General features: G+C 72.6%; 102 protein-coding genes and 7 tRNA genes (2 of these 109 cut by a window edge). 62 read left to right on the top strand and 47 right to left on the bottom strand.

Annotation, left to right across the window (positions count from 1 at the left end; all coding sequences use genetic code 11):
• From CXH06_RS02655 to CXH06_RS02680, 6 genes are all read left to right on the top strand, one after another.
• Window positions 1-1,516, top strand: partial view of an ABC-F family ATP-binding cassette domain-containing protein gene (locus CXH06_RS02655; RefSeq protein ID WP_114853611.1) — the 3' portion only. Its footprint begins 164 nt before the window's first position; the window shows 1,516 of its 1,680 coding nt (coding positions 165-1,680); its start codon lies beyond the left edge, outside the window; it ends in the stop codon at window positions 1,514-1,516.
• A gap of 114 nt (window positions 1,517-1,630) precedes the next feature.
• The gene (locus CXH06_RS02660) at window positions 1,631-2,917 is read left to right on the top strand and encodes an O-acetylhomoserine aminocarboxypropyltransferase/cysteine synthase family protein (RefSeq protein ID WP_114853612.1); all 1,287 of its coding nucleotides are present in this window, start codon (window positions 1,631-1,633) and stop codon (window positions 2,915-2,917) included.
• Between the two features lie 43 nt (window positions 2,918-2,960).
• Window positions 2,961-3,665 carry an HAD family phosphatase gene (locus tag CXH06_RS02665; RefSeq protein WP_114853613.1) on the top strand — a complete coding sequence of 235 codons (705 nt, stop codon included), beginning with the start codon at window positions 2,961-2,963 and terminating at the stop codon, window positions 3,663-3,665.
• On the top strand, window positions 3,662-4,336 hold the full coding sequence (locus CXH06_RS02670; RefSeq protein ID WP_114853614.1) for an HAD family phosphatase: 675 nt from the start codon (window positions 3,662-3,664) through the stop codon (window positions 4,334-4,336). The genes CXH06_RS02665 and CXH06_RS02670 overlap by 4 nt, the downstream gene beginning before the upstream one ends.
• Before the next feature lie 91 nt (window positions 4,337-4,427).
• Window positions 4,428-6,359 carry an NHL domain-containing thioredoxin family protein gene (locus CXH06_RS02675; RefSeq protein WP_114853615.1) on the top strand — a complete coding sequence of 644 codons (1,932 nt, stop codon included), beginning with the start codon at window positions 4,428-4,430 and terminating at the stop codon, window positions 6,357-6,359.
• Between the two features lie 123 nt (window positions 6,360-6,482).
• Complete coding sequence (locus CXH06_RS02680) at window positions 6,483-8,933, top strand: sodium/proton-translocating pyrophosphatase (protein WP_114853616.1); 2,451 nt, start codon at window positions 6,483-6,485, stop codon at window positions 8,931-8,933.
• 342 nt (window positions 8,934-9,275) lie between these two features.
• Here the strand turns inward: CXH06_RS02680 and CXH06_RS02685 are convergent, their stop codons facing one another.
• Together CXH06_RS02685 and CXH06_RS02690 are read right to left on the bottom strand one after the other, a co-directional pair.
• Entirely contained in the window at window positions 9,276-9,851 is a 576-nt protein-coding gene (locus CXH06_RS02685; RefSeq protein ID WP_114853617.1) for a TetR/AcrR family transcriptional regulator, read from the bottom strand.
• 163 nt (window positions 9,852-10,014) lie between these two features.
• Window positions 10,015-10,088: transfer RNA gene (locus CXH06_RS02690), tRNA-Gly, on the bottom strand.
• 153 nt (window positions 10,089-10,241) lie between these two features.
• Between CXH06_RS02690 and dcd the strand changes: the two genes are divergently transcribed.
• Both dcd and CXH06_RS02700 read left to right on the top strand, forming a co-directional pair.
• Complete coding sequence (gene dcd, locus CXH06_RS02695; RefSeq protein WP_157975564.1) at window positions 10,242-10,835, top strand: dCTP deaminase; 594 nt, start codon at window positions 10,242-10,244, stop codon at window positions 10,833-10,835.
• Entirely contained in the window at window positions 10,832-11,662 is an 831-nt protein-coding gene (locus CXH06_RS02700; RefSeq protein ID WP_114853619.1) for a hypothetical protein, read from the top strand. The genes dcd and CXH06_RS02700 overlap by 4 nt, the downstream gene beginning before the upstream one ends.
• A 13-nt stretch (window positions 11,663-11,675) precedes the next feature.
• Here the strand turns inward: CXH06_RS02700 and CXH06_RS02705 are convergent, their stop codons facing one another.
• On the bottom strand, window positions 11,676-13,058 hold the full coding sequence (locus tag CXH06_RS02705; RefSeq protein WP_114853620.1) for an MFS transporter: 1,383 nt from the start codon (window positions 13,056-13,058) through the stop codon (window positions 11,676-11,678).
• 137 nt (window positions 13,059-13,195) lie between these two features.
• Between CXH06_RS02705 and CXH06_RS02710 the strand changes: the two genes are divergently transcribed.
• From CXH06_RS02710 to CXH06_RS02735, 6 genes are read left to right on the top strand one after another with little or no spacing between them, the layout of a single operon-like run.
• Window positions 13,196-16,123 (top strand): Na+/H+ antiporter subunit A, encoded by a 2,928-nt coding sequence (locus tag CXH06_RS02710; RefSeq protein ID WP_232820186.1) that lies wholly within the window; start codon window positions 13,196-13,198, stop codon window positions 16,121-16,123.
• A complete protein-coding gene (locus tag CXH06_RS02715; RefSeq protein ID WP_114853622.1) occupies window positions 16,113-16,700 on the top strand; it encodes a Na(+)/H(+) antiporter subunit C in 588 nt (195 codons plus the stop codon). The genes CXH06_RS02710 and CXH06_RS02715 overlap by 11 nt, the downstream gene beginning before the upstream one ends.
• Window positions 16,697-18,277 (top strand): Na+/H+ antiporter subunit D, encoded by a 1,581-nt coding sequence (locus tag CXH06_RS02720; protein WP_114853623.1) that lies wholly within the window; start codon window positions 16,697-16,699, stop codon window positions 18,275-18,277. The genes CXH06_RS02715 and CXH06_RS02720 overlap by 4 nt, the downstream gene beginning before the upstream one ends.
• Entirely contained in the window at window positions 18,277-18,813 is a 537-nt protein-coding gene (locus tag CXH06_RS02725; protein WP_114853624.1) for a Na+/H+ antiporter subunit E, read from the top strand. Before CXH06_RS02720 ends, CXH06_RS02725 begins: the two co-directional genes overlap by 1 nt.
• Window positions 18,810-19,400, top strand: coding sequence for a monovalent cation/H+ antiporter complex subunit F (locus CXH06_RS18275; protein ID WP_157975565.1), 591 nt, complete (start codon window positions 18,810-18,812; stop codon window positions 19,398-19,400). Before CXH06_RS02725 ends, CXH06_RS18275 begins: the two co-directional genes overlap by 4 nt.
• The gene (locus CXH06_RS02735; RefSeq protein ID WP_114853625.1) at window positions 19,397-19,981 is read left to right on the top strand and encodes a monovalent cation/H(+) antiporter subunit G; all 585 of its coding nucleotides are present in this window, start codon (window positions 19,397-19,399) and stop codon (window positions 19,979-19,981) included. Before CXH06_RS18275 ends, CXH06_RS02735 begins: the two co-directional genes overlap by 4 nt.
• A 36-nt stretch (window positions 19,982-20,017) precedes the next feature.
• Here CXH06_RS02735 and CXH06_RS02740 read toward each other — a convergent pair whose 3' ends face one another.
• From CXH06_RS02740 to CXH06_RS02760, 5 genes are all read right to left on the bottom strand, one after another.
• Window positions 20,018-21,700 (bottom strand): formate--tetrahydrofolate ligase, encoded by a 1,683-nt coding sequence (locus CXH06_RS02740; RefSeq protein ID WP_114853626.1) that lies wholly within the window; start codon window positions 21,698-21,700, stop codon window positions 20,018-20,020.
• A 157-nt stretch (window positions 21,701-21,857) separates the two neighbouring features.
• Window positions 21,858-21,933 (bottom strand) — tRNA-Phe (locus CXH06_RS02745).
• Between the two features lie 99 nt (window positions 21,934-22,032).
• Window positions 22,033-23,052 (bottom strand): NADP-dependent oxidoreductase, encoded by a 1,020-nt coding sequence (locus CXH06_RS02750; protein WP_114853627.1) that lies wholly within the window; start codon window positions 23,050-23,052, stop codon window positions 22,033-22,035.
• 131 nt (window positions 23,053-23,183) lie between these two features.
• Window positions 23,184-23,260: transfer RNA gene (locus CXH06_RS02755), tRNA-Asp, on the bottom strand.
• A gap of 175 nt (window positions 23,261-23,435) precedes the next feature.
• Window positions 23,436-23,508 (bottom strand) — tRNA-Glu (locus tag CXH06_RS02760).
• 133 nt (window positions 23,509-23,641) lie between these two features.
• Between CXH06_RS02760 and CXH06_RS02765 the strand changes: the two genes are divergently transcribed.
• On the top strand, window positions 23,642-24,007 hold the full coding sequence (locus tag CXH06_RS02765; RefSeq protein ID WP_114853628.1) for a metallopeptidase family protein: 366 nt from the start codon (window positions 23,642-23,644) through the stop codon (window positions 24,005-24,007).
• Window positions 24,008-24,220: 213 nt separating this feature from the next.
• Here CXH06_RS02765 and CXH06_RS02770 read toward each other — a convergent pair whose 3' ends face one another.
• The gene (locus tag CXH06_RS02770) at window positions 24,221-24,907 is read right to left on the bottom strand and encodes a response regulator transcription factor (RefSeq protein ID WP_198683992.1); all 687 of its coding nucleotides are present in this window, start codon (window positions 24,905-24,907) and stop codon (window positions 24,221-24,223) included.
• A complete protein-coding gene (locus CXH06_RS02775) occupies window positions 24,889-26,022 on the bottom strand; it encodes a sensor histidine kinase (RefSeq protein WP_232820169.1) in 1,134 nt (377 codons plus the stop codon). The genes CXH06_RS02770 and CXH06_RS02775 overlap by 19 nt, the downstream gene beginning before the upstream one ends.
• Before the next feature lie 198 nt (window positions 26,023-26,220).
• On the opposite strand from CXH06_RS02775, the gene CXH06_RS02780 reads away from it, so the two are divergent.
• The 8 genes from CXH06_RS02780 (at window position 26,221) to CXH06_RS02810 (ending at window position 34,070) form a co-directional block, all read left to right on the top strand.
• Complete coding sequence (locus tag CXH06_RS02780) at window positions 26,221-27,219, top strand: ABC transporter ATP-binding protein (RefSeq protein ID WP_114853629.1); 999 nt, start codon at window positions 26,221-26,223, stop codon at window positions 27,217-27,219.
• 37 nt (window positions 27,220-27,256) lie between these two features.
• Window positions 27,257-27,991 carry an ABC transporter permease gene (locus CXH06_RS02785; RefSeq protein ID WP_114853630.1) on the top strand — a complete coding sequence of 245 codons (735 nt, stop codon included), beginning with the start codon at window positions 27,257-27,259 and terminating at the stop codon, window positions 27,989-27,991.
• Window positions 27,992-28,085: 94 nt separating this feature from the next.
• Window positions 28,086-29,714 (top strand): alpha/beta hydrolase, encoded by a 1,629-nt coding sequence (locus CXH06_RS02790; RefSeq protein WP_114853631.1) that lies wholly within the window; start codon window positions 28,086-28,088, stop codon window positions 29,712-29,714.
• Between the two features lie 97 nt (window positions 29,715-29,811).
• Window positions 29,812-29,884, top strand: a tRNA-Thr gene (locus CXH06_RS02795).
• Window positions 29,885-30,139: 255 nt separating this feature from the next.
• Window positions 30,140-30,736, top strand: coding sequence for a hypothetical protein (locus tag CXH06_RS18280; protein ID WP_157975567.1), 597 nt, complete (start codon window positions 30,140-30,142; stop codon window positions 30,734-30,736).
• A 497-nt stretch (window positions 30,737-31,233) separates the two neighbouring features.
• Complete coding sequence (locus CXH06_RS02800; protein WP_157975568.1) at window positions 31,234-31,902, top strand: hypothetical protein; 669 nt, start codon at window positions 31,234-31,236, stop codon at window positions 31,900-31,902.
• Between the two features lie 94 nt (window positions 31,903-31,996).
• A complete protein-coding gene (locus tag CXH06_RS02805; RefSeq protein WP_114853633.1) occupies window positions 31,997-32,485 on the top strand; it encodes a Fur family transcriptional regulator in 489 nt (162 codons plus the stop codon).
• Window positions 32,486-32,579: 94 nt separating this feature from the next.
• A complete protein-coding gene (locus tag CXH06_RS02810) occupies window positions 32,580-34,070 on the top strand; it encodes a catalase (RefSeq protein WP_114853634.1) in 1,491 nt (496 codons plus the stop codon).
• Between the two features lie 100 nt (window positions 34,071-34,170).
• Here the strand turns inward: CXH06_RS02810 and CXH06_RS02815 are convergent, their stop codons facing one another.
• Window positions 34,171-34,554, bottom strand: a complete 384-nt coding sequence (locus CXH06_RS02815; RefSeq protein WP_114853635.1) for a universal stress protein — start codon at window positions 34,552-34,554, stop codon at window positions 34,171-34,173.
• A gap of 66 nt (window positions 34,555-34,620) precedes the next feature.
• Complete coding sequence (locus tag CXH06_RS02820) at window positions 34,621-35,307, bottom strand: 1-acyl-sn-glycerol-3-phosphate acyltransferase (RefSeq protein WP_114853636.1); 687 nt, start codon at window positions 35,305-35,307, stop codon at window positions 34,621-34,623.
• Between the two features lie 255 nt (window positions 35,308-35,562).
• On the opposite strand from CXH06_RS02820, the gene CXH06_RS02825 reads away from it, so the two are divergent.
• From CXH06_RS02825 to nrdE, 4 genes are all read left to right on the top strand, one after another.
• On the top strand, window positions 35,563-37,092 hold the full coding sequence (locus CXH06_RS02825; RefSeq protein ID WP_114853637.1) for a Gfo/Idh/MocA family protein: 1,530 nt from the start codon (window positions 35,563-35,565) through the stop codon (window positions 37,090-37,092).
• 609 nt (window positions 37,093-37,701) lie between these two features.
• Window positions 37,702-37,959: a glutaredoxin-like protein NrdH gene (gene nrdH, locus CXH06_RS02830; protein WP_157975569.1), complete on the top strand. Its 258-nt coding sequence runs from the start codon at window positions 37,702-37,704 to the stop codon at window positions 37,957-37,959.
• Between the two features lie 30 nt (window positions 37,960-37,989).
• On the top strand, window positions 37,990-38,388 hold the full coding sequence (gene nrdI, locus CXH06_RS02835) for a class Ib ribonucleoside-diphosphate reductase assembly flavoprotein NrdI (protein WP_114853638.1): 399 nt from the start codon (window positions 37,990-37,992) through the stop codon (window positions 38,386-38,388).
• 5 nt (window positions 38,389-38,393) lie between these two features.
• Window positions 38,394-40,526, top strand: coding sequence for a class 1b ribonucleoside-diphosphate reductase subunit alpha (nrdE, locus tag CXH06_RS02840; protein ID WP_114853639.1), 2,133 nt, complete (start codon window positions 38,394-38,396; stop codon window positions 40,524-40,526).
• Between the two features lie 109 nt (window positions 40,527-40,635).
• Here nrdE and CXH06_RS02845 read toward each other — a convergent pair whose 3' ends face one another.
• From CXH06_RS02845 to CXH06_RS02855, 3 genes are read right to left on the bottom strand one after another with little or no spacing between them, the layout of a single operon-like run.
• On the bottom strand, window positions 40,636-41,304 hold the full coding sequence (locus CXH06_RS02845; protein ID WP_157975570.1) for a hypothetical protein: 669 nt from the start codon (window positions 41,302-41,304) through the stop codon (window positions 40,636-40,638).
• Window positions 41,288-41,803 (bottom strand): DcrB-related protein, encoded by a 516-nt coding sequence (locus CXH06_RS02850; RefSeq protein WP_114853641.1) that lies wholly within the window; start codon window positions 41,801-41,803, stop codon window positions 41,288-41,290. Before CXH06_RS02850 ends, CXH06_RS02845 begins: the two co-directional genes overlap by 17 nt.
• A 29-nt stretch (window positions 41,804-41,832) precedes the next feature.
• Window positions 41,833-42,738, bottom strand: a complete 906-nt coding sequence (locus tag CXH06_RS02855) for a WXG100 family type VII secretion target (protein WP_198683993.1) — start codon at window positions 42,736-42,738, stop codon at window positions 41,833-41,835.
• 123 nt (window positions 42,739-42,861) lie between these two features.
• Here CXH06_RS02855 and CXH06_RS02860 point away from each other — a divergent pair, with 123 nt between their 5' ends.
• The gene (locus CXH06_RS02860; RefSeq protein ID WP_114853643.1) at window positions 42,862-43,281 is read left to right on the top strand and encodes a hypothetical protein; all 420 of its coding nucleotides are present in this window, start codon (window positions 42,862-42,864) and stop codon (window positions 43,279-43,281) included.
• Between the two features lie 28 nt (window positions 43,282-43,309).
• Here the strand turns inward: CXH06_RS02860 and CXH06_RS02865 are convergent, their stop codons facing one another.
• The 3 genes from CXH06_RS02865 to CXH06_RS02875 form a co-directional block, all read right to left on the bottom strand.
• Window positions 43,310-44,329, bottom strand: a complete 1,020-nt coding sequence (locus CXH06_RS02865) for a permease prefix domain 1-containing protein (RefSeq protein ID WP_114853644.1) — start codon at window positions 44,327-44,329, stop codon at window positions 43,310-43,312.
• A complete protein-coding gene (locus CXH06_RS02870; RefSeq protein ID WP_114853645.1) occupies window positions 44,326-44,661 on the bottom strand; it encodes a PadR family transcriptional regulator in 336 nt (111 codons plus the stop codon). The genes CXH06_RS02865 and CXH06_RS02870 overlap by 4 nt, the downstream gene beginning before the upstream one ends.
• Window positions 44,662-44,852: 191 nt before the next feature.
• Window positions 44,853-46,292 (bottom strand): DUF418 domain-containing protein, encoded by a 1,440-nt coding sequence (locus tag CXH06_RS02875; RefSeq protein WP_157975571.1) that lies wholly within the window; start codon window positions 46,290-46,292, stop codon window positions 44,853-44,855.
• Between the two features lie 297 nt (window positions 46,293-46,589).
• On the opposite strand from CXH06_RS02875, the gene nrdF reads away from it, so the two are divergent.
• Both nrdF and CXH06_RS02885 read left to right on the top strand, forming a co-directional pair.
• Window positions 46,590-47,558, top strand: coding sequence for a class 1b ribonucleoside-diphosphate reductase subunit beta (nrdF, locus tag CXH06_RS02880; RefSeq protein WP_114853646.1), 969 nt, complete (start codon window positions 46,590-46,592; stop codon window positions 47,556-47,558).
• A gap of 70 nt (window positions 47,559-47,628) precedes the next feature.
• Entirely contained in the window at window positions 47,629-48,135 is a 507-nt protein-coding gene (locus tag CXH06_RS02885; protein WP_114853647.1) for a 4'-phosphopantetheinyl transferase superfamily protein, read from the top strand.
• A gap of 18 nt (window positions 48,136-48,153) precedes the next feature.
• Here CXH06_RS02885 and CXH06_RS02890 read toward each other — a convergent pair whose 3' ends face one another.
• Window positions 48,154-49,488 (bottom strand): M1 family metallopeptidase, encoded by a 1,335-nt coding sequence (locus tag CXH06_RS02890; protein WP_114853648.1) that lies wholly within the window; start codon window positions 49,486-49,488, stop codon window positions 48,154-48,156.
• Window positions 49,485-53,372 (bottom strand): Pls/PosA family non-ribosomal peptide synthetase, encoded by a 3,888-nt coding sequence (locus CXH06_RS02895; protein ID WP_114853649.1) that lies wholly within the window; start codon window positions 53,370-53,372, stop codon window positions 49,485-49,487. Before CXH06_RS02895 ends, CXH06_RS02890 begins: the two co-directional genes overlap by 4 nt.
• 289 nt (window positions 53,373-53,661) lie before the next feature.
• Here CXH06_RS02895 and CXH06_RS02900 point away from each other — a divergent pair, with 289 nt between their 5' ends.
• Window positions 53,662-53,946 carry a GlsB/YeaQ/YmgE family stress response membrane protein gene (locus tag CXH06_RS02900; RefSeq protein WP_114853650.1) on the top strand — a complete coding sequence of 95 codons (285 nt, stop codon included), beginning with the start codon at window positions 53,662-53,664 and terminating at the stop codon, window positions 53,944-53,946.
• 114 nt (window positions 53,947-54,060) lie between these two features.
• Here CXH06_RS02900 and CXH06_RS02905 read toward each other — a convergent pair whose 3' ends face one another.
• Window positions 54,061-54,714, bottom strand: coding sequence for a YigZ family protein (locus tag CXH06_RS02905; protein WP_114853651.1), 654 nt, complete (start codon window positions 54,712-54,714; stop codon window positions 54,061-54,063).
• An 89-nt stretch (window positions 54,715-54,803) separates the two neighbouring features.
• On the opposite strand from CXH06_RS02905, the gene CXH06_RS02910 reads away from it, so the two are divergent.
• A complete protein-coding gene (locus tag CXH06_RS02910) occupies window positions 54,804-55,409 on the top strand; it encodes a hypothetical protein (protein WP_114853652.1) in 606 nt (201 codons plus the stop codon).
• 244 nt (window positions 55,410-55,653) lie between these two features.
• Here the strand turns inward: CXH06_RS02910 and CXH06_RS02915 are convergent, their stop codons facing one another.
• The 3 genes from CXH06_RS02915 to ectA form a co-directional block, all read right to left on the bottom strand.
• Complete coding sequence (locus tag CXH06_RS02915) at window positions 55,654-56,049, bottom strand: ectoine synthase (RefSeq protein ID WP_114853653.1); 396 nt, start codon at window positions 56,047-56,049, stop codon at window positions 55,654-55,656.
• Window positions 56,050-56,152: 103 nt separating this feature from the next.
• Window positions 56,153-57,442 carry a diaminobutyrate--2-oxoglutarate transaminase gene (ectB, locus tag CXH06_RS02920; protein WP_114853654.1) on the bottom strand — a complete coding sequence of 430 codons (1,290 nt, stop codon included), beginning with the start codon at window positions 57,440-57,442 and terminating at the stop codon, window positions 56,153-56,155.
• 98 nt (window positions 57,443-57,540) lie between these two features.
• Complete coding sequence (gene ectA / locus CXH06_RS02925; RefSeq protein WP_114853655.1) at window positions 57,541-58,116, bottom strand: diaminobutyrate acetyltransferase; 576 nt, start codon at window positions 58,114-58,116, stop codon at window positions 57,541-57,543.
• A 352-nt stretch (window positions 58,117-58,468) separates the two neighbouring features.
• On the opposite strand from ectA, the gene CXH06_RS02930 reads away from it, so the two are divergent.
• Both CXH06_RS02930 and CXH06_RS02935 read left to right on the top strand, forming a co-directional pair.
• The gene (locus CXH06_RS02930) at window positions 58,469-59,980 is read left to right on the top strand and encodes a sodium:alanine symporter family protein (protein WP_114853656.1); all 1,512 of its coding nucleotides are present in this window, start codon (window positions 58,469-58,471) and stop codon (window positions 59,978-59,980) included.
• Between the two features lie 128 nt (window positions 59,981-60,108).
• Window positions 60,109-60,181, top strand: a tRNA-Lys gene (locus tag CXH06_RS02935).
• A 117-nt stretch (window positions 60,182-60,298) separates the two neighbouring features.
• On the opposite strand, the gene CXH06_RS02940 is transcribed toward CXH06_RS02935, so the two are convergent.
• Window positions 60,299-60,646 carry a hypothetical protein gene (locus tag CXH06_RS02940; RefSeq protein WP_114853657.1) on the bottom strand — a complete coding sequence of 116 codons (348 nt, stop codon included), beginning with the start codon at window positions 60,644-60,646 and terminating at the stop codon, window positions 60,299-60,301.
• Between the two features lie 270 nt (window positions 60,647-60,916).
• Here CXH06_RS02940 and CXH06_RS02945 point away from each other — a divergent pair, with 270 nt between their 5' ends.
• The 4 genes from CXH06_RS02945 (at window position 60,917) to CXH06_RS02960 (ending at window position 64,302) form a co-directional block, all read left to right on the top strand.
• On the top strand, window positions 60,917-61,222 hold the full coding sequence (locus tag CXH06_RS02945; RefSeq protein WP_114853658.1) for a hypothetical protein: 306 nt from the start codon (window positions 60,917-60,919) through the stop codon (window positions 61,220-61,222).
• The gene (locus CXH06_RS02950; protein ID WP_114853659.1) at window positions 61,219-62,352 is read left to right on the top strand and encodes a C2 family cysteine protease; all 1,134 of its coding nucleotides are present in this window, start codon (window positions 61,219-61,221) and stop codon (window positions 62,350-62,352) included. The genes CXH06_RS02945 and CXH06_RS02950 overlap by 4 nt, the downstream gene beginning before the upstream one ends.
• 103 nt (window positions 62,353-62,455) lie before the next feature.
• On the top strand, window positions 62,456-63,172 hold the full coding sequence (locus CXH06_RS02955; protein ID WP_157975572.1) for a class I SAM-dependent methyltransferase: 717 nt from the start codon (window positions 62,456-62,458) through the stop codon (window positions 63,170-63,172).
• A gap of 116 nt (window positions 63,173-63,288) precedes the next feature.
• Window positions 63,289-64,302: an aminoglycoside phosphotransferase family protein gene (locus tag CXH06_RS02960; RefSeq protein ID WP_157975573.1), complete on the top strand. Its 1,014-nt coding sequence runs from the start codon at window positions 63,289-63,291 to the stop codon at window positions 64,300-64,302.
• A 90-nt stretch (window positions 64,303-64,392) separates the two neighbouring features.
• Here the strand turns inward: CXH06_RS02960 and CXH06_RS02965 are convergent, their stop codons facing one another.
• Window positions 64,393-65,394, bottom strand: coding sequence for a phosphotransferase (locus CXH06_RS02965; protein WP_114853661.1), 1,002 nt, complete (start codon window positions 65,392-65,394; stop codon window positions 64,393-64,395).
• An 81-nt stretch (window positions 65,395-65,475) separates the two neighbouring features.
• Entirely contained in the window at window positions 65,476-66,354 is an 879-nt protein-coding gene (locus CXH06_RS02970) for an SDR family oxidoreductase (RefSeq protein WP_157975574.1), read from the bottom strand.
• Window positions 66,355-66,438: 84 nt separating this feature from the next.
• Between CXH06_RS02970 and CXH06_RS02975 the strand changes: the two genes are divergently transcribed.
• A complete protein-coding gene (locus CXH06_RS02975) occupies window positions 66,439-67,035 on the top strand; it encodes a TetR/AcrR family transcriptional regulator (protein WP_114853663.1) in 597 nt (198 codons plus the stop codon).
• Window positions 67,036-67,072: 37 nt separating this feature from the next.
• On the opposite strand, the gene CXH06_RS02980 is transcribed toward CXH06_RS02975, so the two are convergent.
• Window positions 67,073-67,402: a DUF1330 domain-containing protein gene (locus CXH06_RS02980; RefSeq protein ID WP_232820170.1), complete on the bottom strand. Its 330-nt coding sequence runs from the start codon at window positions 67,400-67,402 to the stop codon at window positions 67,073-67,075.
• Window positions 67,403-67,634: 232 nt separating this feature from the next.
• On the opposite strand from CXH06_RS02980, the gene surE reads away from it, so the two are divergent.
• Window positions 67,635-68,573, top strand: coding sequence for a 5'/3'-nucleotidase SurE (surE, locus tag CXH06_RS02985; protein ID WP_114853665.1), 939 nt, complete (start codon window positions 67,635-67,637; stop codon window positions 68,571-68,573).
• 94 nt (window positions 68,574-68,667) lie between these two features.
• Here the strand turns inward: surE and CXH06_RS02990 are convergent, their stop codons facing one another.
• Window positions 68,668-69,246 (bottom strand): CueP family metal-binding protein, encoded by a 579-nt coding sequence (locus tag CXH06_RS02990; RefSeq protein WP_232820171.1) that lies wholly within the window; start codon window positions 69,244-69,246, stop codon window positions 68,668-68,670.
• A complete protein-coding gene (locus tag CXH06_RS02995) occupies window positions 69,243-69,863 on the bottom strand; it encodes a YdhK family protein (protein WP_114853666.1) in 621 nt (206 codons plus the stop codon). The genes CXH06_RS02990 and CXH06_RS02995 overlap by 4 nt, the downstream gene beginning before the upstream one ends.
• Before the next feature lie 153 nt (window positions 69,864-70,016).
• Between CXH06_RS02995 and CXH06_RS03000 the strand changes: the two genes are divergently transcribed.
• Window positions 70,017-70,520, top strand: coding sequence for an SRPBCC domain-containing protein (locus CXH06_RS03000; protein ID WP_114853667.1), 504 nt, complete (start codon window positions 70,017-70,019; stop codon window positions 70,518-70,520).
• A gap of 3 nt (window positions 70,521-70,523) precedes the next feature.
• Here CXH06_RS03000 and CXH06_RS03005 read toward each other — a convergent pair whose 3' ends face one another.
• Entirely contained in the window at window positions 70,524-70,910 is a 387-nt protein-coding gene (locus CXH06_RS03005; RefSeq protein ID WP_114853668.1) for a DoxX family protein, read from the bottom strand.
• Window positions 70,911-70,993: 83 nt separating this feature from the next.
• On the opposite strand from CXH06_RS03005, the gene CXH06_RS03010 reads away from it, so the two are divergent.
• The 8 genes from CXH06_RS03010 to CXH06_RS03045 all read left to right on the top strand — a co-directional run bounded on the left by CXH06_RS03010 (window position 70,994) and on the right by CXH06_RS03045 (window position 79,427).
• Window positions 70,994-71,863 carry a sigma-70 family RNA polymerase sigma factor gene (locus CXH06_RS03010; protein WP_114853669.1) on the top strand — a complete coding sequence of 290 codons (870 nt, stop codon included), beginning with the start codon at window positions 70,994-70,996 and terminating at the stop codon, window positions 71,861-71,863.
• A 40-nt stretch (window positions 71,864-71,903) separates the two neighbouring features.
• Entirely contained in the window at window positions 71,904-72,377 is a 474-nt protein-coding gene (locus CXH06_RS03015; protein WP_114853670.1) for a glyoxalase/bleomycin resistance/extradiol dioxygenase family protein, read from the top strand.
• Between the two features lie 45 nt (window positions 72,378-72,422).
• The gene (locus CXH06_RS03020; protein WP_198683994.1) at window positions 72,423-73,421 is read left to right on the top strand and encodes a phosphotransferase family protein; all 999 of its coding nucleotides are present in this window, start codon (window positions 72,423-72,425) and stop codon (window positions 73,419-73,421) included.
• 100 nt (window positions 73,422-73,521) lie between these two features.
• Window positions 73,522-74,187: a DedA family protein gene (locus CXH06_RS03025; protein ID WP_114853672.1), complete on the top strand. Its 666-nt coding sequence runs from the start codon at window positions 73,522-73,524 to the stop codon at window positions 74,185-74,187.
• 41 nt (window positions 74,188-74,228) lie between these two features.
• Window positions 74,229-75,524: a sensor histidine kinase gene (locus CXH06_RS03030; RefSeq protein WP_114853673.1), complete on the top strand. Its 1,296-nt coding sequence runs from the start codon at window positions 74,229-74,231 to the stop codon at window positions 75,522-75,524.
• Complete coding sequence (locus tag CXH06_RS03035) at window positions 75,521-76,192, top strand: response regulator transcription factor (protein WP_114853828.1); 672 nt, start codon at window positions 75,521-75,523, stop codon at window positions 76,190-76,192. Before CXH06_RS03030 ends, CXH06_RS03035 begins: the two co-directional genes overlap by 4 nt.
• A gap of 106 nt (window positions 76,193-76,298) precedes the next feature.
• Window positions 76,299-77,588: an acyltransferase gene (locus CXH06_RS03040; protein WP_114853674.1), complete on the top strand. Its 1,290-nt coding sequence runs from the start codon at window positions 76,299-76,301 to the stop codon at window positions 77,586-77,588.
• 153 nt (window positions 77,589-77,741) lie between these two features.
• Entirely contained in the window at window positions 77,742-79,427 is a 1,686-nt protein-coding gene (locus tag CXH06_RS03045; protein ID WP_114853675.1) for a ribonuclease J, read from the top strand.
• 137 nt (window positions 79,428-79,564) lie between these two features.
• Here CXH06_RS03045 and CXH06_RS03050 read toward each other — a convergent pair whose 3' ends face one another.
• The 3 genes from CXH06_RS03050 to arsB all read right to left on the bottom strand — a co-directional run bounded on the left by CXH06_RS03050 (window position 79,565) and on the right by arsB (window position 82,838).
• On the bottom strand, window positions 79,565-81,115 hold the full coding sequence (locus tag CXH06_RS03050; RefSeq protein WP_114853676.1) for a SulP family inorganic anion transporter: 1,551 nt from the start codon (window positions 81,113-81,115) through the stop codon (window positions 79,565-79,567).
• Between the two features lie 143 nt (window positions 81,116-81,258).
• Entirely contained in the window at window positions 81,259-81,708 is a 450-nt protein-coding gene (locus CXH06_RS03055; protein ID WP_114853677.1) for a MerR family transcriptional regulator, read from the bottom strand.
• Window positions 81,709-81,746: 38 nt separating this feature from the next.
• Entirely contained in the window at window positions 81,747-82,838 is a 1,092-nt protein-coding gene (gene arsB / locus CXH06_RS03060) for an ACR3 family arsenite efflux transporter (protein WP_114853678.1), read from the bottom strand.
• 98 nt (window positions 82,839-82,936) lie between these two features.
• On the opposite strand from arsB, the gene CXH06_RS03065 reads away from it, so the two are divergent.
• Window positions 82,937-83,860 carry an aminoglycoside phosphotransferase family protein gene (locus tag CXH06_RS03065; RefSeq protein WP_114853679.1) on the top strand — a complete coding sequence of 308 codons (924 nt, stop codon included), beginning with the start codon at window positions 82,937-82,939 and terminating at the stop codon, window positions 83,858-83,860.
• A gap of 115 nt (window positions 83,861-83,975) precedes the next feature.
• Window positions 83,976-84,674: a cyclopropane-fatty-acyl-phospholipid synthase family protein gene (locus tag CXH06_RS03070; RefSeq protein ID WP_114853680.1), complete on the top strand. Its 699-nt coding sequence runs from the start codon at window positions 83,976-83,978 to the stop codon at window positions 84,672-84,674.
• On the opposite strand, the gene CXH06_RS03075 is transcribed toward CXH06_RS03070, so the two are convergent.
• Together CXH06_RS03075 and CXH06_RS03080 are read right to left on the bottom strand one after the other, a co-directional pair.
• Complete coding sequence (locus tag CXH06_RS03075; RefSeq protein ID WP_114853681.1) at window positions 84,675-85,136, bottom strand: VOC family protein; 462 nt, start codon at window positions 85,134-85,136, stop codon at window positions 84,675-84,677.
• A gap of 80 nt (window positions 85,137-85,216) precedes the next feature.
• Complete coding sequence (locus CXH06_RS03080; protein ID WP_114853682.1) at window positions 85,217-85,633, bottom strand: cupin domain-containing protein; 417 nt, start codon at window positions 85,631-85,633, stop codon at window positions 85,217-85,219.
• Between the two features lie 325 nt (window positions 85,634-85,958).
• Here CXH06_RS03080 and CXH06_RS03085 point away from each other — a divergent pair, with 325 nt between their 5' ends.
• Both CXH06_RS03085 and CXH06_RS03090 read left to right on the top strand, forming a co-directional pair.
• A complete protein-coding gene (locus CXH06_RS03085; protein WP_232820172.1) occupies window positions 85,959-87,830 on the top strand; it encodes a DUF222 domain-containing protein in 1,872 nt (623 codons plus the stop codon).
• Window positions 87,739-88,764, top strand: coding sequence for a Gfo/Idh/MocA family protein (locus tag CXH06_RS03090; RefSeq protein WP_232820187.1), 1,026 nt, complete (start codon window positions 87,739-87,741; stop codon window positions 88,762-88,764). Before CXH06_RS03085 ends, CXH06_RS03090 begins: the two co-directional genes overlap by 92 nt.
• Window positions 88,765-88,844: 80 nt before the next feature.
• On the opposite strand, the gene CXH06_RS03095 is transcribed toward CXH06_RS03090, so the two are convergent.
• The 8 genes from CXH06_RS03095 to CXH06_RS03135 all read right to left on the bottom strand — a co-directional run bounded on the left by CXH06_RS03095 (window position 88,845) and on the right by CXH06_RS03135 (window position 97,930).
• Window positions 88,845-89,795: a glycine betaine ABC transporter substrate-binding protein gene (locus CXH06_RS03095; RefSeq protein WP_114853684.1), complete on the bottom strand. Its 951-nt coding sequence runs from the start codon at window positions 89,793-89,795 to the stop codon at window positions 88,845-88,847.
• Between the two features lie 57 nt (window positions 89,796-89,852).
• Complete coding sequence (locus tag CXH06_RS03100; RefSeq protein ID WP_114853685.1) at window positions 89,853-90,800, bottom strand: proline/glycine betaine ABC transporter permease; 948 nt, start codon at window positions 90,798-90,800, stop codon at window positions 89,853-89,855.
• On the bottom strand, window positions 90,797-92,041 hold the full coding sequence (locus CXH06_RS03105) for a glycine betaine/L-proline ABC transporter ATP-binding protein (RefSeq protein ID WP_114853686.1): 1,245 nt from the start codon (window positions 92,039-92,041) through the stop codon (window positions 90,797-90,799). The genes CXH06_RS03100 and CXH06_RS03105 overlap by 4 nt, the downstream gene beginning before the upstream one ends.
• A gap of 348 nt (window positions 92,042-92,389) precedes the next feature.
• Window positions 92,390-93,556 (bottom strand): calcium:proton antiporter, encoded by a 1,167-nt coding sequence (locus CXH06_RS03115; RefSeq protein WP_114853688.1) that lies wholly within the window; start codon window positions 93,554-93,556, stop codon window positions 92,390-92,392.
• Between the two features lie 327 nt (window positions 93,557-93,883).
• Window positions 93,884-94,141 (bottom strand): hypothetical protein, encoded by a 258-nt coding sequence (locus CXH06_RS03120; protein ID WP_114853689.1) that lies wholly within the window; start codon window positions 94,139-94,141, stop codon window positions 93,884-93,886.
• Window positions 94,142-94,178: 37 nt separating this feature from the next.
• On the bottom strand, window positions 94,179-96,194 hold the full coding sequence (locus tag CXH06_RS03125; RefSeq protein WP_114853690.1) for an alpha/beta fold hydrolase: 2,016 nt from the start codon (window positions 96,192-96,194) through the stop codon (window positions 94,179-94,181).
• Between the two features lie 45 nt (window positions 96,195-96,239).
• Window positions 96,240-97,745, bottom strand: coding sequence for a hypothetical protein (locus CXH06_RS03130; RefSeq protein ID WP_114853691.1), 1,506 nt, complete (start codon window positions 97,743-97,745; stop codon window positions 96,240-96,242).
• 112 nt (window positions 97,746-97,857) lie between these two features.
• Window positions 97,858-97,930, bottom strand: a tRNA-Arg gene (locus tag CXH06_RS03135).
• A gap of 62 nt (window positions 97,931-97,992) precedes the next feature.
• Between CXH06_RS03135 and CXH06_RS03140 the strand changes: the two genes are divergently transcribed.
• Window positions 97,993-99,426 (top strand): nitrilase-related carbon-nitrogen hydrolase, encoded by a 1,434-nt coding sequence (locus CXH06_RS03140; RefSeq protein ID WP_114853692.1) that lies wholly within the window; start codon window positions 97,993-97,995, stop codon window positions 99,424-99,426.
• A gap of 56 nt (window positions 99,427-99,482) precedes the next feature.
• Window positions 99,483-100,112, top strand: a complete 630-nt coding sequence (locus tag CXH06_RS18745) for a copper resistance CopC family protein (RefSeq protein WP_114853693.1) — start codon at window positions 99,483-99,485, stop codon at window positions 100,110-100,112.
• 77 nt (window positions 100,113-100,189) lie between these two features.
• On the opposite strand, the gene CXH06_RS03150 is transcribed toward CXH06_RS18745, so the two are convergent.
• Window positions 100,190-100,387, bottom strand: a complete 198-nt coding sequence (locus tag CXH06_RS03150; protein WP_114853694.1) for an antitoxin — start codon at window positions 100,385-100,387, stop codon at window positions 100,190-100,192.
• A 164-nt stretch (window positions 100,388-100,551) separates the two neighbouring features.
• On the opposite strand from CXH06_RS03150, the gene CXH06_RS03155 reads away from it, so the two are divergent.
• The 5 genes from CXH06_RS03155 (at window position 100,552) to proC (ending at window position 108,096) form a co-directional block, all read left to right on the top strand.
• Window positions 100,552-101,409: a DeoR/GlpR family DNA-binding transcription regulator gene (locus CXH06_RS03155; protein ID WP_232820173.1), complete on the top strand. Its 858-nt coding sequence runs from the start codon at window positions 100,552-100,554 to the stop codon at window positions 101,407-101,409.
• Between the two features lie 75 nt (window positions 101,410-101,484).
• The gene (locus tag CXH06_RS03160; protein WP_114853696.1) at window positions 101,485-105,993 is read left to right on the top strand and encodes a DUF4011 domain-containing protein; all 4,509 of its coding nucleotides are present in this window, start codon (window positions 101,485-101,487) and stop codon (window positions 105,991-105,993) included.
• On the top strand, window positions 105,990-106,175 hold the full coding sequence (locus tag CXH06_RS03165) for a hypothetical protein (protein WP_114853697.1): 186 nt from the start codon (window positions 105,990-105,992) through the stop codon (window positions 106,173-106,175). Before CXH06_RS03160 ends, CXH06_RS03165 begins: the two co-directional genes overlap by 4 nt.
• 60 nt (window positions 106,176-106,235) lie before the next feature.
• Window positions 106,236-107,204, top strand: a complete 969-nt coding sequence (locus CXH06_RS03170; protein WP_114853829.1) for a DUF368 domain-containing protein — start codon at window positions 106,236-106,238, stop codon at window positions 107,202-107,204.
• Window positions 107,205-107,235: 31 nt separating this feature from the next.
• Window positions 107,236-108,096: a pyrroline-5-carboxylate reductase gene (gene proC, locus CXH06_RS03175; RefSeq protein WP_114853698.1), complete on the top strand. Its 861-nt coding sequence runs from the start codon at window positions 107,236-107,238 to the stop codon at window positions 108,094-108,096.
• A gap of 22 nt (window positions 108,097-108,118) precedes the next feature.
• Here the strand turns inward: proC and CXH06_RS03180 are convergent, their stop codons facing one another.
• Together CXH06_RS03180 and CXH06_RS03185 are read right to left on the bottom strand one after the other, a co-directional pair.
• The gene (locus CXH06_RS03180) at window positions 108,119-108,784 is read right to left on the bottom strand and encodes a TrkA family potassium uptake protein (protein ID WP_114853699.1); all 666 of its coding nucleotides are present in this window, start codon (window positions 108,782-108,784) and stop codon (window positions 108,119-108,121) included.
• A gap of 69 nt (window positions 108,785-108,853) precedes the next feature.
• On the bottom strand, window positions 108,854-110,269 hold the full coding sequence (locus CXH06_RS03185) for a TrkH family potassium uptake protein (protein ID WP_114853700.1): 1,416 nt from the start codon (window positions 110,267-110,269) through the stop codon (window positions 108,854-108,856).
• Window positions 110,270-110,383: 114 nt separating this feature from the next.
• On the opposite strand from CXH06_RS03185, the gene CXH06_RS03190 reads away from it, so the two are divergent.
• Window positions 110,384-111,670 carry an acetoin utilization protein AcuC gene (locus CXH06_RS03190; protein WP_114853701.1) on the top strand — a complete coding sequence of 429 codons (1,287 nt, stop codon included), beginning with the start codon at window positions 110,384-110,386 and terminating at the stop codon, window positions 111,668-111,670.
• Between the two features lie 61 nt (window positions 111,671-111,731).
• A protein-coding gene (locus CXH06_RS03195; RefSeq protein ID WP_114853702.1) for a glycosyltransferase crosses the window boundary here: on the top strand, window positions 111,732-112,487 show its 5' portion. 507 nt of this gene lie beyond the right edge of the window; 756 of the gene's 1,263 nt are visible here — the first part of the coding sequence; its start codon is at window positions 111,732-111,734; its stop codon lies off the right edge, out of view.

A 112,487-nucleotide genomic window follows, 5' to 3' on the forward strand; every position in this document is an offset into this window, starting at 1 on the left:
GAACGGCAGCGGGAAGTCCACCCTGCTTCACCTCCTCGCCGGTGATCTCTCCCCGGACTCCGGCTCCCTCGAGGTGCCCGGACCGGTCGGCCTGCTGCGCCAGGAGCTGCCCGGCGGCCCCGCCACCGCGGTGCGGGCCGTGGTCGAGGACGCCCTCGCCCGCTCCCGCCGCCTGGAGGCGGAGCTGGTGGCCGCGGGGGAGGCGCTCGCCGTCGAGGGCGGGGAGGCCTCCGCACGGGCCGCCCGCCGCTACGACGCGCTGCTGGCCGAGGCGACGCTCGCCGACGTCTGGAACGCCGAGGTCCGCGCCGAGGCCGTCCTGCAGGGCCTGCAGCTGGGCGGGGTCGACCTCGCCTCCCGCCTGGACGAGATCAGCGGCGGCCAGCGCGAACGGCTCTCCCTGGCCCACCTGCTCATCGCCCGTCCCACCACCTGGCTGCTCGACGAGCCGACCAACCACCTCGACGACGACGGCGCGGCCTTCCTCGCCACCGCGATCGCCGAGCATCCCGGGCCGGTGCTCATCGCGAGCCACGACCGCGCCTTCCTCGACGACGCGACCGGCGCCCAGCTCGACCTCGACCCCGCCGAGTCCCCGGCCGCGACCGAGCCCGGCGGCCTCACCGCCTACTCCGGGACCTTCAGCGACTACCTGCTGGCCCGCTTCGAGGCCCGGGACCGCTGGGAGCACCGCTTCCGCAGCGAGCAGGAGGAGCTGAAGGAGCTGCGGAGGGCGGTCAAGGACTCCGCGAGCGTCGGCCACGAGGGGGCGGGGCTGCGCTCCGAGGCGCGGATTACGAAGAAGTTCTACGCGGACCGCAATGCGACCGTGGTCTCGCGGCGGCTGCGCGAGGCGCGGGCACGGCTGGCGAGGCTGGAGGAGGAGCAGGTCCGCAAGCCGCCCGCGGAGCTGCACCTGACGCACCTGCCCGCCGCGCCCGGCCGCAGCGGCGGCGGGGTGCAGCTCGCCCTCAGCGCCGTGGAGGTCGCCGGACGGCTGGAGCCCACCTCCTTCAGCCTCTCCGCCGGGCAGCACCTGCTGGTCACCGGCGCCAACGGGACGGGCAAGTCGACCCTGCTGGACGTGGTCAGCGGGGAGCTCGAGCCGAGCGCCGGCACGGTGGACCGTCCGCGCCGGGTGCGCCTCGGCCACCTCGGCCAGGACGACCTCGCCCCGCCCGGGCGCACCGTCGGACAGCACCTGCGGGCGGCCGCCGGGCTCCCGGAGGGCGAGGGGCGCGCCGTGCCCGAGCTGTTCGGCCTGGTGCACCCCCGGGACCTCGAGCGCCCCCTGGAGCTGCTCTCCCGCGGGCAGCTGCGGCGCGTCATGCTCGCCGCGGTGCTGCTGGACCCGCCGGAGCTGCTCGTGCTCGACGAGCCCACCAACCACCTCGCGCTGGTGACGGCCACCCGCTTCGAGGCCGCACTCGCACAGTGGGAGGGCACCGTGCTCATCGCCTCCCACGACCGGTGGCTGCGCAGCCGGTGGCAGGGCGAGGTGCTCGCGCTGGGCTGAGACCCCCGGCGCCGGAGCGGGGCAGGCGGTCACACTGGTTCACAGTCCTCCCCGCACCGAGCGCGGACGGTCCACCGTGAGGGGATCCGCACCCGTTCCCAGGAGGAGCACACCATGACCGAGCAGCCGCAGCGGTTCGAGACCCTCGCCATCCATGCCGGGCAGGAGCCCGATCCCGCCTCCGGGGCGCGGGCCCTGCCGATCCAGCAGACCACCAGCTTCGTGTTCCCCAGCGCGCAGTCCGCCGCGGACCGCTTCGCGCTCGCCGAGCCCGGGCCCATCTACACCCGCATCACCAATCCCACCCAGGGCGCGGTCGAGGACCGGATCGCGGCGCTCGAGGGCGGCGCGGCGGGCCTCCTGGTCGCCTCGGGCCAGGCCGCGATCACCCTCGCCGTCCTCAACCTCGCCGACGCCGGGCAGTCCGTCGCCGTCTCCCCGAGCCTCTACGGCGGCGCCTTCAACCTGTTCAAGCACACCCTCTCCCGCCTGGGCATCACCCCGCAGTGGATCGAGGACCCCACCGACCCGGAGTCCTGGCGCGCCGCGGCGGACGAGACCACCCGCGCCTTCTTCGTCGAGTCGATCCCCAATCCCCAGCACGACATCCCCGATCTGCGGGCCATCGCCGACGTCGCCCACGAGGTGGGCGTGCCGCTGATCGTGGACAACACGGTCGCGACTCCGTTCCTGCTGCGCCCCCTGGAGCACGGGGCGGACGTCGTCGTGCACTCCGCCACCAAGTTCCTGGGCGGCCACGGCACCTCGATCGCGGGCGTGATCGTGGACGGCGACAGCTTCGACTTCACCGCCCACGCCGCGAAGTACCCCCAGTTCACCGAGCCCGACGAGTCCTACGACGGCCTGGTCTTCGCCGGCCTGCCCGCGGCCTTCGCGACCCGCGCCCGCACCAACCTGCTGCGGGACCTGGGCCCGGCCATCTCCCCGTTCAACGCCTTCCTCATCGGCCAGGGCCTGGAGACGCTGCCGCTGCGCATGGAGCGCCATCTCGACAACGCCCGCGCGGTCGCCGAGTTCCTCGAGGCCGACGAGCGCGTCGCCTCGGTGACCTGGGCGTCGCTGGACTCCTCCCCGCACAAGGCGACCGCGGACCGGTACCTGCCCCGCGGAGCGGGGAGCGTGCTGGGCTTCGAGCTGGCGGGCGGGCTCGAGGCGGGGCGGCGCTTCGTCGACGCCCTGACCCTGCACTCGCTGGTGGCGAACATCGGGGACGTGCGCAGCCTCGTCATCCACCCCGCCTCGACCACCCATTCCCAGCTCGGCGAGGAGGAGCAGCGGGCGGCGGGCGTGGACCCCGGCTTCGTGCGCCTCAGCGTGGGGCTCGAGCACATCGACGACATCCTCGCCGACCTCGAGCGGGGCCTGGCCGCCACGGTGTGAGCCGCGTGCGCCCCGCCCCCGGGGCGGTCGATACGCTGGTCGCATGAGTTCCGCCCCCACCGCCCTGCACCCCTCTCCGCTGGACGCGTGGCCCCCGCGCTGGACCCCCGCGGCGGTGATCTTCGACTGCGACGGACTGCTGGTCGACACCGAGTCGCGGTGGGTGGCCCTGCAGGACGCCTATCTCGCCCGCCACGGCGCCGCGCTGGACGCGGCCGTGCGTCGGGAGCTCACGGGACGCGCCGCCGAGGTGGTGGTGGTCGCGATCGCCGAGATCGTGGGGAAGGACCCACACCTGGTGGGCGAGGAGCTGGTGGCCGAGCACCGCCGGCACCTCGGGGACGTGATGACCCCGCTGCCCGGCGCGCTCGAGACCCTGCGCGCGATCGCCGCGGTGCGGCCGGTCGCGGTCGCCTCGAACTCGGACCGCCGCGCCCTCGACGCGAAGCTCGCGGGACTGGGGATCGCGGAAGTGGTGGACGCCTCGATCGCCATCGAGGACGTGGCCCGGCCCAAGCCCGCCGCGGACATGTACCTCGCCGCGGCCCGCGCGCTGGGGGCGGAGCCGGCGGACTGCCTGGGCTTCGAGGATTCCGAGACCGGGGCCGAGGCCGCGCTCGCCGCCGGTCTGCAGCTGATCGCCGTGCCCTCCCTCCCCGGGCAGGAGCCCCGGGCCCCGCGCCGCGTGGACAGCCTCGAGGATGCGACGCTGCGCACCTGGATCGCCGGCTGGGAGGGGACCCGATGAGCCCCTCGCCGCGGTTCGCCGAGGCCTTCGGGGACTGGACCCCGCGCGCCGTGGTCTTCGACTGCGACGGCCTGCTGCTGGACACCGAGAGCGTCTGGCAGCGCGCCCAGGACGCCGTGGTGGCGCTCCACGGCGCGCTCCTGCGCGAGGAGGACCGGGACGTCCTGCACGGCTCGACCATCGAGATCGCCGCCGCGCTGATCGCCCGGCGCGCCGGGCACGCCGAGAGCGAGGTGCTCGCGGACCTGCATCGCGCCTTCGACCGCGAGCTCGGCACCGGCATCCGGACCATGCCCGGCGCCGCGCGGATCGTGGAGGCGGCCGCGGCGCGGGTGCCGCTGGGCTGCGCCTCGAACTCCTGGCTCGCCTCGCTCGAGGAGAAGCTGACCCTCGGCGGGCTGCGGCAGCACTTCGCGGTGCTCGAGGCCTCGGACACCGTCGAGCAGGCCAAGCCGGCGCCGGACATGTACGCCGCGGCCGCCCGTGCGCTGGGCCATGACCCGGCCGAGGTGCTGGCCCTCGAGGACTCCGGCACCGGTGCGCGGGCCGCGCGCGACGCCGGTCTGCGCCTGATCGCGATCCCGGTCCCGGGCCATCCGGCCCCGCCCGCCGACCTGGCGCTGGAGTCCCTGACGGACCCGGAGCTGGAGGCCTGGATCGCGACCTGGTGACGCCTCCGGGGCCGTCCGTCCGGCCCGCCGATCGTCCACGCATGTCACGCGAGTTGGCCATGTCCCGTCGGTGCGGTGTTCACTGGACCCCATGAGCACTTCGCCCGATCCCTCGGCGCCCCTGAACGACCGGGCGCACGGCTCCCCCCTGCGCGGACGCGGCTGGCTGAACACCGGCGGCGCCGACCTCGACCTGGAGACGCTGCGCGGCAAGATCGTCCTGCTGGATTTCTGGACCTTCTGCTGCGTGAACTGCCTCCACGTCCTCGACGAGCTGCGACCGCTCGAGGAGAAGTGGGGGGAGGAGCTGGTCGTCATCGGCGTCCACTCCCCGAAGTTCGAGTTCGAGAAGGACCCGGAGGCGCTCGCGGCGAACATCGAGCGCTACGAGGTCTCCCATCCCGTGATCGACGATCCGGAGCTGACCACCTGGACCGAGTACGGCGCCCGCGCCTGGCCCACCCTGATGGTGCTGGACACCCACGGGCGGATCGCCGGGAACCTCTCCGGCGAGGGGCACGCGGACAACCTCGACCAGCTGATCGAGCGGCTCGTCGCCGAGGGCGAGGCCGACGGCTCGCTGCGCCGCGGCCCCGCGCCCACCGTCCTCGCCGAGCGCACGCCGCAGACCCTGCGCTTCCCCTCGAAGCTCACGCCCCTGCCGGACGGCCGCCTGGTGGTCTCCGACGCCGGGCAGCACCAGCTGGTGGTCTTCGAGGCGGACGGCGCCGCCGTCGACGCGCGGATCGGCACCGGACGGCGCGGCGCGGCCGACGGCGACGAGGAGACTGCGCAGTTCGCCGAGCCCAACGGCGTCCTCGCCCTGCCGGAGGAGATCGCCGCGGAGGTCGGCTACGACCTGCTGGTCGCCGACACCGCGAACCACCTCCTGCGCGGGGTGAAAGTGGGCCAGGACCGGCTGCTGCGCTCCCGCACCACCACCGAGGTCGTCACGGTCGCCGGCTCCGGCGCCCAGTGGATGCAGGGCGATCCGGTGCCCCGCGGCGAGGGTGACGCCCGGGGCTTCGCGCTGTCCACCCCCTGGGACCTCACCTGGTCCCATGCCCTGAACCGCGCGGTGATCGCCATGGCCGGCGTCCATCAGCTGTGGACCTTCGACCCGGTCACCGGGGCCCTGCTGGTCCTCGCCGGCACCACTCAGGAGGGCCTGGTCGACGGGCCCGTCGTCACCTCCTGGTGGGCGCAGCCCTCCGGGATCGACGAGCTGCCCGACGGCCGCCTCGTGGTCGCGGACTCCGAGACCTCCGCGATCCGCGTCGTGGACCTCCAGACCATGCAGGTCAGCACGCTGGTGGGGGAGGGGCTGTTCGACTTCGGGCACGTGGACGGCCCGGCGGACATCGCGCGCTTCCAGCACCCGCTGGGCGTGACCGCGCTGCCCGACGGGCGGATCGCCGTGGCGGACACCTACAACGGCGCGATCCGGCTGGTGGACGAGCATCCCGCGACCGCCGACTCCCCGGCTGCCCCCGCGACCGTCGTCACCGTCGCCACCGACCTCAAGGAGCCCTCGGCCGCGATCGTCGGCCCGCCGCTGGACGGGATCGGCCAGCTGGTGGTCGTCGAGTCCGGCGCGCACCGCGTGACCTGGGTGCCGGTGGCCCGAGCGGCCGAGCGCGTCATCGACCAGGGCGCCCAGCGCTCCGAGCGCCCCGTCACCGAGGTGGGTCCCGGCCCCCTCGCGGTGCGGGTGCTGTTCACCCCGCCCCCGGGGCACAAGCTCGACGACTCCCTGGGCCCCTCCACCCAGGTGACCGTCTCCACCACCCCCTCGGCGATGATCCTCGAGGGCGGCGGCGTGGACACCGCCCTCGAGCGCACGGTCGTGCTGGACCCCGCGTACACCGAGGGCGTCCTGCACGTCAGCGCCCGCGCGGCCTCCTGCGATGCCGATCCCGCCGTGGAGTTCCCCGCCTGCCACATGCATCAGCAGGACTGGGGGGTACCGATCCGGATCGTCGAGGGCGGTCCCACCGAGCTCGACCTGTCCCTGCTCGCCTGATCACCGGATCGCCTGAATGCACGCTCGGCCCGAGCATGCTGTCATGAACCCCTGCCCGCCGGCGCTCCGCGCCGGCGAGCGGTCCCGCTCGGCCCGCCGAGTCCCGCCGTCGGAAGCTCTTTCGTGGATCTGATCACACAATTCCCCCTGGGCGACGATCTCGCCGTGACCCTGCTGGTGCTCGGCGTGCTCTCCGTCGCCGCACTGGTCGTCGGCGCCGTCGTCCCCAGCCGTCTGCGGCGCGACGAGGACAGCGACGAGGTCGACGAGGGCCTCGGTCGCCGCCTCGGCGCCCAGCTGCAGTCCTCCGGCACGATCCTGCTGCTGGTGGGCCTGCCGGCGGCGGTGCTGCTGTACCTCGCGCCCGGCAGCACCGACGACCGCATCCTGCGCTCGGCGCTGCTGCTGGTGGGCGTGGCGCTGGGCCCGCTCGCGGCCTGGCGCGGACTCGCGATCCAGCTGGCCTCCCTGGGCCTGGACCCCGAGCGGCGACCGGCGATGATCTCCCGGCTGGGCGCGCTGACGGTGACGGGGGCGCTCGCCCTCGCGATCCTGCCGATCGCCATCGTGGTGTGGTTCCAGCAGGCCTCGGCGGCGCCGGCCCTGATGGCCCTCGCCGCCGGTGCTGCGATCTCGGCGCTCACGCTGCGGGTCTGCGCCTCCCCGGCGGAGACGGCGGCGGCCTCGGCCGCGATCCTGGTGGGCACCGACGAGCACGAGCTCGACGCCGACGACCCCGCGAACCTCGGCGGGCCCCACCTGCGGGCGGCGCGCCTGTTCCGCCGGGGCGCGACGCTCAGCGCCGACGTGGTGGCCGTGACCCTCGCGGGCGCGGCCGTGGGCCTTACTCTGGGCATCCCGGTGCTCGCCGCCGAGGCCGTGGTGGCGGTGCTCCTCGCGCTCGGTGTCGCGCTGCTGGCCGCCGCGGCGGTCGCCGTGATGCCGCATCTGGGGCGGCCCGGGCACGAGCGCGGCGCGCTGATCCTGGCCGGCGTGCTGCCCTCGGTCCTCGGCGGTGCCGCGGCCGTGGCCGCCGCCGCGCTGTGGATCCCCTCCTCCTACAAGGACCTGCGCTTCGCGGACGTGGGCATGGAGAACTTCACGGATCCCGCCATCACCGGCGGCACCGACACGCCGCGCGCTGACCTCGAGCCGCAGATCGAGCAGGCGCTCGGGGACCTGGGCTCGTTCGTCTCCCAGACGGACGACTCCCAGTACGCCAGCGCCTTCCTCGACATGCTCGCGCTGTACTCGATCACCCCGAACGTGGTGGTCGCCGCCGCGCTGGGCGCCGGGGTGCTGCTCGCCCTCGCGACGGTGCTGCTGCTCGAGCGGACCGGATACCGCTTCGGCGAGACCGTGCGGCGCGCCGCCCGCACCAGCCGCACCGGCGGTGCGCTCGGCATCGCCGCCGCCCTGGGCTCGACGGCGCTGCTGGCCGCCGCGGTGCTCGCCCTGGTGGTGCTCCTGGCCGCGGTGCTGAACGTGCTCAGCGCCGGGGTGCCCGCCCTCGCCCTCGCGCTGCTGGCCCTCGCCGGGCTGGGCGCGCTGATCGTGGTCGCGGGCTTCGCCGGGTCGCTGCTGGCTCCCACCTTCGCCGACCGGCCCGATGCCGAGACGGGGCTGCGCAATGCCGCCGCCGGCGCCGCGACCGGTCCGCGCGCCGTGCTGCTGGTCTCGGGAATGCTGGCCGCGCTGGCCACCATCGGTCCGATGGTCGCCGCGATGCAGAGCGCCCCGCGAGCGGCGACCGTCTGGGAGGACCGCGCCCTGCACGGCCTGACCCCCGCCGCGCTGACCGTCATCGGCGGGGCCGGGCTGGGCGTGCTCACCGTCGTGCTGGTGACCTCCTCGCTGCTGGACGGCGCGCGCCGGCTCGGCGCCCACGCCGTGGTCGAGACCCGCGCCTCGTTGCTCGAGGGCCGCTCGAGCGCGGACCTCGCGGAGCTGCCCGAGATCGTGCGCCGCGCCTCCGTGCCGCCGGTGGTCGTGGCCGTGCTCGCGCCGATCGTCGCGGGCTTCGGCCTGGGCCCCGCAGCGATGCCCGGGTACGTGCTCGGCACGGTGCTGACCGCCGGGGCCGTGGGCGTGTGGATGCTCGGCGCCCACTCGACCCTCGAGAGCGCCGCCGCGGTGATCGGCGCGGGCCGCTACGGCGGCCGCGGCTCCTGGGGCCACTCCGGCGCCCTGGGCGGTGCCGTGCTCACCGGCGCGCTGCGCTCCTCGATCGGTGCGGTGGCGCTGCCGCTGGTGCTGACCAGCTCGCTGCTCTCCGCCCTCGCCATCAGCGCCGTGGTGGGCATGAACACCGACGGCACCAGCCCGTTCCTGCGCTGGGGGATCGCCGTGCTCGCGATCATCGTGGCGCTGACCAGCTGGGTGATCGCCGCGACCGCGCCGGAGGTGGACCTGGAGGACGGCGAGGCGGAGCTCTCCCCGCCGCTGTTCTCCCGCCGCGCGGAGGAGGACGCCGACGACCTCGAGGCGATGGACTGGGGCAGTGAGGACGCGGAGGACGAATCCGCGGAGACCGGTTCGGGCCCGCGGACGGGCCGCCGGCGCCGCCGGGGCTGAGCCGGGCCCGGCCCTGCGGCCCGTCCGCGGGCTCGCGGGTCTCCCGGGGGCCGGTGGGCGGGCCAGGAACTCAACCGGTGACTCCGCGCCGGGGACATCTGCGATCAGTGTCGTAATACGGCCAGGCTCGCCCATATAGGGCCTGCCTGGCCGTATTACGACACTGATCGTCATCTGCGCGCCCGATCCCGGCCCTCGCGCCCGCCCGGCCGCGGCCCTGGGGCCTGTCCGGCCGCGGACCTCGCGCCCGCCCGGCCGCGGCCCTCGCGCCCGGCCGCGGCCCTGGCGCCCTGCGCGCGGCCTTCGCACCCCGCACGCGGACCTCGCGCCCGGCGCCGCGGATCAGGGCTCGGCGCCCAGCCCTCTCAGCACGAAGGCCTCGAGCGCCGCGCGGGAGTAGCGCTTGGCCGAGGAGCCCACCAGCAGTCCGTTGATGATCCGCACCGTCGCGTCGACGTCGAGGCTCGCGGTGAAGTCGCCGGAGGCGACGCCGTCGGTGACGATGGTGCGCAGCACGTCCTCGATGATCAGCACGTGCTCGCGCATCCGGGCCGCCGTCTCGGGGGTGAGGGTGGCGCGGGAGGAGGACTGCGGGATGTGGAAGGACACGGTGAGGTCCAGCTGGGTGCGCACGTAGGCGATCGCCGCCTCCCGCGGCGAGGCCGAGTCGCTGACCCCGGCGCGCAGCTGGGCGATGTAATCGGTGGTCTCGTGGATCGCGTACTCCACCAGCAGCGTCTCGCGATCGGGGAAGTGGTTGTACATCGCGGTGCGGCCGACCTCCGCCGCGGTCGCGATCCGGGAGAACGTGATCGACTCGAACTCCTCGGTCTCGAGCAGCTCGGCGAGCGCGGCGAAGATCTTCTCCCGCGTGCGCTCTCGATGCTCCTCGAGGGACCCTCCGATGATCTTGGGCATGCCGCATTCTTACACTGTCCACAGCATCGGCAGAACAGCTCGGGGATCCTCGCGGTGCAGGTCCGCGCTCTGCGGGTCCCCGGTGCGCCCGGCGAGGGCGGCGCTCGACGCCCATGGTGCGCCCTGGGACGCAGAACGCCGGCCTCGTGGGGCCGGCGTCCGGTGGAGCGGGTGACGGGAATCGAACCCGCGCTGTCAGCTTGGGAAGCTGAAGTTCTACCATTGAACTACACCCGCGCGCAGCCGCCCGATCAGCGTCTCGATCCCGGAGGATCCTCGCCGCTCGAGCGAACGCGGACCAGCATACCCCGAGAACCGATGCTCTGCGAACCGGGGCCGTCACGGTGGACGGGGCGCCATCGAGCGGCCGCTGCCGCTAGGCTGGTCGCCGTGCTGCTGAGCGATCGAGACATCCGGGACCAGATCACGGCCGGCCGGGTGCGCCTGGCCCCCTTCGAGGACGAGATGATCCAGCCTGCGTCGGTGGACGTGCGGATCGACCGGTACTTCCGGCTCTTCGACAACCACAAGGCCGCCTTCATCGATCCCGCGGCGGAGCAGCCGGAGCTGACCCGCGAGGTCGCGGTGGAGCCCGACGATCCCTACATGCTGCACCCGGGCGAGTTCGTCCTCGCCTCCACCTACGAGCGGATCACGCTGCCGGACGACGTCGCCGCCCGGCTCGAGGGCAAGAGCTCGCTGGGTCGGCTGGGCCTGCTGACCCATTCGACGGCCGGCTTCATCGATCCCGGCTTCGAGGGGCACATCACGCTGGAGCTGTCGAACATGGCCACCCTGCCGGTCGCGCTGTGGCCGGGCATGAAGATCGGCCAGCTGTGCTTCTTCCGCCTCTCGAGCCCGTCCGAGCGCCCCTACGGGAGCGCCGGGAACCTCAACCGCTATCTCGGACAGCGCGGGCCCACCCCCTCGCGGTCCGCGCAGAACTTCCATCGCACCCGGATCCCCGTGGAGGATGAGCAGTGACCGCACCCGTCGGCGCGTCGGTCGAGGAGAGCACGCGCACCCAGCATCGTCTTCAGCTGCCGCGCGGCACCTCGGCCGAGGACGTGCTCGCGATGGTGCGCAACGTGCGTCCCGCGGCGCAGCGGGGCGCCGGCGGTGTGATCGAGCTCGGCGACGCGGCGCGGCTGGTCCCGGACCCGTCGCCCCGCGGGGCCGGGCGGTGGACGCTGGACACGCCGCGGGTGCGCGAGGACGCCGCCCCGGCCGCGCTGCCCGATGCGCGCGGCTACGGCCGGGCCTTCCCCGAGGCGCTGCCCTTCGGCGTGGAGCGGGAGACGCTGGACCTCGCCTGGTCCCTCAGCCGGCGCCTGCTGGGCGCCGTGGTGACCGATGACGGGGTGCGGCTCGAGCCCCACCCCTTCCAGGTGCGCGACCTGACGGTGGTGAGCCCGCACGCGCTCGCCCCGGAGTCGCTCGCCCAGCTGCTGGCCCCGCTCGAGCCCGAGGCGGAGATCGACGAGGTCCCCGCGGACACGCCCCGCAGCGGCTACAGCGCCACCCTCCCGCTGCCAGGCCGCGAGAGCGTCGCGGTGCGGGTGGGACTCAGCGCCCGGCCGGCCGCGCTCCGCGAGCTGCGCTGGCTGGAGGACGCGGTCGACTACGAGCTGGTGCACCTCACGGCGGACCCGGAGGAGGACGCCGTGGAGGTCCCGGACGCGGAGACCGCGGCCCGGTGGCAGAACGCCTACCGCCGGATCGGGCTGATCGCCGCTCTGCTCACGGGCGCTGTGGGCGGCTACGTCGTGGACCTCGAGGGATTCCTCGTGGATCCCGCGGACCTGGCCTGAGGCTCCGCGCCGCTCAGGGGAGCGGCACGGCGGGGGAGGACTCGCGCGCCGGCCGGCCGGCCGCCCCCAGGCGGATCGGCAGGAACGCGAGCAGGCCCAGGGCGATGACCACCACGATCCCCAGGACCCCGGTGCGGGTGTCGTCGAACACGGCGACGGAGAGGGCGAAGGCGGCGGTGCCCAGGAAGCCGAGCGCCCGGCCCGTGGTCGCGTACAGCCCGAAGTTCTCGGTCTCGCGCCCGGGCTGGGAGAGTCGGGTCAGCAGCGTCCGTGAGGCGGACTGCACGGGGCCGACGAACAGGCAGATCGTCAGCCCGGCGATCCAGAAGACGATCGCGGGGCTGAGGGCCAGCACCACCAGTCCCAGCACCACGATGCCCAGGCAGCCCACGATGATCACCGGCCGCGGACCGAAGCGGTCGTCGGCGCGGCCGCCGAGGAAGACGCCGATGCCCGCCACCAGGTTCGCGGCGATCCCGAACAGGATGATCTCGACGGGGGAGAAGCCGTACGCGTTGGCGGCGAGCACACCGGCGATCGAGAAGACGGCGCCCAGGCCGTCGCGGTAGATCGCGGAGGCGACCAGGTACTGGAGCATCACCGGCTCCTCGCGCACGGCGCGGATCACGCGGGTGACGATGCTGGCGTAGCCCTGCCACGGCGTCCATCGCTCGCCGGGCGCCGTCGCGGGGTGCCGCGGTGCGCGGAGCATCAGCGGCAGCGTCCCCACCAGGATCCACAGCGCGACGAAGAGGGGGATCGCGCGGTAGTTCCAGCCGTTCTCGCCGGTGATCCCCAGCAGGCCCGTGCCGGGCATCACGAACAGCACCAGCACGAGGGCCAGGCATCCGATCGACCCCCAGTAGCCCACCGCCCAGGCGGTGCCGGAGACGCGGCCGCGGTTCTCCGGGGTGGAGATCTCCGGCAGCACCGAGTTCACGAACACCCCGGCGAGCTCGCTGAACACGACCGCCAGCGCGATGAGGATCGCGCCCAGGGTCAGCATGTCGGCATCCAGCGCCACCAGCGGCATCAGCGCGATCGTCACCACGGTCGCCAGGGTGGTCAGGCGCAGCAGGGTGTTGCGCGCCCCGCCGCGGTCGGCGAGGTTGCCCAGCAGCGGGGCGAGCAGCGCGATGGCGATCGCGCCGATCGCCTGCCAGGTGGTGAGGACCTGGGAGCCGTGGTCCTGCGCGGCCTTGATCGCCGTCTCCCCGACGGCGCCCTCGGAGGCCACGGCGCTGGCGACGTAGGTCGCGAAGACGAAGGTGAGGATGACCGAGCTGAAGGCGGACATCCCGCCGTCCCAGAGGGCGAAGGAGACGATGCCACGGCCTGCGCGGCGGGCGGTGCGAGGGGCGGAGGTCGACGCGTCCCGGTCCGGGGTGGTGGCCATGGCGCCACTGTACGGAGCCGGGAGAGCGGTTGCGCGCGATGACCAGGTCCGGAGTCCGGACGGTCCCCAGACGGCTCCCGTAGACTGTGCGCGGCCCCCTCCCTGTGCGTCTGATGGACGGAGACTGCGTGTACCTGATGCTCCTCGCCCATCTGGTGGCGGCCCTCCTCGGGCCCGTCCTGGTGCGGCTGATGGGGCGCAACGCCTTCTTCCTGCTCGCGGCGGTGCCCGCGGTCTCCGCGATCTGGCTGGCCACGATCGATCCCCTCGCCCTGGCCGAGGCGCCGCGGGAGGTCGCCCTCCCCTGGATCCCCGCCTTCGGGATCGACCTCGCCTTCCGTCTGGACCCGCTGAGCTGGGTGCTGGCCCTGATCGCCACCGGCATCGGTGCGATCGTGCTGCTGTACTGCGCGCGCTACTTCAAGGACACCGAGCCGGGGCTGGGCCGCTTCGCCGGTGTGCTGACGGCCTTCGCCGGGGCGATGGTGGGCCTCGTCCTCGCCGACGACGTCATGGTGCTCTACACCTTCTGGGAGCTGACCACCGTCTTCTCCTACCTGCTGATCGGCCACTACCAGGACAAGCAGGCCTCGCGCCGTGCGGCGCTGAACGCCCTGATCTCCACGACGGCCGGCGGCCTGGCGATGCTCGTGGGCCTGCTGATGGTCGCGGGGGCGGCCGGGTCCATGCGGCTGTCCGTGATCGTCGCCGACCCGATGTGGGCCGATGCCGGCGCCTTCCTGATCGTCGCGATGCTCCTGATCCTCGCGGGCGCCACATCGAAGTCCGCGCTGGTCCCCACGCACTTCTGGCTCCCCGGGGCGATGGCCGCGCCCACGCCGGTCTCCGCGTACCTGCATGCCGCCGCGATGGTCAAGGCGGGCGTCTACCTGATCCTGCGGATGGCGCCGGCCCTCACGCACCTCGAGGTGGTGACGGCGGTGCTGGTGAGCCTCGGCGCGGTGACCATGCTGGTGGGGGGATGGCGCGCGCTGCGGCAGACGGACATCAAGCTGCTGCTCGCCTACGGCACCGTCTCCCAGCTGGGCTTCCTCGCGGCGGTCGCCGGGCTCGCCACCCAGGACGCCGTCCTGGCCGGGCTCGCGATGCTCATCGCCCATGCCGTCTTCAAGGCCCCGCTGTTCATGGTGGTGGGCATCATCGACAAGAAGTTCGGCACCCGTGACCTGCGCATGCTCTCCGGGGTGGGGAGGGTCGCGCCGGTGGTCGCGGTGATCGGCACGCTGTCGGCCGCCTCCATGGCCGCGGTGCCGCCGCTGCTGGGCTTCGTCGCCAAGGAGTCGATCTACACCGCCCTGTGGTACGGCGGGGGGTGGCAGCGTCTGCTGCTGCTCGCCCTGGTCGCGGGGTCGGTCCTCACCGTCGCGTACTCGTGGCGCTTCGTGGCCGGCGCCTTCGGGCCGGCCCCCGGCGCGCCGCGGGTCCGGGCCCCGCGGATCCCCGTGCTCTTCTGGCTGCCGCCGGCCGTGGTCGCGGTCTTCTCGGTGGTGCTGGTCGCCCTCGCGGCGCCGCTGGAGGAGGTGCTGCGGGCGAGCGCCTCGGTGCTGCCGCCGACGGGTGAGGACGTGCACCTGGCCGTGATCCCGCATCTGGGCGTGCCGCTGCTCGCCTCCGCCGTGACCCTCGGGCTCGGTGCGGTGCTGTGCGTGTTCGCACGGCCGTTCGCGCGGCTGCAGAAGCGCCTGTCCCCGCAGCGCTGGGCCGAGCGCCCCGTGCTGGACGCCTTCGACGCCGAGCGCGGCTTCCGCTGGATCCTGCGCGGCGTGGACGCGCTGGCCGTGGCGGTCACCCCGCTGTTCCAGCGCGGCTCCCTGCCCTACACGCTGGGCACGATGCTGGTGGTGCTCATCGCACTGGTCGCCCCGGTGGCGGTCACGCGCTCGCCGCTGCCCGACAACCTCGTGCTCTTCCAGCACCCGGTGGAGCTGATCGTGCTGCCGGTCGCGGCGCTCGCCGCCCTCGGCGCCGCCCGCTCCCGCCGCCGCCTGCGCGCCGTCTTCCTCATCACCGTCACCGGGTACGGGGTGGCGCTGCTGTTCCTCGTCGCGGGCTCCCCGGACGTGGCCCTGACCCAGGTGCTCGTCGAGACCGCCATGACGGTGGTGCTGGTGCTCGTGCTGCGGCGCCTGCCCACGCACTTCTCCCGTCGGCCCTTGCGGATCGGCGCCTGGGGCCGATGGGCGATCGCGATCACCACCGCGGTGGTGCTGTGCGGCGCCGCGCTCTACGCCGCGGACGCCCGCTCCCAGGCCGCGCTGGGTCCGGAGCTCATCGAACCGGCCTACGAGATCGGCGGCGGCCACAACGTGGTCAACGTGGCGCTCGTGGACAACCGCGTCTGGGACACCATGGGGGAGATCTCGGTGCTGCTGGTGGTGGCCACCGGCGTGGCCTCCCTGGTCTTCGTCACCCGGCGCGAGCGTCCCATCGCGCGGGTGCGCGACCTCGAGCCGCGCACGGCGATCTGGCGCCGCCGCTCCGATGCCGACCTGCCCCGCAACGCGCTCGACTTCGACTCCCGCCCGGACGACGTCGCCGGCGGCAACCGCTGGCGCACCTGGCTCTCCGCGGGACTGACGCTGGCGCCCGAGCGCCGCATGGTCATCCTCGAGGTCATCACCCGCATCGCCTTCCCGATGATGATGATGATGTTCTCGCTGTACCTCCTGATGGCCGGGCACAACCTGCCCGGCGGAGGCTTCGCCGGGGGCCTCGTGGCCGGGCTCGCGCTCGCGCTGCGCTATCTCGCCGGGGGCCGCTACGAGCTCACCGAGGCGGCGCCGGTCCAGGCGGGTTTCGTGCTCGGCGCGGGGCTGATCGTCGCCGTGGCCTCAGGGGTGCTGCCCGTGTTCTTCGGCGGGTCCGTCTTCTCGCAGGTCACGCCTGTGGTCGAGGTGCCGCTGCTGGGTGAGCTGCATTTCCCCAGCGCTTTGCTCTTCGACACCGGGGTGTACCTGGTGGTGGTGGGCGTGCTCCTGGACTTCCTGCGCTCCCTGGGCGCCCAGATCGACCTGCAGCAGGAGGCCGAGACCGATGCCCGTTAGCCTCGCCCTGCTCCTGACCGCGGGGATCCTCATCGCCTGCGGCGTGTACCTCGTGCTCGAGCGCACCCTGACCCGCATCATCCTGGGCTTCGTGCTGCTGGGCAACGGTGTGAACCTGCTGTTCGTGGTCTCGGCGGGACGGCCCGGCCTGCCGCCCTTCGAGGGGTCCGCGGACCCGGAGGAGATGACCGACCCGCTGCCCTTCGCGATGGTCCTCACCGCGATCGTGATCAGTCTGGGCATCACCGCCTTCGGCATGGCGCTGTCCTACCGCGCCTGGCAGCTGTTCGGCCACGACGAGGTCCCCGACGACGTCGAGGACCGCCGGGTGCTGCGCCGCCGGCGGCGCCGGGCCGAGGACGCCGCTCGTCTGCCCTGGTCCCAGGCGCTGTCCGAGGAGTCCCGCCGCGGCGCGCTCGCGCAGTCCCAGGGCTTCCTGGCGCCCGAGGGCGAGGACCCCCTGGGCTCGGACCTGACGAGCGCGGAGGACGTCCCGCAGGACGCCACCGAGGCCGACGAGGGAGAGACCGCGGCCCCGACCCGCCGCGAGCGCACCCACCGCAGGGAGGAGACATGAGCATCGAACTCCTCCTCGCCCTGCCGGTGATGCTGCCGCTGGGCGGCGCCGCCGTCACCCTGCTGCTGCGCCACCATGCGCGGGTGCAGATGTGGCTCGCGATCCTCACGCTGGTGGCGATCTTCTCCGTCGCGCTGGTGCTGGGCTACTACGTGACCCAGGCCGGGGTGCTGGTGCTGCAGATCGGGAACTGGACGCCGCAGCTGGGCATCGTGCTGGTCGCGGACCGGCTCACCGCGCTGATGCTGCTGGTGTCGAGCTTCGTCACCCTCGCGGTGCTGCTGTACTCCAGCGCGCAGACCGTCAGCGAGAACGTCGAGCGCACCCCCGTGGCGATCTACCACCCCACCTATCTGGCGCTCGTGGCCGGGGTGTCGATGGCCTTCCTCGCCGGGGACCTGTTCAACCTCTACGTGGGCTTCGAGGTGCTGCTGGCGGCGAGCTACGTGCTGCTGACCCTGGGCGGCTCCGCGAGCCGCATCCGGGCCGCGACCACCTACGTGATCGTGTCCCTGCTGAGCTCGGTGATCTTCCTGGCGGCGGTCGCCGCGGTGTACACCGCCACCGGCACCGTGAACCTGGCGGAGCTCGCGGTCCGGCTGGATGCGATCGAACCCGGCACCCGCATGATGCTGGAGCTGATGCTGCTGGTCGCCTTCGCGATCAAGGCTGCGATCTTCCCGCTCAGCGCGTGGCTGCCGGACTCCTACCCGACGGCCCCGGCCCCGGTGACGGCCGTGTTCGCGGGCCTGCTGACCAAGGTGGGCATCTACGCGATCCTGCGCCTGGAGACCCTGCTGTTCCCGGCCTCGCAGACCTCGAACCTGCTGCTGGCCGCCGCCGCGCTGAGCCTGGTGATCGGGATCCTCGGCGCCGTGGCGCAGACGGACCTCAAACGTGTGCTGTCCTTCACGCTGGTCTCCCACATGGGCTACATGCTGTTCGGGATCGGCATGTCCACGCAGATGGGCATGGCCGCCGCCATCTACTACGTCGCCCACCACATCACCGTGCAGGCCACGCTGTTCCTCGGTGCGGGACTCATCGAGCATCGCGGCGGCACCACCAATCTCATCAAGCTCGGCGGGCTGCAGAAGCTCGCCCCGGTCATCGCGATCCTCTTCTTCATCCCCGCCATGAACCTCGCCGGCATCCCCCCGTTCTCCGGCTTCATCGGGAAGGTGGGGCTGATCGAGGCGGGCATCTCCTACGACCGCACCTCCGGCTGGCTGCTCATCGCGGCCAGCGTGGTCACGAGCCTGCTGACCCTGTACGCGATCGCGAAGATCTGGAACCGCGCCTTCTGGCAGGAGCCCAGCGAGGAGATCATCGCCCGTGACGTCCCCACGCCGAGGGCGATGACGGCCGCGACCGCCGGGATGATCGCCTTCTCGCTGCTGCTCACCGTCCTGGCGGGGCCGCTGATGGACTACGCGGACAAGGCCGCGAGCTCGGTCCTCGAGCGCACGCCGTACGTGGGCGCGGTGCTGGGCGACGAGGCGGCCGGGGAGCTGCGCTACCGGATCGACGACCAGGGCACGAAGATCGACGGGAACGGGCAGGAGGTGCAGGAGTGATGCTCAAGCGGCTCAGCGATCTGCGGCACTCGTGGCTGTGGATCCTCATCGCGGTGGCCCTGTGGTGCCTGTTCTGGGGCGGGGTGGACCTGAAGAACCTGCTGGGCGGCGTGCTCGCCGCGCTCGTGGTCTTCCTGCTCTTCCCGATGCCGCCCACGGGCCGCGAGCTCACGCTGCGTCCGCTGCGCCTCGCCCTGTTCGTGCTGCGGTTCCTCGTTGACGTGGTGGTCTCCGCGGTCCAGGTGGGCTACTTCGCGATCCGTCCCGGCCCGCAGCCGCCCAGCTCGGTGATCGCGGTGACGATGGCCTCCCGCTCGGACTTCTTCCTCACCTTCACCGGCGTGCTGTGCACGCTGATCCCCGGCTCGGTGGTGGTCGAGGCGCAGCGCTCCACCGGGATGCTGTTCCTGCACACCTTCAACGCCGGCACCCCGGAGGAGGTCGAGGCCTCCCGCGCCAGCGTGCTCGCCCAGGAGCGGCGGCTGCTGCTGGCCGTGGGCCGACGCTCCGTGCTCGAGGAGGCGGGTCTGCGATGAGCGCCTTCGAGCTCGTCCTGCTGATCTACGGCGGGGTCCTCGCCCTCGCGGCGGTGGCGGTGGTCTACCGCATGATCGTGGGCCCCACCATCCTGGACCGTGCTCTCTCGAGCGACGCCCTGGTCACCCTGGTGGTCATGGGCATGGCCCTGTACTCGGCGCACGCCGGGGCGGCGTGGGCGGGGCCCGCGATGCTGGGCCTGACGGGACTGGCGTTCATCGGCACCGTCACCTTCGCGCGCTTCGTGGGGCGGGAGGACCCGCGGCGGGGGATCGGCGCGCCGCATCCCCGCGAGCCGCAGACCGACACCGGCCCCCACGAGGCGATCCACGCCGGCCCGGCCACCGCACCGGTGGTGCGCCGCTCCGAAGAGCCTGCTGATGCGGAGCCCCGGGGCGGGGACGAGGCCGCGGAGCCGGCCAATCGGGTCGCGGACGTGACCGGTGCCCCGCCGGTCGACGGGACCGGGGCCTGGCCCGACGAAGACACCGCCTGGCCTGACCAGGGCGCCGCCTGGCCGGACGCGGACGCCGAGGAGGCGCCGGAGGATCCGCGCCCCGGACCGGGGAGGGAGGAGCAGCGATGACCGTCACCGAGATCATCGCCTCCGTGCTGATCGGCGGCGGCGTGCTGCTGGCCGTGCTCGCGGCGATCGGGCTGAACCGCTTCGACGGCGTGCTGATGCGCACCCACGCGGCCTCGAAGCCGCAGGTGCTGGGCCTGATCCTGGTCTTCTCCGGGGCCAGCCTGGCGGCGGGCTCCTGGTCGCTGGCCGCCTTCCTGCTTGTGGTGCTGCTCGCGCAGATGCTCACCGTGCCGGTCTCCAGCGTGATGGTGGGCCGCGCCGCCTTCCGGCGCGGCTTCGTGCGCGGCGGCGACTACGCGATCGACGAGCTCAGCCCCCGCCTCGCCGAGCCCACCGACGACGATGACGACGAGGACGGCTTCATCGACGAGGACGGCGACGACCACGCGGGGATGGACGCCGGCGGCACCGAGCGCTTCCCCGAGAACGTGGTCACCGATCCCGGCGCCCCGGTCATCGATCGCAACTGGAGCGAGCCCGAGGAGGGCGCCCTCGACGACGGCGAGGACACCATCGACATCGACCTCGAGGACGAGACCGAGCTCGAGGCCGAGGAGGTCGCCGAGCGCGACCCGCGCTGAGCGGACCGGCCGGAGGCGGCCGGGTCCCGCGGACCGTCAGAACAGTCCGACGGACTCCCCGTCCCCCGTGACCCCCATCCGCAGCGCGGCGGGCTCGCGCGGCAGGCCCGGCATCGTCATGATGGTGCCGGTCAGCGCGACCACGAAGCCGGCCCCGATCTTCGGCACCAGGTCGCGCACGTGCAGCAGGTGCCCGCTGGGCGCACCCAGCAGGGAGGGGTCGTCGGAGAAGGAGTACTGGGTCTTGGCGACGCACACGGGCAGGGTGTCCCAGCCGTGGCGCCGCAGCATCCGCAGCTGCGCGGGCGCACGGTCCTCGAGCACCACGTCGTCGGCCCCGTAGATCTCGCGGGCCAGGGTGCGCAGCGACTCCTCGGTCCCGCGCTCGGGATCGTAGAGGGGACGGAAGGCGGGCCGGTCCTCCTCGATGGCCGCGAGCACCTGCTCGGCCACCGCGATCCCGCCCTCGCCGCCGTGGGCCCAGACCTCGGAGAGCGCGGCGCGGAAGCCCTGCGCGCGGGCCCAGTCCAGCACCGCGTCCAGCTCCGCCTCGGTGTCGGTGGGGAAGCGGTTCAGGGCGATGACCGGCTCGAGGCCGAACTTCCGGATGTTCTGCGCGTGCCGGGCCAGGTTCGCGGTGCCCGAGAGCGCCGCCTCGACGTCCTCGGCGGCGAGGTCGTCCTTGGCCACCCCACCGTGCATCTTCAGCGCGCGCACGGTCGCGACCACCACGGCGGCGTCGGGGGAGAGGCCGCCCAGGCGGGACTTGATGTCCAGGAACTTCTCCGCACCGAGATCGGAGCCGAACCCGGCCTCGGTGACCGTGATCTCCGCGAGCGACAGCGCGAGGGAGGTCGCGGCCAGCGAGTTGCAGCCGTGGGCGATGTTGGCGAAGGGCCCGCCGTGCACGAGCGCCGGCGTGCCGCCGAGCGTCTGGACCAGGTTGGGCAGCAGGGCGTCCTTGAGCAGCATGGTCAGGGCGCCGGCGACGCCGAGGCCCTCGACGGTGACGGGCTCGCGACCGCGGGTGAAGCCCACCACGATGCGGCGCAGCCGCGCCTCGAGGTCCGCGAGATCGGAGGCCAGGCAGAGCACGGCCATGATCTCGGAGGCGACGACGATGTCGAAGCCGTCCTCCCGCGGCACCCCCTGGCCGGGCCCGCCGAGGCCGACCACGATCGAGCGGAGCGCCCGGTCGTTGACGTCGACCACGCGCTTCCACTGGATGCGCCGGGGATCGATGTCCAGCGCGTTCCCCTGCTGGAGGTGGTTGTCCACGAGCGCGGCGAGGGTGTTGTTCGCGATCTGGATGGCGTGGAAGTCACCGGTGAAATGCAGGTTGATGTCCTCCATCGGCACCACCTGGGAGTAGCCGCCGCCGGTGGCGCCGCCCTTGATGCCCATGATCGGACCGAGCGCCGGCTCGCGCAGCGCGACCATCGTCCGATGGCCCTGGAGGGAGAAGGCGTCGGCGAGGCCGACGGTGGTGGTCGACTTGCCCTCGCCGGCCGGGGTGGGGGACATGGCCGAGACCAGCACGAGCTTCCCCGTGGTCCCCGTCGGCGTCATCCTCCGCACGTCCACCTTGGCCTTGTAGGCGCCGTAGGGGACGAGGGCCTCGGCGGGGACCCCGGCCCTCGCGGCGATCTCGGTGATCGGCTGCAGGGTCGCCGCCTGGGCGATCGCGAGGTCGGGATTGTCGGGAGTCGTCGCAGGCATCGTGGACCTCCAGGGGGTCGGGGCACCGGGGGCCGGCACGTCGTCGTCCGGTCCTGGCGCCAGCCTACGATCGCCGCCGCCCTCCTGGGGCCCGAACCGCGTGGCGGGAGGCCGCGGGAACGACGAAGCCCCCTGGCGGACCAGGGGGCTTCGCGGGTGGTGGCTCCGACCGGCGTCGATCCGGTGACCTTTCGATTTTCAGTCGAACGCTCTACCAACTGAGCTACAGAGCCGTGGTCGCACGGGGCGACCGACGACAAGGCTAGCAGGCAGGGGCGTCAGGACCCAAACGGGGTCGGCGGGTGAGAGGCATGCCACGCACTCCGGCGTGCTCAGGCGACGCGGATGATGGCCTTGCCGAGGTTCGCGCCCTTGAGCATGCCCACGAAGGCCTCGGGGGCGCGGTCCAGGCCGTCGGTGATGTCCTCGGTGTAGCGGACCTTCCCCTCGGCCACCCAGGCGGTCATGTCGCGCAGGAAGTCGGGGAACATCGAGGGGACGAACTCGCGCTGGATGAAGCCGCGCAGGGTGAGGCTCCTGGACAGCACCGCGCCCATCAGCTGCCCGCTGCGATCGGGGCCCTCGGGCAGGGAGGTCGCGTTGTAGTTGGCGGCGAGCCCGCACACGGGCACGCGGGCGAACTCGTTCAGCTGCGGCAGCACGGCGTCCCACACCGCCCCGCCCACGTTCTCGAAGTAGACGTCGATGCCGTCGGGCGCCGCGGCCGCGAGGCGCGCGGGAAGATCGGCCTCGCGATGGTCCAGGGCCTCGTCGAAGCCGAGGGCGCGCAGGCGCTCGATCTTGCGCTCGCCGCCGGCGATGCCGACGGCGCGGGCGCCCTGGAGCTTCGCGATCTGGCCGACGGCGGAGCCGACGGGGCCGGTGGCGGCCGCGACCGCGACCGTCTCCCCGGGCTGCGGGGCGCCGATCGCGAGCAGGCCGGCGTAGGCCGTGAACCCGGGCATGCCGAGGACGCCCAGGGCGGTGGTCACCGGAGCCACCGACGGGTCCAGGCGGCGCAGACGCTCCGCGGGCTCGACGCTGTACTCCTGCCAGCCGCCGTAGGAGAGCACCACCTGCCCGGGGGCGAAGCCGTCGGCCCCGGACTCGACGACCTCGGAGACGGTCGCGCCGACGATCACGTCCCCGATCTCCATCGGGGCGGCGTAGGAGCGGGCGTCGCTCATGCGGCCGCGCACGTACGGGTCCAGGGAGATGTAGAGCGTGCGCAGCAGGACCTCGCCCGCGCCGGGGGAGGGGACGGGGACCTCGTCGTGCTGGAAGTCGGTCGCGACGGGCTCGCCGTGGGGGCGGGCGGCGAGGCGGATGCGGTGGTTGGTCGGAGAAGACATGCTCCGAGCGTAGACCCGACCCCTGGGGCGCGGGGTGGGGTGATGTGCGTCGCCATGGCGCACGGGACACCTCGCGGGCGGCCCCGGGGACGACGAAGGCCCCGGAACATCGTTCCGGGGCCTTCGTCCACTGGCGACCCTGACCGGGCTTGAACCGGCGACCTCCGCCGTGACAGGGCGGCACTCTAACCAACTGAGCTACAGGGCCATTCTCGTCTCACCGCTCTCGCGCTTCGACCTGGATAACTCTACCGGATGCTCGGAGGGGCTCTCGACCATTTCGGCTGTGAGCCGCCTCGCATCGCGGTCCGCCTCGGCGGGGGTCTCCCTCCGCCGTCGTGCGGTGCGCTCCCGGCGGCATGTCGCCATGCCGCCGCGTCGCGTACCCCCAACGGGATTCGAACCCGTGTCGCCGGCGTGAAAGGCCGGTGTCCTGGGCCGCTGGACGATGGGGGCCCGGGCAGGAACTGCCCGACGGAAGCATACCCATCCCGCGCCTCCGGCGTCCTCCCGATTCCGCGGCGATGCGGCGCATCCGACACCACCGCGCCGCCCGCGGGGCGCTGGACAGGCATGGTTCGATGGAGTCATGATCCGGATCACCCGCGAGGAGTTCGAGGAAGCCGTCGACGACGCCCTGGACTCGCTGCCCGACGAGGTCGCCCGCTCCATCGCGGAGGCCAACGTGGCCATCCTCATCGAGGACGAGCCGTCGCGGGAGCAGGCGCGCGGCACCGAGCTGCTGGGCCTGTACGAGGGGATCCCGCTGGATCAGCGCAGCGTCTTCGACGGCTACGCGCAGCCGGACCGGATCTTCGTCTTCCGCGGCCCGCTCCAGCGCATCGCCACCTCCCGCGAGCACCTGGTGGACCAGATCGCGGTCACCGTGCTGCACGAGATCGGCCATCTCTTCGGCATCAGCGACGCGCGCCTGCACGACCTCGGCTGGGAGTGACTCTCCCGCCTGTCAGGGATCCCGCCGCCGAGGGGTGGTGTGGCCGGCAGCTCGGGTCGGAGCACGGCTCCGGGTGAGGGGACCTTCTCCGACCGCGACCCGATGGCGGGACGTCGGCGGGTGGCCATGGCGAGTCGGGCCGGAAGAGGCCCTCTGTGGAGGGGACCTTCTCCGACCATGGTCAGGGGGCTCAGTGCGGAGGGCCCGTGTCCTTCAGGCGCCGGGGTCGACGTCGAGGTCGGAGAGGCCCGCCTCGTGGGCGATGATCGCGATCTGCACGCGGTTGGTGCAGTCCAGCTTCGCGAAGATCTTCGAGACGTGCGCCTTCACGGTGGCCTCGGACATGAACAGCCGCATCCCGATCTGGGCGTTGGACAGACCCGCGCCCACCGCGCCGAGCACCTCGGTCTCGCGCTCGGTGAGATCGTCGAGCCCCGGGTGGCGATCCTGACGGGACCCCGGGTTCGCGTCGGAGAAGTGGGAGAGCATCCGCCGGGTGACGGTGGGGGAGAGCATCGCCTCGCCGCCGGCGACCACGTGCACGGCGCGCGCGAGGTCCTGCGGCGGGGTGTCCTTGAGCAGGAACCCGCTGGCCCCGGCCTCGAGAGCCTGGAACACGTACTCGTCCATGTCGAAGGTGGTGAGCATGATGATCTTCGGCGGGGAGGGCAGGGCGCTGACGGCGCGGGTGGCGGCGATGCCGTCGAGCGTGGGCATGCGCACGTCCATCAGCAGCACGTCCGGGCGGTGCCGGTGCACGAGCGGCACGGCCTCCGCGCCGTCGGCCCCCTGGCCCACCACCTCGATCCCGGGATCCGCTCCCAGGATCATCGCCAGCCCGGCGCGCACCAGGGAGTCGTCGTCGATCAGTCCCACGCGCGTCACGTCGCCGTCGGCCACGGGATCACCGCCCTCACTTCGAAGCGTCCGTCATCGGTGGGGCCGGACGTGATCGTGCCGCCCGCATGCGTCACCCGCGTCTCGATACCGGACAGGCCCATCCGGGCGCCGGGCAGATCCGTGGTGAACCCCTTGGGGAGCACATTACTGACCTCGATGACCAGGTCGGTGCCTGGCTCGCCGATGAGCGCCACCCGGGCCCGGGTGTGCAGGGCGTGCTTGTGGATGTTCGTCAGCCCCTCCTGCACCACCCGGTAGGCGGTGCGCGCCAGGGAGTCGGGCACCGGATCGTCGATGAAGTCGAAGAGGTCCACCGTGATGCCGGCGTCCTTCGACGTGGTCACCAGGCGTCGCACGTCCTCCCAGCTGGGCTGCGGGGCCAGCGGGGCCTCGTCGCCGTCGCCGCGCAGCACGCCGAGCACCTCCCGCAGCTCCGAGAGGGCGGTGGTGGCGGTCTCGCGGATCAGCCCCGCGGACTGCTGGACCTGCGCCCGCTCGAGGGCCGGATTCACCTCGAGGGCGCCGGCCTGCAGGGCGACCAGCGAGATCTTGTGGGCGACGATGTCGTGCATCTCGCGGGCGATGCGGGTGCGCTCGGCGCGGCGCGCCTGCTCCTCCGCGGCCGCGCGCCCGGACTCGGCCTGCTCGGCGCGCTGCTGCAGCTGGGCCAGCAGCATGCGGCGAGTGGAGGTGTACATCCCGGTGGCGGCCGAGGCGGCGACGATCAGCGCGGTGAGGACCAGCCCCATGATCCCCAGCGACGAGGTGCCGGAGAACGCGACCAAGGTGGGTATCGCGCCGCTGACCACGGCCAGCAGCGAGACCAGCAGGGTGCGCAGCCGGTGGTGGCTGCGGGTCGCGAAGCAGTAGGTGGCGATGATCAGCACCGCGGCGGAGCCGGAGAGCGCGTTCAGCGCCAGCACCAGCGGGAGCAGCCACGACCACTGGCGGTGGCGCAGCAGCAGCAGCGCGCCCAGGCCCAGCATGATCAGGGACTGCCACAGCTCCACCTGCGTGACCGCCAGCAGCGCGGAGGTGACCGCCTCGGCCGCGACGACGGCGAGGACGAGCAGGTCCTGCCAGACCTTCCGTCGCGGTGCCCCGAGTTCGTCCACCCCGTCACTGTACTGGCGCCTCGACACCGCGGCGCTGCGGACCGCCCGCGGTGCCGCCCCCGTCGCCGGAGGTCGGCCCCGCGGCCGACGGAGGTCGATCTCCTCGGCCGTGCGGGGGAGGCGCGATGCGACCTTCGTCGTCGCGGGCCTGGCCCGCCGTCGCTTCTGCCGGGCTCCGCTCCGCGGGAGGCTCGGGGCATGAACTCCACGACTGCTCCCACCGCCGCCCCCGCCGCCGCATCCGTCGCCGCGGACGGCGGCGCCGCCCTCGAGGTGCACGGCCTGACCAAGCGCTACGGCGCCCGTGCCGCCGTCGATGACCTGAGCTTCCGCTGCCTGCCGGGAACCATCACCGGCTTCCTCGGCCCCAACGGCGCCGGGAAGTCCACCACCCTGCGGATCCTCACCGGCCTCGCGCAGGCCGATGCGGGCCGGGCGCTCGTGGGCGGTGTCCCCTTCCGCAGCCTCGACCGCCCCGGACGCACCATCGGCGTGATGCTCGACGCCCGAGCCCTGCAGGGCGGGCGCACGGGCCGGGAGATCCTGCGACTGACGGCGCGCACCCTCGGCGCCCCGGACTCCCGGGCCGACGAGGTGCTGGAGACCGTGGGCCTGCAGGACGCGGGCTCCAAGCGCGTGGGCGGCTACTCCTACGGGATGCGCCAGCGGCTGGGAATCGGGGTGGCCCTGATGGGCGACCCCGAGGTGCTGGTCCTCGACGAGCCCGCCAACGGGCTGGACCCCGAGGGCATCCGATGGATGCGCCACCTGCTGCGGTCCTTCGCCGATGCCGGCGGCACCGTGCTGCTGTCCAGCCATCAGCTGCGCGAGGTCGAGGCGACCGTGGATCGCCTGGTGGTCATCTCCCAGGGGCGCCTGGTCCGCGAGGGCAGCCTCGAGGAGCTGTCCGCCGAGGGCGGGACGCGGGTGACCGCGCTGGACCCGGCGGCGCTGCGCGCGGCCCTGGATCGGCACGGCCTGGCCTACGAGCACCGCTCGGCCACAGAGATCGAGGTGAGCCTGGCCCCCGAGGACATGGGGCGGCTCGCCCTGCGCGAGCAGATCGTCCTGACCTCGCTCGGCGCGGCCGAGGGCAGCGGACTCGAGGAGATCTTCTTCGCCCTCACCGGCCAGGCCACCGCCCCGGCCCCGGGGGAGGCGGCGCAGGACCAGCCCGCCCCCGCCCCGATCCGCTGACCGACCCCGCACACCGCACCGACCCAGGAGCTATCCCATGCGACCCGACATCGACCTGCGCGGCTTCCTCGACACCCGAGGCACCGCGATCCTGCTCTCCCTCTCCCTGCTGGCGCTCGTCGGCACCGCCGCGCTCGTGGGGCTGGTGCAGCCGGCCCTGTTTCCCGAGCGCACCTCGGACATCGAGCTCACCGGCGCGATGCTCACCCTGCCGCTGTCGCTGATCATCCCGCTGACCACCATCCTCATCACCGCCGGGGAGTTCTCCGACCGCTCCCTCCAGAACACCCTGCTGCAGCGCCCCGACCGGATGGCGGTGCTCAGCTCCAAGATCATCGCCGCCACCGCGGTGTTCGTCGTGACCGTCGTGGTCGCCTACGCCGCCGCGGCACTGTTCACCTGGATCGGCGGCGAGCAGATCGGGGACGGCGCGATCTTCTCCTCGATGGACTCGGTGATGACCACGCAGCTGTCCGTGCTGGTCGCCACCCTGCTGTTCTCCCTGGCGATGGGCCTGCTGACCCAGTCCACGGTGATCGGGCTGGTGGCCGCGATCGGCATCCCCTTCGTCGTCACCACCGCCGCGGCTCTCTCGATGGCCTTCGGGTCCGAGACGGTCACGAACATCGTGGCGGCGGTGGACCTGCAGACCGCGGCCATGGCGGTCGCCGACGGGCGGGGCGAGGCCGTGGACCTGCTGCCGCTGCTGCTGCTCGTGCTGCTGCCGGCGGCCCTGGGCATCTGGCGCTGGCAGCGCCGTGAGGTGGGGTGAAGGACCCCGCCGGGCCCCGCCCGGGCCTAGGATGGCCGGGCCCCGTGCCGCGTGGTCCGGCCCGCGCACCCTCCCACCTCCCGAGGATCACCGCATGACAGTCGTCCCCAGCGCCCACCGTCCCCTGACCCGCCTCCTCGCCGCGGCGGCCGCGGCGGTCCTGCTGCTCGGCGGGTGCACGGAGCCGGAGAGCTCGGGCGACGGCGGCGCGAGCGACGGGGGCGGTGCGCCGGAGCAGGCCTCCGGGGACTCGACGTCCCCGGAGCTCGAGGAGATCGGCAGCTCGGCCGCCGAGGACCTGCCGGCGGATCCGGCCACCGATCCTGCCTACTCCGCGTACTACGAGCAGGAGATCGAGTGGGGGCCGTGCGAGGACCTCACCACCGAGCGGGCCGAGTGCGGGAGCCTGACCGTCCCGCTGGTGTGGAACGACCCCTCGGCCGGGGACATCGAGATCGCGGTCGGGAGGATCGGTGCCAGCGGGGAGCGGACCGGGTCGCTGGTCATCAACCCCGGCGGGCCGGGCGGATCTGGCGTGAACTTCCTGGACTCGGCGGAGTACGTGTTCTCCCCGCAGATGCGCTCGTCCTACGACGTGGTCGGCTTCGACCCGCGCGGGGTCAACCGCTCCGCGGGCATCGAGTGCCTGAGCGACGAGGAGACCGACGAGTACCTGGCGCTCACGGTCGAGCCGGGCACCGAGGAGGCGGAGGCGGCCGCCGAGGAGTGGGGCACCCGCATCGCCGAGGCCTGCCAGGAGCACTCCGGCGACCTCCTGCCCTACCTCGACACCTGGTCCGCGGCGCGGGACATGGACGTGCTGCGCGCGGCGCTGGGCACCGAGCAGCTGGACTACCTCGGCTTCTCCTACGGCACCTACCTCGGCGCGAGCTACGCCGAGCTCTACCCGGACCGGGTGGGCAGCACGGTGCTGGACGGCGCCATGGATCCCACGATCTCGATGAACGAGCTCGTGGCCGGGCAGACCGAGGGCTTCGAGAACGCCACCGGGGCCTTCCTGCAGGACTGCCTCGACGCGGCCGAGGGCTGCCCGTTCAAGGGCGACCTCGAGGAGGCCAGGCAGCAGCTGGACTCCTTCTTCTCCGCGGTCGACGCCCAACCGGTGGAGACCGACGACCCCGAGCGACCGCTGACCGGCGCACTCGCCCGCAGCGCCTTCATGATCCTGCTGTACGAGGACGGGCTGTGGCAGATGGGGCGTGAGGCGCTGACCGATGCCATGAACGGGGACGGCGCCGCGCTGCTGGCCCTCGCCGACCAGTCCTCCGAGCGCCGCGCCGACGGCACCTACCGCACCAACGCCACGTACGCGATCACGGCCGTGAACTGCCTGGACCATCCAGGGGTCGCGGACGAGGAGTGGGTCGAGCAGGAGGCGCAGCGTCTGGCCGAGGAGTACCCGACCTTCGGTCCCATGATGGGCGGGGACGGCTGCTCCACCTGGCCCCAGCAGCCGGTGCGCGAGCCCGCCCCGATCGCCGCCGAGGGCGCGGGGCCGATCCTCGTCGTCGGCACCACCGGCGATCCCGCCACGCCCTACGCCTGGTCCCAGAACCTCGCCGTGCAGCTCGACGACGCCGTGCTGCTGACCTACGAGGGCCACGGGCACACCGCCTACGGTCGCTCCGGCGGCTGCATCGAGGAGATCGTCGACGCCTACTTCCTCGAGGGCATGGTCCCGGAGGGGGATCCCACCTGCTGATCCGGCGGGACAGTGACAGGGATCGCGCTCGCTCGCTTTGCGCTCGCCGTCGCTGGTCCTCTAGAGTGAACCGGTCTGCCGGGTGACCGGCGACGACGCCGCCTTAGCTCAGTCGGTAGAGCGATTCACTCGTAATGAATAGGTCGCCGGTTCGATTCCGGCAGGCGGCTCCGCAGGTCAGGCCCGGTTCTCCAGTGCGGAGGCCGGGCCTTCCTCATGCCGGAGATGCCCATCAGGTTGCCCTTCCTGCCATGGTGGCCATCCGCCGTGAATCCGCTACCCCTGCGACGGGGAGCGGACCTTCGGATGCACCGGGCAGGTGGAGGTTCTGATCGAGTAGTCTGGGCGCGCGTCGCTCTACTCGCTGCGGCAGTCGGAAGCCGCTTTGCACAGTCAGCCCTCGAGGCAAGGAGGGAACAGCAGGAATGGACGACGGTACCGGCACTCCGCGACCACGGGCGGCATCGCGACGGGCGCTCCTTTCCACGGCCGCGTGGACGGCACCGATCGCGATCACGGCCGTCTCGGCCCCGGCCGTCGCCGCCTCAGCACCGCAGCTGGGCGGTTCCATCTCGCTCAACTCGAGCTGTAGCGGGACCAGTCAGACTCTCACGATCAACGGCACCAGTGCGTACCCGACGCACGGTATCTGGATGGAGCGTGTCCCGAACGCGCCGTCTCCGACGGCGGCCAGTGTGACCGTGTACTTCTCCACGACATTCGGCAATCGCACCTGGACTCGCGTGAGCGGCGGCAGCACCGCGTGGAGCATTCCTGTTCGTGATACGTCCGCACCAGCGATCAGCGGCTTCTACGCCTACACGTCGAACTACACCGGGGCCTGGACCTACGATCCTGCGAACAGGCGCCTGTACAACGCAGCTCGCCCCCACTTCCAGACGGTGCGCACCGGTTCGACGTGTGTCGACCCGGTGACGGTCTACGTTCGTCGCCGCGTCGTGCTGGGCGGTCAGACGTACACGTTGCAGCGCGGCCCGCTGAACCTCGCACCGGCGACCTGAGCGGACGGGTCCGGAAGCGGCCGTGGGCGTGGCGGCGAGCAGCCTTCTCTGCGTCGGTGATCGGCCTTCGAGGTGGCTGCACAACGCACATCGGCCTGGAGCGACCGCGAACTGGCCCGCAGGTGCGCATCTTGTGTGTCGGGGCTGAACAGATCGCCGGTTCGATTCCGGCAGGCGGCTCCGCAGGCCAGACCACCGAACGCCCCGTTCTCCGTGCCGGAGAGCGGGGCGTTCGCGCTCCCCGCGCGCTGCTCGCGCCCTCCTCCGACGAGGTGACGTCCGGCCGCGCCGGCCCCCGACCGATCGGTGGAGAGGGGTTTTGCGGCGGAACGATCGCCCCGTGCACACTGCTGCGTCGTCGTCCGGTCCCGAGAGCGTCTCGCGGACGCGACGAGCCGCCGCCGATCGAGATGATGCCCAGACCTGTGCAACCCGCCGATCCCCGTGCACGGTGCCCTGTGCGCCGGAGCGGGATCGGCACCGGAAAGAGATCCTCCATGACCGCCAGCCCCCGTGACGAGCGCCCCGTCGGCCGCCGCAGACTCATGACCGGAGTCGCCTGGGCGGCGCCGGCGACCCTGGTCAGCGTGGCCGCACCGGCCTTCGCCGTCTCCAGCACCTGTGAGGCGCCGAACAGCAGCTACGGGACGGCGCCGCTGGTGAAGGCGCCGAACTCGAACACGCGACCGTTCGCCGAGGGGGCGAACGCGGTGACGCCCACCTCCACGCAGATCTACGTCGACAACCGCATCTCGGAGTCGACGGGGTCCTCCCTCCAGTACCACCGCGAGATCCCGATCTCCCTGACCGCCGGGTGCTGCTACACCTTCTCCACCTCGATCTCCATCACCACGGCGCTGCCTCACTCGCAGTACAACAACGGGATCGTCGGCCTGATCTACTTCGAGGGCGCGGCCCGCTTCGCCATGGGATCGCGAGGGCAGACCTACTCCGACTGGCCGAACATCACCCAGGTCCAGGTGAACCGGGATCCGAGCATCCCCGCCCGGCGGGACGTCAGCTTCCGGTACTGCGCCACGGAGACCCGCGTGCACAACTACTACCAGTTCGTCCGCATCCCTCCGTCCGGGGCGACCACGTCTCCCACCGGGAACGGCCACAACGACGATCTGCGGTTCCACGAGCTGGTGATCACCGCGGAGTGACCCCGTACGGGCCGACGGGGCGCCGGCCCGGAGGGCGGCGGTCGGATCGTCCGTTCTTTTGAAACTGTCCAGAAAGCGCGCTAGGGTGGGTCCCATGACGGCCGAGGACCACACCGCAGCCCTCCGGGGCGCGGGACTGCGCGTGACCGCACCGCGGCTCGCGACGCTGGCCGCGGTCGAGGCCCACCCGCACGCCGATGCGGAGGCCATCTCCCAGGCCGTCCGCGCCTCTCTGGGGACCGTCTCCCGCCAGGCCGTCTACGACGTGCTCAACGCTCTGTGCGACGCCGAGCTGCTGCGCCGGGTCTCCGTGGGCGGTCGCAGCATGCAGTACGAGATGCATCGCCACGACAACCACCACCACCTCGTCTGCCGCGAGTGCGGCCGTCTCGAGGACGTTCCCTGTGCCGTCGGCGCCGCCCCCTGCCTGATCCCGCACGAGGACCACGGCTTCACGGTCGAGGTCGCCGACGTCGTCTACCGCGGCCTGTGCGCCGACTGCCGCGCCGCGGCGGAGCCCGCCGCATCGGCCCCCTCCGCGTCCTCCCCTCCCACGGCGCGCAGCGCCCCCACATCCCCCTGAGGCCGTCGGCTCCGCCGAGGCCGCAGGGTCGCAGGAAATCTGTCTCCACGTTTCACCACGACCTGTCAGAAACCATCCCCACCGAGGAGTAGGAATGACCCCCTTCGATCCGTCGATCCCGAGCACCACCGAGTCCGGTGCACCGCGCGAGTCCGATGCGCACTCCCTGAGCGTCGGCCCCGACGGCCCGCTCATGCTCCACGACGTCGCCCTGGTCGAGAAGCTCGCCCGCTTCGACCGCGAGCGCGTCCCGGAGCGCAGCCCCCACGCCAAGGGCTCCGGCGCCTTCGGCGAGCTCGAGGTGACCGAGGACGTCTCGCAGTACACCAAGGCCGATCTGTTCCAGAAGGGTCGCAAGACCCCGATGCTGGCCCGCTTCTCCACCGTCGCCGGTGAGCTCGGCTCGCCGGACACCTGGCGCGACGTGCGCGGCTTCGCGCTGAAGTTCTACACCCAGCAGGGCAACTACGACATCGTCGGCAACAACACGCCGATCTTCTTCCTGCGCGACCCGATGAAGTTCCCCGACTTCATCCACTCCCAGAAGCGCACCCCGGACTCCGCCCTGCGTGACAACACCATGCAGTGGGACTTCTGGAGCAACTCGCCCGAGTCCGCCCACCAGGTCACCTACCTCATGGGCCAGCGCGGCCTGCCCAAGTCCTGGCGCCACATGAACGGCTACGGCTCGCACACCTACCTGTGGGTCAACGCCACCGGCGAGAAGTTCTGGATCAAGTACCACTTCCACACCGACCAGGGCATGGAGTACCTCAGCAACGAGGAGGCGGAGAAGATCGCGGGCTCGGACGCCGAGTACCACCGCCGCGATCTCTTCGACGCCATCGCGCGCGGCGAGAACCCGAGCTGGACCCTGTCCGTCCAGGTGATCCCCTATGAGGACGCGAAGACCTATCGCTTCAACATCTTCGACCTGACCAAGACGGTGTCCCACAAGGACTACCCGCTGATCAAGGTCGGCACGATGACGCTGAACAAGAACCCGAAGAACCACTTCGCGCAGATCGAGCAGGCGGCCTTCAGCCCCTCGAACACCGTGCCCGGCACGGGCGTCTCCCCGGACAAGATGCTGCTGGGCCGCGTCTTCTCCTACCCGGACGCGCAGCGCCACCGCATCGGCACCAACTTCAACCAGCTGCCGGTGAACCAGCCGATCGTGCCCACCAACTCCTACGACAAGGAGGGGCACATGGAGTTCCTGCACTCCGGGGACGCGCCGGTCTACGCGCCGAACTCCTACGGCCGCTCCTACCAGGATGAGCAGGGCCCGGTCGACAACGGCTGGGAGGCCGACGGCGAGCTGGTCCGCGCCGCGTACACCCTGCACGCGGAGGACGGCGACTTCGTCCAGCCCGGCATCCTGGTGCGCGAGGTCTTCGACGACGCCCAGCGCACCGATCTGGTCGAGACCGTCTCCGGCGCTCTGAGCACCGTCCAGGAGCCGGTCCTGTCCAAGGCTCTGCAGTACTGGAAGAACATCGACCAGTCCATCGGCGAGCGCATCGAGGCGGCCCTCGGCACCGCGGCGGCCGATGAGCAGGTCGGCGGGGACCCGCGTCCCTGATCCTCGCCCTGCACGATGAGACGGCCCGTCCCCTCCGGGGGCGGGCCGTCGTCATGCGGTGGCGGGCGAGGGGGCGGCCGGCGGCGGCGCCCCGCTCGTCTCAGACGACGAGCACCTCGCTGTCGGCGGAGAGCAGGAGCTTCTGGACCGTCAGGCCCAGGAGGTGGCGGGCCAGGTCCTGCTGGCGGCGCACGCCGAGCACCAGCAGCTCCGCCTTCTCGTCCTCGACCACCTGCAGCAGGACGTCGGCGATGTCGTCCTCGGTGCGCTCCTGGCGGAACTCGACGCGCATCGCGGCGCCGCGCAGCTGGTCGCGGGCGATCTCGAGCTGCTGCTCGTTCGCATGGCGCGGGTCCTCGGTGATGCCGTCGCGCAGCACGTTGACCACGATCAGCGGGCCCCCTCGCTGCTGGGCCTCCTCGCGCGCCGCGGCCAGCGCCTTGAAGCCCACCTCGGTGGGGATGAATCCGACGACGACGGCCATCTGCTCTCCTGTGGTGCTCTCCGGGCGGCGACCGCCGCCCTCGCGGCGCGCGGCCTGTGCCGAATCCTACTGGTCCGCGGGTGCTGCCGTGTCCCGCGCGCGGGCGGGCTCCGCGCGCCGCTGCCCGGAGAGGTGCTGGATCTCGTCCATGACGCGGGCGTTCAGCAGGCGCCGCCGCACCCCCTTGGAGGCGGTGGGGTCGATCTCCTCCAGCATGATCGGCGTGCCGATGCGCAGGGTGATGGCGCCGCGGTCGGGCAGCAGGGAGGAGAACATGTGCTGGGTGCCCTTGACGCCGACGGGGATCACGGGGCAGCCGGACTCGACGGCGAGCCAGGCCGCGCCCTGCTTGCCGGGATGGAGCAGGCCGTCCTTGGAGCGGGTGCCCTCGGGGTAGATCGCGAACCCGGAGCCGTCGCGGAGGATGCCCAGCCCCGCCTGCAGGGCGCCCTTGCCGGAGGAGAGCGCCTCGCGGTCCACCGCCACGGCGCCGACGGCGTCGAAGAACCAGCGCAGCGCGCGGCCGCGGAGGCCCTTCTGGGTCCACAGCGTGTCCTTGGCGACGAAGCGGATCATGCGGGGGAGGTACAGCGGGATCATGAAGCTGTCGATGTTCGCCAGGTGGTTCGCGGCGATGATGAAGCCGCCCTCGCGCGGGATGTTCTCGAGTCCCGTGACCCGCGGCCTCCACAGAGCGGTGACGAGGGGGCGCAGGGTGTCGCGCACGCCGAAGTAGAAGCCGGGGTTGGTCACGAGTCCTCCTGTGGGGTCCGGGAATGCGTTCCACGATATCGCCGCGCGGCGCCGCGCCGTCCCCGGGCCCGTCCGGCGCCCCGCGCCTGCGGTGCAGGTGGTGACGGTGAAGCGGCCCGGCTCGGGCCCGGGCCGGTGTGGTAGAACAGGCGTGCGTTCCGCGCCGATCCGAGGCGCGCTGCCGGGGACGGCCCGGCGCCCGCCGCTCGAGGGCGGTGCTGCCGCCGCTCTCCGCCGATCCCGAGGAGCCTGTCGATGCCGAAGACCCTGAACATCGCCGTGATCGGCGCCGGAACCATGGCGCAGGCCGTGCACCTGCCGGTGCTGCGGCGACGCTGGGACCGGTTCTCCGTCGCGGCGCTCGTGGACCATTCGCCCCGCCGCCGCCGGGAGTCCGCCGAGGTGTGGGGCATCGCGGAGGAGAAGCGGTACGAGACGGTCACGGATCTCCTGGCTGCCGTGCGCTCACGGGAGCTCGCCCTGGACGCCGTGCTGCTGTCGACCGACGGACTGCACGTCGAGGATCTGCTGGCGCTCATGCGACGGGGCCTGCCGGTGCTGGTCGAGCCGCCGATCGGATTCTCCGCCGAGGAGGTCGCGCAGGTGGCGGACTTCGAGCGGATGACCGGGCGGCGCCTGGTGATGATGGCCTACCCCCAGCAGTACGACGACTCGGTGACGCGGATGGCCGATCAGATCGCCGTGAAGGATCTGCGGATGGTGGATCACGAGGTGCTGATGCCCGCCTCGCAGCCGCTGTTCGGCGGGGCGCACGTGACCACCTCCTCCTACGACCTGCCCACCGAGCTGCGCACGCAGCGGCGCAAGGATCTGCAGGCCGCCGTGGTGGCCGGAGCGGGGGACGGCGCCACCCAGCGCGACCGCGACCTCTACGTGAAGGGCCTGCTGACGGGCGTGGCGCACCAGATGGCCGTGCTCGAGGCCTCCTACGGCCCGATCACCCAGCTCTCCGCGGTGCGGCACTGGCCCAAGGGCGTGATCCCGGGCTCGATCGAGCTGCTGGGCGAGCTGGCCGGCGGTGCCCGGGTGCGCCTGGTGTGGCACTACCTGCCCTTCGCCCCGGAGTACTCGGAGACCGTGCAGGTGCTCTCCGCGCGTCGGCGCATGCGGCTCGAGCTGCCGGCGCCCTCCCACGGGGATCGCCGCTCGAGCGTCTCCCTGCGCGAGAAGAAGTCCGGTGCGATCCAGGAGACCTCGACCACAGCTTCCAAGGGGGCGGCGGAGCTGATGTGGGAGGCGTTCCACGCCTTCGTCGAGAAGGGGACCGTGCCCGTCTCCGGCGCCGCCGAGGCCCGCGACCAGGTGACGCTGATGCGCGAGGTGCTCGCCGCGATCGTCGGGGCCGACGGTCGCAGCCTCGAGGCAGAGCCCGAGGCCGAGGCCGAGGCCGAGGGCGTCGGCGCCGAGCCCGCCGACGCGCCGGATGCCGCCGAGGGTGCGGGGGAGACGGACGCCGACGCTGCCACGGGCGCTGCGTCCGACGCCGACGCCGACGCCGACGCCGACGCCGACGTGCCGGACGCCGAGGCCGATGTCGCCTCCGAGTCCGGCGAGGCGCCGAGCTCCGAGGCACCGGCCGAGCCCGTTGCCGCGCCCGACGCGGAGTCCGACCCGGCCCCCGCCGCGGAGGAGGAGCGGCCCGCACCGGCGGCCGCACCCACCGGGACGCCGGTCGACGAGCCGGTCGATGTCTGGAACCTCCCGGCCGGGAGCACGGGGGAGACCACCTCGGGCACCGCTCCCGAGGAGCGACCCCGCCCCTGAGACCGGAGCGCCCCCGCCCCTGAATCCGGAGCGCCCCGCCCCTGATTCCGCGACCCCCGGAGCCCTCGGCTCCGGGGGTCGCGGCGTCGGCGGGGGCGACACGCCCGGGAGGGGAAGCGCGACGCGGCGGCGACACGCCGGGGCGAGAGCGGTGACACGCCGGGGATGCATGTCACTCCGCGGCGCCGCGGGCGCCCCCGCGGACCCCGGACGGCTCCCGTCGTCCACCGTCGTGCCCGCGTGTCGGAGTCGTCGTCCACACTCGGGTGTGCACGCTTCCTCGGGCTTCACGCCTGGACCGGGCGCGCCGTCCCCAGAACCTCGGCTCTGTCCACATCCCATCAACAACCGGCTGTGGATGACAGTGCTGTAGTTCAGTACATCTTGTGGTCGTTCCCTCCGGGCACCACTAGGTGTAGTGTTGGGGGTGTCGCAGCGAGCCGGGCATCCCGGGGTCGGGCATCACCTCGAACATCATCGAGGAATGCCTCCCGAGGCCCCCGGAGCGCGGCGACACGGCCCCCGGGACCACGCCGGGGCGATCCGCAGCATTCCGTCAGATCCCCGTCCTCCCGCCCTCGGCGCGGCGCTCGTGAAAGGTTCCCTCCCTTGGACATCACCGTGTACTCCAAGCCCCTCTGCGTCCAGTGCGATGCCACCAAGCGCGCCCTCACCAAGGCCGGCGTGGCCTACGACGTCGTCGACGTCACCGAGGACGCCGACGCACTGGCTCGCATCAAGTCCATGGGCTACGCGCAGGCACCGGTCGTCATCACCGAGCAGGATCACTGGTCCGGCTTCCGCCCCGACAAGATCAAGGCCATCGCGGGCGCCGGTGCCGAGCGCCGGACCGCCTCCGCGATCTGAGCCGCCCCGAGGGCGCAGGAACGCGGCGGCGTGACGAACCTCGTCTACTTCTCCTCGGTCTCGGGCAACACGCACCGCTTCATCGAGAAGCTGGGGATGCCGGCTGATCGCATCCCTCTGTACCGCCGGGACGAGCCCCTCGTCGTCGACGAGGAGTTCGTCCTCGTGGTCCCGACCTACGGCGGCGGCAACGGCCGCGGGGCCGTGCCCAAGCAGGTCATCAGATTCCTCAACGACGAACGCAACCGGAGCCTGATCCGGGGCGTGATCAGCGGGGGGAACACCAACTTCGGATCCGCGTACGGCCTGGCCGGAGAGGTCATCTCCGCCAAGTGCGAGGTCCCCCACATGTACAAGTTCGAACTGTTCGGCACTCCGCGGGACGTGCAGCGGGTTCATGACGGATTGGAAGAGTTTTGGCGACACTGACCGAGATGCCCCCGGTCGAGCACCACAAGCGGCTCGACTACCACGCGCTCAACGCGATGCTGAACCTCTACGGAGCGGACGGCGAGATCCAGTTCGACAAGGATCGCCTCGCGGCCCGCGAGTACTTCCTGCAGCACGTGAACCCCAACACGGTGTTCTTCCACTCGCTGCGCGAGAAGATCGACTACCTCGTCGAGAACAAGTACTACGAGCCCGAGGTGATCGAGCAGTACGACTTCTCCTTCGTCGAGAAGCTCTCCGAGCACGCCTTCTCGAAGAAGTTCCGCTTCCCGACCTTCCTGGGCGCGTTCAAGTACTACACCTCGTACACGCTCAAGACGTTCGACGGCAAGCGGTACCTCGAGCGCTTCGAGGACCGCGTGGTCATGGTCGCGCTCACCCTCGCCGAGGGCGATGAGAAGCTGGCCACGAACCTGGTCGACGAGATCCTCGACGGCCGCTTCCAGCCGGCCACCCCCACCTTCCTCAACGCCGGCAAGGCCCAGCGCGGAGAGCTCGTCTCCTGCTTCCTGCTGCGCATCGAGGACAACATGGAGTCCATCGGCCGCTCCATCAACTCCGCCCTGCAGCTGTCCAAGCGCGGCGGCGGCGTCGCGCTGCTGCTGAGCAACGTGCGCGAGTACGGCGCGCCGATCAAGCACATCGAGGACCAGTCCAGCGGCGTCATCCCCGTGATGAAGCTGCTCGAGGACTCCTTCTCCTACGCCAACCAGCTCGGGGCCCGCCAGGGCGCCGGCGCGGTGTACCTCAACGCCCACCACCCGGACATCCTGCGCTTCCTGGACACCAAGCGCGAGAACGCCGACGAGAAGATCCGCATCAAGACCCTCTCCCTCGGCGTGGTCATCCCGGACATCACCTTCGAGCTCGCGAAGAAGAACGAGCCGATGTACCTGTTCTCCCCGTACGACGTGGAGCGCGAGTACGGCAAGCCCTTCGCGGACGTGAACATCTCCGACCACTACCGCGAGATGGTCGACAACCCGAAGATCGCCAAGAAGAAGATCAAGGCCCGTGACTTCTTCCAGGTCCTCGCCGAGATCCAGTTCGAGTCCGGCTACCCGTACATCATGTTCGAGGACACCGTGAACCGGGCCAACCCGATCCCCGGCAAGGTCACCCACTCGAACCTGTGCTCCGAGATCCTGCAGGTCTCGACGCCCTCGACCATGAACGTCGACCTCTCCTACGACGAGCTGGGCCGGGACATCTCCTGCAACCTGGGGTCGCTGAACATCGCCAAGACGATGGACTCCTCGGACTTCGCGCGGACCATCGAGACCGCCATCCGGGGCCTGACCTCCGTCTCGGACCACTCGGACATCGAGTCGGTGCCGACCATCGCCGAGGGCAACCGCGCCTCGCACGCGATCGGCCTGGGACAGATGAACCTCCACGGCTACCTCGCGCGGGAGTCCATCTTCTACGGCTCCGAGGAGGGCCTGGACTTCACGAACATGTACTTCTACGCGGTCACGTACCACGCCATCAAGGCGTCGAACACGATCGCCAAGGAGCGCGGCGAGACCTTCTACGACTTCGAGAACTCGCAGTACGGCACGGGCGAGTACTTCGACAAGTACATCGACAAGGTCTGGGAGCCCCGCACCGAGAAGGTCCGCGGCCTGTTCGAGAACTCCAGCGTGCACCTGCCCACGGTCGAGGACTGGAAGCAGCTGCGCGAGGAGGTCCGCGCCCACGGCATGTACAACGCCTACCTGCAGGCGGTGCCGCCCACCGGCTCGATCTCCTACATCAACCACTCGACGAGCTCGATCCACCCGATCGTCTCCAAGATCGAGATCCGCAAGGAGGGGAAGATCGGCCGGGTCTACTACCCCGCGCCGTACATGACCAACGACAACCTCGAGTACTACGAGGACGCGTACGAGATCGGCTACGAGAAGATCGTCGACACCTACGCCGAGGCCACCCAGCACGTGGACCAGGGCCTGTCGCTGACGCTGTTCTTCCCGGACACCGCCACCACGCGCGACATCAACAAGGCGCAGATCTACGCCTGGCGGAAGGGCATCAAGTCCCTCTACTACATCCGCCTGCGGCAGATGGCGATCGAGGGCACCGAGGTCGAGGGCTGCGTGAGCTGCATGCTCTGAGCCGTCGGCCGACGCGACACGCAGAGGGCGGGCCTCCGAGGGAACTCGGGGGCCCGCCCTTCGTGGTCGCGAGGGCGTCGCGTCCTCCGGCGGCGGGCTCAGCCGCAGGTCACGGAGCCAGCAGTGCGGACATCAGGGCGCGCGAGGCGCCGGTGGGGCTGACGCCGTGCAGTGTGGAGCTCTCGGCGTCGGGCACGAGATAGCGGCCGCGCAGCATGACCACCACGGCGCCGTGCGCGCCGGAGGGGCGGTGCCGGAGCAGTTGCGCCGCCCGGGGCGCCGCCTGATCGGTCGCGGGTCGCGCGGCCGGGGGCAGGGCGGCGGCCGCGCCGGACAGGGCCTCCCAGGCCGCCCGGCGCTCGGCCTCCATGGCGCTGAACAGCGCGTCGGTCTCCGCGGCAGGGGCGGCGAGGCGGACCGTGGCCGGCAGCGGCTCGGTGGGGGAGAGCGCAGCCAGGCGCAGCAGCAGCCCGGGGACGGTGCCGGTGGAGTGCACGGCGAGCTCCTCCGGCCCGGTGAGCCCGCGGCTGCGCCGCAGCACCCCGGCGCGGGAGAGGGTGATGGCGTGGGTGCTGTACCCCTGCGGGTCCGAGAGCGTGACCTCGGCGCGGCCGGAGGCGCCGGCGAGGATCTCGCCGACGCTCGCCACGAGCGCCGCGGGCATAGCGTGCAGCCCGTCGGCGTCGCCGCCGGCGGCGAGATCGTCGAGGAAGGTCGCGACCTCCTCCGCCGTGCCGCGGGCGATGGTGGGGGACTGTTCGTCAGGCCTGATCATCATCGGCTCCGTCCTCGGCGGGCGCCGACAGCCGCCACGACTCAGCGATCGCGTCGAGGCGGTCCGCGTGCTGTGCATCGACCAGCGGCAGGGTGGTCAGCGTGAGCGTCAGCCCGAGGCCGGGCACCGTGCGGCAGAACCGGCGGGTGAGCACCGTGACGCCGTTCTGGTCGGTCATGACCGAGGCGCAGTACCACTGCGCGGAGCCGTCGACCGCGTCGAGCCGACGATCATCCAGCACCTGCAGATCGGGCAGGGAGGTCAGCTGCGCCGTGCGGACCGCCTGCTGCCAGGGCTCGAGCGCGGTCCCCTCCGGCAGCGGATCCGCGGTGATCACGGCAGTGGTCGCGATGCCCGGGCTCAGGGCGCGCCCGTCGGAGAAGGCGGCGAGAACCGGACCGGGCTCGGGGATCGCGGACCAGGAGGCAGGGAGGTCGAGGGCCATCACCGTCGAGGAGCCGTTCCCCACGGGGACGGTCGCGGTGCGGATGTCGGAGGACATGGTGTCAGCCTAGGGGAGGGCGGCGGGGCTCAGTCGAGGAAGGTGTCGATGACGGCGTCGGCGGTCGTCGCTCCGAAGTAGCTGCCCACGACGTCTCCCGCGATCCCGCCGATGACACCGCCCACGGCGGCGCCGCCGCCTCCGCCGACGACGGCGCCCGGCACGGCGCCGACCCCGGCGGCGGGAGCACCGGCGGCGGCGCCGCCTCCGCCGCCGAAGAGCCCGCCGATCGAGCCGCCGATCGAGGTGCCGATCGCCCCGCCGACGAGGCTGCCGCCCAGGGAGCCGATCAGGTTCGCCCCGCCGTCGAGCACGGCGCGGCCGATCCGTTCACCGGTGGAGAGACCGGGATCCCCCGCATCGTCGTTCCAGCGGTCGACTCCTGCCATCACGCCGGTGAAGACGTCCCCGATGACCGGAATGAACCCCGGAACGGATCCCTTGCCGAAGGCGAAGTCCCCGAAGTTCTTCGCGAAGCTGTGGACTCCGGAGATGATGCCTCCGGCCGAGTCGGCACCGTCGATCCCGACGTTCTCCGTCCAGTTGTCCCAGAACTCGCCGAAGGAGGCATCGCCCCAGTCGGCGCCGAGGAAGGAGGTGGTCAGCGGTGCCGAGCCGGTGATCGGGCCGGCGGGGAACGCGGATCCGCCGTCGGCCTCCGGAGCGGAGGCGGTCTCCTGCTCCTCGACGTGTCGCTCGAGCTCGGCGGCATGGCCGCGGAGCGCAGCGATGGCGGCGGCGACGCGGGGCCGGGTCGCTCCGCGGAAGTCCTCGGCGAAGCGCTCGGCGTCGGTGCCCCTCCAGTGGGTGCCGACGACGCCGTCGACCCCCTGGTCGAGCGACTGGAGGAGGGAATCCAGGACCTCCGCCTCCCGCGTGAGGCGGGCGGCGTGATCGGCGACGTCGGCCGTGGTCATTCCGAGGAAGGCGGTCATGGTCTCTCCAGCAGGTCGGCCAGCAGTCCTCAGCACGCTACCGGCGAGCACGGCAATGGGCGATGGGGAGCACTCCCCATCGCCCATCCCGGGCTGCGGCGGCGCGGATGAGAGGATTCGAGGATGGACCTTCAGCTGGTGCTCGTGGCACTCGGATGTCTCGCCGGCGGCGTGCTGCTCGGCGTTCTCGCGCTGTGGTGCCGGGCAGGCCGCAGCCGTGCCGCACGCTTCTGGGTGCGCCAGGAGGCGATCGATCGGCCGGGGCCGTTCCCCTACGCCGAAGGGGCGGTGCTGGTCGTCCTGCCGCTGCTCGCCCAGCTCCTGATCGTGATCGGGCTGCTGGTGGGGGTGACCTCGGTCGACGTCCTCGCGGACGCGGGGCTGGGCGGGATCTATGCCGCCGCGGTGATCGCGGAGCTGATCCTCTGGGCCCTGGTGCTGCTGCCCTCCGTGTACCGCACCGTCCTGCCCCTGTGGCTCTACCCCTCCTGGCTGCGGGAGCAGCGGGCGCGGGATCGTCAGTGGCTGCGGTCGCGTCGGTGACTGCTCGCGGCGGGCGGCCGTCGCGGACTCAGCGGCGGCGGGTGGTCTCCGCGTCGCGCGGGCGGAGCGCGACGCCGAGGCTCCACAGTCCGGCGTACAGCACTCCCGCGACGGGCCAGACGATCCAGGTCGTCCCCCAGTCGCCGCTGAGGAAGCTCCAGAGCAGGTAGACCGCGGCGGCGACCGGCCAGTACACGGCGGCGATCACGCGGACGGCCGGAGAGGTGCTGACCTCCGGGGAGTCCTCGTCCTCGTCCTCCTCCTGGAGCAGCGTGCCGGCCGCATCGTTCGCCCAGCTCGCGTGGATCAGGACCCACAGGCCCGCTGCGACGAGGACGAGCGTCATGCACACCCCGTAGAGCGGGGTGACGGACCCCGGCTCCGCCGCGAGCGAGAAGAACACGGTGGGCAGCGCGCAGAGGATCCACAGCATGATCGCGGCGCCCACGGCCAGGGCGGTGCTGCGCCGGTGCTCCCGCCGCAGCTCGACGGCGAAGGTGCGCACCGAGGGTGAGGGCGTGAAGCGCCCCTCCTCGATCTCCTCGAACCGACCGAGCCGGTACGAGCGCATCCCCAGCAGGAGCAGCCCGAGGCTCACGATGACCAGGACCGCGGAGATGCCGCCGGCGATCACCCAGGGGGAGGGGTCCGCGGCGACGGGGCCGTCGAGGGTGATGAGGAACAGCAGGGGGACCGCGGAGAGGACGAACAGCGAGATCCCGGCGGCGGGCATCCACTGGGTCCGGCGGGTCTCCTCGGCGTAGGCGCGGGCGCGCTCGAGGTCGAGGCGGGGCGGCGCGGAGGCGTCGGCCGCCGGGTCGAGGTCGCCGAGCTCGGCCTCGAGGCCCAGCACCGGGGCGACCTCCTCCAGGGTGCCGAACTCCGCGATGACGCGGCCCACGGCCTGGGTTTCGCTGAGCCCCTCGTCCATCAGGCCCTGCTGGGTGTCCTCCATCATCGCCCGCAGCTCCGCCTTCGCCTCGCGCATGCGGGCGGAGTCGGGGTACGGGGCGAAGAGCGTGTCGAGATAGGAGTCGATGACGTTCACGATGCGTCCGGTCCTTCCGCGAAGTGGTCGACGAGCTCGCGCGTGCTGCGCCATTCGGCGCGCTTGCGCGCGAGCTGCGTGGTGCCGTCGGGGGTGAGGGCGTAGTAGGTGCGCGGCTTCCCCGTGGAGGAGACGTCGTCATAGCTGTCCAGCAGTCCCTGCGCCTGCAGCCGCTTCACGGCCGTGTAGAGCGTGGTCTGCTTGATGACGTACTCGCCGCGCGAGCGGTCGGTGATGGTCTTGGAGAGCTCGTAGGCGTACGAGGGCCGGGACTCGAGGATGGCCAGCACGATGAGGTCGATGTGGCCGCGGATGGCGTCGGCTCCGATCATCGCGGGGCCCTCCCTCCGGGTGTCGACGGCGGGAGCGCGCTCCCCAGTGCTCCACCCACCGTACTACGGCAGCCGTACTACGGCAAGCGCCACTGGTGCCGGAGGGCGGGCGGGGGCCCGACGGCGGACGACGTCGGCCCTGCGCCGAGGACGCAGGGCCGGTGAGTCGGGCCGACGGGCGGGACCGAGGCTCAGGCGGGGCGCTGCGCCCCGGCGCGCGCCCGGTCGTGCCGCCCGTAGGTCATCCTCCGCAGCAGGGCCTCGGCCGGTCCGCGCATCCCGCGGGTGTCCATCCAGGCCGCGATCGGCAGCGAGAGCAGCCACACGCCCAGCGCGATCGCGACCGCGGACCAGGTGGACAGTGACGGGGCCAGGCCCAGGCCCCAGCCGGCCATGAGCGGGGCGATCAGGAGCGACTGGAAGAGGTAGAAGGTCAACGAGCGCTGCCCCACGGCCGAGAGCATGCGGAGAAGGCCGGGCGGCGCCGCGGTGGGGGACGCGCCCGCATCCCCGGCGGGGACGCCGTAGGCGCGCTCGGCGGGATCCAGCGCCCTGTCCGCCGCGGCGCGCTCGCGGCGCCGCGCCGTGCGCTCGTCCCGGGTCAGCGTCGGAGCGGGCTCCGGGGCCGCGGCGGCGCGGCCCTCGCCGCGCAGGGCGAGCAGGCCGAAGGCGGCGGCGTAGCCGATGCCGCAGAGGGTCCCACCCAGAGAGCTGAGGCCCAGGAAGGCCCAGCTCAGCGACTCCGGGAGGGCGGGGCCGCCGGCGATCGCGAGCGCATCGGGCACGCCCGTGAGCCAGCCGATCGCGATGCCCCCGATCGCCAGACGCGTCAGCGTGCGGCGGTGGCGCCACGGCTCGTCCAGCAGGCGGTGCCGCGCGGCGATCCATCCCAGCAGGATCGGCAGCGCCGCCCCGGCGAGCGCCGCCGGCAGCAGGGCCACCACCCAGAACCCGATCCGGTTCAGGACGGAGGGCAGATAGGCCGTGCCGTAGGCCGCATCCCGCAGCCAGTCGTTGGAATAGGCGGCGGAGGGGGCGCCCATCTGGTCCAGCGTCTCGGAAGGTGCGAAGGCCGCCAGCACCACGGCGCTGACGACCGAGAGGACGGCGAACAGCGCCATGATCCCGCCGATGATGCCGGCCCAGATCACGAGCGTGCGGGTGCGCCGGCCGAAGAAGATCCACACCAGCAGCAGGCCCGCCACCGCGTAGGCCCCCAGGATGTCGCCGAAGAAGAGCAGCGCGGCGTGCAGCAGGCCCAGCAGCAGCATCGCCCAGTGTCGGCGCCGGAGCATCCTCCGCACGGTCCGCGCCTCGAGGCCGCGGTCGATGCGGGAGCGGTAGAACTGCACCATGCCGTAGCCGAAGAGGAAGGCGAACAGCGGCATCGCCCGATGGTCGACCGCGACGGTCATGATCACCTGGACCACGGTGTCCGCCGGTCCGAGAGCGGGGACGTGCGGGGTCATCCCCACGCCTCCCTCGTGGCCCCACAGGAACCAGGAGACGTTGGCGACCGCGATCAGCGCGAGCATCAGCCCGCGCGCGATGTCCGGGGCGAGGGAGCGGGGCGGACGCGGGGCGACCGGCACCGCGGGGACGGTGGGGGACGAGGCGGCCGAGCTGCTCATGGCAGGCCTTTCGCTGGGGCGGCTCCGCGGCGGACCGCGTGACACGGAGGAGGGCGTCCGGAATCGGACATCTCGACCGTAGCCGCAGGGAGCGGCGGGGGCATGCGACGAAAGTCGGCCTCGGATCACGTCCTGGTCCGCGGCGCGCCCCGCGAGGGGCGACGGAACGCTCGGTCGGGGCGGCCCGGGAGGTGTCCCTTCCCACCGAGCGGAGGGAGGGTCGGGGCTCCGATCCGGGCCGCCCACTGCCTAGACTGGCGAGCACTGACCCCCGAGATCCCTGACTGTGAGGCTGCGGTGAACGAGCACCTGAAGACGTCGGTCCAGGCCATCAACTGGAACCGAATCCCGGACCCGAAGGACCAGGAGGTGTGGGATCGCCTGACCGGCAACTTCTGGCTGCCCGAGAAGGTCCCGCTGTCCAACGACGTCCAGTCCTGGCACCGCCTGCCGGAGCAGGAGCAGACCCTGACCATGCGGGTCTTCACCGGTCTGACCCTGCTGGACACGGTGCAGGGCACGGTGGGCGCCGTGTCCCTGATCCCCGATGCGATCACGCCCCACGAGGAGGCGGTGTACACCAACATCGCGTTCATGGAGTCGGTGCACGCGAAGTCCTACTCGCAGATCTTCTCGACCCTGTCGAACACCAAGCAGATCGACGAGGCGTTCCGCTGGAGCGAGCACAACGAGTCGCTGCAGAAGAAGGCCCAGATCGTCATGGGCTACTACGCGGGCGACGACGCGGAGAAGCGCAAGGTGGCCTCCACCCTCCTGGAGTCCTTCCTCTTCTACTCCGGCTTCTACCTGCCGATGCACTACTCGAGCCGCGGCGAGCTCACCAACACCGCGGACATCATCCGGCTGATCATCCGGGACGAGGCCGTCCACGGCTACTACATCGGGTACAAGTTCCAGAAGGCTCTCGAGAAGGCGTCCCCGGCGCGTCGCGACGAGCTCAAGGAGTACACCTTCTCGCTGCTCATGGAGCTGTACGACAACGAGGAGGAGTACACCGAGGACCTCTACGACCCGGTCGGCTGGACCGAGGAGGTCAAGACCTTCCTGCGCTACAACGCGAACAAGGCGCTGATGAACCTCGGCTACGAGGGCCTGTTCCCGCAGGAAGCCACCGAGGTCAACCCCGCGATCCTCGCCTCGCTGTCCCCGAACGCGGACGAGAACCACGACTTCTTCTCCGGCTCGGGCTCCAGCTACGTCATGGGCAAGGCCGTGGAGACCGAGGACGACGACTGGGACTTCTGATCCCCTCGTCGAACGCATCGGGCCGGGCGTTCGCGCCCGGCCCGTCCGCGTCCCCGGCCGGTGCGCCGCGATGAACGGGGACGCCGACGGCATCGTCGGCCGGCACGGGTCCGAGGAGGACGCCGACGCCGTCCTGCGCACCCGGGTCGCCGCACTGCTCGCGCTCCCCGCCGCGGAGGTGCTGGTGGGGCGGTCCTGCCCTCGATGCGGCTCCTCCGGCCACGGCCGACCCTGGGCACGGGCGCGCGGCGCGCGCACCGAGGTCCCGGTGAGCCTCTCCCGCTGCGGCCCGCACCTGCTGACCGCGGTCGCCCCCACGGGCCGCCTCGGGGTGGACCTCGAGTCGGTGGCGGCCGTGGCGCGCGGCTGGGACGAGGAGCTGGTGCTCCATCCCAGCGAGCGGGGCGTTGCGCGCTCGCCGCGGGAGCGGGCCGCGCTGTGGGCGCGCAAGGAGGCGATCCTCAAGGCGCTGGGCACGGGGCTCACGACGGAGATGAGCAGCCTGCGCGAGGACGACGCGGAGATCGTGGACCTGGCGGCGCCGCCCGGCCACGTCGCGGCGCTCGCCCGGCTCTGAGCGGGCGGCGCGAGCCGCTCAGGTGCCGGTGCGACGCGGGCACGGCGGCAGCGCGGTGCGCTCCAGCCAGGCCCCGAACAGCGCCGAGAGATCCCGCCCGGCGACGTGCTGGGCGTGCTCGAGGAACATGTCCGTGGTGACGCCGCCGCCGCGATGCTCCCGCACCCAGCGCCGCAGGATCTCGAAGAAGGCGGCGTCGCCCACCTCGACCCGCAGGGCGTGGAGGGTCAGCGCGCCCCGCTTGTAGAGCTGATCGTCGAACATCAGCTCCGGGCCGGGGTCGACCATCAGCAGATCGTCCTGCTCGAGGTGGGCCAGGGCCCCGTGGTGGCGGTCGACCTCCTCCTGCACGGTGGAGACCCCGGACTCCTCCGCCCACAGCCACTCGCAGTAGCAGGCGAAGCCCTCGTGCAGCCAGATGTCCTGCCAGCGCCGGAGGGTCACGGCGTTGCCGAACCACTGGTGGGAGAGCTCGTGGGCGATCAGCCGCACCGACTCCCACGCGGGGTCCAGGAGGTTGCGGCCGAAGGTGGACAGCCCCTGGGACTCCAGCGGGATCTCGAGCTCGTCCTCGGTGATCACGGAGGTGTAGGAGGGGAAGGGGTAGTCGCCGAACAGCGAGCTGAAGAAGGTGAGCATCGCGGGCTGGCGGCCGAAGGTCTCCGCGAGCACGGCACGGTCGGTCCGCGCCGGGACGTAGCTGCGCACCGGCACCAGGGTGCCGGGATGCTCCACGAGCTCGTAGCGCCCGATCTGGACCGTCGCGAGGTACGTGGCCATCGGCACCGCCTGCTCGTACACCCAGGTGACGGCGTTGCCGCGGCGGCGGGTCTCGCGCAGCTCGCCGGAGAAGGCGACGGTGTAGTCCGGCGGTGCGGACAGCGACAGCGAGTAGGTGGCCTTGCTGTCCGGGCGGTCGTTGCAGGGGAACCAGCTGGGAGCGCCGTGGGGCTGCGCGGCGACGATCACCCCGTCCTCCAGCTCCTCCCAGCCGGCGCCGCCCAGCACGCGCGAGCGCACGGGGCGGGGCTTGCCGGAGTACTTCACCCGCACCGTGAGCTGCTGGCCGGGACGTGCGGCGCAGCGGATCACGAGCCGGCCGTGGTGGTGGGAGGCCTTCTGGCCGCGCCCGTCCACGGACACCTTCTGCACCTGCAGGCCGTGGAGATCCAGGTGGAGCTCCTCGGCGGCGACCAGAGGGCGGAGGGTGAGGGTGGCCTCGCCGTCCAGGCGATTGCCCTCGACCTTGTACCCGAGGGAGAGGTCGTAGTGGACCACGTCGTACCGGGCATCGCCGTGGCCGGGCAGGTACGGGTCCGATCCGGCCCGCGGGTCGGTGGCGGTCGTGCTCATTCGTCGTCCTCCCAGGGGCCGATGGGGTTGCCGGTCCAGCGGGTCCCGGCGGGGACGCGCTCGCCGCGCATCACGAGCGAGACCGGGCCGACGGTGGCGTGGCGGTCGATGGTCGCGGCCGGCAGGATCACGCTGCCGGGTCCCAGGGTCGCACCTGCACCGAGGGTGACGGTGTCCATGCTCAGCACCCGGTCGTGGAAGAGGTGGGTCTGGACCACGCAGCCGCGGTTCACGGTGGCGCCGTCACCCAGCGTCACCAGGTCCGTCTCCGGCAGCCAGTACGAGTCGCACCAGACGCCCGTGCCCACCCTCACGCCCAGCAGGCGCAGCCAGAGGTTCAGGGCGACGGTGCCGGCGGTGACGTTGGCGAACCAGGGGGCCGCGAGCACCTCGGTGAAGGTGTCCGCCAGCTCGTCCCGCCACACGAAGGGCGTGAACAGGGCGTGCTCGCCGGGCCGGTGGCGGCCGACGATCAGCCACTTCGCCGCGACCGTGATCAGCGCTGCGAGCACGCCCGCCGCGAGCAGGAGCACCCCGCCCAGGAGCACGGCGGCCACGATCCCCGCCGTGCCGCGCAGCAGGAGGGCGTACAGCGCGGCGCCCACCGCGACGGGCAGCAGCAGCGCGATCAGCAGCGGGACCAGGCGCAGGGTCTCCACCAGCCCGCGCTGGACGCGCAGGCCGAGCGGTGGATCGTAGGTGCGGCTCGCGTCCTGCGCGCCCTCGATGCGGCGCAGCTTCCGCGGCGGGGAGCCCAGCCAGGAGGTGCCGGCCTTGGCGGACTTGCGCCGGGGCGCCGCGGACAGCACGGCCACCAGCGACTGCTTGGGGACCTTGCGTCCCGGGGCGAGCATCCCGGAGTTGCCCACGAAGGCCCGCTTGCCCACCTTGACCCGCTCCACGCGGATCCAGCCGCCACCCAGCTCGTAGGCACCCACCAGGGTGTCGTCGGCGAGGAAGGCATGATCGCCCACCTGCACCAGGCTCGGGATGAGCAGCACGGTCGAGGCCTCGACGCCGCGCCCCACCTTCGCCCCGAGCAGCCGCAGCCACCACGGCGTCAGGGCACCGGAGTAGATCGGGAACAGCCAGGTGCGGGCCTCGTCCAGCAGGCGCAGCGTCCCCCAGATCGCCACCCCCGCGGCGGAGCGCAGCGGATGATGGCCGGGGGAGACGGCGAGGGCGAGCAGCCGGGTGAGGACCACCACGGCGAGCACGGCGACGGCGAAGCCGGTCAGAGCGGCCAGCGGCGTCCACGGCAGCGCGGCGCGCACCGCCTCGGTGAAGGTCGCGCTCCCGCGCACGGCGGGGGCCAGCACGGCGGCGCCGGCCAACACCGACAGCGCGGGGATGGCGGCGATCAGCCCCGCCACCAGCCCGAAGCCCAGCAGCCACAGGGCCGGGCGGCGCGGTGCGTCGACGGACCAGGGCCCGCGGGCGGAGCCCTGGCGCTCGGCGGGCGATCCGGACCAGAACTCGCCCGCGGGCACGGTGCCGAGCACCGCGGAGCCGGGCGCGATCTCCGCCTCCCGGCCGATCCGCGCATCGGGCCCCAGCGTGCTGCGTGCCCCGATCCGGGCGCGCTTGCCGATCCGGATCGTGCCGATCCGCAGCCGGTCCCCGTCGATCCAGTGGCCGGCCAGGTCCACCTCCGGCTCCACCGAGGCACCGGCGCCCAGGGTGAGCATCCCGGTGACCGGCGGCAGGGTGTGCAGGTCGGCGTCGCGGCCGATCCGTGCCCCGAGCAGCCGTGCATAGACCGGGAGCCACAGCGCACCGGCGATGCGCGGGGCCGCCAGCTCCTCCTGGATCCGCTCGGCGAGCCAGAGCCGGAGGTGGACGCGGCCGCCGCGCGGATAGCTGCCCGCCTCCACCCCGCGCAGCAGCAGCCGGGCCAGCAGCGCGGCCAGGGCCATCCGGCCCGGCGGCAGCAGCAGCACCGCCGCGGCCGGGATCCACAGCCACAGCGGGAACGCCGCCGCCCAGGGCAGCGGCGTGGTCCACGCCAGGACACTCGAGGCGATCATCAGCCAGGTGATCCAGCGCAGCGCGGCCAGGGTGCGCAGCGGCACCAGCACCAGCAGCTGGGCCAGCTGGGAGCGGCGCCGCAGCGGGGAGACGGTGCGGTCGCTGACGGTGCTCGAGGCGCCCATGGCATCCAGGTGGGACGCGAGAGCGGCGAGCTTCGGATGCTCGTAGACGTCGCCGACGGTGAGCTCGGGATGCTTCTCCCGCAGCCGGCCGACCACCTGCGCGGCGGTCAGCGAGCCGCCGCCCAGGTCGAAGAAGTCGTCGGTGCCGGAGGAGACCTCCGCGCCGAGCACCTCCGCCCAGATCTCCGCGATCCAGGCGCCGGTGCCGGTCAGGGCGACGGCCGCTCGGGGCGCCTTCGGCAGCGGCCAGGGCAGGGCGTCGCGGTCGACCTTGCCGGAGGTGCGGGTGGGCATCTCGGCGACCACCGCCAGGCGCGGCACGAGCGCGGCGGGCATCCGCTCGCGCAGCAGGGCCCGGGCGGCCTCGGCCTCGAAGCGCGAGCCCTCGCCCTCCTCGACGGTCAGGTAGCCGACCAGGAGCGAGTTGCCCGAGCGGGTCCTGCGCACCGCGGCCGCGGCGGAGACCACGCCGGGCAGGCGCAGCAGCTGGTCGTCGATCTCGCCAAGCTCGATGCGCCGCCCGCCCAGCTTGATCTGGTCGTCGGCCCGGCCGCCGAAGAGCAGCCCGGCGGGGTCGTTGACGACGATGTCGCCGGAGCGGTACGCGCGGTCCCAGCCCAGGGACGGCATCGGGGCGTACTTCTCGGCGTCCTTGGCGGGATCGAGGTAGCGCGCCAGCCCCACCCCGCCGATGATCAGCTCCCCGGACTCGCCCGCGGCGACCGGACGGCCCTCGGCGTCGACGACGGCGAGGTCCCAGCCGTCCAAAGGCAGGCCGATGCGCACCGGGGCGGTGCCGTCGAGGATCGCGCCGCAGGCCACGACCGTCGCCTCGGTGGGGCCGTAGGTGTTCCAGACCTCGCGCCCGGGGGCCTGCAGGCGGGCGGCGAGCTCGGGCGGGCAGGCCTCCCCGCCCATGATCAGCAGCCGCACCTCGGCCAGCGCCTCGTCGGGCCACAGTGAGACCAGGGTGGGGACGGTGGAGACGATGGTGATGCGGTTGGCCTGCAGCCAGGGCCCCACGTCGACCCCGGAGCGGACCAGCGAGCGCGGTGCCGGGACCAGGCAGGCTCCGTAGGCCCAGGCCAGCCACATCTCCTCGCAGCTCGCGTCGAAGGCGACGGAGAGGCCGGCCATGACCCGGTCGCCCGGACCGATCGGAGCGTCCTGGAGGAACATCCGCGATTCGGCCTCGACGAAGGCGGCGGCGCTGCGGTGGCTGACGGCCACGCCCTTGGGCTTGCCGGTGGAGCCCGAGGTGAAGATGACCCAGGCGTCGTCGCCGGGCACGGTCTCGCCCCCGGCGACGGGCGCGGCGGCGTCGCCGGCGGCCGTGGGGGTGATGACCAGATCGTTGCCGATCACCGCGAGGGCCGCGGACTCCTCGATGACCACGCGGGCCCGCTCGTCGGGGTCGTCGGCGTCGATGGGGACGTAGGCGGCGCCGGCCAGCAGGGTGCCGATGATCGCGACGTACAGGTCGGTGGTGCCGGACTTGACGCGCACGGCGACCGTGGACCCGGGACCCGCGCCGAGGTCCGCGAGCCGTGCGGCGAGCTCGGTGGCCGCCTCGTCCAGCTCCGTGTACGTGAGGGTCTCGATCCCGCTGTCCACGGCCGGGGCGTCCCCGTGGGCGGCGACCGTGCGGCGGAAGACGTCCACCAGGGTGGAGGGGGCGGGCGCCCTGCTCCCGGCGAGGAGCTCGGGAAGAGGCCGCACGGTGTCGTTCATCCGGTGATTGTCACCCGGGCAGGTGTCGTGACCGTGGCGCAGGAGGGAACAGGCCGTGGATCTCACACGGATGTGCAGGTCATGGGCGCTCTCGAGCGCCGACCGAGGGCCGGGGCGGCCACCACCCGCGCGAGGACGGGATGCGGTGGCGGGTGACGTGACCGCCGCCACGAACCATCCGGTCGACCGCTATGACCTGCGAAGACGCCGAGGTGCCACGATTCGCCCCCGGGGACGGCGCAGACTGGCCGAGCATGACCCCTTCCCCCTACAGAGAGGACGCACAGCAATGGGCCTCATCGGACTCATCATCTCCTGGCTGGTCATCGGCGCCGTCGTCGGCCTGATCGCCCGGGCCGTCATGCCCGGCAAGCAGGCGATGGGACTGGGCATGACCATCGTGCTCGGTGTCATCGGCGCGATCGTCGGCGGTCTCATCGGCGCGCTCCTGGGCGGTGACGGCGTCAGCGGCATCATGAGCAATCCCTGGAGCCTCGGCACCGTGCTGCTCGCCGTGGTCGGCGCGGTCGTCGTCATGGCCGTCTACGGCCTGGTGACGCGCAGCCGCGCCTGAGCGGTCGCCTCCGGTCCGCTCGGCGGATCCAGACCTCGGCGGCGCCGTCCCGAACCTCGGGACGGCGCCGCTCGCGTCTCCAGGTCCGTCCCCTCGGCCCACCGGGAACGCCCCTCAGCGCGGCACGTCGGCCCGTCGCCGTCCCGTCTCCTCGACGGCGAGGCGGCCGGAGGACCAGCGCGCGGTGTCCGCCGCCAGCGCCGGGAGGTCCTCCGGGGCCAGCAGCACCGTGAGCGTCGCCCGCCGGGCGCCGTACTGCGTGGGCTCCATCTGCGCGCCGCGGCTCGCGGCCCACAGCCGCACCGCGTTCTCCGCGACACCGATCTGCGCCGGCGGCACCTCGATCTCCGCGACGGACAGCTCCGTGCGGCGCAGCAGCTCCGCCGCGCCGAGGGCCTGCTCGACGCCCGCGGTGTAGGCGCGCAGCAGCCCGCCGGCGCCCAGCTTGGTGCCGCCGAAGTAGCGGATGACGATCGCGAGGGTGTCCACGACACCGGCCTGCAGCAGGGACTGCAGCATCGGCATCCCGGCGGTGCCGGACGGCTCGCCGTCGTCGTGGGAGCGGTGGACCTGCGCGCGCTGCGGGGTCTCGGCGAGGACGAGGGCGGAGCAGTGGTGGCGGGCATCGGGGTGCTGGGAGCGGGCCGCGCGCAGCCGCTCCTCGACCTGCTCGAGGTCCTCCACGCGGTGCAGCCGGGTGAGGAACCGCGAGCGCTTCTCGACCAGCTCGGTCTCGACGTCGGCGGCGAGGACGAGGGGATCGGGCATGCCGAGCAGTCTAGGCACAGCCGAAGAGAGCAGGACGGACGATAACCTGATCGCGTCCCCGCTCCGTTCCATCCCTCCAGGAGACCACCGTGACCGTGCCCAGCTCCTCTGCGCCGCAGAACCCGCTCTCCCCGCAGGGCGGGGCGCCCTCCCCGTACGGCACTCCGGCGCCGGCGCCGAAGAAGCCGTCGAAGGCCCCGACGATCCTCATGATCATCGGCGGCGTCATCCTCGCGCTGAGCGTGATCGTCGGGATCGTGCTCGCGGTGATCGGGATCGGCGGCGTGGTCGGCTCGACCGGTGACCTCGAGGAGTTCTCCGGCGGCTCCGGGACCATCTCCGCAGAGGCCGGCGAGGAGCTGCAGGTCTACGCCGACGAGAACGCGATGGCCCCCGTCGAGTGCACGATCAGCGGCCCCTCCGAGTCCTCGGTGGGCCCCGGCCCGTCGCAGAGCAGCACGATCGGCACCGGGGACACCACCTGGGTGTCCGTGGACTCCTTCACCGCGAAGGACGCCGGGGAGTACACCGTGGACTGCGGCGGCACCCCGATCGCCGTGGGGCCGCCCGTCTCCATCGGCGGCATCTTCGCCGGCGTGGGCGGCATCCTGATCGGGGTCTTCGGCGGCATCATCGGCGCCGTGCTGCTGGCCCTCGGCATCATCCTGAAGATCGTGGGCCGCAAGAAGGCCTGAGCGCCTCTCCGGGACGCTCGGCGAGGGGCATTGAGGCCCTGATCCACCGAGGACGGCCAGAATATGCACAGGAAGGCCGCATCGAGGGCCTTCGTGCGCATATTCTGGCCGTCCTTCACCGTGGGCGAGGCGCCCGCCAGCGATCTTCCGGCGCAGAACAGGCCGCGAGCATCACGCTCACGGCCTGTTCTGCGTCAGGTCAGGCGGTGCTGTCTGCCTGGTCTGTTCCTCGCCCGTGCGTCGATCAGGCGGTCTCCTCGACCACCAGGGGGTACACGCCGTTCTCGTCGTGGACCTCGCGGCCGGTGACCGGCGGGTTGAACACGCACACGCACTTGATCTCCTGGCGGACCCGGACCTTGTGCTTGTCGTGGTCGTTGAGCAGGTACAGGGTGCCCGGGGCGAGCTGGTGCACCTCGCCGGTGGCCATGTCCTCGATCTCGCCCTCGCCCTGGGTGACGAAGACGGCCTCGATGTGGTTGGCGTACCAGAAGTAGCTCTCGGTGCCCTCGTACAGGGTGGTCTCGTGCACGGAGAAGCCCACACCCTCCTTGGCCAGGATGATGCGCTTGGAGCGCCAGGTGTCGGACTTGATGTCGGCGTCGGTGTCCTCGACATCGGCGAGCGAGCGGACGAGCATGGTGGGTTCCTTCCGGTGGATGGTCCAGGGGACCTGCGGGCCGGTGGGCACGCAGGGCGTCGGCCCGCCGCACGGGACGACGGGCCGACGGGGGTGGGGGGTCTCAGGCGCCGAGGGCCTCGGCGACGGCCTTCTCGATGATGTCCAGGCCGGCGCGCAGCTGCTCCTCGGGGATGGTGAGGGCGGGCAGCAGCTTGACGACCTCGTCGTCGGGACCGGAGGTCTCCACGAGCAGACCCTCCTCGAAGGCCTGGGCGGCGACCTGCCCGGCCAGCTCACCGGAGGGCAGCTGCAGACCGCGGGCGAGGCCGCGACCCTTGACGATCAGCTCGTGCTCCTCGAAGCGGGCGGCGATCTGGTTGAAGCGGCTCTCGACGTAGGCACCCTTGGCGATGGTGACCTTCTCGAACTCGTCGTCGCTCCAGAACAGGTCGATCGCGGCGGTGGCGGAGGCGAAGGCCGGGCCGAAGCCGCGGAAGGTGCCGTTGTGCTCGCCGGGCTCCCAGATGTCGAGCTCGGGCTTGATGAGCGTCAGGGCCAGCGGCATGCCGTAGCCGCTGATCGACTTCGAGAGCGTGACCATGTCCGGCACGATCCCCGCCTCCTCGAAGCTGAAGAAGCCGCCGGTGCGGCCGCAGCCCATCTGGATGTCGTCGACGATCAGCAGGATCTCGTGCTCGGCGCACAGGGCGGCGAGGCCGCGCAGCCACTCGGCGCGGGCGGCGTTGATGCCGCCCTCGCCCTGGACGGTCTCCACGATCACCGCGGCGGGCTTGTTCAGGCCGCTGCCGCCGTCGGAGAGGAGGCGCTCGAGGTACATGTGGTCCGGCACGATCTGGCCGAAGTAGTCGTCGAAGGGCATCGGCGTGGCATGCACCAGGGGGATGCCGGCGCCGCCGCGCTTCATCGAGTTGCCGGTGACGGACAGGGCGCCCAGCGTCATGCCGTGGAAGCCGTTCGTGAAGCTGACCACGGACTCGCGCCCGGTGACCTTGCGGGCCAGCTTCAGCGCGGCCTCGACGGCGTTGGCGCCGCCCGGGCCGGGGAAGGCGACCTTGTAGTCCAGGCCGCGGGGCTGGAGGATCTTCTCGTCGAAGGTCTGCAGGAACTGGCGGCGCACATCGGTGAACATGTCCAGGCCGTGCACGACGCGGTCCTCGACGAAGTGGTCGATGACGACCTTCTTCAGCTCGGGGTGGTTGTGGCCGTAGTTCAGGGTGCCGGCGCCGGCGAAGAAGTCGATGTACTCGCGGCCGTCCTCCGCGGTGAGCACGGAGCCCTTCGCGTGGGTGAAGACGGCGGGCCAGCCGCGGGAGTAGCTGCGGACCTCGGACTCGAGCTCGACGGGATCCTCGCTGCGGCGAGTGGTGGGCTTCGGTGCGGTCGTGGTCATGACATCTCCCTGGGTGGGTGGGTGCGGGTGGTCTGTGGGGCGGCCTGCGGGCGCGCCGGGGCGCCCGTGCCGACGGTGGCCGGTCGGGTCCGGTGGGTTCAGGAGGCGCTGCCGAGGTCGCTGATGAGGTGGAGCTGCTCGGCGGCGTGGCCCGGATCGGGGAAGTGGGACTCCTCGAACAGCGGCGTCACGTGGTGCGTGGCGCCGTGGCGCTCCGCGAAGGCGGCGAACAGCCGCTGGGAGGCGGTGTTGTCCTCGGTGATGGTGGATTCGAGGGTGCGGACCTGCGGGAGGTCCGCCACCAGCGCATCGAGCAGGCGGGCGGCGATCCGCCGGCCCCGCTGGGAGGAGTCCACGGCGATCTGCCAGATGAACAGGTGCTCCGGCGCGTCGGGCCGGAGGTAGCCGAGCACGTAGCCGACGGCCTCGCCGTCCTGCACCGCCAGCCGGCAGGTGGCCCCGAAGTCGCGGGCCATCAGCAGGTAGGCGTAGGAGGTGTTCAGATCGAGCGCCCCGGAATCGCGGGCGATCCGCCACATGGCCGCACCGTCGGGATGGACGGTGGAGCGGATCTCGAGGCCGTCCGCGGCGCCATCGGCGCCGGTGGAGGCGGGTCCTGCGGTCGAGCGGGGGGTCGGAAGGCGGTCATCTGTCGGCGTGGTCAACTGGCCCATCACGATCCCCAACGCTAACGAGAACGCCGTCAGATGTGGACCCCGGGCCCCGAGAACGGGGGGCTTCCTCGGAGTGTCGTGACCTAAACGTGATGCCCGAGGATCCGTGGATCGGATTGTCGGACAAGGGGGCATCCCTCCGTGCGGCCTGCGGCGATGTGGTCGCCCGGCACGGGCCGCCCGGGCGGTCGGCGCACCCTCGTGTGGCATGCGTCACGACCGCGGGGTCGGGCGGCCCTCGCGCGCGCGGGTACGTCAGAGGCGCTGGACGGCGTCGCAGAGCGTCCCGCGGCCTCTCGCCGACTGGTCGGTGGTGGGGGTGCGGCGGGGCCGCCCGATACCGTCGAGCCCCATGACGTTCCTCGAATCGCTCAACGAGTTCCTCGGTGCCTCCGAAGGATGGCTGTGGACCTGGGTCGGGATGCCGGTCGTCGTGGTGCTGGCCCTCTACTTCACGGTCCGCACCCGCGGCGTGCAGTTCCGGATGTTCCCCGCGATGCTCTCCTCCATCACCGAGCGCGCGCAGCGCGAGGCGGTCGCCGGCCCCGGATCGCGCCGCCCCCGCACCAAGTCGCTCAGCGCCTTCCAGGCCTTCAGCGTCTCCGCCGCCGCGCGCGTGGGCACCGGCAACATCTCCGGCGTCGCCGGAGCGATCTTCCTGGGCGGCCCCGGCGCTGTGCTGTGGATGTGGGTGATGTGCCTGCTGACCGCCTCCGCCAGCTTCATCGAGTCCACCCTCGCGCAGCTGTGGAAGACCCGTGGCTCGGACACCTACAAGGGCGGTCCCGCCTACTACATCCAGCGCGGACTGGGCAGCCGGGGCTTCGGCATGTTCTTCGCCATTCTGTTCATCTTCTGCTTCGCCCTGGCCTTCACCTCGCTGCAGGCCAACACCATCGTCGATGCGGTCACCGGCGCCGTCGGCGTCTACGCCGATCCGGCCTCGCTGTCCTGGCTCGCCCCGGCCCTCGGCATCGTCCTGGCCGTGCTGACCGCCGCGATCATCTTCGGCGGCATGCGCCGCGTGGCCCGGGTCGCGCAGAGCATGGTGCCGCTGATGGCGATGCTCTACCTGCTGATCGGCCTCGTGGTGGTGGCGCTGAACCTCGGCGAGCTGCCGCGCGTCATCTCCCAGATCGTCACCGAGGCCTTCTCCCCGCAGGCCGCGATCGGCGGCGGCATCGGTGCCGTGATCGCCGGCGGCGTCCAGCGCGGCATGCTCTCCAACGAGGCCGGCATGGGCTCGGTCCCGAACGTTGCCGCCACCGCCTCGGTGAGCCACCCCGTCAAGCAGGGCCTGGTGCAGAGCCTCGGCGTCTACTTCGACACCCTGCTGATCTGCACCATCACCGCATTCATCGTGCTCGTCGCCTTCCCTGACATCACCGCCGGGGGCGAGGGCCTGGTGATGGTCCAGCAGTCGCTGTCCGAGAACCTCGGCGGCTGGTCCGCGATCCTGCTGGCCGCGATCATGTTCCTGCTCGCCTTCACCTCGGTGCTGGGCAACTTCTCCTACGGCGAGGCGAACATGCACTTCCTCACCGCGAAGCGCGGCTGGCACATCGCCTTCGGCCTCGCCGTGGTGGGCGTGGTGCTCATCGGCTCGATGATCGCCGTGGATCTCGCCTGGGCGATCGCCGGCGTCAGCATGGTCTTCATCGCGCTGGTGAACTTCGTGGTCATCACCCTGCTCACCCCGACGGCGCTCAAGCTGCTGCGGCACTATCAGCAGCAGCGCTCCCAGGGCCTCGACCCGATCTTCCTGGCGCAGGACCTGCCGGAGATCCCGAACGTCGAGGTGTGGGTGGACGAGGACGTCAGCGACTACCAGGACGTGCGCAGCGCAGGCTCGGCCTCCCGCTGATCACCCCCGTGGCGCCGAGCGGGAGGCCCGGCGCCACGGCGGGGGAGCGGTGCCCGTCCACGGCGCCGGACGCCGCAGAGGAGCGCGTCGGGGCGCCGGTACGATGGGCGGGCCCGCCTGGCGGGTCGGGGCCTATAGCTCAGCTGGCAGAGCAGCGGACTTTTAATCCGCGGGTCGTGGGTTCGATCCCCACTGGGCCCACCCTGGCCGGAGCCATGATCGTGGCTCCGGGGGTCGGCATGATCAGGGCGAGCACAGCGACGCGCCCGTGTGTCCTCTCATCTCGCGTCAGGTCCTCGTCGGACTCCACGGCAGGGATCAGCGAACCGTGACCGTGATGAGCCGCGGCTCGACAGGCCCCCCAGGGCCCTGGTCGCAGTCTTCCTCCACCGCGGTGCGGTAGCAGTAGAGCGTGTGCACGGTGGTCGTACCGGCCGCTTCTCCCGTGAGCTCCAGCGCAAGCGGAGTGCTGCTGCCCGGAGCCTCGTCGGCGTCGTCGACGCCGGCGACATCACTGCCGGCGACCATCGTCGCGTCCACGACGCCTTCCGGTTCCTCCCGGACTACCCCCCAGTCGTCTCCGACGCCGGGACTGAACTCCCCGAAGGAGACCTGGACCGTCTCCCCGACGTCGAGATCCACTGTGCGTGCCCCCTCCGGGAGCATCTCGGTCTTCTCAGCGGGAGGATTCTCGAGGGCCGGAGAGCACGCGGGCAGCGCCGCACTGAGGCATGACACGACGAGGAGAGTTCCTGCGGGCCGCCACCGGCGCACACGATGCATCATGACCTCAGCGTGCCTCCTCGTCCGATCGTGGGGCGCGCCCTGCGGCGGGCGGACGTCCCCTTGGCGTGCGGTCCCGGGGCGCCCTACAGTGACAGCCACTGTAATGCAGCCCACGTCCGCACCGCCGTGAGCGGCGTCCAGGAGGCATCCATGTCCCATGAAGAGATCCAGGCTTTCCCGCTCGCGTCGCGGAGGCGGTGGAACGGTGCGCTGATCAGCATCGCCGGAGCCAAGAGCGGCCCGGACGAGCCGAGCCGCGCGCGCCTGCAGATCTCCACGGGGGACGGCGCGCAGACGGTGACGCTGGCCGAGGGAGAGAGCGTCGACATCCCGGGGGTCGGCACCATTCGGCTGGACGGGGTGGACACGGAACCGCCAGGGGAGCGTCCGCGACCCGCCCCAGGGGCCGGGCAGGTTCGACTCGGACTGACACCGGGTGACCACGGAACCTCATGAGCTTCCTCGGTGCCGACACGGCGCAGCTCGTGCAGTGTGCGAGGCGCTACGAAGCACGGGCGGGGGACCTCGCATCGACCGGGGAGTGGCTGCGCTCAACGACTGCCGCTGTCTCCTGGACCGGACCGGATGCAGAACTGTTCCGGGCACGAACTCACGAGGTCTGCGCTCGCCTCATCGACCTGGAGGAGCGGCTGCGGGGGTTCGCTGCTGAACTCGACCGTGAAGCCGAGGAACAGAACGCTGTCTCCGCTCCGGAAGGAGGAGCCGGCGGGGGAGAGGGAGCACCGTCCCGCTCGAACACCGACGAGGGCATCGGCCGGAACGGGGATCGCCAGCCGATCGACGAGGGGATCCCTGACGACGACGAGTCCCTCTCTCCGGAGAACCTCGCACAGGGACGGTGGGGTGACTGCGGCCTCCTCGCCTCCTTCGGGGCGCTGGGACACATGGACCCGGAGTTCCTGCGCCAGCAGGTCGAGGAGGGCCCCTCCGGTGTGTACACGGTGACGATGTACGACGAGCACGGGGACCCGGTGACCTACCGGATCGAGCGGGAGATCCTGGCCGACGGCGCCACCGGAGAATCCGGCGAGCAGACTCTCGCCAGCATCTACGAGGAAGCCTGGATGATGCACAACGGGGGCGACTACGAAGCGCTCAACGGCATCTTCCCCGAGGACGCGCTCGAGGCGATGACCGGCCAGCCGGCATCCCGGTACGCCGGCGATGACCGGCCGGGACTCGAGGAGATGGCGACCATGCTCGACGAAGGGCGCCCGATCGTCGCCGACACCGCCGGGAACGAGATGCCCGACGACTCCCGCATCGTCGGCACGCACGCCTACTCGGTGACGGCGGTGGACCGCGAGAACGGCACCGTGACCGTGGTGAACCCGTGGGGCGCCGAGGGGATGGATGACCCGAACGGGCCTCAGGAGACCGTCGAGATGTCCATCGAGGAGTTCCGCGAGAACTTCGTGACGACGACGGTGGGCCGCATCGGCCCCCGTGGCGACGACGGCGATTCCGGGGGCATCCTCGGTGACTTCGGAGACGCCATCGGAGACGCTGTCGACGACGTGGTCGACGGCACGACATCTGCCTTCGACTGGATGACGGGGAACTGAACCACGATCACCGCTCATTGCCCCGGACACCCGCGTGCACGAACGTGTCGAGGACGTCCTGACCTCATACACCTGGATCGTGGCTCTGCGCCGAGGGGGACTGATGAAGTACTACGAGCGAGAACATGTCGACGCCTACGCACGGATCCGGGCCGAAGGCCTGGACCAGTGGAACGACCTCCACGACGAGGACAGCGCGCGGGGTTATGACCGCTTCGCTGCGCGCCACGCCCTCGAGCGCGAGCTGCCGGGTCAGGGAGCCGGCCGCACCGTGTTCGAGTACGGGTGCGGCACGGGAGGAGCCGCGTGTTTCATGGCGTCGCGCGGCTACTCGGTCCACGCGATGGACCTGGTCCCTGATGCGATCCATATCGCTCGCGAGCGGGCGGCGAGCCGCGGCCTCGAGGTCGAGTTCGAGGTGGGCGACATCTGCCGAGGGGCAGGGCCTCGTCATCCTGTGGACTACGTGGTCGATTGCTTCTGCCTGCAGTCCATCGTTGCCGATGAGGACCGGGCAGCTGTCCTGAACGGCGTGCACCGATCGCTGAAGCCGGACGGGATCTTCGTGCTGACAACCGCGATGTTCGAACCTGCCAGGGACTACGGCGCTGACTGGTATGACCCCGACACAGGGATCGTATGGACGCACAGCTCGCGCGGCACGGGAGGGGCGCGACTGCTGGGAGGCACGTGGTTCGCCCCGATCCGTCGTCATCTGAGGCCTGCTGATCTCCGGCGCGAGCTGGAGATGCACGGTCTGGCCGTCATCGCTCAATCAGGGGAGTTCGGGGGAGAGGTCGTCTGCACGAGGCTCGGATAGTGCCGGACCGGGGTGCACCCGAGAAAGAGGGGCCCGAGCAGTGTTCGGGCTCTGCCAGTCCGTCAGCTGCTCATCCATGCAGCGTCGGGGAGGCCCCTGGCCGGGTGGATGAGCCGGTGACGTCGACCGTCAGGACAGCTGCGATCAAGGAAGGGCGCGCGACGGCGATCGTCTGCCACGATGCCCCCATGACCTGGCTCCCCTCCACCGACTCCTCGTTCCGCGCCCGCGTGCTCGCCCAGGACGACGCCGCGTGCAGGCCGTGGCTGGAAGCGATCTCTGATGTTCCCGAGGAGCTCGCTCGACGATGGCACCTTGAGCGGTCCGGGGAACCACTCTTCGGCGGTGCCAGCATCGTCATCCCCGTTCTCCTGCCGGACGCTCGCCCTGCGGCGCTGAAGCTGGCCTCCCCGATCGCCGACGCGCGCGCGGAGCACCGCGCGCTCAGCGCGCTGGCGGGCCACGGCGCCGTCGAGGTCTACGACGCGGACCTCGAGCGCAGTGCCCTCCTCCTCGAGCACATCCCTGGCCCGACCCTTGCCGAGCACACCCACCCCGCGGACCCTCTCCGTGCCGCCGCCATAGCCGGCGGCGTCGCCAGGAGCATCGCCTCCGTGCCCGCGCCCGACGATGCGCCACGTCTCGCGGAAGGCATCGACAAGTGGCTCGCACAGCTCGACGAACAGCACGCCGAGGCACACCGTATGGGCGCAGCCCTCCCTGAGGACATGTTCGCCGCCGCCGTGCACCGCGTGCAGCGACTGGGAGAGAGCCACCACGCGACGCTCACCCACGGGGACCTCAGCTTTGCGAACATCATGCGCAGATCACCGGGCGAGTGGGTGGCCATCGACCCCTCCTACCTCGCGGGTCCCCGCGAGAACGAAGCCCACACCATCCTGCGAAGCACGTTGACCTCGATCGTGGGCTCCACGGACCCTGTCGCGACGATGGCCGACCTGAACCGCAGCTTCTGCGAGGCCGCCAGTGCGGACGAAGGCCTCGCACTGGACATCTCGTACGCGAGGTTCGTCGCCTCCTACTACTGGGAAGCTCAACACCACGGCGACCCCGTGAACATCGAGAACCTGTGCACGGCGACTCGATATGCCGGTCAGCTGCTGACGTAAATGCTGTCCCGAGCGCCCAGCTGGCCGAGGACGGGCCGTGCCCGGGTGGCAGGCGCATTGCGGACCGACGGAACCCAGAGCGGGAAGCACTCAGAGAGCGGCTGCTGCCCGGACCGCTTCTCGGTAGGTCGCGATCGGCGGGTGCTGCAACAGGCCAGGCATCCGCTGACGGGCGGCGCCAGTGAGGCCCGCAGGCCGGGTGACATCGAGGGCGAGGTCGGCCTGCGACACCACGTGGTTGAGGTACCCACAGATCGAATCGCCGAGGTCGGTGACGTGGGTGATCGCGGCGGTGCCGCCGGTGTCCCGGTATCCGCGGAAAGTCTGCCGAGGCCCGTCATGATCCACGTCGGTGTGGTGGATGTGCCAGTTGTTGACGAGCTGGCCGAGGACGCGCCGTGGCGCAGCCGGGCCGGCGTCGTCCCAGTCCAGCAGGACGAGCCGGCCGTCGGGCTCACGCAGGACGTTCTGCGGCTGGAAGTCCGTGTGCGCGATGATCAGCTCATCGTGCCGGGGTGGTTCGATCTTGTCGGCGAGAGCAACGAAGCCAGGGACCGCCCTTCGGAGCTCGTCGGCCCACGGTGCACCGGCGGCTTCGCAACGCTCGACCACGACAGCCCAGTCATCGGCCGATGGTGCCAGCGTGGACCACGGATCGGGCATCTGATCGCCGGCGGGAGCGGCGATTCCTTCGATGATCGCCGCGACCTCGCCCGCCCACGCCGCTGGTCGCGGATCGGATCCCCGAAGCGGCTGACCGTCGATCCATTCGTACGCACGGATCAGACCGCCGCCGTGCTCGGTCGGCAGTGCGGCCATGTACCGGCCCTCCGTCGTGCGCAGATTCTCCGGCGCGGCGACCCCCGCCGCTCGAGCGGCGTCGCAGAACGCTGCTTGTCGAGCAACAGCAGCTTCTTCGGCATCGATGTCGCGGGCCCAGTGCAGCTCCTTGACCGCGTAGGACCCATCGGATGTCGCAAGGCGCCAGATCCGGCCCATGTGGCCCTCGCCGGCCGGAGTCATGGCCAGCGGCCGAGCCCAGCCAAAACGGTCGGTCACGATCTCGGCGGCAGACAGTGGGTCGCTGATCACCGTTTGGACAGTATTTCCCTGCGCCCCTGGCGTCCACCAAAAAATGATCGCACCAGGTCTGGTCGTGGCAGCCCCCGCACCTCACCGCCCTCCACGCGAGCGCACCCGCCCGATGACCGTCCACGCGATCATCCGTGCCATCCGCAGCGGCCCGTACCGCACGCCGGAGGCGAACGGTTCCTCCCCGCGGAGGGTCGTCTCGGCGCCGCCGTCCACGAAGAGGATCTGACCCGTGGTGAACGCGGCGTCCGGTGAGAGCAGCCAGGCGACGGCTGCGGCGACCGGCTCGACCGGGCCGGGCATCCCGAGGGGTTGCGGCAGGGCGTCCTGGAGCACCCGCTGGCTCGCCGCGTCGGCGAGCATCGTCCGGCGGGCGGTCTCGGTCTCGACGATGCCCGGGGCGACGGCGTTGAGGAGGATGCCGGCGCCGGCCCAGTCGTCCTGCCCGGCGTGGCGCCGCAGCCACCGGTTCAGGGCGATCTTCGTCGACCGGTAGATGACGGTTCCGCGCCCGCGCGCGACCAGCTGCTCGGCGATCGCCGTGGCACGCGGCTCGTCATCGGCGAGACAGGCGTCGACCAGATCGGCGTCACCGGCGGAGAGGGAGGCTGCAGAGCTCACGACCACGACCCGCGGAGCGGGCCCCCGCGCCAGATCCTCGCGCAGCGCGGTGAGCAGCGCGACGGTCCCGAAGTAGTTGAGTCCCACCGCGATGCGCCCGTCCGGACTGCCCGCGACCAGGGCCACGCCGTCGATGGGGGCCGGGGCCAGGCGGCGGACCTGGTCGACGGCGGAGGTGCGGCCCACGGGAGTCGTGAGGTCGGCGCGCACGTCGACCGTCTCGGTGATGCCGCAACGGATGACGCACGCGCCGTCCCTCTCGAGTCTCCCGGCGACGGCGGCGCCGATCCCCGAGTCGGCGCCGGTGATCACATACGTCCGGCCGGTGTGCTCTGCCATGACCCCTCCTCGTCGATGCACTAGTGCACTCATGCACTAGTGCACTCATACACTAGTGCATCATTCGTCGGCTACGCTCGTCGGATGAGCGAGCAGTCGGGGATCCGTGACCGCCGGCGGGCAGAGACGCGCAGCGCGATCGTCCGCGCGGCCACGCGGCTGTTCCTCGACAGGGGCGTCGCCCGGACCTCGATCGACGACATCGCCGCCGGTGCGGGCATCGCGCGCCGCACCTTCTTCCTCCACTTCCCGTCGAAGGAGGACGTGCTCTTCCATTACCTGGAGGGCCACATCTCCCGTGCCGCGCGGGCGCTCGAGGACCTTCCCCCCGGTGCCGAGGCCCACCAGGGTGTCCAGGCCGTGATGGCCGTGCTCCTCGACCTCTTCGAGGACCCGAGCGCCGGCACGGACGAGCTCGCGGACCTCCGTGCCGAGCTCATCGCCACCTCACGCGGCCTGCCGGCATCGCTCGCCCTCCGCCTGCAGAGAGCGCAGTCCGCTCTGGCCGACGCTCTCCGCGAGCGGTTCCCGGACCCGGCCGGCTGGCCGCTGCTGTCCGCGCACCTCGGAGCGTGCATGGGTGCTGCGGCCGCGGCGGCGCTCGCCGTCGAGAGGCCCGAGGCGCGGGCCGGCGCGATCCGGGAGGCGGTGGATCGCGCGAGCGCAGGCTTCACGGTGTGAGGCGCCGGGGGAGCACAGCGGTGACCGCGCTCCCCGCTCAGTCGAGGCCTTCGACGATGCGGAAGTCGCGCTCGAAGCCGTCGGGGAGTGCGGCCAGCGCCTGCTGGTAGGTCGCGCTCGCGCGGGCGGCGACCGCCTGCTCGAAGCTGTCGAACTCGATGAGGACGACACGCTCGGCGAGTCCGGCCTCGTGGGCTTCGACCCGGCTGCCGATGCTGGCGAGGACCCGCCCACCGGCGGCCGCGACGGTCCGACCGGCCAGCTCGTTGTAGGCCTCGAGGCTCTCGGTGTCCTCGATCGTGGGGTAGACGCTGACCCAGTAGCCCTTGGACATGGACCCTCCCGTCGTCGGTCGAGCACGTCGCATGCGGGCGTCCTCACTCGATGTCCGAAACTACCGGCGCGGAATGTGCCGCACAAGGCTGATCCGAGAATCGTGAACGCCCCTTCTGCGGCACGCCGTCGGTGCGAGAAATGGGCACTCACCTGCAGGTGATACCTCCTGCTCGCCACCGCTCCATCCGCCATTCACCCCTCGGTCATCGCGCCGTGGTCACCTCCTGGACGGCCCAGATTCGCCATCCACAAGGAGACTTCGCATGAACGAACACCGTCCCGCCCGTCGCACCCCTGGCCGTGCCGTCGCCTCGACCTTCGGGGTCCTGGTCGGTGCCGGAGCCCTCGTCGCCACCTCCCTCGCGGGCTCGGCCGTCGCGTCCCCCGCCTCCGGCCCGGGCTCGCAGGACGAGCCGCTCAGCATCATGCTGACCAACGACGACGGCTGGGACGCCCCGGGCATCACGGCGGTGTACGACGCCCTCGTGGCCTCCGGCCACTCGGTGACCCTGGTCGCCCCCGCGGCCAACCAGAGCGGCAGCGGCGCCCGCACCACCTACTCCGGCGCCCTCGCCGTCGGACAGCCGGAGCCCGGGAAGTACTGGGTCGAGGGCAGTCCTGCCGACGCCGCCGAGTTCGGTCTCTCCACCGTGTTCGCCGACGAGGCACCGGACCTCGTGATCTCCGGGTCCAACACCGGGCAGAACATCGGCGCCGCGTCGATCACCTCCGGGACGGTCGGGGCGGCCGCCACCGCGCTCAACGAGGGCGTCCCGGCCATCGCCGTGAGCACCGAGAGGGCGCCGGACGGTGGCGGCCCCTACGCCGAGACCGCGGACTTCGTCGTCGACCTGGTGGACTCCCTCGACGAGCACAGCAAGAAGGGTGCGATCCTCCCCACCGGCGTGGGCCTGAACGTGAACTACCCGATCGTCGACGACGGCGGGGAGCCCGAGGGCGTCGAGATCACGAGCACGGGGACCGGGTTCGTCGACGTCGAGCACTCCGGTGGGAGCCTGCCCGAGGTCGGTGAGGAGACGACATTCGACATCGCCACGACGATGACGTCCGAGACCGTCAAGGGCGCCGACACCACAGCGCTCGACGAGGACAAGGTCGCGGTCACCGTGATCACCGGCAACTACGATGCCTCGCCGGGCACGGTGGGTCCGGTGCGGTCCGCGATCGAGACCCTCGGCTGAGACGACCGGATGATCCCCGAGCACGTCGAGCGGCCGGACACGTGACCGGCACGGCCGCTCGACGGCTCGCCCCTCCCTCGGGGCTCGCCGGCCCTCAGGCCGTCATCTGCAGCGTGGTCAGGCAGGTGGCCGCCCCGTCGCCGCGCGTGGAGACCTCGACCGACCCGCTCCTCCCGTCGGCAGAGCAGGTCACGGCGAGGTCCTTGCCACGGGGCAGCCAGAGACCCAGAAAGCCGTTCGGCTGCGTCGTGACCGTCGCGTCGACGATCGCCTCGCCGGCATCGTCCGTCACCAGCACCGAGATCTCCTGCTCCGGGAGCTCCCCGAGGCACGTGGTGAGGCTGTGGAGATGGCAGTCATGCGTCGTGCGCAGGAACGGCGCGACGGAGAGGTAGAAGGAGTCCTCGGGCAGCGGGAGCGCTGCCTCGCGCCCACTCTCGTCGCTCAGGACGAGCTCGGTGGGGTGCACCGCCGCGAGGATGCCCTGGGGGCGCTCGTCGAGCGGGAGCGCGTCCAAGTGGTCGATGATCTCGCGCGCTCCCATGCCCTCGAGTCCGAGGTCCCGCAGGAGTGCCTCCTGAGGGGAGGCGCCGGTGCAGCCGGCCAGGAGAGCCAGGGGCGCCAGGGCGAGGCCGCCCAGCAGCGTGCGGCGCGCCGGTGCCGGGGTGCTCACGACGCCGGCTCGATCTCGCTCTCGACGACCCACTTGTGGCGCGTCATCTCCATGCCGTCCATCGTGAGGTCGACCATGTACACCGTCTCGCCGGTGGCGCTGTCGATGGTCGCCTCCGCGCCGTCCATCCCGGGCATGTGCTCGGCGCGCAGCTCCACCTCGGAGCCCTCCGGCAGCGGTGCCTCCTCGGGGTCGACCAGCTCCTCGTGGACCACCCAGCGGTGGTCGGTGACCGGCTCCCCGCCATCGGTCGGGGTGTAGGAGACGGAATAGGTGGTGGTCTCGAACGCCCCGGAGATCGTGGCCTCCGCTCCCTCCATGCCCGGCATGTGGTCCGCGGTGAGGATCACCGTGGTGCCCACGGGGTAGGTCGGATCGGCGGCCTCGGCGATGCCCTCCGGGGGCGGGCCGCCGTCGGGGGCGTGCGCGGCGTGGGGGTCGTCCTCGGCGGTGTCGTGGCCGGAGCCCTGCGGGGCGTCGTGGCCCGAATCGTGGCCGTCCTCCGAGCCGGCATCGGCCTGCGGGTCGTCCTCCGCGCCGCCGGTGCATCCGGCGAGCGCGGCCGTGCCGGCCAGGAGCAGAGCGGCCCGTCGGCTCAGCGGTCCTCGGATGGTCATGGTCATCTCCTCCTATGGGGGACTGCGGGTCGGACGGCCATAGCGTATACCCCTATAGGGTATCGGTGGGGAGGTCGTGGCGAGTGTCGGGGCCTGGCGTGTCCCCTCGTGACCTGGAAGAGTCGAGGTCACGATCTCGGAGAGGAGCGCGCCATGCATCCGGCCCCAGAACCTCACGGTGCCGTCGTCGGCTCACCCCGAGGGCGCGAGCTGCAGATCGAGCGGACCGTCCCGGCGGACGTCGACCGCGTGTGGGCGGCGCTGACCACCTCCGCCGGCCTCGAGCCGTGGTTCGGCCGCCTCGAGGGAGACCCCTCGACCGGGCGCGTCGCCGTCCTCATGACGGCCGAGGACGACGTCGCCACCCCCCAGGAGTGCACGATCAGCACCTGCACCACACCGCGCCTGCTGTCGGTGGAGCTGGGCGCCGGCGAGGACGCCTGGCGTGTCCGCGCGGAGCTGTCCGCCGCGGAGGACGGCACGAACCTGCTGTTCACCCAGGTGATCGGCGCGGGCCCGGTCGGAAGCATCGGCCCCGGCTGGGAGTACTACCTCGAGCGGCTCAGTCGCAGCCTCGCGGGCGGGGACGCGGCGGAGGTGGCGTGGGAGGACTACTACCCGGCGATGCAGGAGCACTACGAGGCACTGGCCCGCTGAGGCTCATCCCCCGTACGGCGCCAGCGCGAATCGACCCCAGGCGAGCAGCGCGAAGGCCAGCACGAAGACGACGTCCCCGGCCATGAAGCGCCATTCGCCACGGCGGAACCGCGTGGTCGCCGCGCCGGCCATGAACAGGGCCAGCCCGCAGGCGGCGAGCGGTGAGAGCACCGCGGCGATGCCCGTCACCGCCGGCAGCCACAGTCCCGTGGCGCCGATCAGCTTGATCGTGCCGATGGCCTTCAGCTGCCCGGCGCTGAAGTCCTCGACCCAGGCCTGGCTCTCGCCGAGGGCGCGGTAGCGTTCCCGGGGGAGGAGCATCTGGGCCAGGGCGCCGACGGTGAAGGCCAGGGCCAGCAGTGCGGTGATGATCCACAGAACGGTGGTCATGATCGTGTCCTCTCGAGATGTGACCTCGGAGCGTGCTGCTCCGTCACAGGGATGACGACCCATCGCGACGGAAGGTAACGACCATGCAGGAGCGCACCCTCGCCGAGGCGTTCGAGCAGGAGCGACCACGCCTGCTGGCGGTGGCCGCGCGGGCGCTCGGCTCGCGCGACGACGCCGAGGACGCCGTGCAGGAGGCCTGGCTGCGGCTGGACCGGCATCGCGGCGACCGGATCGAGAACCTGGCCGGGTGGCTCACCCGGGTGGTGGGCCGGATCTGCCTCGACACCCTGCGCCGCCGCACCGCGCAGGCCGAGACGGCGCTCGAGGACTGGGAGACCGATCCCGTGGTCACCGAGGACGTCGAGGACCCGCAGGACACCGCGCTCACCGCGGACGCCGTAGGACTGGCGATGCTGGTGGTGCTGGACTCCCTGACTCCCTCCGAGCGTCTCGCCTTCGTCCTGCACGACGTGTTCGCGGTGCCCTTCGCGCAGATCGCCGAGATCATCGACACCACACCCGGGGCCGCGAAGATGGCGGCCAGCCGCGCCCGGCGCACCCTCCAGCAGCAGCCCGTGCCCACCGGTTCCCTGCACCAGCGCCGAGAGGTCGTGGACGCCTTCCTCGCCGCGGCCCGCGAGGGGAACTTCGAGGCGCTGCTCACGCTGCTGGACCCGGACGTCACCTGGCACCGCCTCACCGCGCGCCGGCGCACCACCGGTGCGGGCGCCGAGAGCGTGCTCGATGCCGTGCGTCGCGGCGACCCGAGCAGGATGCAGGCCCGCCGCGTCAGCGTGGACGGGGAGCCCGGCATCCTGGTGTGGGGGCCGAACGGACGGCCGATGGGCCTCATGGCCTGCACCGTCGCGGACGGCCGCATCGTCGCCCTCACCTCGATCATCGACCCTGCACGCCTGGCGCGGATGGAGCTGCCGGATCCGGAGTCGCACTGAGGGGCGATCCGCGGGGCGCGGCGGCGTAGTGTGCCGTCTCATGAGCGACGATGCCCGACATGTCCCCGTGCCCGCCGCGGACTGGGGCCGCACCGTCGTGGTCGTCCGCGACCAGGAGGCGTCGCTCCGCTACTACCGCGACGCCTTCGGTGCGCACATCCTCCATGACTCGACGGTGAACGGCTTCCGGTATCTCCATCTGGGGATCGGCCGCGGGGGCCTGTGGCTGATCGCCGCGAGCGAGCACAGCGCCGATGCCGTCGGCCGCCAGACGGGCGGGCACCCGCTGGGCGTCGTGTACGTGAGCGACGTGGAGGCGACCATCGAGCGCGCGGTCGCCGCCGGTGCGAAGGTCGTGAAGGACCTCGTCGCCGACGCCACCGCCCGCTACGCGCACGTGAGCGACATCGACGGCAACGAGATCGTTCTCGTGCAGATCCTCGTGACGGACGAGGGCGAAAGCAGCTATGCCGAGGTCCGGCCCGACACGTCGTCGTCCCCGCGACACCGGTGACGCTGCGGCGCACCGCCGGCCGGGACGATGTGCAAGGCTCGAGCGGTGCCCGCCCCTCCACCGCCGGTCCTCGACGACCCGGCCGCCGACCCCGTGCTGTCCAGGATCCTGGCGGCCACCGGTCTGCCCGTGCGCGGCCGGTTCCGGCGCACGGCCGGCTGGACCAGCCGCGCATGGCTCGGCGAGGACTGCGTGGTGCGTCTGAGCACCGGGCCGGCCCACGGTGCGTACGCCCATGAGGCCGTCGTCGCCGGCCTGCTCGCGGGCAGCGACGTCCCGCACGCCCGCCGCATCGCCCACGGCGAGGGGCCCGACGGGGCCTGGTACGTCTCCGAGCGCCTCCCCGGCCGCACCCTGCACGACGCCTGGCCGGCGGCGGATGCAGGCACACGTCGAGACCTCATCGAGTCCCTCGGCGCCGCACTGCGCGCCCTGCACCGTGTTCCGGTCCCCGCCGACCTGCTCCCGCCCTGGCTCCGCGAGGCCCTGGCCGGCGGGCCGTGGCCCGCGTACCACCCGCCCGTCGTCGGCGCGGCGCTCCAGCAGGTCGAGGCCGCGCGACGGGTGCCCGGCACCGATGCACGCCTGATGGCGGATGCCGCCGCGTGGGTCCGCGAGCGGCTCCCCCTGTTCCGCGAGGACGATCCTGTGCTGGTCCACGGCGACCTCCACGGATCCAACGTGATGGTCGAGGGAGGGCGCGTCACCGGCCTCATCGACTTCGCGGAGTCCCTGGCGCAGCCCGCCGATGCCGAGCTCGACACGATCCTGCGCTGGTGCGCGATGTCGCGCGAGTATCCGCCCGACCCCGCCGGGCAGGGTCTCGACGAGGCCGCTCTCGCCGCGGTCCCCGGATGGCTGCACGGCGCCTATCCGCAGCTGTTCGCGCGCCCGCACCTGCGCGAGCGGCTGCACGTCTACGACATGCACCGGCAGCTGGCGCTCTGCGCGCACCACCCCGAGGAGGCAGGGCGCGCGGCGGCGCAGCTCCGCGTCGCCGCTCTGCTGCGCGGGCACGACCATCTCGACGCGCTCGCCTGGTAGGGCAGCTCCCGGCGCACCGCCCCGGGGATCACTCTCCAGAGCGATGGCGATGAGCCCGCCGAGCGATGTGGGACCACCGCGGCGCTCCTAGCCTCGAGACGTGGAACAGATCAACGCCCTCATCCTCCAGGCGGCCGATTCGCCGTGGCTGCTCCTGGTCATGCTGCTCACCTCGATCGTGGACGGCGTTTTCCCGCTGATCCCCAGCGAGACGGTGCTGGTGGCCGCCGTGGCCTCCGCCGCGGCCACCGGAGACCCGGCCACCATCGCGGTGGTGGGACTGGTCGCCGCGCTGGGCGCGATGCTCGGGGACAACCTCGCCTACCTGCTCGGTCGTGCGGCCGGGACCCGGAGGCCGCGCTGGATGCGTGGTCCGCGCATCAGCGCGGCGCTCGCTCGCGCCCAGCGCTCCCTGCAGGAGCGCGGGGCGCCGTTCCTGCTCTCGGCGCGCTTCGTCCCGGGCGGTCGGGTCGCCGTGAACCTCAGCGCCGGCATCCTGGGCTATCCCTGGCGCCGGTTCGCGGGGCTCAGCGTGGTCGCCGGACTCATGTGGTCCCTCTACAGCGCGGGCATCGGCACCGTGGCGGGCCACTGGCTCGGCGATCAGCCTCTGCTCAGCGTGCTGATCGGCATCGGCGTGGCCGGGGTGATCGGGATCGTGGTCGATCGCCTCCGGGCGGCGCGGGAGCGGAGGACGGCAACACCGTCACCGGTTCTCCTCCCGAGCTGCGCTCCGATTCCCCTCGCCGCCGCGGCGGCGCCGTGAGCGAGACACCACCGGCGACGCCGACCGACTACGGTCGAGGGGTGGACCACACCGGGGAGCGCGAGGAGCCGCGGCGCTCCCGCGGGCGCCGCAGCCCTCGCGGCGCCGCGCGCGCCGTCCCGCCGCGCCTCGGCGAGCTCGCGACCCGCCGCACCGCGCCGCCGGCCGTGCTGATGGTCCTCGCCATCATCCAGTTCTCGGTGCTCGTGCCGATCCACGTCGCCCAGTACGGCACGCCGGTCGCCCTCGCCATCCCGCTCGGTGCGGTGCTGTGCATCGCCCCGGTGGTGGCGCTGACCCGTCCCGGGACCGCGACTGTCCTGTTCTGCGCCGCCGTCCTCGTCCTGCCGCTGGCGGGTCTGGCGGGCCGGGAGGCCGGCTGGCCGTGGCCGTGGTCCGTGCCCGCCATGATCGCCTTCACGCTCTTCGTCCTCGTGATCACGATCGTGCACGGTTGGCGCGCGGGCCTCGTCCCCTGGGCGGTGAGCCTCCTGGGAACGCTGCTGATGCCGATGATCGGCGGCCCGGGCGCCGGGGGAACCACCGGCGCGGGGCTCATCGTCACCGCGTCGATCTCAGGTGCGGCGCTGCTGGTCGCCGTGCTGATCGCCGGACGCCTGCGGGTGGGTGCGGAGCTGAGCCGCGAACGGGAGCTGACCGCCGCGGAGCATGCCCGTCGCATCCTCGTCGAGGAGCGCACCCGGATCGCCCGCGAGCTGCACGACGTGGTCGCCCACAGCACCTCGCTGATCCAGGTGCAGGCGTCCACCGCGCGGTACCGGATCCCCGATCTGCCGCCCTCGGCGCTCGCGGAGTTCGAGGAGATCTCCCGCAACGCGCGCGGCTCGCTGACGGAGATGCGCCGGCTGCTCGGGGTGCTGCGCACGGAGGACGACGACGCCGAGCTCGCCCCGCAGCAGTCCATCGCGGACATCCCCGCGCTGGTGGAGGGGATCCGCCAGGCGGGCGGCGCGGTCGAGCTGACCTACTCCCCGCCGCCCGACGGCCTGGCGCCCAGCGTGCACATCGCCGCCTTCCGGATCACGCAGGAGGCGCTGAGCAATGCCGTCCGGCACGCGCCCGGAGCCCCGATCACCCTCGCCGTGGAGCCGGGGGAGGACGCCGTGCGGATCGTGGTCCACAACGGGCCGTCGGCCGCGGATCCGCCGCCGGCCGCCCTCCCCGCCGCGGCGCCGGGCGGCGGGCACGGGCTGCGCGGCATGCAGGAACGCGTCACACTGCTCGGAGGAAGCCTGGTCGTGGGGCCCGACCCCTCGGGAGGATGGACCGTGACCGCGGTGCTGCCGTGGCGGGAGACGGGAACGGGGAGCGCATGAGCATCGACGTCCTGATCGTCGACGACGCGGCGATGGTCCGCGCGGGATTCGCCGCCCTGCTGGACGCCCACGACGGCATCCGCGTGGCCGGCCAGGCCACCACCGGCAAGGAGGCCGTCTCCCTCGCGGCGCGCCTGAGCCCGGACGTCATCGTCATGGACGTGCGGATGCCGGAGATGGACGGGATCGAGGCGACGCGGCAGATCCTCGGGCCCGGGTTCCCCGCGGCGAAGGTGCCGCGGATCCTCATGCTCACCACCTTCGACATCGACGACTACGTCTACGACGCCCTCCAGGCCGGCGCCAGCGGGTTCCTGCTCAAGGACGCCCCGCCGGAGGACCTCGTCCATGCCGTGCGGGTGGTCGCCGCCGGCGACGCGCTGCTCTCCCCGGGCATCACCCGCAAGATGATCGCCCAGTTCGCCGCGCAGAAGCCGCAGCCCCCGCGCACCGCCGGGGTCCTGGCCACGCTCACGGAGCGCGAGCGCGAGGTGCTGCTGCTCATGGGGCAGGGCCGCTCCAACGGGGAGATCGCCGCGGAGCTCTTCCTCTCCGAGCACACCGTCAAGACGCACGTGGGCCGGATCCTGGCGAAGATCGGTGCCCGCGACCGCGTCCAGGCCGTGATCTTCGCGTACGACAGCCGTCTGGTCGAACCGACCGCCTGACCTCCCTCCCCGGTACCCCGGTAGGGGATCCCGACGGCACCGGCGAGCGATGCCCCGGCCGGCGCCGCCTCCCTAGCCTCCTGGTCACCACCCCAGGAGGAGCCCCATGGTCATCGCCCACGCCCCGTCGCCGAGCACCGCCGCGCCGCGCGCGGCTGCTCCTGCCCCCGCCTCCCGTCCCGCGGGCCGCGACTCCGGCATCGACCTGGTGCGGGCCCTGTGCCTGGTGGTCATCATGGTGCTCCATGCGCTGCAGGTCAGCGCCACCACGGGAGTCTCCGGTCCGCAGCTCGAGTACGCCACCTCCGGCACCTCCTGGTACCCGCCGCTGACCTGGCTGCTGCAGGTGATGCCGCTGTTCTTCGTCATCGGCGGGTTCGCCGGCGCGATCGCCCACCGCCGCCGACGGGCGCGGGGCGCCGGCGCGGCGAGCTTCGTGGTGGGCCGCGTGCACCGCCTGTTGGTGCCGGCGACGGCGACCATCGCCGCCGCGGGCCTCGCCCTGGCGATGCTCCTCGCGGCCGGCGTCCCGGCGGAGCTGGTGGGGGAGATCGGGGTCCGGTTCGGGGAGCCGCTGTGGTTCCTCGGCGTCTTCCTGGGCGCCCAGGCCGTCCTCCCCGCCCTGCTCGGAGCCCATGAGCGGGCCCCGCTCGCCACCCTCCTCGCCCTCGCCTCCGGCGCGGTGGCCGTCGACGTCCTCGCCCGGACCAGCGGGATCGGCGCCATCGGCTATGCGAACCTCGCCCTGGTCTGGCTGGCCCTGCAGCAGCTGGGGTTCTTCCTCGCCGAGGGCCGCCTCGAGGCGGTCGCGCCCCGATGGCGCGCGCTCGGCGGAGCGGGCGCGATCGCCCTGCTCGTCGTCGCCGTCGGCGCCGGGGCGTACTCGCCCGATCTCATCGCGAACATGAACCCGCCCACCGCGGCGCTGCTGCTGCTGGGCGCGGCGCAGACCGCCGCCCTGTCCCTCCTGCGCGCTCCGCTGGCGGTGTGGAGCCGCCGCCCGCGAGTCGCCGCGTTCACGGAGTTCGTCACCGCGCGGAGCATGACGATGTACCTGTGGAACCTGCCGGTGCTGCTGGTCATGGCCGGTGCCTCGGTGCTGCTCGCGACATCGACGGGCCGGGCGCTGCCGGCGCCCTCCAGCGGGGCGTGGTGGCTCACGCGCCCGCTGTGGATCGCCCTGGCCCTCGCGCTCACCGCGGCCGCCGGACTCCTCCTGGGGCGACTGGAGCGCCTGCCGCCGCCGGCGGCGCCCACCACCTCCCAGCGCCGCGCGGCGCAGGCCGTGCTGCTCGCGCTCGCCGGGGTGCTGCTCCTGCTGGTGGCCGGCACCTCGCCCGGCACCGTCCCGCTCGCGCTCGGGGCGCTCGTGCTCGCGCTCTCCCGGCTGCGATAACCGTCTCGCGGACGGTGCGGATATCACCTCGACGTGCATCCGCACCGATCTCTGACGTAGCGTCAAGGCAGAGACCTCTCGCGCGGCCCTCAGCGTGCCCGGGAGGCGCAAAGCTTCGACCTGTAGTTCCCCTCTTTCGGAAATGAGATACCCATGCCCCTTGCCCTGAACACGCTCAAGCGCCCCGGTCCCCTCTCGAAGGGCGGCATGCGCATCACCGCGCTGGGCGGCCTCGGCGAGGTGGGCCGCAACATGACGGTCTTCGAGCACGCCGGGAAGCTCATGATCGTCGACTGCGGCGTCCTGTTCCCCGAGGAGCACCAGCCCGGCATCGACGTGATCCTGCCGGACTTCACCTCGATCCGCGACCGCCTCGACGACATCGAGTGCATCGTCCTCACCCACGGCCATGAGGACCACATCGGCGGTGTGCCGTACCTGCTCAAGGAGCGCGCGGACATCCCCGTGATCGGCTCCGAGCTGACGCTCGCGTTCATCACCGCGAAGCTCAAGGAGCACCGCATCACCCCCACCACGATCCAGGTCGAGGCCGGGGACCGCCGGTCCGTGGGGCCGTTCGACCTCGAGTTCGTCGCGGTCAACCACTCGATCCCCGATGGCCTCGCCGTCGCGATCCGCACGAAGGCCGGGACGGTGCTGCACACCGGCGACTTCAAGATGGACCAGTTCCCGCTGGACGACCGGATCACCGACCTGCGCGCGTTCGCCCGCCTCGGCGAGGAGGGCGTGGACCTGTTCATGACCGACTCGACCAACGCGGAGGTGCCGGGCTTCACGATCTCAGAGCGCGATCTCACGCCCGCGATCGACAAGGTGTTCACCACCTCGCCGCGCCGCATCATCGTCTCGAGCTTCGCCAGCCACGTCCACCGCATCCAGCAGGTGCTCGACGCCGCGCACGCCAACGGCCGCAAGGTCGCCTTCGTGGGCCGCTCGATGGTGCGCAACATGGGGATCGCCCGCGACCTGGGCTACCTCAACATCCCCAAGGGCCTCGTCGTCGACTTCCGCAAGATCCAGTCGATGCCCGAGCACAAGATCACCCTGGTCTGCACCGGCTCCCAGGGCGAGCCGATGGCCGCGCTCGCGCGCATGGCCAACGGCGACCACCAGATCCGGGTGGGGGAGGGCGACACCGTGCTGCTGGCCAGCTCGCTCATCCCGGGCAACGAGACCGCCATCTACGGGATCATCAACAAGCTCACCGACCTCGGCGCGAACATCGTCCACAAGGGCAACGCCAAGGTGCACGTCTCCGGCCACGCGAGCGCCGGCGAGCTCGTGTACTGCTACAACATCGTGCGCCCGAAGAACGTCATGCCGGTGCACGGCGAGTCCAAGCACCTGCACGCTAACGCCGAGCTGGCTCGTCGCACGGGCGTGCCCGAGGATCGCATCATGGTGGTCGCCGACGGCGTCACCGTGGACCTCGTCAAGGGCCGCGCCAAGGTCTCCGGCAAGGTCGAGGCCGGCCTGGTCTACGTCGACGGGCAGACCATCGGCGCCGCGACCGAGGACACCCTGGCCGAGCGCCGGCTGCTCAGCGGCGGCGGCGTCGTCACCGTGGTGGCGCTCCTCGATCCCAAGACCAACCAGCCCGTGGAGCCGCTGGAGTTCCTCACCAAGGGCTTCGTCCACGACGATCGCACCTTCGCGGGCGCCGAGGCGCAGGTGAACAAGGCGCTCAAGCGCGCCAAGGACGACAAGATCGATGACATCGGCGCGCTCGAGGAGATCATCGTCGACGCCGTCAGCAGCACCCTGCGCCGCACCTACCGTCGCGAGCCCGTGGTCATGGCCGTGGTGGTCGACGCCTGATCGACGAACTGGCGAGGAACGAGCCGGGAGGAGATCAGGCAGCAGGGAGAGCCTGAGCGGGGTCTCCCTGAAGCACAGAACAGGCCGTGAGCGCGACGCTCACGGCCTGTTCTGCATCCAGCGGTCGTCGGCGACCCTCAGTGCCCGTCGCCGAGCTTCCCGGAGAGGCGCTCGAGGCGCTCGAGGCTCGCTCCGTCGAGGCCGACGATGCGGGCCTGCTTGCCGCGGGCGGCGTACTTGGACTGCACGGCATCCAGCGCGGCCACGGTGGAGGCGTCCCAGACGTCGGCGGCGGTGAGGTCGACGACCACCACCTCCGGGTCGCCTGCGTAGTCGAACTGGTAGACGAGGTCGTTGCTGGAGGCCCAGAACAGCTCGCCGCGGACCGCGTAGCGGCGGATGTCGATGGTGCCGTCGCCGTCGACGTCGGTCTCCCAGACCTTCTCGATGCGCACCATGTGCGCCACGCGCCGGGCGAAGAGCACCATCGCGGCGAGGACGCCGAGCACCACGCCGATGGCGAGGTTGTGCGTGACCACGGTGGCGATGACGGTGACCAGCATGACCATGGTCTCCGACCACGGCATCAGGCGCAGGGTCGAGGGGCGGATGCTGTGCCAGTCGAAGGTGCCGACGGAGACCATGATCATCACGGCGACCAGCGCCGCCATCGGGATCAGGCCCACGATGTCGCCGAGCACGACGACCAGGATCAGCAGGAACACGCCGGCCAGGAACGTGGAGATGCGGGTGCGGGAGCCCGACTGCTTCACGTTGATCATCGTCTGGCCGATCATGGCGCAGCCGCCCATGCCGCCGAAGAAGCCGGAGAGGACGTTGGCCACGCCCTGGCCCCAGGACTCGCGGGTCTTGTTGGAGTGGGTGTCGGTGATGTCGTCGACGAGCTTCGCCGTCATCAGCGACTCCATGAGGCCCACGAGTGCCATCGCCAGTGCGTAGGGCGCGATGATCTGCAGCGTCTCGAGGGTCAGCGGGACGTCGGGGATCAGCAGGGCGGGCAGCGAGTCGGGCAGCTCGCCCTGGTCGGAGACGTTCGGCAGGCTCCAGCCGGCAGCGACCACAGCGCCCGTGATCAGCACGATGGCGACCAGCGGCGAGGGGATCACCGTGGTCAGGCGGGGGAGCAGGACGATGATCGCCAGGCCCACGGCCACCAGCGGGTAGACGATCCAGGGGATGTCCTCGCCGAACAGGTGGGGCAGCTGGGCGGTGAAGATGAGGATCGCCAGCGCGTTGACGAAGCCCGTCATGACGCTGCGGGGGATGAAGCGCATGAGCTTCGCGACCCCGAGCAGCGCCAGCACGATCTGGAGGAGTCCGGCGAGGATGACCGTGGCCAGGAAGTACTCGATCCCGTGCTCGGCCATGACGGGCGCGATGACCAGGGCGACCGCGCCGGTCGCGGCCGAGATCATGGCCGGACGGCCGCCGACCACGGCGATCGTCACCGCCATCACGAAGGAGGAGAACAGGCCCACCTGCGGGGGGACCCCCGCGAGGATGGAGAAGGAGATCGCCTCGGGGATGAGGGCGAGGGCGACGACGAGGCCGCCGAGGACCTCGGTCCGCAGGCGTCGGGGGCTGCGCAGGGCCGAGCGGACGGTGTCCGGGCGCTCCTGCGAGTGGGCGGGGGAGGTCTCCGCGGGCGCGGCAGACGTGGAGGGCATGAGGATCCTTGGGGAGTCTGGGCGGGCCTGCGGTCGCGGCGCTGACGGCGCGGAGGCCCCGATGGCCAACTGTCACGTTACGTGAAGGTTGGGTCGGGTGTGCAGTCCTCGGGACCTGGCTCACATCGCGGGACGCGCCGCGCTCAGCCCTCCGGCAGGTGGTCCTCGGTGCGCCGTCGGGCCGCGGCGGCGGCCTGCGCGGAGATCGCCTGCAGGCGGTCGAGGAACTCGTCGGCCATGGCGGCCCGCGCGGTGAGGTCCTCCCGGCGGCGTGCCGCCTCCGCCTCCAGGGCGCGCAGCTTCTCGAGGTCCTCCTCGCTCGCCTCCGGGCCCGTCACCACGTCGGTGAGGGCCAGCAGGTCGTGCATCTCCTGGAGGCTGAACGCGAGAGGCTTCATCCGGCGGATCAGCAGGAGCCGGCGGAGGTCCTCCTCGGTGTAGAGCCGGAAGCCGCCGGCGCTGCGCTGGGAGGGGCTGACCAGACCGATGTCGTCGTAGTGGCGCAGCGTGCGCTGACTGAGCCCCGTGCGCTCGGCGATCACGCCGATGTGCATCGTCTCGTGGCCGTCCCCGGTCTCGCTGTGCCCGTCCATCAGGCCAGTGTGCCCGAGCGGGCTGGGTGCCGAGCGGGTCAGCGGGTGGGGACGGTGGGGTCGCCGGGGAACAGGCGCCGCCCCATCGCGAGGGCGACGTAGACGAGCGCGACGAGCACGGGCACCTCGATGAGGGGGCCCACCACGCCGGCGAGCGCCTGACCGGAGGTCACCCCGAAGGTGCCGATGGCGACGGCGATGGCGAGCTCGAAGTTGTTGCCCGAGGCGGTGAAGGCGACGGTGGTGGACTTCGCGTAGTTCAGACCGATCGCGCGACCGAGCAGGAAGGAGCCCAGGAACATGACCACGAAGTAGACCAGCAGCGGCAGCGCGATCCGGGCGACGTCCCCCGGGGCGGCGAGGATCGCCTCGCCCTGCAGCGCGAACAGCAGCACGATGGTGAACAGCAGGCCGTACAGCGCCCACGGGCCCAGCTTCGGCAGGAAGGTCTCCTCGTACCAGGCGCGGCCCCGAGCCCGCTCTCCGAGCACACGGGTCAGGAAGCCGGCGACCAGGGGGATCCCGAGGAAGACCAGCACGCTGAGGACGATCGCGCCGATCGAGAACTCGGCGGAGGTGGTGGGCAGGCCCAGCCACGACGGCAGCGCCTGGAGGTAGAACCAGCCCAGGGCGCCGAAGGCGAGGACCTGGAAGACGGAGTTGATCGCGACCAGCACCGCGGCGGCCTCGCGGTCCCCGCAGGCGAGGTCGTTCCAGATGAGCACCATCGCGATGCACCGCGCGAGCCCGACGATGATCAGACCCGTCCGGTACTCCGGCAGATCGGCCAGGAAGATCCACGCCAGAGCGAACATCAGCGCCGGCCCGACCACCCAGTTCAGCACCAGCGAGGAGACCAGCAGACGCTTGTCCGCGCCGATGCGTCGGGTCTCGTCGTAGCGGACCTTGGCGAGCACCGGGTACATCATCACCAGCAGCCCGATCGCGATCGGCAGGGAGACGGAGCCGATGCTCACCGCCTCCAGCGCCGTGTCGATCCCGGGGACGAAGCGTCCCAGCAGCAGGCCCAGCAGCATGGCGGCCAGGATCCAGGCGGGGAGCCAACGGTCGAGGAAGGACATCTCCTTCATCACCTGTGGCTGCTCCACGTCCTTCGTCGTCGTGCTCATCGGCCTGCAGAACCTTCCCTCGACGGATACCGGTCCGCACGCTATGCGGCATATCGATGACTGTCAATGCAGGGAGCGGCGCCTGCGATGATGCCCCTATGGACCGACCGCTGCCCATCGACCTCCGCTTCCGCCGGCGCCTGCTGCACCAGGACTCCCGCACGGGGCCCTGGCTCGAGGCCGCCTCGGACCGGGCCGCGGAGGTCTGCCGGGAGTGGGGGCTCGCGACGGACGGCGCACCGCGCTTCGGCGGCACGAGCATCGTGCTGCCCGTGCGCACCGCGGACGGCGAGGCGGCGGCGCTGAAGCTGGTCTCGCCGATCGCGGACGTGTCGCACGAGATCACGGCGCTGCGCCTGCTCGCCGGGCACGGGGTGCTCACGCTGCTGCGGGCCGATGCGGACCGGCGGGTCCTGCTGCTCGAACGGCTCGACGGTCCCGCGCTCTCGCAGGTCGAGGACCCGCGGCAGGCCGCGCGGATCGCCGGGGGCGTGGCCCGCGAGATCGCGGGCGTCCCGGCTCCCGCCGACGCCCCGCGCCTCGCGGAGACCTCCCGGTCCTGGACCGAGGCCTTCCAGGCGCAGCATGGACGGGCGGTCGCCGCCGGGCTGCGGATCCCGGAGCGCGCCGGGGAGATCGCGGCCGAGATCATCGAGGATCTCGCCGAGGACACCTCGCGCACTCTCACCCACGGGGACCTGAGCCTCGAGAACGTGCTGCGCCGCGCGGACGGCAGCTGGGCGGCGATCGACCCCGGCCTGCTGTGCGGGCCCGTCGAGTACGAGGCCCACACCGTCGTGCGCAGCGTGCTGCCGGTGGCGCTGGCGGCGGAGGATCCGCGTGCGGAGCTGCGTGCCGTCGTCACCTCCTTCTGCGAGGCCGCAGGGGCCGATCTCGAGGTCGCCGAGAGGATCTCCTTCGCGCGGCTCGTGTCCTCCTACTACTGGGAGTCCCAGCATGCGGGGGACGCCTTCGACGTCGACCGCCTGCGCCGGACGGTCGAGCTCCTCGCCGACGGGTGACGGGGCCGACATCCCCGATCGCCGGTCGTGCGCGGTGCGCCGCGGCGGAGGGGGATCCGGTGCCCGATGCGCAAGGGGCCTTGTCGCCGCCACCGCGGCGGACCAGGGTGGCCTCATGACGACATCTTCCGCGGCCGAGAACCGCACCGAGGACCACGCCGGCCACGAGCACGCCGGCCACCACCGCGCCGCCGACCCGGCGGGCTTCTTCGAGCCCGCGTCCTGGGAGGAGCGCTACGCCGGCGACGGCAGCCACTGGAGCGGCTCCCCGAACCCGCAGCTGGTGGCGGAGGCCTCCGCGCTGACCCCGGGTACCGCGCTGGACATCGGCTGCGGGGAGGGGGCCGACGTCATCTGGCTCGCCCGGCACGGCTGGACCGCGACGGGCCTCGACTTCTCCGCGAACGGCCTCGCGCGCGCGGCCCGGCACGCGGCCGCCGCCGGGGTCGGCGATCGCGTCTCCTGGCAGCAGGCCGATGCGCGCACCTTCACCGCCGACGGGCCCGGTGTCGACCTCGTGACGAGCCACTACCTCCATCCGTCGGCCGGACGGATGCCCGAGGTGATCGAGCGCCTCGCGCGCGCCGTCGCCCCGGGCGGGCACCTGCTGGTGGTGGGTCATGCGCCGACGGCGGACCATCCGGCGCCGACGGGTGCGCACGAGCGGGCGATGTTCCGCGCCGAGGAGCTGCTGGACGCGGTGCCCGAGGACTTCGCGGTGATCGTCGCCGAGCAGCGTCCCCGCACCTCCGTGCGGGAGGGCCGCACGATCACGATGGAGGACTCGGTGCTGCTGCTGCGCCGTGAGGCCTGATCAGTCCAGGCAGAACTCGTTGCCCTCCGGGTCGGCCATGACGAGGAAGCCGATGCTGACCGGCGCCTCGGGCTCGAAGCGCTGCAGGCGCCGCGCGCCGAGCGCCACCAGCCGCTCGCCCTCCTGCTCGAGCGCGGCCATGCGCTCCTCGCCCCGCAGATCCGAGGCGGTGCGCACGTCGAGATGGAGCCGGTTCTTGGCGACCTTCTCCTCGGGGACCTGCTGGAAGAAGAGCCGCGGGCCCTTCCCCTCGGGGTCCTCGAGGGCGGAGGCGCTGTTGCGGCGCTCCTCGGGGACACCGCTGGCCTCGAGGAACTCGTCCCACGCGGCGAGCGGATCGGCATCGGGGGCGAGATCGACCCCCGGCGGGCCGGGGTGCACGTAGCCCATCACCTCCTTCCAGAACCGGGAGAGGGCGCGGGGATCGCGGGCGTCGAAGGTGATCTGGACCGTGGCGCTCATGCCGGGCTCCTTGCGGGGTGGGGTGACCGTGCTGACCGAAGCGTGGCATCCCGGGCGGTCAGATCCTGTCCTCGGAGTCGTCAGGCGGTGCCGGCCACCGCGTTCGCCCGGGCGAACTCCTCCTCGTCGACGGGCTCGAGCCAGATCACGGTCTCGCCGTCCCCATCGGCCTCCTGCATCGCGAGGTGGGACATCGGCGACCCGGCCACGGCGCCGTGCCAGTGCTCCTCCCGCGGCGGGATCCAGATCGTCCGGCCCGGCTCGAGCGTGAGGACCTCGCCCGCGCGTGTGACGACCAGGCCGAGGCCGATGCTGCCCACGAGGGTCTGGCCCGCGGGGTGCCAGTGCCAGTGCGTCCGGGCCCCGGGGCGGAAGTGCACGTGATTCATCGTCGCGCGGGAGCCGTCGCGGGGCGGGCGGACCACCTCGAGCTGCACATCACCGGTGAACGCGGCGTCCGGGCCGGCGGTGGTGTCGATCCGGGGGAGCTTCTCCATCGGTGCCTCCTTCGGCGGTGGGTGGTGCGCCGGTCCCATGAGATACCCGGAGGGCCGTGAGGGCAAGGGGCGGGCGGGGGAGCGGTGTGCGCGGCGTCGCCTCCGAGGGCCGGCGCCTCTCCTCCCCAAGAAATTTCCCGGGGCGTCGATGTGGAGGACGGATTGTGGAGGAGAGGAGAGTTTTCCACACCGTGCAGGTCATGCATGACTCCAGGTCGAGGCGGTAGATAATAGTGTTGTGGAGGAATCAGGGGCGCTCCGGCGAGGTTTTCCACAATGGTCGTGCAGGGTTTCGAATCGGGTGGATCCGTGGGAGGATCGGAGCATGCTGATGAGGACGCCGCAGGGACCCTCGGCGGGGCGCACCACCCCCGAGGAGACCCTCGCTGCGCTGCGTGGGGCGGGCCCCGCCGCCCTCGCGGAGATGCTCGGCGACACCGCGTTCCTCGCGTCCGCCGTCGCCGCGGAGCCCGGGACGATGTTCGCGGAGGGCAGCCGCCCGCGGGAGGGCTACACGAGCCTCCTGGCGCAGCTCCATGACCTCCGCAGCGCGCTCGAGGCGATCGAGACGCGGGCCGTCGTGGCCCTCGCCGCTGCGACCCGTCGCGATCTGACCCTCGCCGCGCGGGACGAGTCCGCGCACGAGGACGCGCAGCTCCCGTCCCTCGATCGTCTGCACCGGCGGGCCGACGGGCGGACCGCGCGCGACTACTCCCTCCTGACCCGTCGCTCCCCGGCGGCCGCGGGCCGCACCCTGGCCTCCGCCCGCCGCCTGGTCGGCTCGATGCCGCGCATGCTCGCCTCCCTCGCCGCCGGAGCGGTCACCGGCGAGGTCGCCTATGCGACGGCCTCCACCGCCGCCCCGTTGGACGAGGGCCAGCGCCGCGAGGTCGACGAGATCCTGCACGAGCGGATGCCCTCTCTCGACGGAGCCGGGACGCGGCGCTGGCGCCAGGCGGTCGCCACCGCGATCGGGGAGCTCGATCCGGACGGCGCCGCGCGGCGTCACCGGAGGGCACGGCGGGGCCGGCACGTCACCGTCACCCCCGGCGAGCACGGCATGGCCACGCTCAGCGCGCACCTGCCCGCGATCGACGCGAAGCTGGCCCACAAGCGCCTCTCGCTCGAGGCGGAGCGTCTCCGGGCCACCGGCGCGAGGGAGGGGCACGGCGCGCTCATGGCGGACGCCATGGTCGGAACCCTGCTCGGCCGCGAGGGTGCCATGGAGCCCGTGACCCTCGACATCGGTCTGGTGATCACCGACCGCTCCCTCCTCGACCCCGGCACCGGCGACGTCGCGCACGTGGAGGGCTACGGCCCGGTGCCGGCGGAGGCCGTGCGCACCGCGCTGCGTGCCGCGCTCGCGCCGCCCGTGGAGGGCGAGGAGGACCCCTGCGGCCCGGACGGCGAGGCGGTCCGCGCGGTGCTGCGACGGCTGTACACCCATCCGAGGACCGGCGAGCTGGTCGCGGTCGAGTCCCGCGCGCGCACCTTCCCGCCGGCCCTCCGCCGCTTCCTGACCTGGCGCGACGTCTCCTGCCGCGGCCCCTTCTGCGATGCCGCGATCCGGCAGTGCGACCACATCGACTCCGCCGCCCGCGGTGGGGCGACCAGCCTCGACAACGGCCAGGGCACCTGCGGTCGCTGCAACCTCGGCAAGGAGGACGACGCGGCGTCGGTCGAGCGGCTGGAGGACCCGCAGCAGGCGGGCCATCGCGTCGCCTGGACCGGTCACGGAGGCGCCGTCCGCGTCACCACCGCGCCCGCGCTGGCTCCCGTCGATCCGTCGTGGGGCGGCGACGCTCCCGCGGGGAGCACCGGGACCGGCGAGGCCATCCCCTGCGGCGCGGAGCGCCCCATCACGCGGCGGATCCCGGAGGCGGCGCGGACCGGGTGTCCGCCGGCCTCGGGACCCGGTGGACCCGCACGCCCCGCACCTGTGAAGATGCGCTCTGTGCCGGATCGCGGGGCCGTCGAGCTCGGCCCGCCGCGCACCTCATCCACCGAGGAAGGGACCACTCACCATGACCTCAGCAGCACCGCAGGACGCGCAGCGCCGGCTGCGCGCGGGCGTGATCGGCCTGGGCTGGGCCGGCCAGCAGCACGTGGCCGCCTACGCCGCGGATCCGACCATCGACCTCGTCGCCCTCTCGGCGATGGAGGAGCATCTGCTCGAGCAGTTCGGCGACCGGCATGATGTCCCCGGCCGGTACCAGGACTGGAAGCAGATGATCGCCGAGGCCGATCTCGACATCGTCTCGATCGCCACGCCCACCTTCCTGCACGCCCCGATGGCGATCCACGCCCTCGAGGCCGGGCTGCACGTGCTCACCGAGAAGCCGATGGCACAGTCCGGAGAGGCCGCCGCGGCCATGGTCGAGGCCGCTCAGCGCGCCGGCCGGGTGCTCGACGTGTCCTTCAACCACCGCCAGCGCGGCGACGTCGCCGCCCTCCACGAGGTCGTCGAGTCCGGGGTGCTGGGCTCGCTGTACTACGCCAAGGCCGGCTGGATCCGGCGCCAGGGGATCCCGGGCCTGGGCACCTGGTTCACCAAGGCGGAGAGCGCCGGCGGCGGCGCGCTGATGGACATCGGCATCCACATGCTCGACATGGCGCTGCACCTGATGGGGGAGCCCGATGTCCTCGCCGCCTCCGCCTCGACGCACGCCGAGTTCGGCCCGCTCGGGCGCGGCGGCACCAATGTCAGCATCTCCGAGGTCGAGGAGAACGTCCCCTTCGAGGTCGAGGACCTCGCCACCGCCTTCCTGCGCCTCGATGGCGGCGGCACGCTGCTGCTCGAGTCCAGCTGGGCGCAGTGGATCCCCTACGACCTCTGTTACGTCACGCTCTACGGAGCGGACGGCGGCGCCACCATCGAATGGGGCGGGGACGCGCAGCATCCGCACCGGAAGCTCACCGTGTGGACCGAGGTCGCGGGGATCCCGGCCGAGCTCCAGCCCGTCGCCGGTCCGGACGGCCATCACGCGGCCGCGGTCGGAGCCTTCGCGCAGAAGGTCCGCGCGGGAGATGCCACCGCCCACGACGGCTCCCTCGCCCTGCGCCGGGCCCGTATCATCGACGCCTGCTACGCCTCGGCCGCGGCCGGCGCGGAGGTCGCCGTCCAGCCCTGAGACCGGAGGGGCGAGGACGCACCGAGGGGCCGATCGTGACAGTTCACGATCGGCCCCTCGCCGTCCCGGAGGGCGGTCGCTCAGCCCTCGACGGCCGGCAGCACGTCCGGGTTCTCCTCGATCCAGGCCTCCACGGCCTCGGCCTCCTGGCCCTCGCCGAACTCGTTGACGACGAGATTCTCGAGGCCGTTGTACTGCTCATCCGAGAGCGAGATCTGCCCCAGGTAGTCCGCGACGTCGGCGTAGTCGTCCTGGAAGCCGCTGCGGCCCAGGAAGTGCAGGGCCTCGGCCTCGCCGAAGGCGCCGTCCGGGTCCTCGAGCGCCTTCACCGAATAGGTGGAGTTCGCCCAGAACGGCGTCCAGAGCGTGACGACGATGTCCTCCTGGGCATCGATCGCGCTGCTGAGCTCGGTGAGCATGGCCGGGGTGGAGGAGGTGACGAGCTCGTACTCCTCGTCGAGCCCGTAGCCGGGGATCACCGCATCCTGCGTGGCCGCGGTCAGGCCGGCTCCCGGCTCGATGCCGACGATGCGACCGCCGAAGCGGTCGCCCTGGCCCACCAGCTCCTCGATGGAGGTGATGTCCACGTAGTCCGGCACGGAGAGGTTGAGCTTGGCGCCCTCGTAGTAGGCGTGGAGGTCCTCGATGCTGCCTTCGTACTCCTCCATGTACTGGGCATGGGTGACCTCCGGCCAGGCCGAGGGGAAGATGTCGACATCGCCCTCGGACAGACCCGCGTACAGCAGGCCGGCATCGCTGATCTGGGTGTGCTCGACCTCGTAGCCCAGAGCGTTGAGGCGGTTCTCCAGGAGGTAGGCCATGCTCAGGCCGTCCGTCCAGGAGGCGATGTAGCCGAGCTTGATCGGGCCCTCCGGGGCGCTGCCGCCGCCGTCGGACGCGCCGGCGGAGCCGCCCTCGTCGCTGCTGCCGCAGGCCGCGAGACCGAGGCCCATGAGGCCGGCGCCGCCGCCCAGCAGGGCGGCACGGCGGGAGAGGCCGCGGCGGGGAAGGGAGAGTCGTCGAGTCGTCATGATCGGTGGTCCTTTCGGGGTGGTCGATCGGGTGGTCGGTCAGGGATGTGCGGGCCGTCAGGCGGCCGTGGCCGCCTCGGTCGCCGGGGCGGCGGTCCCCCGTGCGGCCGCGCGGCGGCGGAGCGCGCCGCCGATCAGGCTGATCAGCGAGGACGGGTAGTCCTTGCGATTGCCGAGGGCCGCCGTGAGACGGTCGAGGTAGACGGCGAGGATCACCACGGAGAGGCCGGCCTCGATGCCCTGGGAGAGGTTCTGCGTGGACACGGCGTCGGTGACCTGCTTGCCCAGGCCCTCCGCGCCGACCATGCCGGCGATGACGGCCATGGACAGCGAGAGCATGATGATCTGGTTGACGCCCGCCATGATCGTCGGCACCGCCAGGGGCAGCTGGATGCCGGTGAGGATCTGCAGGCGGCCCGCGCCGAAGGCCTCACCGGCCTCGACGGTCTCCCGGTCCACCTGGCGGATCCCGAGCTCGGTCATGCGCACCCCCGGAGGCAGCGCGAAGATGACCGTGGCGAACAGGCCGGGCGCGTAGCCCAGGGAGAAGAACAGCACGGCGGGGATGAGGTAGACGAAGGCGGGCATCGTCTGCATGAAGTCCAGCACCGGTCTCACCAGGGTGCTGACCAGCTTGCTCGACCCCGCGAGGATGCCGACCGGGATCGCGATGATCACCGCCACCACGGTGGCGACGATGACCTGCGCCATCAGCTGCATCATCGCCTCCCACTGCTCGAGCGAGAGCACCAGCAGGAAGCCGATCACGGTGACGAGGGAGAACTGCCAGGAGCGCAGCGCGAAGGCCAGCAGCGCGAAGAGCAGGATCGCCAGCAGCGGGGGGATCGCGATCAGCCCGTCGGAGAGCTGGTCGATCGGGTAGGCCATGACGGCCTTCGCGCCGTCGAAGAAGGCGTCCTGACTGCTCTTCAGCCAGCCCAGCCAGTCGGCGACCGCGTCGCCGATCGGGATGTGCGGGAGGAATCCGCTCTCGTCGGGGTTCATCGGGCGTCTCCTCCATCGATCCGGTGGGCAGCGGTGGCGTCGGGGAGGGCTGGTGGCTCCTCGTTCGCCGCGCCCACGGCGGTCAGCAGCGTCACGCGCGGGATGACCCCCAGGAAACGGCCCTGGCCGTCGACGACCACGAGCGGGCTGCGATGCTGGGCGGAGGCGGCGAACAGCTCGGCGAGCGGGGTGTCCTCGGAGACGATCGGCAGATCGCCGGACGAGAGGGCGGGGAGGTCGTCACGGCCGTCGCTGACGGCCCGGGCCACGTCGTCCTCCCACAGCACACCGGCCGGGGTGCGATCACGCCGGAGCACCACCAGCCAGGGGTTCTGCGTCTCGCGCAGCAGCTTGTGCGCGGTCCGGGGCCCCTGCGCGGCGCCGAGCGTGGTCGGGGGCTGCTCCATGATCGAGGAGGCGGTGAGCACGCGCGAGCGGTCGACGTCCTGGACGAACCGGGCGACGTAGTCGTTGGCGGGCTCGTTGAGGATCTCGTCCGAGGTGCCGATCTGGACGATCCGGCCGTCGCGCATCATGGCGATGCGGTCCCCGATGCGCATGGCCTCGTTGAGGTCGTGCGTGATGAACAGGATGGTCTTCTCCAGGCGCTGCTGGAGCTCGGCCAGCTGGTCCTGCATGTCGCGGCGGATCAGGGGGTCCAGGGCGCTGAACGCCTCGTCCATGAGCAGGATGTCGGTGCCGGCGGCGAGGGCGCGGGCGAGGCCCACGCGCTGCTGCATCCCGCCGGACAGCGCCGACGGCGAGTACTCGCCCCATCCCTTCAGACCCACCATCTCCAGGGCGTCGGCGGCGCGCTGCTCCCGCTCGGAGCGGTTCACGCCGCTGACCTTCAGCCCGTAGGCGGCGTTCTCGCCGACGGTGCGATGGGGGAGGAGCGCGAAGTGCTGGAAGACCATCGAGATCCGCCGACGGCGCACCTCCCGCACCTTCGCGGCGGACATCTCCGAGAGCACCTCGTCGCCGATGCGGAGCTCGCCCGCCGTCGCCGGCTGGAGCCCGTTCACGGTGCGGATCAGGGTGGACTTGCCGGAGCCCGAGAGCCCCATCACCACGAAGATCTCGCCCGGCTCCACGCTGAAGGAGGCGTCGATGACGGCGGCGGTCAGGCCCTCCTCGCGCAGCTCGTCACGGCTGCGGCCCTTCCGGAGAGCCTCGACTCCGCGGGAGGGGTGGCGGCCGAAGACCTTGTACAGGCCGTCGGCGGAGATGACTGCTGGCAACGGAGCTCCTTCGTCGGGTCGAGAGGGACGGGCGGCGACCGATGGTCCTGCCGCGGCGTACCTGCGCTGGTCATCGGTCTGACCCGGCACGCCATCATTGCCCGTCGCCAGGGGCTGGACAAACGCGGATCGTTCAGGATCAGCGCTGTTCGGCGGGCCATGGAGGCCTCGGCGAGGGGACGCCGACGGTGCGCGGATCCCGTGGATCGGCGCATGGCCTGGAATGACGCCGTGTGACGGAGAGGCCATGTGGGGACGTCCCGAATGTCCGACAATCCGGAGATTGCGATTCGGTTACGCACCGAGCGGGGCCGCCGCGACCCCGCCAGGAGCCCCGGCCCCAGGGGGTCAGGAGAACAGCACCAGGCCGTAGACAGCGAAGAGCAGCAGATGCACCGCGCCGTGGAGGACCGTGACCCGCCGCGCGCTCGCCGAGAGCGCGGAGACCGCCAGCGTGACGCCCAGCAGCAGCAGGTTCGCCGGCGTCTCGGCGAGCACCACCTGCTGGCCCGTCAGCAGGCCGATCACGAGCACGGTGGGGATGGTCAGCGCGAAGGTGGACACCAGCGCGCCGTGGCACAGGTTCACCACGCGCTGCATCTCCCCGGCCCGTGCCGCGCGCAGGGCGGTGAGCGTCTCCGGGGTGAACACGATCATCGCGATGAGCACGCCGCCGAGCGCCACCGGGGCGCCCAGACGCGCGAGGCCCTCGTCGAGCAGCTCCGCCATGTCGTGGGAGAGCAGGACGATCGGCAGCACCGTCGCGATCAGGAGCGCGGTGCGGGCCAGGATCTCCGGGCGGTGGGCGACGAGGGTCTCGCGCAGGGGCGCGGACCCGGGCGTCCCCGCCGCGGTGCTCCCGGCGTCGGCGGCGGGGAGCTCCTGGAAGTCCGCGGCCTGCGCCCCGGTCTGCCGCCACAGGAAGACCCCGTACAGCGCCACCGTGAGCCCGGAGATCAGGATCGCCTGCGCGGGGGCGTAGCTCCCGTCCTCGCTGAGCAGGCCCGGCAGGGCGAGGGCGGTCGCGCCGAGCGCCACCAGCATCACCAGGTACGCGGAGGTGCCCACGGGGTGCGCGGCGAGGCCGCGGTGACGGAGCCCGCCCACCACCAGGCACAGGCCCAGCACCAGGTTCAGGATGATCATCGAGACCGCCATCACCGAGTCGCGGGCGATGGTGGCGTGCTCGCCGGGGCCCAGCATCACCGCGGCGATCAGCACCACCTCGATCACGACGATCGAGAGGGTGAGCACCAGCGTGCCGTAGGGGTCGCCGAGTCGGTGGGCGAGGGCCTCGGCCTGCTGCACCACGCCGCCCGCGGCGACGACGATCACGGCCACGATCACCGCGAGCACGAGGATCAGCGCCGGGCCGGGAAGCGGTCCCTCCAGCAGCGGTGCCGCGAGCAGGAGGGCGCCGACGGCCGCCCAGCCCAGCAGCAGGCGAGAGAGGGCGGTGCGGGTCAGGAGCGAGGGCAGCGGGGTGCGCTGCGGGGAGGAGGGGGACGACGGCATGGTGCGGTCCTGTTCCGAGGCCGTCCTCGTCCGTGCGTCGCGGCCGGGTCGTCCCGGATGCGGCGCCGTCGAGTCCTGCGCGGCGCGGAGTCAGTCTAGTCAGGGCCGGCGATGGGGTCGAGCGCCTGGTGAGGGACCTGACCGGGGAGCGGTCGGGGCGGCGGCGAGCAGCACGGAGGATCGGCCCCCACCGAGTCCTCCCCATGGTCCTGCTCGCCGGCGCCGCCGGTTCCCGCACCCGCGCCGCGCCGGGCACGATGGCGCCCGGATCACTGCGGTCCAGGGCACACGGTGCCAAATGGTCAAGAGATGGTCAAGGGGGGGCGGTCAGCGCGGCCCGGGCGGCGGGTCGCCGTGGGTCCGACGGTAGCGGTCGTCCTCCGCGTCCTCGTCGGTCGTGGGGTCGCCGCCTCGGGCACGGCCCAGGACGACGCCGAGCACCGTCCCCACGGCCAGGCCGCACAGAGCGCCCAGCCAGAGGTTGTCCACCACCGACAGGCCGATCCCGACGCCGACGACGAACCCGATCATCATCCCGAAGGGCAGCCAGGTGGCGTCGAAGCGTCGGCGGGGGTCGCGGGTCATGGTGCCTCACTGTAGCGAGGTGTCGCCGGCGTCGTGCTCACCAGGGCAGCACCTCCGGGACGGGGTCCCCGCCCAGCACGTGCTGATCGCAGAAGGCCAGCACCGCCTGGTTCCAGGCCAGGGCGTTCGAGGGCGTGAGCACCCAGTGGTTCTCACTGGTCACCTGCAGGAACCGGTGCGGCATGTGCTCGGGCTCGCCGTCCCAGGCCGAGACCAGGTCCCACCACAGCCGCAGCGCCTCGCTCACCGGCACCCGGTAGTCGCGATTGCCGTGGGTGATGAGCATCGGGGTGGTGATCGAGGCGGCGGCGACGTGCGGGGAGTTGTCCCGGTACCACGCGGGATCCTCGTCCTCGTGACGGTGCACGCGCATCTTCCCGGCGGCGGCATCGGTGGTGCGATGCTGCTGGGGCAGCGCCCAGAGCCCGGCGTGGGAGACGATCGCGTCGAAACGGTCGGTGTGGCCAGCGATCCAGTTCGCCAGGAACCCGCCGAAGGAGGCGCCGAGCATCGCGGTGCGCGAGCCGTCCAGATCGGCCCGCTCGAGCACCTGGTCGAGCATCGTCTCGCACTCGCGGTAGACCACCTCGGCACGGCGCGGCCAGCCCCGGTTCAGGCCCGCGTCCCCGTATCCCGTGGACATCGCGGGATCAGGCATCAGCACCGCGTAGCCGCGCTCGACGGCGAGCCACGGGCACCAGCGCCAGCTCCAGGCGTTGTAGGAGGCGTGCGGCCCGCCGTGGATCCACAGCATCACCGGCGCCGGAGCCTCGGAGGAGGCCGAGGCCGGGACGCACAGCCAGCCGCTGACGGCCACGCCCTCCACGTCGGTCTCGACCCGCTCCAGTGCGCCGGGCAGTGCGCCGACCGCGCCGGGGGCGGGCAGCTCACGGATCTCCCCGTCGGCGCCGATCCGCACCGGACGCGGCGGCGTGGCCACGTCGCTGCGCAGGGCGAGGACGCCGCCGTCGGGGGCGACGGAGAGGGAGGAGAACACCCCGTCGCCGGCGACGGGGCGGACCTCGCCGGTGCGCACGTCGATCCGCAGGATCGCGCCGGAGGAGTGGAGGTCGCCGGTCACGAGCAGCGTGGTGGCATCGGCCCACTCGAGACCGCCCAGGGTGAGGTCGCCGAGGTCGGGGCGGACCGGCTCGCCGCCGTCCAGGGGGTGGATCTCCAGGCGCGTGTAGCTGGTGTGGGTGGGGCTCGAGGCGGTCGAGCGGGCCACGGCGAGGCGCTCTCCGTCGGGGGAGAAGCGGGGGCCGGAGAACTGCGCGTCCTCGTCGGCCGCGAGCAGCGTGGTGCGCTCATACGAGGCCACGTCCAGGAGCACCAGGTCGTTGCGCGTCTCGCCGCCGCGCACCCGCCGTGTCCAGGTGGTCGCCACCCTCGCGCCGTCGGGGGAGAGATCGGCCGCGGCGTAGAGCAGCGGCACGGTGCCCGCGCCCGGGGTGAGATCCGTGAGCTCACCGGCGGGGGAGACCAGCACCAGGTGCTTCTCGGCGTCGCCCACCTCGTGGTCCCACTGCCGGATCGGCATCCCGGTGTGCCAGATGGTGGTCTGCTTGGCGTCCTGGCGGGCGGCGCGGCGCTCGGCGTCCTCCTCGAGGGAGCTGCCCGGCAGCACCTCGGTCGAGGCGAGCAGGGTGCCGTCGTCCGCGACGGCGAGCAGCGAGAGGCCGCCGGGCGCGGACGCCACCAGCTGGGCCTCGCCGGAGGAGGGCAGACGCCAGATCGCCGCCTTGTCCTCGACGGAGCCGCCCTCCGGATCGGGCCGGGCGGAGCTGAACAGGACGCTGCCGTCCGGGGCGAGCATCGGGGCGCTCTCGCCCTTCTCCGAGAAGGTCAGGCGGCGCGCGGGCGCCCGGCCCTCCGGGTCCAGCTCCCAGAGGGCGGAGACGAGCCGTGCGCCGGGACCGTCGGCCTCCTGGATCGCGGCGATCGCGCGGTCGCCGGGGCCGGCCGTGATCGCGGCGAGCCGGGGGAGCCGCAGAAGGTCGTCGATGTCGGAGAAGTCGGTGAACGCAGAGGTCTCGGGAGTCTGGGGAGGCATGGCGGAACAGTACCGGAGCAGGCACGGCGGCTCCGGCGCCGTCGCCTATCCCGCGCACTCCTCGGCCACGAGCCGGTGCACATCCCCCGGCGCGCTCACCGGTGCGCCGTCCTCGTCCCCGTACCGTGCCCGGACACCGACGACCTCCCAGGGGCTCCCGCGGTACTCGACGATCAGCAGAGCAGTGGTGACCTCGGCGTCCCCGGGGCATTCGATGGTGAGGTCGCAGGACGCGCTGTCGGACCCCGGCGTCGTGCAGGAGTCCTCCGCGAAGGAGTCCTGGTGGGCCCGGGTGTATCCCAGGTCGCGGACCCAGGTGCGCTGGGCCACGTTCCACTGGCAGGGATCGTCGCCCTCGGGGCACTCCGCGACGGTGTCGACGTCGCGATGGGGGTCGTTCTCCGTGGGCACGACGACGAGGAGCACCCACACGTACAGCGCCGCGGCCACCAGGACCACCGCCGCCGCGACCATCAGGACGATGCGCCACCGGCGGCGACGCCGCCGCTGATCCTCCGGGGTCACGGGGCGACGGCGCAGCAGCGCCCTCATGATCGCCCCGACCATCCCGAGCAGCACCAGGATCAGCGCGGACACCACGAGCCGGGCCAGTCCGGGGTTCCCGAGCGTGTACTGATCGATCGACGACATGATCAGGGCGATGAGGAGCGGGAAGACGATCAGCATCCCCAGCACGACGAGCACCACCACGAGAGGATGCGCGGCCCGGGCCATCACCGTCTCCGGTGGCGCACCGGCGTCCTCGGCCGCCGGGGAGGCTGCCGGCCGATTCTCGGGGACGACCCTCTCCTCGGCCCGATCGGCCAGTGACCGGGCGAGCCGCAGCAGCTCGTCGAGCCTGCCCGGGGCCGTCGCCTCCAGCGGCTGGGAGCCGAAGACGGTCAGCTCGCCGCCCGTCGCCTCCAGGGCGTAGGGACCGATCAGCCCGACGAGGTCCTCGTGCATCCGCGCGGTCACGAGCGGCTCCTCCGCCCCGACCTCCTCGCGGACCGGGCCGCTCAGCCGGAGGCGGAGGTAGGCCTCGCGCCCGGGCCGCCGCGACGCCGCGGCGACCGGGGCACCCGGGACCGCGCCGACGCTCCGCAGCCCCGCCCTCGCGCGCAGCGACCAGCAGTCCCCGACCTCCACGACGGGGGACCCGGTCGTGCGGACGCCCTGGAGGACGACGCGGGAGCCGTCGCGGAACCGGCTCCCGGCATAGTGCTCGGCCGGGTGCGCCTCGACGACCTCGAGACCCCGCGCGGCGGCGAGCGCACGCAGCCGAGCATCCTTGCGCCGGTCCATGACGAGCGAGACGGCGCCCACGATCCCGCAGAGCAGGAGGAAGCCGAGGATCGCGAGGGCCCCTCCGTGCGGACCGTCGGGCGCCCGGAGCGCGAGGGGGAGCCCCACGGCGGGGACCAGGAGCAGCAGGACGATGATGGTGGCGGCGACGACCGTGAGCGGCTGCGCGCCCGGACCACGCGGGCGCGCGGAGGACCCGCTGTGCGTCGGTCCGTGTGCTCGGACCTGCCTGCCTGCGCGACCCATGATGTCCCGTCCGTCCCATCGCGAGCTCCGAGGGTGCGGCGATGCTACCGGAGAGGGATGTGGCGCGAGCGGAATCCATGACCGGGAGCGACATGCTCCCAGGTCAGTTCAGTGCCCCCGAGACGATTCGAACGTCCGACACCCGCTTTAGGAGAGCGGTGCTCTATCCCCTGAGCTACGGGGGCGCTGCGGCCCGTCGCTGACGCGCGGGCGCGGTCATCGTACCGTCCCATGGCAGGATCGGGTCATGTCGAGCCCGCTCCACGAGACCTCCGCCACCGTCGCCGCCGTCATCCTGGCCGGCGGAGCCTCCTCGCGCCTGGGCGGTCAGGACAAGACCAGACTCCCCATCGCCGGGGCCACGGCCCTGGAGCGGGTGCTGCGTGCCGCGCCCGTCGGCCGCCGGGTCGTCGTCGGCCCCGACGGCGCCGACGGCGCCGATCTGGCGGAGCGCCACGGCGCCCGCTTCGTGCTCGAGGACCCGCCGCGCTCCGGCCCGCTGGCCGCGCTCGCCCGCGGGGTCGAGGAGCTCTCGGAGGGGGCCGACGGGGCGACGGTGCTCGTGCTCGGCGGGGACATGCCGCTGCTGCGTCCCGAGACGCTCGCCGCTCTCGCCGCCCGCAGTGCGCGCACCTCCCGCGTGGTCGCCCTCGCGGCGGAGGACGGACACGTCCAGTTCCTCGGCGCCGCCTGGCCGCTGGGCCGGCTGCGGGCGGCCCTCGCCGCCGTGGAGCATCCCGCCGGTGGCAGGGCCGATCTCAGCCTGCGCCGCCTCTACGCGCAGCTCGGCGAGGACGAGCTGGTCACGCGGCCCGCGGCCGGCTCCGAGGGAGCGGACATCGACACCCCCGAGGCCCTCGCGCAGGTGCGCCGCGCCGCCGGACCCCGCATCGCCCTCGCCCAGATCGAGGTCCCCGAGCGCGTCGAGGAGACCCTCGCGCTGGTGGGCGACGTGGTCGCCGAGGCGGCGGAGGCCGGCGCGCACCTGGTGGTGCTGCCGGAGGCCACCCTCACGCCCTTCGGCGCCGACCTGCGCGCCGCGGCCGCAGCGCACCACGACGCCTTCGCCCTCCGGCTCCAGGAGCTCGCCGAGGAGCACGGCGTGGTGGTGGTCGCCGGCTCCTTCACGCCCGCCGAGGACGGCCGTGTGCACAACACCGTCATCGTCCGCGGCCCCGCGGGCACGCCGCCCCGCGACTACCGCAAGATCCACCTCTTCGACGCCTTCGGGGCCGACGAGTCCCGCACCGTCGCCCCCGGCCGGGAGCTGGTGATCTTCGACCTCGAGGGCACCCGCTTCGGCCTCGCCACCTGCTACGACGTGCGCTTCCCGGAGCAGTTCACGGCCCTGGCCCGGGCCGGCGCGCAGGCGATCCTGCTGCCCCTGGCCTGGGGTGCGGGCCCCGGCAAGCGCGAGCAGCTGCAGCTGCTGCTGCGCGCCCGCGCGCTGGACTCCACCTCCGTGGTGCTCGCCGCGGACCAGGCCGCGCCGGCCGGGTACGCCGGCAGCGCGCCGCGGGGCATCGGCCTTAGCGCCGTCATCGGCCCGCTCGGACAGGTCCGGCAGGAGCTGGCCGAGGCCCCCGGGATGCTGCTGGTGGACCTCGACCTCGCCGAGGTCGAGGACGCCCGCGCCGCGCTGCCGGTGCTGCGTCACGGCGTGGAGCTGCCCGGGCTGTGAGCGACGGAACGGCCGGGGAGGGCTCCGCGCGCAGGACGCTGTCGTAGCCTGCCGAGATGACCTCCGTGCTCCGTCTCCGTGCCGTCTCCCGCCCCACCGCGCTGCTCGCCCTCGCCGCCGCCCTGCTGCTGTCGGTGCTGGTGGCCGCGCCGCCGCCCGCGAGCGCGCACGACACCCTGCTCAGCTCGGACCCGGCCGACGGCGACGTGCTCGAGACCTCGCCCGAGGCGATCACCCTGACCTACTCCGCGGACATCCTCGCGGTGAGCCCGGTGGTGCGGATCACCGACGAGTCGGGGACCGAGCTGGCCGACATCACCCCCACCGTCGACGGCCCGACCGCGACCGCCACGCTGCCCGAGCCGCTCCCGGCCGGCACCCACACCGTGCAGTGGCGCGTGGTCTCGAGCGACGGCCATCCCATCGAGGGCAGCTTCACGGTGACGGTCGAGCAGGACACCGAGGTCGTCGACGAGGGCGCCGCCGCGGCGAGCGACGGCGGCGGCGAGGCCCCGGCCGCCTCGGACGGCGCCCAGGACGAGTCCTCCGCAGCGCCGTCCGCGGCCGAGGCCGATGAGGTCGACGAGCAGGGCGGCCTGCCGCTGCCCATGCTGATCGGCATCCTCGCCGTCGTGGTCCTCGCCGCCGTCGTGGCCGTGGTCGTCATCCTGCGCCGACGGGACTGAGGCGCCCGCACGCCGCACCCACGCAGGAGCGCCCCCGATGCCGAGCATCGGGGGCGCTCCGTGTCAGGGGCGGGCCGTCAGCGGCCCTGGTTGTCGTCCCCGCCCTGGCCGAACTGCTCCCGGGCGGCGTCCACGCCGGAATCGACCTGCTCGTCGACGCTGTCCGGAGTGCGCTCCTTGATCTGCTCGCTCGCGGCGTCGAGCGCCTGGTCGACCTGCTCGGGGTTGTCGCCGGCGAGATCCTTGGCCTTGTTCAGCGCGTCGTCGAAGCCCATGAGGGTGTCCTTTCGTTCGCGGAACCGCCCCGAGCCCGGGGCGATGCCGCCACCCTAGGCAGACGCACTGCGACCGCTCATCCTCGGCCGTCAGATTCCCTCGGAATTGACGCATCCTGCACGGAAAGTGCGCATAGCGCCGGTCAGCGCGCAATACTGGACGCGTGACAGTGCGCGATTCCCGTTCCACCCCGACCTCCGCCTCCGACGAGGGCCGGGTGCAGCCCGGCTCCCGGGGACGCAGCGCGCGCTGGGACCACGTGCTCGCGCTGCTGACCACCACCAAGCGGCTGAGCGTCGCCGAGGTCGCCGAGGAGCTCGAGGTCAGCGAGTCCACCGTGCGCCGGGACTTCATGGAGATGGAGCGGGCGCAGCTCGCGCGCCGCACCCACGGCGGGATCGTCGCCGTGGACGTCGCCTACGGCCTGGCCACCGGGCCGCGCAGCGCCGACGAGGGCTCCGCCCAGCGCGAACGGATCGCGAACCGCGCCGCCTCGCTCATCGAGCCGGGGCAGATCATCGGCTTCAACGGCGGCCGCTCCACCACGTCCACCGCGCGCCGCGCGGTCTCCCGCCCGGACATCGACGCGAAGGACGGCAAGCCCGGGCTCACGGTCGTCTGCGCCGCCCTGAACATCGCGACCGAGGCCGTGCTGCGGCCCTCGGTGCGCACCGTGGTCCTGGGCGGGGTGGCGGAGCCGTACTCCTTCGAGCTCACCGGGCCGCTGGCGGTGGCGACCATGCGGGACCTGTGGCTGGACACGATGTTCGTGGGCACCATCGGCCTGGACCTCGGGGCGGGGCTCACCTGCCACTCCGATTCGGAGGCCGGCGTCACCCGCACCATGATCGGGCACTCGCGCCGGGTGGTGGGCCTGGCGACCGCGGACAAGATCGGTGTCCGGGCGCTCGCCGGGATCTGCCCGGTCTCGGTCCTCACCGACCTGGTGATCGCCGGCGAGGTCCCCGACGATCTCCGCGAGCACCTCCGGCAGAACACGGTGCGCCTGCACGAGGTGTGATCCGCGAACCGGTTCCCCGCGGCGACCGGCACGCCTGCGCCGCGGGGAGCCCCGGCCCCGGTACCGTGGGCCACCATGTGGAGTTTCCTGCGCGGCACCAAGCGACACGACCGCTCGGGCCCGGCCGCGGTCCCCCGTGACGACGCCCTCTCGGCCCTCGCCCGGGAGCGCCGGGGCGAGGACGCGGCCGCGCCGACGGACACCTCCGCGGCCGCTCCGGCGGCCCCCGCGGGCGATGAGGACGACGCCCCCACGGCCACCGGCGGCTACGCCGTCGTGGTGGACCGCCACCTCGAGGAGGTCGGCGCCGGCATCGCGCCCGAACAGGACGAGGACGACCTCCCCGCCGCCCCGCACGAGCATCGGCCCCTGAGCCGCGAGGACCGGGTGGCCGACGCCCTGGACCGCTGGTCCCAGCAGATCACCGGCGGGGTCGCCGCGCCGTCCTTCCTCACCCAGATCCGCGCCGGCGGCACGGTGCTGGACCTGACCCACTCCCACCCCTCGGGGCTCGCGCAGCTGCTCGCCGGTCGCGGCCCCACCCGCCTGTCCTCCCTGGTCCGGGAGGTGGGCGCGCTCGCCGATGCCCGTGCCCACGCGCGCACCATCCGCGAGATCGCCGAGCGCCACGCGGAGGAGGTGGGGCTGACCACCTGCCATCTCGGCATCGGCGAGGCGATCTGGTACCCGGAGGACGGCTCCGCCCCCGTCCACGCCCCGGTGCTGGTCCGCCCCGTCACGCTGCGGCTGCGCGGCAACGCGCGCGAGGACGTCGACCTCGAGGTGGACGCCACCGCCGACCTCAACCCCGTGCTGCTGCGGTCGCTGCGCGAGGCGGGCGTCGCCGTCGACGCCCGGGCCCTGCTGGCCACCACCGACGGCTCCCACGGCTTCGACCCCAACCCCGTGCTGGACGCCTTCCGCTCCCTGGGCCAGCCGCTGCCCGGCTTCCGCGTGGCCCATGCCCTGGTGGTCGGGAACCTCATGGATGCCGCCGGCTCGGTCGCCGAGGACCTCGGCGCCGATCGCGCCGACTGGTCCTCCTCCCCGCTCGTCGCCGCGCTCGCCGGCGACGAGGCGGCCCGCGCCGTCGTCCAGGGCGCCGCCGAGGACGAGGAGGTGCCCGAGATCCCCGAGGAGGAGCTGGTCGCGGCCGTCGACCCCGGCCATCGTGCCGTGCTCGCGCGGGTCCTGGCCGGCCAGGACCTCGCCGTCGCGACCCCGCCCGGCACCACCAGCCTCGACCTCGTCGTCGATCTCGCCGAGGAGCTCAACGCCCGCGGTCGCAGCGTCCTGGTGGTCTCCCAGCGGCGCCGCAACCTCGCCCAGCTGGTCACGATCGCGCAGCAGCGCGGGCTCGAGGAGCTCGTCTTCGACCTCTCGCCGGACCCGTCCCTGCAGCGCAACGCCTCCGCGGCCCTGCTGCGCAGCCTGCGCCGCGCGGGCTCGCACGCGCTCGGCACGGAGGAGTCCGCCCCGGAGGAGCTCGCCGCCGCGCGGGAGATCCTCGTGGGCCACGTCGAGGCGATGCACCGCCATCAGCAGCCCTGGGGCGCCTCCGCGCACGACGCGATCTCGGCGCTCGCCGCCCTCACCCGTCTCAGCCCCGCCCCGCGCTCCGCGGTGCGGCTGCGGGCCGATGTCGCCGCCCAGATGATCGGCGAGGAGCGGGACCGCTATGCCGCCCACCTGCGTGAGGCCGCGGAGGTGGGCGTGCTCACCACCGGCCCCGAGGAGACCGCCTGGTACGGCGCCCCGATCAGCACCGACACCCAGGCCGCCCGCGCGGAGGAGCTGATCGACCAGCTGCGCGAGGAGATCCTGCCGCAGCTGCGCGGTGCGGTCTCCGCGGCCGGGGACGCGCTGGGCCTGCAGGAGCCGAGGACCCTCACCCAGCTGATGGAGCGGATCACCCTGCTGGACCGCGTGCGCGCGCTGCTGGGCACCTTCCAGGGCGCCGTCTTCGCGGCGCCGCTGGGCGAGCTGGTCGCCGCCACCGCGGACAAGCGCTGGCGCGAGGAGCACGGCGTGACGATGCGCTTCGGCCTGCGCCGGCGCCTGCGCAAGGAGGCCGCGGCCCTGCAGCGTCCCGCCTCGCTGTCCCCGGACCTCCACCGCGACCTGGGCGAGGCCCGCCGGGTCGTCGACGACTGGCGCCGTGTGGCCGCCGATCCCGAGGAACGGGGCCGGGCGCGCTCGCTCCCCGCCCTGCCCGAGGACCTCGACGCCGTCCGTCGCACGGCCGGGCGCTCCCAGAAGGTGCTCGACGAGCTGGGAGTGCTGCTGGACGGCACCACCGCCGGGCAGGACCTGGCACGCACCGACCTCGACGAGCTCGAGCGCCGGGTCGAGTCGCTCGCCGCCGACCGCTCCGACCTCGAGACCCTTCCGCGGCGCACCGAGCTGCTGCGCCGTCTCTCCTTCGACGGGCTGGGGGAGCTGGTCGAGGACCTGCGCGCCCGCCGGGTCCCTGTCGAACAAGTCGACGCCGAGCTCGAGCTCAGCTGGTGGAACAGCGTCCTGGAGCTGATCGCGGGGGCGGAGCCGACCATCTCGCAGTACGACGGCACCTCCCTCTCGCAGGTCGCGGAGCGGTTCCGGCGGCTCGACGCCGCGCACATCGCCCACTCCTCCGCCCGGGTGCACGCCGCGGCCGACGAGGCCCGTGTGGCGACCATGAAGGCCTATCCGGACACCTCCCGCGCTGCGATCGCGGAGCTGGCGCGGTCCTCGACGGTCTCGATCCGCGATCTCGCCGCCAAGTACGAGGACATCCTGTTCGCGGCCCGTCCGGCGTGGCTCGCCTCCCCGTACCTGGTGCCGCAGGTGATCCCGCGCGGCCGCCACTTCGACGTGCTGATCGTGGCCGACGGCGGCCGGCTCCCCACCGCCGCCGCCCTGCCCTCGATCGTCCGGGCCGAGCAGACCGTGGTGGTCGGCGACCCCCTCGAGTACGGCGGCGACTCCGCCCCCAGCCTGCTCGACGACATGCTGCGGATCGCACCACGCTGCGAGATCCTCCGCGACCGGCACCCCGCCGTCGAGGGGCTGCGCGGATTCGCCCAGCGCCGCGCCCTGGAGGGCGAGGTCGTCGCGGTCCCCAGCCCCATCGCCCCTGAGCGGGACCGGCTGGTCATGGTCGAGAACGGCCGCGGCCCGGTCACCGAGGGGATGGAGTACGTCGAGAGCACCGAGGCGGAGCTGCGCCGCGTCACCGACCTCGTGATCGAGCACGCCCGCACCCGCCCCGAGCGCTCTCTCGCCGTCCTCACCTTCACCGAGGAGCATGCGCGGCGCCTCATGGAGCGGATCATGAACACCGTCTCGGTGATCCCGGCGCTGCGCGACTACTTCGATCCCGGCGCCCGGGAGGTCTTCACCGTCCTGCCCGCGGACCAGGCCACGGCCGTGCTGCGCGACGACGTCATCGTCTCCGTCGGCTTCGGCAAGACCCCGCACGGCCGCCTGCTGCACCGCTTCGGGCCGCTCTCCGAGGCCGGCGGCCGCAAGGCCCTGGCCACGGTGATCACCCGCGCCCGCGGGCGCACCACGGTGGTCTCCTCGATCGGGGTGCAGGACCTCGACCACGCCCGGCTGCGCACCGACGGCGCCCGTGACCTGCGGGCCCTGCTCTGGGTGCTGCAGGGCGGCGACGACGTCCCCGTCGTGCCCCATGTCGCCGCCCTCACCGGCAGCGCGCAGGAGATCGCCCCGCCCACCTCCGAGTCCTCGGCGCCCGTCGTCCCGAGCCCGGAGGAGCCGGACACCGTGACGCCGAGCCCCCAGGAGCCGGCGGAGCTGAGCGACGCGGCGCTCGACGCCGCGATCGAGCAGGCCCTCGCCCGCCGGACCGGCACCGCGCCGGACGCGGCGGAGACGGAGGAGCCGGCGGCGGAGACGCCCCCCGCGGACGAGGAGCCGCAGGACCTCGCGGAGCCCGCGCACGAGCCGGAGACCGCGGAGGAGCCCGTCGTCCCGCGCGAGCTCGAGACCGACGCCCTGGTGCAGGATCTCGCCGATCGACTCCACCGTCTGGGCCTGCTGGTCGAGCACGACTTCGGACTCTCCGGGGATCGCATCGAGCTGGCCCTGGGGCACCCGGACCTGCCCGGGCGTCTGCTGCTCGCGGTGGACACCGACGGGTCCCGCTATGTCGAGACCCCCAGCCAGCGCGAGCGCGACCGTCTGCGGGCCGAGCGGCTCGAGGCCGTGGGCTGGGCGACCGAGCGGGTGTGGTCCTGGGCCCTGTTCATCGACCCCGACGGCGAGGCCGAGCGGATCCGCCGGGCCATCGACCGCGCGCTGCGCCTGGTGCAGTCCGAGGAGCGCTCCGAGTCCCCCTCGGGCGTGGGCACCATCCGGCACCGCCTGCCCCGGCCGCAGATCCCCGCCGGGCACCCGCTGAGCTTCTACTCGAGCGACGACTTCGACGCGGTCGTGGAGTACATCTGCTCCGACGGCCGTGCCCGGCTCGAGGAGCACCTGGCCACCGAGGTGCGCAGCTTCCTCGGCTTCGAGCAGCGCTCCGTGCTGCTGGACGTCTCGGTCTCGAGCGCGATCCGTCGCTACCAGGAGCGGCAGTGAGCACCTCCGGCGAGGAGCGCCCGAGGCGCCGGAGCCCCGAGAAGGTCGTCATCTCCTCCGTCACCGGGAAGCCGATCGCCTGGGAGGACGAGCCGGAGGACGGCCCGGAGCCCGGCGCCGAGGAGTCGAACGATGCGCGGATCGCCGGCGACGTGCCGCCGCACTGGGGTCGCGGCCGCTGACCGGGCAGCGGTCCGGACGCTCGCAGGATCCGTCCGGCCGGACCGCCGTACCCTGTGATCATGTCCGACCCCGGTCCCGCGCCCGTCCCCGCCCCGTCCGCCCCGGGGGAGGCCCCGCCCCCTCCCCACCGCAATGTGCTGGGCAACCTGCTGCGCGGCGGCCTGATCGGACTGGTCGAGACCGTCCCGGGCGTCAGCGGCGGCACCGTGGCCCTGGTGACCGGGATCTATGACGAGCTGATCGGCTCCGCCCACGAGATCACCTCGGCGCTGCGGGTGCTGGTCCTGGGCCCGGACCGTCGCCGGGGCGCGGCCCGGCATCTCCGGGCCGTCTCCTGGCGGCTCCTGATCCCGCTGATGATCGGGATGGGCGCGGCGGTGCTCCTGCTCGCCGGCCCGGTCGCCCACGTGGTGGAGACCTACCCCGAGACCACCCGCGCGCTCTTCCTCGGCCTCGTGCTCGGCTCCGTGCTGGTGCCGGTGACGCTCTCGGGCGGGGCGTGGCGACTGCCGGACTGGGGCCGCTTCGCCCTCGGCGCCGCGGCCGGTCTGGCCGTCTCCTCCCTGCCCACCACGAGCGTCGCCCCGGGCGCCGAGCCCCCCGCGGCGCTGGTGGCGGCGGCCGCGGCGGTGGCCGTGTGCGCGCTGGTGCTGCCGGGGCTGTCCGGATCGTTCATCCTCCTGGTGCTCGGCCTGTACCAGCCCACGCTGCAGGCCGTCGACGAGCTCGACCTCGGCTACATCGCCTGGTTCGGGCTGTGGGCCTGCGTGGGCCTGGTCGTCGTGGTGACCCTGATGCGGCGCCTGCTGGCCCACCACCACCGCGCGACGATGGTGGTGCTGGCCGGGATGATGATCGGTGCCGCCCGCAGCCTCTGGCCCTGGCAGAGCGGCTCCGGGGAGCTCCGGGCCCCGAGCGGTGACTGGCCGGTGATGCTGGGCATCGCCGTGCTCGGCGTCGCCCTGGTCCAGCTGCTGGTCCTCACCGAGAAGCGGGCCATCGCCCGCGCCGCGGACGAGACGCGCTGAGGCCGGTCGGCGGACCACTACCCTGGAGGGCATGAGCGAGAGCACCGTCCGTCCCGATCCCGCCGCCCCCGAGGGGCCTGCTCCGGACCGGGTGCGCGTCGCCGTGATCGGCGCCGGCAACATGGGCGGGCCCGTCGTGCGCACCCTGCTCGCGAGCGGTGTGCGGCCCGAGAACCTGCTGATCGCGAACTCCACGCCCGCCAGCGGCGAGCGCGCCGCGGCGGAGCTCGGTGCGACCGCCGCCGCCTCCCGCGCCGAGGCGGTGGCCGGGGCCGACGTGGTGATCCTCGGCGTGAAGCCCTACCAGATCCTCGACCTGCTCACCGCGCTGCGCGAGGACCTGTCCCCGCACGCGGTCGTCGTCTCCCTCGCCGCCGGCATCGCCCTGGCGCCGATGGAGGAGCTGCTCCCGGACTCCCAGCCCGTCGCCCGCGCCATGCCCAACACCCCGATCTCGGTGGGGGAGGGCGCCGTCGGCCTCATGCGCGGGTCCGCGCTCACCGACGCCCAGCACGCGCTGCTGCACGCCCTGTTCGCCCGGGCGGGCGTGGTCGTGGACATCACCGAGGAGCAGGTGCACGCCTTCATCGGCGCCGCCGGCTCGCTGCCGGCCTTCGTGTTCGTCCTCGTCGAGGCGATGACCGATGAGGCCGTCCGGCTGGGGCTGCGGCGCGATCTCGCCGGCGCCCTGGTGCAGCAGACCACCCTCGGCGCGGCCGCCATGCTGCGGGAGACGGGCATGCACCCGGCGGCGGCGAAGAACGCCGTCTCCAGCCCCGGCGGCACCACCGTCCAGGGTCTCGCGGCGCTCGAGCGGGAGGGCGTGCGCGCCGGCGTCGCCGCCGCCATGGCCGCCGCCGCCGAGACCTCCCGCGCGATGACGGAGCGCTGAGGCGGGGCGGACCCGGTGCGGTTCAGGGCCGCTGTGAGAACTTCTCGATCTGCCCGGTGCGGCCGGAGACGATGAGCAGGTCGTGCGCGGCGACCATGGTCTCGGGCACCGCATAGGTGAAGTCCTTGCCCGGCGACTTCACGCCCACCACGGTGACGCCGAAGTTCTTGCGGATGTCCGACTTCGCGAGCGTCATGCCCTGCACCTCCCGCGGCGGTCGCATCTTGACGATCGCGAAGTCGTCGTCGAACTCGATGAAGTCCATGAGCTTGCCGTTGACCAGGTGAGCGACGCGCTTGCCGGCATCGGCCTCCGGATAGACCACGTGGTGGCAGCCGATGCGCTGCAGGATCCGGCCGTGCGCGGCGGAGATCGCCTTCGCCCAGATCACCGGTTTGCCGAGGTCCACGAGGTTCGCGGCGATCAGCACGCTGGCCTCGATGGTCGTGCCCACCCCCACCACGGCGAGGGAGAAGTCCGCCGCGCCCACCTGCTCGAGGACCTCCGGCTCGGTGGCATCGGCCCGCACCACGTGCGTGAGCAGGCCGGAGTACTTCTGGACCAGCTCCTCGTGGGGGTCGATCGCGAGCACCTCGGTGCCCAGCTGCTCGAGGGTGAGGGCGATCGAGGCACCGAAGCGCCCCAGACCGATGACGAGCACTCCCTCGTCGCGCGCGCTGCGGGCCATGGCTCCTCCATGAGATGTCCGTGAGAGACCGAGTCGTGGGACGACGCGTCCTGGGCGTGGACAGTCTAGTCAGCCGACGATCGGCCGTTCCGTCGGCAGCTGGATCATCCGCACCCTTGTCCGGACGGCGAGCGCCGCGCCGAGCGTCATCGGGCCCAGGCGCCCGATGTACATGCAGGCGATGATCACGACCTTGCCCTCCGGGGGCAGGTCCGGGGTGATGCCCGTGGACAGTCCCACCGTCCCGAAGCCCGAGAGCGCCTCGAACAGCGTCTGGTCGAGGGTGAAGGGGGTCATGCGCAGCAGGAGGAAGGTCGCCAGGAAGACCATGGTGGCGCTCATGACCATCACGCCGATCGCCTGGCGGATCGTCTCCTGGGGGACGCGGCGGCCGAAGGCCTCCACATCGGGATTGCCGCGCACCTCGGCCCAGATCGAGAGCATCAGCAGGGCGAAGGTGGTCACGCGGATGCCGCCCGCGGTGGAGCCGGAACCGCCGCCGATGAACATCATCAGGTCCGTCAGCAGGCGCGACTCGGAGGTCATCTGCCCCACGTCCAGGGTCGCGAACCCGCCGGAGCGCGGCATCACCGAGGCGAAGCCGGAGGCGAGGATCTTCGTCATCACCGGCTCGTCGCCGAGCGTGGCGGGGTTGGACCACTCCATGATCAGGTAGCCGACGAAGGTGACCACCAGCAGCAGTGCGGTGGTGGTCAGGGTGAGCTTCGCGTGCAGGGTCCACTTCCGCGGGGTCCGCAGCTTCCGGATCGCCACCAGGATGACGGGGAAGCCCAGCGACCCCACCAGCACCGCCAGGAAGACCGGGATGGTGAAGAAGGGATCGCCCAGGTACTGCGCGGTGCCGGCGGCCTCGGGCACGAAGCCTGCGTTGTTGAAGGCGCTGATGGCGTAGAACAGGCCCAGGAACAGCGATTCCCCCATGCCGTGGTCGGTGACGATCATGTACGGGGTCAGGGTCAGAAAGGTCACGGCCTCGAAGGCGGTCGAGGTGATGAGGATGATCCGCAGCACGCCGCCGACCTCCGCGAGGCGCTCGGAGCGGGTCTCCTGGGCGGTGATCACCCGCTGCGCGAGCCCGAGGCGGTGCATCACCGACAGGCTCAGCAGCGAGGCCACGGTCATCATCCCCAGGCCGCCCAGCTTGATCGCGATCATGATGACGGTGAGCCCGAAGGTGGACCAGTGGCTGCCGGTGTCCACCGTGACCAGGCCCGTCACGCAGATCGCGGAGACCGCGGTGAACAGCGCGTCCACGAGCGCGGTGCGCTCGCCGTCCTCGGCCGCGGCCGGCAGCGAGAGCAGGGCGGTGAAGACCCCGATCATGAGCGTGAACACGCCCAGGGCGATCCGCGGGGGCGTCGCCTTCGTCAGCGACCGCAGATGATCGCGCCAGGTGGGCTTCGGCGGGCGCACGGAGACCGGGCGCAGGCGCTGTGGCGCGCTCCAGGTGCCCCGCTCGCTCATCGCTCTCCTCGTCCGCGTCCGGCGACCGCAGGTCGCATCCGCGGCAGTCTACGACCGACGCCGCCCGCGCGGAGGGGGAACCGCCGCGGTCCGGTGCTGGGTACGCTTCCCCCCATGCCCGACGACGCGCCCCTCGACCCGTCCTCCCGTCCTCCCGACGACGAGCCCGCCCGGTCCTCCCCGGAGCCGGTCGGCATCGTGTGGGAGGACGCTCTGTGCGAGTACGACTTCGGGCCCTTCCACCCGATGGCTCCCGTCCGCCTCGCCCTGACCCGCGATCTCGCCGTCGGCGCGGGCCTGCTCGAACGGCCCGGGGTGCAGATCCTCCCCGCCCCGGTGGCGAGCGACGAGGAGCTGGCCGCGGTCCACGATCCCGAGTACATCCGCACCGTCCGCGCCGCCTCGGGCGACGTCGACGCGCTGCGCGGGACGGCGTACGACGCCCTGCTCCGCGCCGGCATCGGCGGCGATGACGTCCCGCCCTTCCGCGGCATGCACACCGCCGCCGCCCGCATCGCCGGCGGCTCCCTCGCGGCGGTCGATGCGATCCGGGCCGGGCGGGTGCGGCGGGCCGTGCACGTCGCCGGCGGGCTCCACCACGCCAAGCGCGCCAGCGCCTCCGGCTTCTGCGTCTACAACGACGCCGCCCTCGCCGTCCGCCGCGCGCTGGAGGCGGAGGGCGAGCGGGTGATGTACGTCGACGTCGACGTCCACCACGGCGACGGCGTGGAGCGTGCGCTCTGGGACGAGCCGCGCGCGGTCACCCTCTCCGTCCACGAGTCCGGCGAGCAGCTGTTCCCCGGCACCGGGTTCGTGCAGGACGGCGGCGGGCCCGGGGCCCCGGGCACGGCGATCAACGTGCCGCTGCCGGCCGGCACCACGGCCGACGGATGGGTGCGCGCGATCCGCGCCACGGTGCCCGCCCTGGTGCGGGCCGTGCGGCCCACGCTGCTGATCACGCAGCATGGCGCCGACACCCACCGCCTCGACCCGCTGGCCGACCTCGCGGTCTCCCTCGAGGCGCAGCGCGAGGTCATGCTCCTGATGCGGGAGCTGGCCGACGAGGTGTGCGACGGCCGCTGGCTGGCCCTGGGCGGAGGAGGATACGCCGTCATCGACGTGGTGCCGCGCTCCTGGGCGCACCTGATCGCGATCGCCACCGGCGATCCCCTGGACCCGGAGGCTCCGCTGCCCGCCGGCTACGTCGCCGCGGCCGACGCCGCACGGCGGGACCACGGGCTGTCCCCGGAGCCGGGGATCGCGACCTTCGGCGACGGCCGGCCGCTCGCGGTGCGGGACTGGGAGGCGGGCTTCGATCCCGAGGACGACCTCGACCGGGCGGTGCAGGCCGCCCGCCGCGCGGCCTTCCCCGACTGGGGTCTGGATCCGTTCCTGGATTGAGGATCGAGCCGGTCGCGAGGGCGAGCCGTGCCGTAGGCTCGGATCCGGCAGAGGAGGAACCATGCGCGTGCTGATCATGACGTTCGGAACGCGCGGCGACATCCAGCCGTACGCCGCGCTGGCGGGACGGCTCGCCGCCGCCGGGCACGAGGCCCATCTCGCCGTCCCCGAGGGCTTCGAGGACCTCCTCGCGCCGGAGGTGATCGTCCATCCGGCGGGCTCGGAGATGCTGCGCCTGGTGCAGGAGGTGCTGCCCGAGCTGTCGGGGGCGCGCGATGCGCCGAAGACCTTCCGGACGATCAAGACCGCGATGCGCGGCCACGTCCAGGAGACCTGGGCCGCAGCTCGCGAGGCGCAGCCCGATCTCATCGTCTTCCACCCCAAGTGCCTGGCCGGCCCGCACATCGCCGAGCTGCTGGGGGTGCCGGCGGTGCTGTCCCTGCCGCTGCCCTTCTACACGCCGACCGGCGCGCATCCGGTGCCCTTCCTGGGCCGGGCCTCGTTCGGCCGTGCCGGCAACCGGGCCAGCTACCGGCTGATCCGCCTGGCGACCGCCGCGTACGGGGGGATGCTCAGCGACTTCCGTGCCCAGGTGGGGCTGCCGGGACGCGCTCGGCGCCTCGCCGACCCGCTGCGCGCCCACGATGGTTCGCCCGTGCACACCCTGTACCCCTACAGCCGCCACGTCGTGCCCGTGCCCTCGGACTATCCCGCCACCGCCCATGTCACCGGGTACTGGTTCCTCGAGGAGCCCGCCTGGGAGCCGCCGGCGGAGCTGCAGGAGTTCCTGGACGCCGGCGAGCCGCCGGTCTACCTC

Source organism: Brachybacterium sp. YJGR34, assembly GCF_003347015.1.
Taxonomy (GTDB): Bacteria; Actinomycetota; Actinomycetes; order Actinomycetales; family Dermabacteraceae; genus Brachybacterium.

Coding starts and splice junctions, on each gene's coding strand:
- CXH06_RS02660 (WP_114853612.1), top strand. CDS start 1,631: ATGACCGAGCAGCCGCAGCGGTTCGAGACCCTCGCCATCCATGCCGGG.
- CXH06_RS02665 (WP_114853613.1), top strand. CDS start 2,961: ATGAGTTCCGCCCCCACCGCCCTGCACCCCTCTCCGCTGGACGCGTGG.
- CXH06_RS02670 (WP_114853614.1), top strand. CDS start 3,662: ATGAGCCCCTCGCCGCGGTTCGCCGAGGCCTTCGGGGACTGGACCCCG.
- CXH06_RS02675 (WP_114853615.1), top strand. CDS start 4,428: ATGAGCACTTCGCCCGATCCCTCGGCGCCCCTGAACGACCGGGCGCAC.
- CXH06_RS02685 (WP_114853617.1), bottom strand. CDS start 9,851: ATGCCCAAGATCATCGGAGGGTCCCTCGAGGAGCATCGAGAGCGCACG.
- CXH06_RS02705 (WP_114853620.1), bottom strand. CDS start 13,058: ATGGCCACCACCCCGGACCGGGACGCGTCGACCTCCGCCCCTCGCACC.
- CXH06_RS02710 (WP_232820186.1), top strand. CDS start 13,196: ATGCTCCTCGCCCATCTGGTGGCGGCCCTCCTCGGGCCCGTCCTGGTG.
- CXH06_RS02715 (WP_114853622.1), top strand. CDS start 16,113: ATGCCCGTTAGCCTCGCCCTGCTCCTGACCGCGGGGATCCTCATCGCC.
- CXH06_RS02720 (WP_114853623.1), top strand. CDS start 16,697: ATGAGCATCGAACTCCTCCTCGCCCTGCCGGTGATGCTGCCGCTGGGC.
- CXH06_RS02725 (WP_114853624.1), top strand. CDS start 18,277: ATGCTCAAGCGGCTCAGCGATCTGCGGCACTCGTGGCTGTGGATCCTC.
- CXH06_RS18275 (WP_157975565.1), top strand. CDS start 18,810: ATGAGCGCCTTCGAGCTCGTCCTGCTGATCTACGGCGGGGTCCTCGCC.
- CXH06_RS02735 (WP_114853625.1), top strand. CDS start 19,397: ATGACCGTCACCGAGATCATCGCCTCCGTGCTGATCGGCGGCGGCGTG.
- CXH06_RS02740 (WP_114853626.1), bottom strand. CDS start 21,700: ATGCCTGCGACGACTCCCGACAATCCCGACCTCGCGATCGCCCAGGCG.
- CXH06_RS02750 (WP_114853627.1), bottom strand. CDS start 23,052: ATGTCTTCTCCGACCAACCACCGCATCCGCCTCGCCGCCCGCCCCCAC.
- CXH06_RS02765 (WP_114853628.1), top strand. CDS start 23,642: ATGATCCGGATCACCCGCGAGGAGTTCGAGGAAGCCGTCGACGACGCC.
- CXH06_RS02780 (WP_114853629.1), top strand. CDS start 26,221: ATGAACTCCACGACTGCTCCCACCGCCGCCCCCGCCGCCGCATCCGTC.
- CXH06_RS02785 (WP_114853630.1), top strand. CDS start 27,257: ATGCGACCCGACATCGACCTGCGCGGCTTCCTCGACACCCGAGGCACC.
- CXH06_RS02790 (WP_114853631.1), top strand. CDS start 28,086: ATGACAGTCGTCCCCAGCGCCCACCGTCCCCTGACCCGCCTCCTCGCC.
- CXH06_RS18280 (WP_157975567.1), top strand. CDS start 30,140: ATGGACGACGGTACCGGCACTCCGCGACCACGGGCGGCATCGCGACGG.
- CXH06_RS02800 (WP_157975568.1), top strand. CDS start 31,234: ATGACCGCCAGCCCCCGTGACGAGCGCCCCGTCGGCCGCCGCAGACTC.
- CXH06_RS02805 (WP_114853633.1), top strand. CDS start 31,997: ATGACGGCCGAGGACCACACCGCAGCCCTCCGGGGCGCGGGACTGCGC.
- CXH06_RS02810 (WP_114853634.1), top strand. CDS start 32,580: ATGACCCCCTTCGATCCGTCGATCCCGAGCACCACCGAGTCCGGTGCA.
- CXH06_RS02815 (WP_114853635.1), bottom strand. CDS start 34,554: ATGGCCGTCGTCGTCGGATTCATCCCCACCGAGGTGGGCTTCAAGGCG.
- CXH06_RS02825 (WP_114853637.1), top strand. CDS start 35,563: ATGCCGAAGACCCTGAACATCGCCGTGATCGGCGCCGGAACCATGGCG.
- nrdE (WP_114853639.1), top strand. CDS start 38,394: ATGCCCCCGGTCGAGCACCACAAGCGGCTCGACTACCACGCGCTCAAC.
- CXH06_RS02845 (WP_157975570.1), bottom strand. CDS start 41,304: ATGATGATCAGGCCTGACGAACAGTCCCCCACCATCGCCCGCGGCACG.
- CXH06_RS02850 (WP_114853641.1), bottom strand. CDS start 41,803: ATGTCCTCCGACATCCGCACCGCGACCGTCCCCGTGGGGAACGGCTCC.
- CXH06_RS02855 (WP_198683993.1), bottom strand. CDS start 42,738: ATGACCGCCTTCCTCGGAATGACCACGGCCGACGTCGCCGATCACGCC.
- CXH06_RS02860 (WP_114853643.1), top strand. CDS start 42,862: ATGGACCTTCAGCTGGTGCTCGTGGCACTCGGATGTCTCGCCGGCGGC.
- CXH06_RS02870 (WP_114853645.1), bottom strand. CDS start 44,661: ATGATCGGAGCCGACGCCATCCGCGGCCACATCGACCTCATCGTGCTG.
- CXH06_RS02875 (WP_157975571.1), bottom strand. CDS start 46,292: ATGAGCAGCTCGGCCGCCTCGTCCCCCACCGTCCCCGCGGTGCCGGTC.
- CXH06_RS02885 (WP_114853647.1), top strand. CDS start 47,629: ATGAACGGGGACGCCGACGGCATCGTCGGCCGGCACGGGTCCGAGGAG.
- CXH06_RS02890 (WP_114853648.1), bottom strand. CDS start 49,488: ATGAGCACGACCGCCACCGACCCGCGGGCCGGATCGGACCCGTACCTG.
- CXH06_RS02895 (WP_114853649.1), bottom strand. CDS start 53,372: ATGAACGACACCGTGCGGCCTCTTCCCGAGCTCCTCGCCGGGAGCAGG.
- CXH06_RS02900 (WP_114853650.1), top strand. CDS start 53,662: ATGGGCCTCATCGGACTCATCATCTCCTGGCTGGTCATCGGCGCCGTC.
- CXH06_RS02905 (WP_114853651.1), bottom strand. CDS start 54,714: ATGCCCGATCCCCTCGTCCTCGCCGCCGACGTCGAGACCGAGCTGGTC.
- CXH06_RS02915 (WP_114853653.1), bottom strand. CDS start 56,049: ATGCTCGTCCGCTCGCTCGCCGATGTCGAGGACACCGACGCCGACATC.
- ectB (WP_114853654.1), bottom strand. CDS start 57,442: ATGACCACGACCGCACCGAAGCCCACCACTCGCCGCAGCGAGGATCCC.
- ectA (WP_114853655.1), bottom strand. CDS start 58,116: ATGGGCCAGTTGACCACGCCGACAGATGACCGCCTTCCGACCCCCCGC.
- CXH06_RS02930 (WP_114853656.1), top strand. CDS start 58,469: ATGACGTTCCTCGAATCGCTCAACGAGTTCCTCGGTGCCTCCGAAGGA.
- CXH06_RS02940 (WP_114853657.1), bottom strand. CDS start 60,646: ATGCTCCCGGAGGGGGCACGCACAGTGGATCTCGACGTCGGGGAGACG.
- CXH06_RS02945 (WP_114853658.1), top strand. CDS start 60,917: ATGTCCCATGAAGAGATCCAGGCTTTCCCGCTCGCGTCGCGGAGGCGG.
- CXH06_RS02950 (WP_114853659.1), top strand. CDS start 61,219: ATGAGCTTCCTCGGTGCCGACACGGCGCAGCTCGTGCAGTGTGCGAGG.
- CXH06_RS02955 (WP_157975572.1), top strand. CDS start 62,456: ATGAAGTACTACGAGCGAGAACATGTCGACGCCTACGCACGGATCCGG.
- CXH06_RS02970 (WP_157975574.1), bottom strand. CDS start 66,354: ATGGCAGAGCACACCGGCCGGACGTATGTGATCACCGGCGCCGACTCG.
- CXH06_RS02975 (WP_114853663.1), top strand. CDS start 66,439: ATGAGCGAGCAGTCGGGGATCCGTGACCGCCGGCGGGCAGAGACGCGC.
- CXH06_RS02980 (WP_232820170.1), bottom strand. CDS start 67,402: ATGCGACGTGCTCGACCGACGACGGGAGGGTCCATGTCCAAGGGCTAC.
- surE (WP_114853665.1), top strand. CDS start 67,635: ATGAACGAACACCGTCCCGCCCGTCGCACCCCTGGCCGTGCCGTCGCC.
- CXH06_RS02995 (WP_114853666.1), bottom strand. CDS start 69,863: ATGACCATCCGAGGACCGCTGAGCCGACGGGCCGCTCTGCTCCTGGCC.
- CXH06_RS03000 (WP_114853667.1), top strand. CDS start 70,017: ATGCATCCGGCCCCAGAACCTCACGGTGCCGTCGTCGGCTCACCCCGA.
- CXH06_RS03005 (WP_114853668.1), bottom strand. CDS start 70,910: ATGACCACCGTTCTGTGGATCATCACCGCACTGCTGGCCCTGGCCTTC.
- CXH06_RS03010 (WP_114853669.1), top strand. CDS start 70,994: ATGCAGGAGCGCACCCTCGCCGAGGCGTTCGAGCAGGAGCGACCACGC.
- CXH06_RS03015 (WP_114853670.1), top strand. CDS start 71,904: ATGAGCGACGATGCCCGACATGTCCCCGTGCCCGCCGCGGACTGGGGC.
- CXH06_RS03035 (WP_114853828.1), top strand. CDS start 75,521: ATGAGCATCGACGTCCTGATCGTCGACGACGCGGCGATGGTCCGCGCG.
- CXH06_RS03040 (WP_114853674.1), top strand. CDS start 76,299: ATGGTCATCGCCCACGCCCCGTCGCCGAGCACCGCCGCGCCGCGCGCG.
- CXH06_RS03045 (WP_114853675.1), top strand. CDS start 77,742: ATGCCCCTTGCCCTGAACACGCTCAAGCGCCCCGGTCCCCTCTCGAAG.
- CXH06_RS03050 (WP_114853676.1), bottom strand. CDS start 81,115: ATGCCCTCCACGTCTGCCGCGCCCGCGGAGACCTCCCCCGCCCACTCG.
- CXH06_RS03055 (WP_114853677.1), bottom strand. CDS start 81,708: ATGGACGGGCACAGCGAGACCGGGGACGGCCACGAGACGATGCACATC.
- arsB (WP_114853678.1), bottom strand. CDS start 82,838: ATGAGCACGACGACGAAGGACGTGGAGCAGCCACAGGTGATGAAGGAG.
- CXH06_RS03065 (WP_114853679.1), top strand. CDS start 82,937: ATGGACCGACCGCTGCCCATCGACCTCCGCTTCCGCCGGCGCCTGCTG.
- CXH06_RS03070 (WP_114853680.1), top strand. CDS start 83,976: ATGACGACATCTTCCGCGGCCGAGAACCGCACCGAGGACCACGCCGGC.
- CXH06_RS03075 (WP_114853681.1), bottom strand. CDS start 85,136: ATGAGCGCCACGGTCCAGATCACCTTCGACGCCCGCGATCCCCGCGCC.
- CXH06_RS03080 (WP_114853682.1), bottom strand. CDS start 85,633: ATGGAGAAGCTCCCCCGGATCGACACCACCGCCGGCCCGGACGCCGCG.
- CXH06_RS03085 (WP_232820172.1), top strand. CDS start 85,959: ATGCTGATGAGGACGCCGCAGGGACCCTCGGCGGGGCGCACCACCCCC.
- CXH06_RS03095 (WP_114853684.1), bottom strand. CDS start 89,795: ATGACGACTCGACGACTCTCCCTTCCCCGCCGCGGCCTCTCCCGCCGT.
- CXH06_RS03100 (WP_114853685.1), bottom strand. CDS start 90,800: ATGAACCCCGACGAGAGCGGATTCCTCCCGCACATCCCGATCGGCGAC.
- CXH06_RS03115 (WP_114853688.1), bottom strand. CDS start 93,556: ATGCCGTCGTCCCCCTCCTCCCCGCAGCGCACCCCGCTGCCCTCGCTC.
- CXH06_RS03120 (WP_114853689.1), bottom strand. CDS start 94,141: ATGACCCGCGACCCCCGCCGACGCTTCGACGCCACCTGGCTGCCCTTC.
- CXH06_RS03125 (WP_114853690.1), bottom strand. CDS start 96,194: ATGCCTCCCCAGACTCCCGAGACCTCTGCGTTCACCGACTTCTCCGAC.
- CXH06_RS03130 (WP_114853691.1), bottom strand. CDS start 97,745: ATGGGTCGCGCAGGCAGGCAGGTCCGAGCACACGGACCGACGCACAGC.
- CXH06_RS03140 (WP_114853692.1), top strand. CDS start 97,993: ATGTCGAGCCCGCTCCACGAGACCTCCGCCACCGTCGCCGCCGTCATC.
- CXH06_RS18745 (WP_114853693.1), top strand. CDS start 99,483: ATGACCTCCGTGCTCCGTCTCCGTGCCGTCTCCCGCCCCACCGCGCTG.
- CXH06_RS03150 (WP_114853694.1), bottom strand. CDS start 100,387: ATGGGCTTCGACGACGCGCTGAACAAGGCCAAGGATCTCGCCGGCGAC.
- CXH06_RS03160 (WP_114853696.1), top strand. CDS start 101,485: ATGTGGAGTTTCCTGCGCGGCACCAAGCGACACGACCGCTCGGGCCCG.
- CXH06_RS03170 (WP_114853829.1), top strand. CDS start 106,236: ATGTCCGACCCCGGTCCCGCGCCCGTCCCCGCCCCGTCCGCCCCGGGG.
- proC (WP_114853698.1), top strand. CDS start 107,236: ATGAGCGAGAGCACCGTCCGTCCCGATCCCGCCGCCCCCGAGGGGCCT.
- CXH06_RS03180 (WP_114853699.1), bottom strand. CDS start 108,784: ATGGCCCGCAGCGCGCGCGACGAGGGAGTGCTCGTCATCGGTCTGGGG.
- CXH06_RS03185 (WP_114853700.1), bottom strand. CDS start 110,269: ATGAGCGAGCGGGGCACCTGGAGCGCGCCACAGCGCCTGCGCCCGGTC.
- CXH06_RS03190 (WP_114853701.1), top strand. CDS start 110,384: ATGCCCGACGACGCGCCCCTCGACCCGTCCTCCCGTCCTCCCGACGAC.